This window comes from Mitsuokella sp. AF33-22 (genome assembly GCF_003475755.1).
GTDB lineage: Bacteria > Bacillota > Negativicutes > Selenomonadales > Selenomonadaceae > Mitsuokella.
In genome coordinates this window covers 115343-219871 of record NZ_QRQA01000002.1, presented here as the reverse complement: position 1 = coordinate 219871, position 104529 = coordinate 115343, and the positions used below count along the sequence as shown (strand labels likewise).

Genomic DNA, 104529 nt, shown 5'->3' with positions numbered 1-104529 from the left:
AAGATGACGTCCTTGCGGGCGGCGATGACGAGCACGACGGGGGCTTTGGCAGCTGCTCCCGCATAGGGACTCGTCTTGGCAAGCGCCTCAATTGTCTCACGCTTCGTTACGACATAGAATTCCCAAGGCTGCTGGTTGCCGGCTGATGGTGCGACGAAGGCTGCCTGCAGCAGCTTGTCGATTTTCTCTTTTTCGACGGGCTTATCCTCGAATTTGCGGATACTCGTGCGGGTGAAGATGGCGTTCATGCGGTTGCTTCTTTGGCGCGCTCGTTTTCAAGCAGGTCGCGCGTATGGCGGGCTACCTGCTTCGGCGTGACATCCGTGCGGCGGGCTACGCCGCTTTCGATGGCTGCCTTGGCGACAGCAGCTGCGACGGTCGGTGCGACGCGCGGGTCGAACGGGCTCGTGATGATGTGATCCTCGTCGAGCTCCTTGGCGTCGATGAGGCCGGCGATGGCCTTGGCCGCGGCCATCTTCATTTCTTCATTGATGGCTTTGGCGCGGACGTCGAGGGCGCCGCGGAAGATGCCCGGGAAGGCCAGCAGGTTGTTGACCTGATTCGGGTAATCGCTGCGGCCCGTGCAGACGATGCGGGCACCGGCGGCATGGGCGTCTTCCGGCATGATCTCAGGCGTCGGATTGGCCATGCCCATGATGATCGGGTCTTTCTTCATCGAGCGGACCATGTCCTTCGTGACACAGCCGGCTACGGAAACACCGATGAAGACATCGGCGTCTTTGATGACGTCCGCGAGCTTGCCGGCCTGATGCGCGGGGTTCGTAATCGTGGCGATGTCATCCTTGTATGGATTCATGCCTTCCGGACGGCCCGTGTAGATGGCACCTTTAGAGTCGCAGAGGATGATGTTGCGGCCGCCCATGTTGTAGATCAGGCGCGTGATGGCCTGGCCGGCTGCACCGGCGCCGTTGACGATGAATTTCGAATCCTGGAAGTTGCGCTTCGTGAGCTTGAAGGCATTGATGAGAGCCGAGACGACGACGATGGCCGTGCCGTGCTGATCATCGTGGAAGACCGGGATATCGAGTTTCTCGCGCAGGCGCTTCTCGATGTCGAAGCACTGCGGTGCCTTGATATCCTCGAGGTTGATGCCGCCAAACGTCGGAGCCATGAGCTCGACGGCGCGGACAATCTCATCGACATCCTGTGTGTCGAGGCAGATGGGGACGGAATCGACACCGGCAAAGCCCTTGAACAGGATGGCCTTGCCCTCCATGACCGGCAGGCCGGCACCGGCACCGATGTTGCCGAGGCCGAGTACGGCGCTGCCGTTCGTCACGACGGCGACGAGATTGCCCTTGGCCGTATAATCATAAATCGTTTCGGGATTCTTCTTGATCTCGAGGCACGGTGCGGCGACGCCCGGCGAATAAGCCAGCGTCAGGTCACGTGATTTTTCGAGAGGCACCTTGCTGCGCATCTCGATTTTGCCCTGGTTCTCTCTATGCAAAGCCAATGCCTTTTCATTGATGTTATTCATACTCATACACCCTTTCATATGCTCGACTTATCGAGCTCCTACCGATATTTTCAGTTTAACGATTATAATTATGGATTACTGTGACTGATGTTACACTTTAGAAATTATTTTTAGTTATGACTTAATAATCTGTAAAATCGTGTTGAATACTATTATATAGTTTTATACGGAAATTACAAATATCCATTATTAATTGCGCCCATAACCGGCAGTTATATGCTCAAAGAAAAAGAGAAGCAGACAGAAAAAATGTCTGCTTCTCTATACGTTTCTATGGATTTATCGCTAAAATCACTGTGTCTTGCTATTGTTGCCGCTATTTTTTGTTGGGGCGGCTGGAGATGCGCCCTGGCTGACGCTGCTGGACGGGGATCTGCTTTCCTGCGTCTGGGAGGAACTGCGGCTCTGGTTCTCCGTTGAAGAGGAGCTGTGCGACTTTGTAGAGCCGGAGGATTGAGATTTGCTCGAGCTCTGCGTGCTCTTCTGCGTGCTGCTCTTGCTGCTTGACGATTTCGTCGCCGGGGCAGCCGTGGCATTGGCTGGGATCGAGCTTTCGTACTCGTGCTCGGCACGGTCGAGCAGGGCGCGTTCGCTGGCGTTGAGCTGAATGCCGAGCGTGTCGGCAAGCGTCGTGCGCAGCTTGCGCAGGTCTGGGATCCAGTAGCTGACGCCGTCGATGTAGAGCGGCTTGCCCGGGACCATCTCCGTCTTGAGTCCGTTCTTCTGGGCTTCCTTGAGCGTGCCGGCAAATTCCAGCATCTGGCGGAAGGAGAGGTCGGTCTTGACGGAGGACATGACTTCCTTGATGACTGAAGGCAATTTCGGGATGATGGTCGGCGAAGTGACCTTGTCCATGCAGGCCTTCATGAATTTCTGCTGGCGCTTGATGCGGCCGATGTCGCCTTCCTCGTCGCGGTAACGCACGTAGGTGACGGCGGTCTTGCCATCCATATGCTGCATGCCCGGCTTGAGGTCGATGATGAGGCCGCCGTCATCGTCCCAGGGATCCTCGTAGTACATGCGCTTCTCGACATCGATGTCGATGCCGCCGATGGCGTCGATGATCTTCTGGAACGCCTGGATGTTGATGACGACGTAGTGGTCCATATTGACGCCGAGGAAATCCTCTACGGTGCGCTGAGCGAGCTTCTCGCCGCCTTCCGTGCCGCCCTTGGCACTGCCGTAGGCGTAGGCGGCATTGATCTTATCCCAGCCGTGTCCCTTGATCTTGACGCGGGTATCGCGCGGGATGGACATGAGAGCGGCCTGGTCCTTCTTCGGATCGATGGTGGCGACCATCAGCGTGTCGCTGCGGCCGACGTCGTCTGCTCGTTCATCGACGCCCATGATCATGATGGTCGATTTGTCCTTGGCAGTCAGCAGGCCGTCTTCGACAACGTCGTCGGCTGATTTGTCGAGCAGGCTGTTCGATGCGAACATGGCACCGGCAGCTGCTGCGCCGACAAAGGCCAGGACCAGCAGCACCCAGAGCCAGACGCGGCGTTTGCGGCGTGAACGGCGTGGCTGGCGCGGCGGGATCGGATTTGTTTGCAAATTGATACCTTCTTTTCTGATGATAGCAAAACTTCCCCATTATTGGGGTATATTCTTATTATAAAGAGCGGCGGGCTCCCATGCAATTACTTTCTTAATATCCACATCATATCGTAAGCAACAAGACTGAAAAAAAACTGTAGGCGTGTTAGAATAGCATGAGGATAAGAAAGGGGAGGATTTTCATGGCAGATGAGATTGAACGCAAATTCCTCGTGAAAGAGGGCTGGCAGCCACAACATGCGGGCGTGCGCATTGCGCAGGGATATCTGTCGTCTGCGCCGGAACGTACCGTGCGCGTGCGCATCAAGGGGGACGAGGGCTTCCTTACGGTCAAGGGACGCAATGAGGGCATTCGGCGGCTGGAGTTTGAGTACGAGATTCCCTGCGCGGATGCCGAGGCTCTGCTGAAGCTCTGCGAGCAGCCGCTCATTGAGAAGACGCGCTATCTCGAAGAGGTGGGCGGCTTTACTTGGGAGGTCGATGTCTTCGCGGGAGACAATGTGGGGCTGCGTGTGGCAGAGATTGAGTTGCCGGCGGAGGATACGCCGTTTGAAAAGCCAGAGTGGGCCGGGCAGGAGGTTTCCGGCGATGCGCGGTATTACAATTCGAGCCTGATTGCTCATCCGTATTGCCTGTGGAAAACAAGACCGTGAGGTATTTGAGATATCCACAGGATATGGTGGGGAAATTTGCGGCAAAAAGCGCAAGATATGGGCGTTGACAAGCTGATTTTCATATATATGGTGGTTATCCACGGATTTATCCACATTATCCACAGAAAAGGAGAAAAATTTTAGCCACAATATGCACAGAAGGCTGTATATATTATAGTAGGAAATGAAAAAAGAGGCTTGTGGAAAAGTAGATTATCCACAGGTGTGGATTCTTTTGTGGATAACAGAAAGGGATGCAGATGTATGGGGACTATGATGATATCGAATGGGGAGCTGCTGACGCGGCTGGTGCTGTCCTGTATCCTGGGCGGCATCATCGGCTATGAGCGGCAGTCGCGGCGCAAGTCCGCGGGCCTGCGGACGAATGTGCTCGTCTGTCTCGGCGCCTGCCTCATCATGGTGATGTCAGAAGGGATTTATCAGGGGGTTGAGGGGCATACGAATGCCGATCCGGCGCGTCTGGCGGCGCAGGTCGTCAGTGGTATCGGTTTCCTCGGCGCCGGTGCCATCATGAAGGAGGGGCTGACAGTAACAGGGCTGACGACGGCGGCCTGCCTCTGGGTTGTCGCAGGCGTGGGGCTGGCCGTGGGCGGCGGCTTCTATTCCGGTGCGCTCATCACGACGGCACTCGTCTTCGTGACGCTCGGCACGCTTTCAAAGCTTGACGAATGGGTGGATCATGAGAAGAATTTCTCGCTCTCCATCCACACAATAGACCGTCCGGGACAGATGCTACGGATCAACAATTGCCTGGAGGGGCTGCATTTGCGCATCCGCGGCGTCAAGATCAAGTCGGATGACTTTGATGATGGCCGCTGGGGCAAGAAGGGGTGCAAGTATCTTTCCATCGACCTGGAGGTCTACAATCCACAGGGCGTCAAGGGCGTCATCGTGGTTGATGCCGTGCGCAGCCTCGAGGGTGTGCAGGGGGTCGATCTGATTTGAATCATGGCAATAAAAAAACGTGTCCGTCCGGACACGTTTTTTGTTGCTTGTATTGATGGGGTGAATGCTCTTATTCCTCGCCCTTCTTGAGCGGCTTCTTGAGGATGGAGAGCACGACGCAGCCGATGACGGCGCCGACGAGGATCGATACGAGGTACATCAGCGGGTTGCCGATGGTCGGGACGACGAAGATGCCGCCGTGCGGAGCGCGCAGCGTGCAGTCGAAGGCCATCGTCAATGCACCCGTCACAGCCGAACCGATGACGCAGGACGGAATGACGCGCAGCGGGTCAGCTGCAGCGAACGGGATGGCACCTTCCGTGATGAAGGAGAGGCCCATGACGTAATTCGTGATACCGGCCTTGCGCTCGCTCTCCGTGAAGCGATTCTTGAAGAACGTCGTGCAGAGGGCAATCGCGAGCGGCGGGACCATGCCGCCTGCCATGACGGCAGCCATGACGTGGAACTCACCGGAAGCCAAGAGACCCGTGCCCGTGACGTAAGCAGCCTTGTTGATTGGGCCGCCCATGTCGACCGCCATCATGCCGGCGACGATCATGCCCATGAAGATACGGGCGGACGGATCCATGTTCTTCAGGGTGTCAACCATCCAGGTGTTGATGGCTGACACCGGCGGTGCGATGATGAAGAGGCTGATGAAGCCCATGATCAGGATGCCGAAGAACGGATAGATGAGCATCGGCTTGATGCCTTCGAGCGATTCCGGCAGGCACTTCGATGCTTTCTTGAGGAAGTTGACGATGTAGCCGCCGAGGAAACCGGCAATCAGGGCGCCGAGGAAGCCGGAGCCCGTCGTGCCGGCGAGAGCACCGCCGACGAAGCCGACAGCGAGGCCCGGGCGGTCAGCAATCGACATGGAGATGAAACCGGCGAGGACCGGCAGCATGAAGCCGAAGGAGGCACCGCCGATGTCTTTGAAGAATTTGGCGAGCGGCGTGTTGGAGCCGAAGTTCTTCGGGTCGATGGAGTAATCATCGAACAGGAAGGCCAGGGCGATGAGGATACCACCGCCGACGACAAACGGCAGCATGTGCGAGACGCCGTTCATGAGATGCTTGTAGATCTGGCGGCCGAGGCTCTCGCCCTGGACGTCAGCAGCGCTTTCTTCCGTGTCGCTGCCCGAAGCGTGATAGACGGGGGCATCGCCTGCAAGCGCGCGGTCGATGAGCTCATCGGCCTTGTTGATACCGTCGGCAACCTTCGTGATGACGACTTTCTTGCCGTTGAAGCGGGCCATGGCGACGTTCTTGTCGGCGGCGACGATGATGCCGTCAGCTGCGGCAATCTCAGCATCCGTCAGGATGTTCTTGGCACCGCCGGAGCCGTTCGTCTCGACCTTGATAGAGATGCCGCGCTTCTTGGCATGCTGCTCGAGGCTCTCGGCAGCCATGAAGGTGTGCGCGATGCCCGTCGGGCAGGCCGTGACAGCCAGGACCTGGATATGGTCGCTCTTGGGAGCTTCTTCGACCGTTTCCGCTTCTTCAGCTTTCGGTGCTTCGAACTTGCCATCTTCCTTGAGGTCGATGAGGTGCAGGAACTCTTCCTTCGTCTTGGCAGCAATCAGGGCTTCCTTGAAGTCCGGATCCATGATCATCATGGCCAGCTGCTGCAGGATCTGGATGTGAGCGTCATTGGCGGAATCCGGAGCCGCAATCATGAAGAACAGGCGGGCGGGGTTGCCGTCCATGGACTCGAAGTCCATGCCCTCAGGAACCGTCATGGCGGCGAGGCCGGCTTCTCTAACGCCTTTGCTCTTGGCGTGCGGCGTGGCAATGCCGTCGCCGAGGCCCGTCGTGCCAGAAGCTTCGCGGGCGAAGACATCGTTTAAGTACTGTTCCTTATCCGCGAGATTGCCGGACGCTGCCATGAGGTCGGCGAGCTGACGGATGGCTGACTTCTTGTCAGTCGGCTTTACGCCCAGAGCGATGCTCTCACTCTTGAGCAAGTCAGTGATACGCATTTATTTCTCTCCTTTTTGATAAATGGATGGAATTACGCAATGGTTTTCAGGAGTGCTTCGACTTCCGGGCGCGTGGCGAGATTCTCGCTGAAGGCGGAAGCGGAGCCCGTGGCGACGCCCATGTGGAAGGCTGTTTCGAAATCGCCGTTCGATTCCATGTAGCCCGTGATGAAGCCTGCGACCATGGAGTCGCCAGCGCCGACGGAGTTCACGAGCTTGCCCTTCGGTGCCGGGCATTTGAAGTGGCGGCCGTCTGCCGTCAGCATGATGGCGCCGTCGCCGGCCATGGAGATCAGCACGTTCTGTGCGCCTTTCTCCTGCAGTTTCTTGGCGTAGGTGATGATTTCCTCGTCCGTCGTGAGCTTGACGCCGAACATGTCGCCGAGCTCGTGGTTGTTCGGCTTGATGAGGAACGGATGATACTTGAGGACGTTGAGCAGGAGCTTCTTCTCGGCATCGACGACGATGCGGATGCCGCGGCCTTCGAGGCGTGCCATGATCTTTTCGTAGATGTCGTCCGGCAGCGTCTTCGGGATGGAGCCGGCGAGCACGAGCGTATCGCCTTCCTGGAGCTTGTCGAGCTTGTCGAAGAGCTCTTCGCGCTTGGCTTCGCTGATGTCCGGGCCCTGGCCGTTGATTTCCGTCTCATTCTCGGCCTTGACCTTGACGTTGATGCGCGTGAAGCCTGCCGGCAGCTGCACGAAGTCGTGCTTCACGCCGAAGGTATCGAGCTGGCGCTTGATCTCTTCGCCTGTGAAGCCTGCCGTGAAGCCGAGGGCCGTGCTCTCGTGGCCGAGGTTGCCGAGGACAATCGAGACGTTGATGCCCTTGCCACCGCCGAGTACCTGCTCGTAATTCACGCGGTTGATTTCGCCTGCCGTGAAGGAATCGAGCCGTACGATGTAGTCGAGGGATGGGTTGAATGTTACGGTGTAGATCATTTCTTACTCTCCTTCCAGTATCGTGGTGCAGTCCAGATACTTCCTATCGATGAGATGACCGGTGATGATGGTGGCACTTGAGATATTGGCAAATGTGATCGGTGAGATCTTGTTGAACTTTGACTGATCAGCCAGGACGTACGCGTGCTCGCAGCGGGAGAGTGCCTCGCTCTTGACGAGCCCCTCGCTCGAATCCGGCGTGGAGAAGCCGGATTTGACGCTGATGCCGTTGACGCCGAAGAATCCCTTCGTGAAGTTGTAGAGCTCCAGGTTGTGCAGGGCTTCGGTGCCGATGACGGCTTCCGTGACGGATTTGATCTGTCCGCCTAACATGAAGACTTTGAAGCCTTTGGCGGAAAGGCGGGAGGCATGAGGCAGGCCGTTCGTCACGTAGACAGCCTGACGTTCCTTGAGGAAATCCACCAGATGCAGCGTCGTCGAGCCGGCATCGATGTATACGAAGTCGCGCCTTGTCACGAGAGCGGCCGCGCGGCGTGCAATGGCGATTTTTTCTTCGGTGCAGCGGCTGTTCTTGGTCGGCATGTCTTCTTCCATGGCGCTGTAGTTGTTGTCGATGGAAGTGGCGCCGCCGTAGACCTTGTAGAGGAGTCCGCGTTTGTGGAGTACCGTCAGGTCGCGGCGGATGGTGGATTCCGACGTGCAGAGTGCACGGGTCAGTTCCGGAACGGTCACGGCCCGCTTCTCCTTGAGGATGCGCAGGATCGTGGCATATCGTTCTTCCGTAAGCATGGCGTTCACACCTTTCTATATGCCTATAATATCATCAAAGTCGGTCAAAGTCAATCATATCCGCTTATGAATACAAAAGAAGTGAGCATAAATAATTGGTAACAATTGTAAATCATATACATTCAAGTTTCTCGTGCACACTCATGGACAGGAGAAGGACGTCGTATGGAGATTTCACATTTTTTTCATGGAGAAAGGTGGTGTTTTCTTATATAATGTAAAGTACAGAAGCGTAATATTAATAGGAAAAGAGGCAGATAGATGACTGATATCAAGCAAGATGTACAGAAGATTGTGCCCACAGAGCGTGCCAAGGCGGTAATTCAGCAGCACCGCAAGGTGTCATTTTACGTCAAGAAATACCTGACGATTTTTCTGGGTGCCATCATCGCAGCGGTAGGACTCGAATTGTTCCTGATCCCGAACAACGTTATCGATGGCGGCGTCGTCGGTATTTCCATCATGATGAGCTCGATCACGGGGCTGTCGCTCGGCGTATTCCTCGTGCTGCTCAACATCCCGTTCTTGTATCTCGGCTACAAGCAGATCGGCAAGAACTTTGCCATTGCGACGACGATAGCCATTTGCCTGCTCTCGGCCTGGTCGGCTGTCTTCGCTCCCATCCCGCGCGTGACGGATGACCCGTTCCTCGCGGCTATTTTCGGTGGCATCATCGACGGCCTCGGCGTGGGCCTCATCATCCGCGCGGGCGGCTCACTCGATGGCACGGAAATCGTGGCCATCATCATGGACAAGAAGTCCGTGTTCTCAGTTGGCGAGGTCGTCATGTTCATCAACCTCTTCATCCTGTCGAGCGCCGGCCTGCTCTATGGCTGGGATAAGGCTATGTATTCCCTGGTGGCTTACTTCGTCATCTCAAAGATGATCGATGTGGTCATCAAGGGACTCGATGAGTCGTACGCCGTCATGATTGTCACGAACGAGCATGACGAGATTACTTCCGCCCTCAACGACCGCCTGGGCCGTGGCGTCACCCTGCTGCACGGCCAGGGCGGCTACACTGGTGAGCCAAAGGAAGTCCTCTACTGCGTCGTCACCCGCCTCGAGGTCGACAAGCTCAAGGAAATCGTGCTAGAGAAGGATGAGAATGCCTTCGTGACGATCAATGCCGTGCACGATATCGTGGGCGGTCGGTTCAAGAAAAAGGCCATTCATTGATTCTGGCAGTGCCGCGTGCGAAAATGGGCGCTGCCTGAGATGTTCTGGAGGTGTTTATCATGCGCAAGTTACTCTCTTTTCTCTGTATGCTCGTGATGCTGACGGCTTTCTGCAGCGTGGCGGGAGCGGCGGAACGCCAGCCCTTGAAGGTGGCGCAGTTTCCGCTCATCGTGCAGTCGTCCTGGCTCGAGCCGGGCCTGGAGGTGACGGATGACCTCGAGAGGCAGATCGACAGGGCTCTGCATGTGCCGCTCAACGGCACGCTGCACCGTGTGGAGTACCTGCCGGAGAAGGACTGCCTGGCTGCCTGGGATGAGGCCGTAGATGAAAGCAGCTCGCGGAAAGTCAAGGACAGGGCAAAGGTCATAGCCGATAAGCTCGGCGCGGATCTCGTCGTAATCCCCATTGTCAACGACTACGTCCAGTACACGACGATGAGCTGGCACTGGGACCGTGACATCATTCTGCACAGTTACGTTTCGCTTGAGCTCGTTGTGTACGACCGTGCAACGGACAAGGTCGTCGATAAGAAGGCCTCCCGTTTCTACGATGACGACTATTCCACGACGGGCACGGCTTCCTATCTGGCGCGCGAGGCCATGACGGATCTCATCCAGCAGGTGAACCTGCGCGGCTATATCTGGGATCGTCCGGATGCGGATAGCAAGGCAGATGAATCGGGGGATAAACAGGCTTCTGCTGGTGACGGACAGACAACTGTAAAAAAATGAGCCTGCCCCTTGACAAGTTACAGTGTTACAATTATAATGTAAACATATTAAATAGATATGTTTAAATACCATTCGGGTGAGCCGTCATAGAAAGGGGCCGTTATTCATGAGTGAAGAGAGAAAGTATCATTTTGAAACGCTGCAGCTGCATGTTGGTCAGGAGCAGGCTGATCCTGCCACGGATGCGCGTGCCGTACCGATTTATCAGACGACGTCCTTCGTATTCCACAATGCGCAGCATGCCGCTGACCGCTTTGCGCTCAAGGATGCCGGCAATGTCTACGGCCGTCTGACGAATCCAACGGAGGATGTCTTCTCCAAGCGCATCGCAGCACTCGAGGGCGGCGTGGCCGCTGTTGCCGTTGCTTCCGGCGCAGCTGCCGTCACGTATACGCTCGAGGCTCTCGTTCACCATGGCCAGCACATCGTCGCTGCCACGACGATCTACGGCGGCACGTACAACCTCTTTGAGCATACGTTCCCGAACTACGGCATCGAGACGACGTTCGTCGATCCGACGAAGGGCGTCGAGGTCTTTGAGGAGGCCATCAAGGAGAATACGCGCGCCGTTTACATCGAGTCCGTCGGCAACCCGAATGCCAATCTCATCGATATCCAGGCCGTGGCTGACATCGCGCATAAGCACAAGATTCCACTTGTCGTCGATAGCACGTTTGCGACGCCGTATCAGCTGCGTCCGTTCGAATACGGTGCTGATATCGTCGTGCATTCCGCAACGAAATTTATCGGCGGCCACGGCACGACGCTTGGCGGCGTGCTCGTCGACGGCGGCAAGTTTGACTGGATTGCTTCGGGCAAGTTCCCGCAGTTCGTTGAGCCGAACCCGAGCTATCATGGCATCAGCTTTGCCAAGGATGTCGGCGCCGCAGCCTTTGCGACGTACGTCCGCACGCTGATTCTGCGCGATGAGGGCGCAACGCTCTCGCCGTTCAATGCTTTCCTGCTGCTGCAGGGCACGGAGACGCTGTCGCTGCGTGTCGAGCGCCATGTTGAGAACGCCCTCAAGGTCGTCGATTATCTCGCCAAGAACCCGCATGTCGATAAGGTCAACCATCCGTCGCTGCCGAATCATCCGGATCATGAGCTCTACAAGAAGTACTTCCCGAACGGCGGCATTTCGATCTTCACGTTCGAGATCAAGGGCGGCGCTGAGGCTGCCAAGAAGTTCATCGACCACCTCAAGGTCTTCAGCCTGCTGGCAAATGTGGCCGATGTTAAATCCCTTGTCATCCATCCGGCTTCGACGACGCATTCCCAGATGAACGAGCAGGAGCTCGCCGCTTCCGGCATCACACCGTCGACGATCCGCCTGTCCATCGGTACGGAGCATATCGACGATATCATCTACGATCTCGACCAGGCGTTCAAGGCTCTGGACTAAGTGCATAGTATTTTCAGCAGGGCTGTCTGTCTTTCGTGCAGGCGGCCCTGCTTTTTTGCAAAAAAATCTATTTTTTCTTTTTGACTTATTGACTTTTTGACTAATTTGAGTATAATAAGAATTGTAAGGAGGTTGAGAGAGCAGAAAGGCCGGAAGGCCCGAGAGCGAACCGCAAACCTCCGGGCGTAATCTCAACAATTCGCAAAAGGGTCCGGGCAAAGAGCTGCAGGGCTTATGCCACGGGCTGAGACTTCAGAAAGGGGATCTTGATTATGTTTGGTTTGGTTCCATTTGCATCACGTCATGATTTAGCTAAGGAAGACAACGTATTCGATCGCCTGCTGGACGTCTTTGATGAACCGTTCATGACGAGCTTCAAGGCTCCGGAATTCAAGGTTGATGTCAAAGATAATGGCGACAGTTACGATCTTACGGCTGAGCTGCCTGGCCTCAAGAAGGAAGACATCTCCCTTACCTACGAGAACAATTACCTGACCATCGCCACGAAGAAGGATGAGAAGGCTGATGAAAAGGACGAGAAGGGCAACTATGTACGCCGCGAGCGTCATACGAGCTCGATGAGCCGTTCGTTCTACATCGACAACATCGATGATGCCAAATGCACCGCTGAGTACAAAGATGGCGTTCTCGCCGTCCATATGCCGAAGACGGCCAAGACCGAGGCAAAAGGTCATGAGATCAACATTACGGATGTTGCATGAAGCTGACTAAGCCAAACACCGGCTCGCCGCCTGCGAGCGGCAGCTGGTGTTTGCTTCCATATTACATTGTGAAACATTCTATAAACAAAGAGCAGGAGCTGTTTTTTTAACGGTTCCTGCTCTTTGTTCTGTTTGGCATTTCCTCCCAATCGTGTTATCATAAAAACGACGGTACGCATGGATTAAGGTGCGACTGTACAAGGAGGAAAAACATGAATAACTATGAGAAGTACCAGCAGGTCAAGAAAGAAGCTGGTGCGACGGGAGCGCTGCTGCTCGCGCTGATCCTGTTCTGGACGGCGGCGGGCTTTGGCCTCGCGGGCACACAGGTGGAGTTTTTGCATCTGCCGCTCTGGGTCTGGGCATCGAGCCTCGGCGTATGGGTGTTTGCCATCGTGGGCGTCAAGGCGCTGACGCATTTCGTCTTCCGCGATATGTCGCTTGAGGATGAGGAGGTGACTCGTCATGACAAATGAGGGGAATCTCTTGGCACTCTTGCCGCTGCTCGTCTTCATGGGCATCATGGTGGGCATCAGCTTCTGGGTCCGGCGCTCGAGTCATGGGCTTGGCCGCGATTTTGTCTCCCAGTATTTCATCGGCAACCGCGATCTCGGCGGTTTTGTGCTGGCCATGACGACGGTTGCCACGTACAGTTCTGTGAGCTCGTTTGTCGGCGGGCCGGGTATGGCATTTTCCATTGGTTTCGGCTGGATCTACATGGCCGTCGTCCAGGTCACATCCATCTTTCTCGTGCTCGGCATCTTTGGCAAGCGAGTGGCGTTGCTCTCGCGTCGTTTCGATGCCGTGACCGTTGTCGATATCATTCGTGAACGATTCCAGTCCGATGGCCTCGCGGCCATGGCGGCCTTCATCATCGTGCTGTTCTTCTGCGGCACGATGACGGCTCAGTTTGTCGGCGGCGCCAAGCTCTTCGCGACCGTCACGGGCTACAGCTACGAGACGGGGCTCCTGCTCTTCGGCCTCGTGGTCGTCGTCTACACGAGTATCGGCGGCTTCCGGGCCGTGGCCTTTACGGATACCTGCTGCGCCCTGATGATGATGGGCGGCATCGTGTTGCTTCTCTATTACGTATTATCGGCTGGCGGCGGCTACACGGCCATCATGGAAAACATCCACGTGCAGCATCCCGAGATGCTGGAACCGCTTTCGGCCGGACACATGCCCGTTGGCCTCTATCTCACGCAGTGGATTCTCGTGGGCATTTGCACGATTGCCCTGCCGCAGTCCGTCGTGCGCGGCATCAGCTACAAGGACACGAAGAGTCTGCACCGCGCGATGCTCATCGGCACGGTTGTCGTGGGCTTCATGAACATCGGCGTCAATTTTACGGGCATCCTGGCTCATGGCGTGCTCACGGGCTCGCCGGCCGATTACGGCGGCGTCGACTACATCATCCCGAAGACCATCGTCGCGGCCATGCCCTCGGCACTCGTGGGCTTTGCCATCATCGGGCCGCTGGCAGCGTCGATCTCGACGATCTCGGGCCTCCTGATCGTCGCGTCGTCGGCCATCGTCAAGGATGTCTATCTGCACTATAAGCAGAAGCATGAGGAAGAGGTTCCCGCGCGCCGCCTGCGCCTGCTCTCCGTTGTCGTGACGGCTGCCATCGGTGTGGCGGTCTTCTTCATCGCGCTGACGCCGCCGAGCCTCATCTGGATCATCAACATGTTCGCGTTTGGCGGCCTGGAGACAGCCTTCTTCTGGACGCTGCTCTTCGGGCTCTTCTGGAAGAGGGCTAATAAGCTCGGCGCCATCCTGTCGATGGGCGGCGGCACCCTTGCTTACTGCCTGACGCAGGGCCTTGGCTTCAAGGTCATGGGCCTCCACCAGATTACCATTGGCATCACCGTCTCGCTGCTGTTCTTCCTGATCGGCGCTTATGCGGGGAAACCGGCTGATGCGCGCGTCCTGCAGGTCTTCTTTCCCTCGCGTCCCGAAGGCAGCAAAGGGGAGCCGGAGCAGACGGAACTGCTGGCAGAACCTGTTTGTCCTTTCGGGGGGGGGCAAAAATACCTGAAATAAATACAGGAATATTCGTTCTTCTGGCGAATAAGATATAATGATTGGAAAGGAACCAATCTCAGACATTCAATTGCTTACGGATTGCAGTCAGACGGAAAGGATTTGTCATGAAGCTGTTTTACTCGTTAAAACGAAAGGTCTTGGCGGTGTGCCTGGCCGGCATGCTTCTGATGGCCCTTTGCATGGGTGGCATCAGTATCTGGACAATTTCACATCTGACGCATGATTATGAGCTGCAGAATATGAATCATATTGTCGACGGGAAGACGGCTGATATGAATGATGAACTGCTGCGTTCCGAAAATATCGTGGATTATGCGACGCATTCCGTTGAACGGGAAATCACGGATACCCGGCTGCTCCGGGATCCGGCGTTTCAGCGGAACGTGGCCAGACTCGTGGACAATGATTTCCAGGACGCCGTGCCGGGGCTCAGCCTGATCTGTTCGTACTATCTGTATTATCCGTCGGAGAATGTTTCCGCTCTCTGGAAGGCGGATATGGACAAGAACGGCACATTTACCGATGTACGGGCAAGAGCTCGTGCGGAGGGGCTTTCTTCTTCGCCACGCCATGTCAAGGCATTTGCCTACATGACCGAGCAGGGACAGGCCGCCTGGCTCGCGCCGTATTATTCAGAGGTCTTGCAGCGTTATATCATCTCCTACGTATGCCCTGTCTATAAGCAGGGGGTCATGGTGGCCATCCTGGGCATCGACCTCGATTTTGAGTCATTTATGCGCGACATTTATGGGGATGAACCGCCGGAAGGCGATCACGGCATGATGATCCTCAGCGATGCCAGCGGCAAGATAACGTATTCACCGGAAAATCCCCAGGGCGTGCGGCTCGAGGATCTCGATATCCATCTGGAAAGCTCCACGGATGAAGTGAAAGTTGCCGGCATGACCGATGCCAAGATGATTTCGTATCAATGGAAAGGCAAGGACAGCATCGCGGCGGTGACGTCGCTGCGCAACAACATGAATCTCATGGATCTGCGCAATGTCCGTCAGATTTATTCCCGGACGCATAAAGCCCTGATGCAGATGGGCATCGGCCTGATTCTCGTCTGCCTCATCGTCTCGCTGCTGCCCGTCTTCATGATCAACCGCCTGTCCATCTGCCTGCAGAAGGTCATCGGCGCGGCAAAATCGGTGGAGGCTGGCCGTTTCGATATCGATCTGCATGATACGCATCAGGATGATATTGGCGAGCTCAGCCGCAATTTCCAGTCGATGGTACAGAAGGTGGCTGCGTCGCAGCAAAATCTGCAATACGTTTCGCGCCATGATCCCCTGACGGGCATTCTCAATCGCATGGGCCTTGACCATGCCATCCAGACCTGGCTGCTGCGCCATCCCAATGAGCCGGGTGCGCTCATCAGCATCGACATCGATGCGTTCAAGTTCATCAATGATCTTCATGGCCATCTGGCCGGCGATGAAGCCCTGCGTACACTGGCACGCAAACTGCGTGCCGCCTTCGGCGAGAATCACATCATCGGGCGCAACGGCGGCGATGAGTTTGCCGTCTTCATGAAGAATGCCACGCCTGAAGAGGTCCTGGACAAGATCAAGGCTTTTTCCGCGCAGCCGAAGTACTTCTGCTTTGGCGGCGAGACGCATGATTTTTCCGTGTCCATCGGCTATGCCCTGTATACGGGCGCCGATATGACGCTCTCGAAGCTCTTCCATCAGGCTGATGCGGCGCTTTACGCTGTCAAGCTGCGCGGGCGCAATCACTATCGCTGCTATGAGGAGACGATGGAGAAGCTCAACCGCACGTCGCTCGGCTTCAACCTGGAGACGATTGCAAGCAATCTGCCAACGGCCTTGCTCGTCTGCGAGGCCACTCCACACGGCAGAATCCTTTTCGTCAACAAGACGATGCTCGAGCTCTTTGAGTGCCAGAATGTCAACGAGTTCATGAACTTCACGCATGGTATCCAGGAAAACATTATCTGCGAATGTGACAGGCCGCGTATCCAGGCGATGATTCTTCATCAGCTGGACGATGCGGCGTCACGCCAGGCAAGAAGCGTGGTTTACTGCATCCATACGTTCAAGGGCAATCGGAAGCAGGTGTACTCCATCTGGCGGCTGGCAGACAATCCCAACTACGGGAGGGTGTTCTATGCGTCTATTGTTGAGCATCGCCTGATTGAAAAGGATGTAGTACATGATATAGGTGAAAACTCTTGAGGTGCCATGGTGATTTACTGTTTTATACGGGAAGTCTGATAGCAAGAACACGCACGCATTTCTTGGAAATTGCTGCGTGTTCTTTTTTGGAAAAAGATGTAATAAAATTATTGACAACAATACTCGTGGATGGTATTATACGAAATATAAGATGTAATAAAGAAAGTTACATAATTAATTGCGAAAGAAACGGGGCAGAGCTCTGAGCGTGAAAAGGAGAATGTTATCATGAAAATCGCAGTTGTAGCAGCAAATGGACGTGTCGCTAAGAAAGTTATCGCCGAGGCCCTGAATCGCGGCCATGAGGTTGTCGCCTTTGGCCGCCATGCGGAAAATGACACGCAGGCAAAGGATTACCGCAAGAAAGACATCCTCGACCTCACGAAGGAAGACCTCGCTGGTTTCGATGCCGTTGTCGATGGATTCGGCGCTTGGAAGGAAGAGACACTGCCTCTTTATTCCACGACGACGCAGCACCTCGCCGACATCCTCTCGGGTACGGATACGCGCCTGCTGATCGTCGGTGGCGCCGGTTCACTCTACCTCAATCCAGAGCATACGATGCAGTTGTTCGATGCGCCGGATTTCCCGGCAGAGTATCTGCCGCTGTCCAAGGCAATGGCCAAATCCCTCGACGAGCTGCGCGAGCGCAAGGACGTCAAGTGGACGCACATCAGTCCGGCCGCTGATTTCCAGGCCGACGGCGAGCGCACGGGCAAGTACATTCTCGCCGGTGAAGAGTTCACGCTCAACAGCAGGAATGAATCCGTCATCTCGTATGCCGACTACGCCATTGCGATGGTCGATGAGATTGAGAAGGGCCATCACATCCAGCAGCGCATCTCGGTCGTCTGCGCATAAGAAAACAGGAGTCCTGAATGATGCAGGGCTCCTGTTTTTCTGTTAGTCAGAGCAGGATGAGCTCGCTGATGAAGACGACGAGGCAGCAGGCTGCTGCGACCTTGAAGAGGCTCGCGCCATACCAGGCGAGGGCGATGCCGCAAACCAGGGCCAGCGTGCCGCTTACGGGCGTCTGCGTGGCTTCGGTGATGGCCGGGAACGTCATGACGGCCAGTGTTACGTAAGGTACGTAAAACAGGAAGGAACGCCAGAAACGGCTGCGGATCTGGCCGCGGATCAGGGTCAGCGGCAGGATGCGGATGGCCAGCGTCACGGCTGACATCAGGATGAGGTAGATGTAGATATCATGCTGCATGGCCGTCTCCTCCTTCTTCCTCGTCTTCGATGGGGCCTGTCTGATCGTCAATTGGGAAGAGAATGGCGCCGAGCGCGGCGATGACGACAGTCAGGATGATCGTGCGCGTGCCGGATGAACAACTGGAGAGCACGGGAGCGAGTGAGGCGGCAAGGCTCAGCGCGAAGCTCAGGAGCACGAGTCCTGCGACGACGCGGTTCGTTCTTGCGGGCGGGATGATGACCCAGAGGAACATGCCGTAGAGTGCGACGGAGAGGGCGCTGACCACGCTGCCGGGCAGGATGTTGCCGGCGACGACGCCGAGTGCCGTGCCGAGCGACCAGCCGGGCAGTGCAAGTGCCATGGCTCCGTAATTGTAATAGGGGTTGAGCGAGCCGTGGCGTGCGATTGTGATGCCGAAAATCTCGTCGGTGATGTCAAAGCCGACGAAGATGCGGTGCCAGATGGAGGTGCCGGGACGGAATTTCTGGCTGACAACGCAGCTCATGAGCATGTAGCGGGCATTGGCCACGAGCGTGATCAGGACGATCTCGAGGTACGGGGCGTCAGCCGCGATGACCGTGAAGCCCGCGTATTCGCCGGCTGAGGCATTGTTGAAGAAGCTGGCCAGGAAGCCCTGCAGAGGGTCGAGCCCGGCGTTGCGGGCGGCGATGCCCAGCGTGAAGGAGACGACGAAGTACCCGAGGGCAATCGGCGTGCCGTCGTGAACTCCTTCGAGGAAGACCTGCCGGTTTGATTTTAGGAGCGTATGCATGTGCGTACCCGTAGGAAAAACCTTCTTTCTGAATGCGTATTACTTTTATTTTACTACGGGGCAGGAAAAAAGGCCATTGCCTTACGCGCGATTGACGCAAGACAATGGCCTTTGGGGCTGCAAGGGAAAAGGGGCTCCGGGGATATGCGGACAACGCTGCGCGAAGTCGGCCTGCTAAATCGATTCTTGACGCAGGGCGCCAACGCTTCGCTTATGTCCACATATCCCCTCCTCAAAAGTCCTTGCAGCGTGTGTTTTTGATCATCAGTGTTTTATGATGCGTTTTGCGCGCTGGCGGCGGTTGAGGTAGCGGTTCGTTTCCGCGACGATGACGCCGGAGAGTGCGATAAGTGCAATGAGGTTCGGGATGGCCATGAGGCCGTTGACGATATCGGCGAGCACCCAGATGGCTTCGAGCTTGAGGAAGGCACCCGATGCAATCAGCGCGATGAAGATCAGGCGGTAGGGCATGACGCCCTTCGTGCCGAAGAGGTAGATGCAGGCGCGTTCGCCGTAGTAGTTCCAGCCGAGGATCGTCGTGAAGGCGAAGAGCACGAGGGCAATCGTCAGGAGCTGGCTGCCGATGAAGCCGTAGGAGGTGGCAAACGCCGCGCTCGTCATGGCTGCACCGGCGAGATCGCCCTGCCAGACGCCCGTGAGGACGAGCGAGAGGCCCGTCATCGTGCAGATGATGATCGTATCGATGAAGGTACCGGTCATGGAAATTAGTCCCTGCTCGGCCGGCCATTTCGTCTTGGCTGCAGCAGCGGCAATCGGCGCGGAGCCGAGGCCGGATTCATTGGAGAAGACGCCGCGGGCAATGCCGTTCTGCATGGCCATCATGACTGTGGAACCGGCAAAGCCGCCGGCTGCAGCCGTGCCCGTGAAGGCATCCGAGATGATGAGTCCGAGTGCTGCCGGGACCTGGTCGATGTTGATGACGATGAGGCCGAGGCTGATGGCGATGTAGGAAAGTGCCATGAACGGGATGACGCCTGAGGCGACTTTCGCAATGCTCTGCAGGCCGCCAAGCGTGATGGCGGCGATGAAGACCGTCAGGATGACATCCGTGGCAATCTTCGGGAAGCCAAAGGAGATCTGCATGCTGTCGACGATGGCATTGACCTGCGGGAAGGTGCCGATGCCGAAGAAGGCCACGCCGATGCAGGCGAAGGCAAAGAAGGTCGCGAGCGGCTTCCATTTTTCGCCCATGCCGTTGCGGATGTAGAACATCGGGCCGCCGGCGATGTCGCCCTTCTCATCGACGGAGCGGAATTTTACAGCCAGCAGGCCTTCGGAGTATTTCGTGGCCATGCCGAAGAAGGCGGCGACCCACATCCAGAACAGGGCGCCGGGACCGCCGACCTTGACGGCCGTGGCGACACCGACGATGTTGCCTGTGCCGACCGTGGCGGCAAGCGCGACGCAGAGGGCCTTGAAGCTCGAGACATCGCCGCGGCCGTTGTTCTGTGCCTTGAAGATCAGGCGCAGTGCATGCGGCAGGCGGAAGACCTGCAGAAGCTTCAGACGGATGGTCAGGAAGATGCCCGTACCGACGAGCAGCGTGATGAGCGGGGGGCCCCACATAAAGGAGTCAATGGCATTGAGGATAGGGATGAATGATTCCATGAAACAGCCTCCTAAGAAATATTGGTACAGTGTCTTTTATATGTGTACAACTGTTTTTGATAGAGTATATGATAGCATAGAAAAGAACATTTGTCTCGACTTTCTTGGAAAAAATATATAATAAGTAAAAATGTTATCCAACCGAAGAGAAAAATGTAAAGAAATGCGCACAAATCGTACTACTACCGTATCCTTTCTTGTGCTCTGTAACAAATGATACAGCCTGCAGGGGAAAATCACGTTACGATAGAGGCGAAGGTTGAAACAAGGATTCCAGCATTTGAGAAAAGTTTTTATTGAAAATAGTTCTCAACTATGATATACTGAAGATATAAATGAAAATGAATATCAAGGAGGCGTTCCCCATGAAAGAATATTTACAGATCATGCAGGTCATTGGCCGGGAGATCATCGACTCCCGCGGCAATCCGACGGTAGAAGCCGAGGTGACGCTCGCGGACGGTTCGGTTGGCCGTGCGGCTGCTCCTTCCGGTGCTTCGACGGGCGAGTTTGAGGCACTGGAACTGCGCGATGGCGACAAGGCGAAGTACGGCGGCAAGGGTGTTTCGAAGGCGGTCGCGAACATCAACGAAAAAATCGCGCCGGCTCTCGTCGGTGCGGATGCGTCGGACATCTATGCCGTGGACGGCATCATGCTCGCACTCGACGGCACGGAAGACAAATCCAATCTCGGCGCCAATGCCATCCTGGCCGTGTCACTGGCTGCCGCCAAGGCTGCGGCTATCGCGCAGGATATCCCGCTGTACCGTTTCCTGGGCGGCCTCAACGGCAACCGCCTGCCGGTGCCGATGATGAACATCCTGAACGGCGGTGCGCATGCGACGAATTCCGTCGATACGCAGGAATTCATGATCATGCCAGCCGGAGCACCGTCCTTCCGCGAAGGGCTGCGCTGGGCTACGGAGGTATTCCACGCTCTGCAGGCACTGCTCAAGAAGGAAGGTCAGACGACGGCTGTCGGCGATGAGGGCGGTTTTGCGCCGAACCTCAAGAGCGATGAGGACACGATCGAACACATCCTTCAGGCTATCCGCAACGCCGGCTATGAGCCGGGCCGCGATTTCGTCCTGGCCATGGATGCCGCTTCCTCTGAATGGAAGAGCGAAAAGGGCAAGGGCTTCTACAAGCAGCCGAAGTCCGGCAAGGAATTCACGTCGGATGAGCTCATCGCACATTGGCAGTCCCTCGTCGAGAAGTATCCGATTTACTCCATCGAGGATGGTCTCGATGAGGAAGACTGGGAAGGCTGGCAGAAGATGACGAAGGTCCTCGGCGACAAGGTCCAGCTCGTCGGTGATGATCTCTTCGTCACGAATACGAAGCGCCTCAAGAAGGGCATTGAGCTCGGCTGCGGCAATTCCATCCTCATCAAGCTCAACCAGATTGGCACGCTCTCCGAGACGCTCGAGGCCATCAAGATGGCGCATGAGGCCGGTTACACGGCCATTGTCTCCCACCGTTCCGGTGAGACGGAAGATACGACGATTGCCGACCTCGCGGTCGCCCTCAACACGAGCCAGATCAAGACGGGCGCACCGTCGCGTTCGGAACGCGTCGCCAAGTACAATCAGCTGCTGCGCATTGAAGAAGCACTCGGCAAGAGTTCCGTATACCCGGGCAAGGCAGCATTCCATCAGGCTCACTGATCTTCCGCATACACCTCTACATATATCCACATACATCCACACATTCTACCTCTTCTGAAAAGGGCCGTGAACGCATGAGCCCTTGCCAAAAAGACGGTCCGCTGACTCAAAGGAGCCGGCGGACCGTCTTTTTTACTGGAATGATTGGGGCTGGTTCTGCATGTAAGCGAGGAAGTCCTGTTCGGGAAGTGGCCTTGAGAAATAATAGCCCTGCAGGATATCGCAGCCGAGGCCTGTCAGCGCCTCGACCATGTCCTTCGTTTCAATACCTTCAGCTGTGGTCTTTATGCCGCTGGCCTGGAAGCTTTTGACCATGGCCGGCAGCAGGGGATTGGCCTCGTTGAAGTACGTGCGCACGAAACTCATGTCGAGCTTGACGTCGCCGAAGGGGAATTTGTTGATGCGCATGAGGTTGGAATATCCGGTACCAAAATCGTCGAGTGAGAGGATGGCGCCTTCTGCCAGGAGTTTTTCCATGTTCTGGCGCAACCGCAGCTCGTAGACCAGTGTGGATTCTGTGATTTCGAATTTGAAGGCCTGGATGGGGACGCCGTAGCGGGCGGCGATGCGGCAGAGCCCTTCTGCCATCTGGTTGTCGCGGCACTGGATGGGCGAGAGGTTGACATTGAGCCATTTTATGCCGAGTGATTGCAGATCATTGCGGGCCGCGAAGCGGCAGGCTTTGGCGAAGATCTGCTCGCCGAGCTGCGTGATCGTGCCGCTGTGCTCGGCCGTGCGGATGAAGACATCCGGCGGGATGAAGCCAAGCTGTTCGTCGTGGAGTCTTGCGAGGACTTCAGCTCCTATGATGCGGTGTTCCTTTGTCCCGTAGAGGGGCTGCAGGTAAATCTGCACGGTGTCCTGCTCGATGGCGCGGTCTACGGCCTGCCGGATACCGGTGGCGCGTTCCGCGGCATCAAAGAGTTTCGCGTTCATGGCGATGACCTCATGATGATTTTCGGCCTGCTGGAGTGCGGCGGCAATGTAGTCGAGAAAGTGATGCGCACTGGTATTTGGGGGCAGTGTGCCGCGGAAGGTGGCATAGCTGCTCGTCAGGTAGAGATGAAGATGCGGTCCGTGCCACGGCGACAGCATGCGCTTTTCCAGCTCTTCCTGGATGCGCGGGAAGTTCATGGGTTCCTGCCTGAGCATCAGAAAGCGTCCGGCGCTGGCGTAGGCAATCTGGCAGTCCGGATGGAAGAGCTTGAGGTAGCCCGCAATGGCCTGGATGCCTGCCGTCATCTGGCTTTCGCCGTAGAGCGTGCGGCTTTCGGCGTAATCGTTGAGCACGAGGGCGAAGACGGAGAAATCGCCGTGGGTGTTGAGTTCCTTGATGTAAGAGGCTGCGGCGTCCTGATTGAGCGCGCCTGTCCGGCGGTCCAGCGAAAAATCCGGATTCTGGAAGGCGAAGTACTGGATGAGGATGACGAGCATATAGAAGGAATTCATGACCAGGTAATGCTGCACCTGCATGCGCACGAGATAGCCGACCAGCAGGATGAGGCAGGCGCCAATCAGGGAGATTTTTTCGATCTTTGTCCAGGAATCGCGTTGGAGCCCGATGGCGGACAGCAGGAACGTGAACAGCAGGTAGAGATAGGCATTCCAGTAAATCAGCCCGTAGACGGGGCCGCTGTGATAGCCTCCGGCATCGATGGAAAAGATGGCGCCCGTAAAGATGGAGCTCAGGATGGCGAAGGTCAGCACGAGCACGGGAAGCCTGGTCAGCCAGCGTGGCAGCCCGCGATACGAGCAGCGCTCGTAAACGAGTGCTTCGATGTACGAGAAGTCGAAGTAGGAACGCCAGACGAAGCCCAGGAAGAACAGCATGTTGTTGAGATAGAGGATTTCCGGTGTGAAGGCCGTATAGCAGGTGTCCATTTCTGAGGACAGGACATCGAAAATCAGGGTCACGAATTCTGAGGCCAGCAGGCAGCGGAAAAAGAAGTTGCGCCGGATGGGCAGATAGTTCCTGCCGAGGCAGAGCGCACACAGCAGGACTAAAACGATGAATGAAGCAAAGGTAAACTCATAATGGTACATCCCGCGTATCCTCCTGCTGTCCCTGATTGAGATGATGGTATTGTATTTATTGTAACAGGTCGATTTTGCACTGACAACAAGAATTCAAGAATGTCGTTTCACGTCTTCGGCGGGAAGGATACCGGCCATCTGGAGCAGGTAACGGGCGTTCGTCGTGCGGCAGCGTCCTTCACGCAGCTTGAAATCGAAGCAGATCTGCCCGTTTTCGTAATGTTCTTCGAAATGGTAATTGTGGATGGGCAGGTGATTGGGCGATTGCAGGTCGCAGAGCTCGAAATCATGCGTGGTCACGAGCGTGATGCACCAGGATTGCGTCAGGTGACGCAGTGTTTCTTCGGCCCCCGTGATGCGGTCGGCCGAATTCGTACCCTTGAAGATCTCATCGATGCAGAGGAAGAGCGGCTGCTCCCTGCGGCAGGCTTCGACCATCTGCTTGATGCGCAGCACTTCGGCATAGAAGGTCGAGATGCCTTTTGCGGGGTCGTCGCTGACATGGATGGAGGTGTAGACAGCCATCGGCGTCAGCGAGAAGGAGGCGGCGCAGACGGGCGCACCGGCGTAGGCGAGGATGGCGGCAGCGGCCAGCGTGCGCATGTACGTGGTCTTGCCGCTCATGTTGGACCCCGTGAGGATGGCGGTCCCGGCAGCGAACGCCGCGTCGTTGGGCACGGCTTTTTCCTCGCGAATGAGGAGAGGATAGGCTCCTGCGGCCATCAGACTTGGGGCGCCGCTGAGGAAGGCGGGCCAGCAGCAGTGTTTGCGCGTCCAGGCCGGCACGGCCAGCGACAGCAGTGCTTCAAGCTCCGACCATGACCTGAGCCAGCCGCGCAGCGAGGCGCCGTAACGGCGCTGCCACTTCAGGAAGGCTGTCGTGCAGTGGAAATCCCAGAGGAACAATGTGTTGGCGATGAGCAGCACGAAGGCATTGCGGCGCATGGCGGCCTTGTCGGCAACGGCTGCGAGTGCGGCGAGTCCTCCTGCGGCGCCGCCGCCTTTCTTCAGGATAGACTGGAGCTCACGCAGCTTGCCGCTCGTGACGTCGAGCTCCGAGAAGCGCGCGAAGATGGCCTGGTAAATGGCAAGGCCCTGCGGCAGGCGGCAGAGCGGCTCGAGCAGCGTGCTGTGGAGGCGGATGGTCAGGAGGGCCAGCAGGAATTGCACGAGGAAGAGCAGCCCCGGTATGGTATAGGTAATGTTCTCAAAGAGAGCGGCGAAAAGGGTGCCGAAGGAGAGAACGGGCAGCAGATACGAGAGGGCTTTGAGCGCGGGATGCGCCTGCGTCTTGCGGCGCTCCATGGCGGCGCAGAAGGCTGCGACATCGTAGGAGAAGGGCAGCAGCCCGTTGAGGGCCAGCAAATCGAGTGCTGCAGCGGGATGAGCGGCGATTTCGCGCACGGCCTGCTGACGTGCCGTCATCTCCTTGACGGTTCCCGGGGACGGGGAGAGCAGTGCGGCCAGTCTGGTACGGCCAGCTTTTGTTCGCGCGCAGCAGAGATACTGATAGAGCGAGGCGTGGCCGAAAATCGGCAGGTCTGCACCCTGTGGCAGGTCTTCGCGCAGGAATTCTCGTCCGTCGTCTTCAAAATCCATCCATTTGTTTGTGAGGCGGTCCAGATTGGCTTTGACGCGTGCCTGATGGCTCAGGCAGAGCAGCTGCTCGCGCTCCAGCTTCTGATGACAGCGTACGAGCAGCACGAAGGCCGCGAGCAGCAGGAGGCCGAGCAGGGTAAACAGCGATTGTCCGTCGTAGCCGGCGGCAAACGCGAAGATCATGGCGAGAAAGCTCACGGTACGCAGCAGCACGAGCTTGCGGCTCTGTTCTTTCATCGCCTGCAGGCGGTCCGTGTCGAGCTTCTGCTGATCCGCGAAGAAGGCGGCGGGGTCGAATGCCGCGTGCTTGTTCGCATTTTCCCTCGTTGTAGTCATGAAAATCACCTCATTGTGGTACATATCTCATTATCTATGGTACAATGATACCATGGAATGAATCGGAAAGGCGGGATTTTATGGCAGAAAATGAAGCGATTGTCCGGCTGCAGCGCAGCATCGATTTGCTGCGGGAACGCATGCGCGTGGATTCCAACGATTTGGAATATGAGACGCACCTGCGCCAGAAACGTCAGCTGCAGCGCATCCTTGACCGGCTGCAGGACAAGGAACGCCGCAAGGATTGACGGTTTTTTCAGAGAATCTTCAGTGTAATTGCTTAAAATAAGCCTATAAATCAAAAAGTCAAAGGAAGGATGAATATTATGTCCCAGCGTATGACCATGGATGAGGTATTGAAGGAATACGGTGTGCCGCAGATCAAGCTTGATATCCATGCGACCCGCAGCGAACTCCTGAAGCTCCGGGAGAAGCTCATGGCAATCCGCGACCTCTCCGGTGGCAAGGAGCAGGGCTACCTCGACATCGACTGCAAGCTCTACATCGATGTCGATGATATCGACCGCTATCTCTCCGGTGAACTTGACACCGTCGGCGAAATCTATGCCTTCCCCGAGGATATTAAATCGTATCACGAGGAATGATGCGTTTCGGAGATCCGGATAAAACGAACGATTTTTAGTGCTTTTGTCAGATAGAAGATAGAAATGAGGAAAATTTTATGAATCTCAAGCAGACCTTATCCGCAGTAATGGTGGGGGCCATGGTCCTGACGGCGGCTCCCTCCCTTTCGACGCTGCCGCAGGCCGTGCAGTCAACGGCTTATGCAGCCAAGGGCGGTGCCAAGATGAGCATCCCGAAGTCGGCCCCGGCAGCGCCGAAGGCTCCGGCGGCCGGCACGAACAACAATGCGAGCAAATCCGTCTCGGGCAACGGCTCGTCCTATGCCCCTTCCAAGGATGCCAAGAGCCTGAATAAGGAGGCTCCGGCTGCGAACAGCAAGTCGAATGCGGCGGCCGGCACGAAGAATCAGGCGCAGAGCTCCAGCCGTCTCGGCAGCATCATGCGCGGCATCGGCATCTTCGCCGGCGGCATGCTGCTGGGCTCAATGCTCTCGCACCTCTTCGGCATGGGCGGCGGCATGTTTGCGGACATTCTCGGCCTCATCATGAACGGCATTCTCATCGTCATGGCCATCATGGTCGTGCGCTGGCTCTGGAACAAGTTCCGCGGCACGAAGAATGACCGCGGCAATGCAGCCGGCAATGCCTATCGCCAGCCGCTTGAGATGCGGGCGGACAAGCCGGAGGAGACGCATAGCCGCGCACCCATCCAGGACATCAAGCCGCCGACGTCTGAAGCGAATGGCTATGATGCCAAGTTAACGGCTGACCGTTACCGCAATCGCTGATAACCGATTTGATTCACCACGTATCCATCCATCAAGAAAGAAGTGTTTTCGATGATAAAAGAAACGACCCTTGCTGCAGTTGACGAGCTCATCGCGCGTTATCCGGCCCTTTCCGTCTGCCGGGAGGACCTGCTTGCAGCTGTCCGGCTGATCTGTGACGGCTACCATGGAGGCCATAAGCTCATCGTCTGCGGCAACGGCGGCAGTGCCTCGGATTCGGAGCACATCGTCGGCGAGCTCATGAAGGGCTTCCTGCTGCCGCGCAAGCTCGGTCCGGAGATTGCGCAGAAGATGCAGCAGGTCTGCCCTGAGGAAGCCGATTACTTCCTCGAGAATCTGCAGGGTGCGCTGCCGGCTCTGTCGCTCGTCAACCAGGTCGCGCTCAATACGGCCTTTGCCAATGACCAGGCGCCGGACCTCTCCTTCGCGCAGCAGCTCCTGGGCATGGGGAACAAGGGCGATGTTCTGCTTGCCATCTCGACCTCGGGCAATTCGACGAATGTCATCTACGCGCTGCAGATGGCCAAGGTCAAGGGGGTCAAGACCATTGCACTGACGGGCAAGTCGGGTGGCAAGATCCAGTCGCGCGGCCTGGCCGATGTGACGATCCGCGTGCCGGACGATGAGACATTCCGCATCCAGGAATACCATCTGCCTGTTTACCACATGCTCTGCATTGCGGCTGAGAATGAGTTCTTTGGCGAATAAAGCCGCCTGATACGGAAACTTCGCAAATTACGCATCAAAACAGGGATGTTATGGGGATTTTACCATATATCCCTGTTTTTGCTGTCTTTTTCGCCTTGCCCGCTCATGGTACGATGAAAGTATCTGGCAGGCGGCGCGCATGGCGAAAGGAGATGACTGTATGCTGACTGCATATCTTTGGGGGCTGGAAGGTCATATTTACCCCGCACTGGCCATTTTCCTGTCGGCAATCCTGCAGTCCATCACGGGCTTCGGACTCGTCATCGTGGCGGCCCCGCTCCTGATGCTCTTTTACGATCCGAAACTGACGGTGCCGGTCATGCTCATGCTGGCCTGCTGCGCCAATCTGACGCAGGGCATCTTTGCGCTCAGGACGGCCAATCTGAAACTCGTCTTTTATTTGTATCTCGGCGTACTCTGCGGCCAGCCGATTGGCTTCTTCGTCTTCGACCATGCCTCAAGTGCCGCGCTCAAGGTCTTCATCAGCGTCATCGTGCTGCTTTCCCTCGGCACAATCCAGGCGCTGCATTATCGCATCCGGGAGTGTCCGCGCAATTCCTGGATAACCGGTATTTTTTCGGGATTCACGTCCATCACGGCCGGCATGGGCGGCCCGCCGTTTCTCATTTACCTGGCTTACAGCAGGATGTCCGTCGATGTCATGCGGGCGACCTGTTTCGTGTTCTTCTTCCTCTGCAATGCCACGTCACTGACGAGCTATGCGCTTGGCGGACTGCCGTTTGGCCCGGCCTGGGGCGAGTTCATCTATCTGCTGCCGGCCCTGGCCCTGGGTATCGTCATCGGGCATCTCGCCTATCCGTATGTTCCCAAGGCTCAGATCAAGCGCGTCATTTATGTGCTGCTTTACGTTACCTGTCTTTACACGATTGCTTCAACCCTGCTTTCCTGATGGAAGCAGGGCTTTTTTCTGTCCATTTGCTGATGCGAGGGATTCTCATAGAAATTTAAGAAAATAATTAAAGGTTTACAATGAAAACAAATATGGTATAATGTTACTTGTGTTTTGTGCGTCTGTGATGTACAAACATGGAATCTTCCAATAATAGTGAGGAGCAATCATCATGAAACATGAAGACAATGAGTTCATGCGGCACGAACTGCGCCTGCCTGAGCTCACCGTCCGTGGTATGCTGCTCGGTGCGGTATTGACTGTCATCTTTACAGCATCGAATGTTTACCTTGGACTCAAGGTGGGTCTGACGTTCTCGTCGGCCATCCCGGCTGCTGTCATCTCGATGGCTGCGCTCAAAATGGCCAAGGATTCCAACATCCTCGAGAACAATATGGTACAGACCCAGGCTTCGGCAGCTGGTACACTGTCGGCCATCATTTTCATCATCCCGGGTATGCTGATGATCGGCTACTGGCAGGGGTTTGAATTCTGGCAGACACTCCTGGTTTCCGCCTGCGGCGGCTGTCTCGGTGTCCTGTTTACCATCCCGCTGCGCCGCGCGATGGTCGTTCACAGTGACCTCGCGTATCCGGAAGGCGTCGCTGCCGCTGAGATTCTCAAGGTGGGAAGCGGAGCAAACGAACAGGAAGGTGCCAGCTCGGGCGTCAAGGAAATCACGTCGGGCGGCATTCTGGCCGGTATCATCGCGTTCTGCACGAATGCCCTGCAGGTCCTCGGCTCGGAACTTTCCCTCTGGATCCCGGTTGGCCGCGGCATGACGCAGCTGCCGCTCGGTTATTCGACGGCCCTCGTCGGTGCCGGTTATCTCATCGGCATTGCGGCCGGTCTTTCGATGCTCGTCGGCATCCTGATTGCCTGGGTCGGCTTTGTTCCGTACTACACGATCACTTCGGCACTGCCGGACGGCATGACCATGCAGAAGTTCGCCGGCAAGATCTATCAGGACCGCGTGCGCCTCATCGGCGCCGGTGCCATGGGCGTAGCGGCCATCTGGACGCTCATCACGCTGGCGCGTCCGGTCATCGATGGCGTCAAGGAATCCCTGGCCGCCATGCGTATGCCGGATGCGGACAAGGGTAAGCATCGCATGGATATCGATATGAGCGTCAAGAGCATTGCGCTCGTCTTTGTCGTGACGGTTATCGGGCTCCTGGGCATCTTCTATGCCTTTGTCAGCCCCGAGGGACTGCCTATGACGGAGAACCTGACGTTCGTCATCGTCGGCGTCGGCGTTGCCGTGCTCATGGGCTTCTTTGTAGCGGCTGCCTGTGCCTACATGGCTGGCCTCGTTGGCACGAGCTCGAGCCCGATCTCGGGCATCGGCATCCTGGCCATCATCGTGGCATCGCTCGTTATGTACGGACTCTGCTCGTCATTCGGCATCTTTGCACTGCCGGGCGGTGAGAAGTTCGCGACGGCCACGGCCATCTTTACGACATCCATCATCATGGCGATTGCCTGCATTTCCAACGATAACATGCAGGACCTCAAGACGGGTTATCTCGTCGGCGCTACGCCGTGGCGTCAGCAGGTCGCGCTGCTCCTGGGCTGCGTGGTCGGTGCCTTCGTCATCGCGCCGGTGCTGAACCTCCTGTATGAAGCATACGGCTTCCCCGGTGCGCTGCCGCGTCCGGACATGGATCCCTCGCAGGCACTCGCTGCGCCGCAGGCCGCTCTCATGACGACCATCGCGCAGGGCATATTCTCGAGCACCCTGGCTTGGGAGTATGTCTACATCGGCCTGGGCCTCGGCGTCGTGCTCGTCATCGTCGATCAGCTGCTCAAGCGCAATACGCGCAGCCTCTGCCTGCCGCCGCTTGCCGTCGGCATGGGCATTTACCTGCCGCCATCCGTGCAGACGCCGCTCGTCGTCGGTGCCGTGCTCGGCTACTTCCTGCGCAAGCACATGAAGGCGAAGTGTGGGGAAGAACAGGCCAAGGAAGGTGCGCGCCGCGGTACGCTTTTTGCGTCGGGCCTGATTGTCGGTGAGTCGATCATCGGCGTCCTGCTCGCCGGTGTCATTGTCGTTTCCGTCTCGAACGGCGGCTCAGAAGCGCCGCTGGCCATCGTCGGCAAGGGCTTTGCCAATACGGCGGAATGGCTTGGCTTCCTGGTCTTTATCGTGTTCCTGGGCATCTTCAGCAAGGTGGTGCTCGGCGCGGGCAAGAAGCAGGGTTAAGGCACCTCAAAAGCTGCTGCATGAGATTCATCTCTCCATGCGGCGGCTTTTTTACTGGCAGCCGTTCGTACCGTCTGTGGACAAAAGCAGGTCTTTTCTGTCAGCAGGCAGGAAAATGGCGTTCGGATATGGAATACAAGATGTAGAAATAACCTGCAAATTTTGTCTTTTAAGGGGGCATATCAATGGCTATATCCGAAAAAAATCTGTTGAAGCTGGCCAATGGCAGCGATGTGCGCGGTGTTTCCATCGAGGGCGTGGTCGATGAACCCGTGACGCTCAATGCGGAAGCGGCAAACCGTATCACGTCCGGTTTCCTGGATTTCCTCAGCACGAAGACGGGCAAGAAGATCAAGGACCTGCGTGTGGCCGTGGGTCATGATTCGCGCATTTCGGCGCCGATGCTGAAGAATGCCGTGCTGGAGGCGCTGACGGCAACTGGCGCCGTCACGGTGGACTGCGGTCTGGCCTCGACGCCTTCGATGTTCATGTCCATTGTTTTCCCGGAAACGAAGATGGATGGTTCCATCATGATCACGGCCAGCCATCTGCCGTTCAACCGCAACGGACTGAAGTTTTTCACGAAGGATGGCGGTGTCGAGCATGAGGATATCATCGCGATCCTCGAGGCGGCTGCCCGCTTCCCTGAGCAAAAGGGCGACCTGACGAAGGTGCAGAAATACAATCTCATTGACCGTTACTGCCATCATCTGCGCAAGAAGATCCGTGCAGCGCTCAACATGGGCGATACGCCGCTCAAGGGCATGCACATTGTCGTCGACGCCGGCAACGGTGCGGGCGGCTTCTTTGCGACGCAGGTCCTCGGCCGCCTTGGTGCCGATACGTCGGGCAGCGTCTTCCTTGAGCCGGATGGCCACTTCCCGAATCACATCCCGAATCCGGAGAACAAGCAGGCCATGGCCGCCATCCAGAAAGCGGTTCTCGATGCGCATGCAGATCTCGGCTTCATCTTCGATACCGATGTGGACCGCATGAGCGCTGTCCTCAAGAATGGCAAGGAAATCAGCCGCAATGCCCTGATTGCCATGATGGCCGCCATCCTCGCACCGGATTATCCGGGCAGCACGATCATCACGGACTCCGTGACGAGCGATGAGCTGACGGAATTCCTGCAGGATGAGCTCGGCCTCAAGCATCTGCGCTACAAACGAGGCTACAAGAACGTCATCGACGAGTGCATCCGCCAGAACAAGGCCGGTGTCGTTTCGCCGCTGGCCATCGAGACGAGCGGCCATGGTGCACTTTCCGAGAACTATTACCTCGACGACGGCGCTTACCTGGCTGTCAAGCTCCTGATCGCAGCGACGAAGGCCAAAGCACAGGGCCGTGACCTCGGTGCGCTCATCAAGAAGCTCGGCGAACCGGTCGAGAGCAAGGAGTATCGCATGAAGATCATGGGCGAGGAGGACTTCCGCGCCTATGGCCAGGGTGTGCTCGAGACCTTTGAGCAGCGCGCGGAAAAAGCGGGCATCCGCATCGCCAAGCCGTCGTATGAAGGCGTGCGCCTCGTGTTCCCGAACGGCTGGGCACTTTTGCGCATGTCGCTGCATGACCCGCAGATGCCGCTCAACGTCGAGAGCCGCAAACGCGGCGGCGTGGCCGAGATCGTCAAAGAAGTGGAAAAACTCCTCGCCGGCTTCACGAGCCTCGATACGAGCGTGCTCTGCAGCTGATAGTCTGTGGCATGGTATGGACTCGACAAAATAATCGATTTCACAAAGAAAGGATATCCTTCCCGGGATGTCCTTTCTTTTTATGTTTACACCATCTGTACGAGTTGTTTTTTGCAATAACGATAATAAACAACAAAATAAAATTATAAAGCGCAAATATAAGCAATAAAAACTAGACAACTATAATCTTATATGATAATATAAGATTGAAAACGATAACAAAGCATTGCGAAAGCGTGCGGAAAAGAATAAGATATGATAGTCGTTTCATGAAGGGGTGGGTTAAATGCAGTCAGATTTTAAACCGGTTATGGCAATTACAATGGGTGATCCAGCCGGTATCGGACCGGAAATTGTTGTTGGTACGATGCTGAGTCAGGAAATCGCAGATTGCTGCAAGCCTTTTGTTATTGGCAGTGCGTATATTCTTCAGCGTGCGGCGGATGTCCTGAAGAAGGATATTAAAATCAATAAGATATCTGATCCGGCAGAGGCCAAATATGAGCTCGGCACAATCGATATCCTGGAAACGGGACCGTATGATGATGCTTCTATCGAATGGGGCAAGGTACAGAAGCTGGCTGGTCAGATGGCTATCGATTGGATCATGAAATCGATTGAACTGGGTATGGCCGGCAAGGTAGATGCCGTTTCAACGTCGCCAATCAACAAGCAGGCGATTAAGCTGATCGGTGTGAAAGAGCCGGGACATACGGAAATTTATCAGCATGCCACGCATTCGCCGTATGCACTGACGATGTTCTCCTGCCATAAGCTCAGAGTATTCTTTGTCAGCCGCCACTTGTCACTGATTGATGCTGTACATTTTGCGACGAAGGATGTTGTGCTTGATTTCATCCGGAATATCAATAAAGAACTGAAAGGCGTTGGCATTGAGCGTCCGGTTATCGCGGTAGCTGGTATCAATCCGCATAATGGCGACAATGGCCTGTTCGGACGTGAGGAGATTGATGAGATTATTCCGGCCGTTAAAGCTGCACAGGCTGAGGGTATTGATGCGGTTGGTCCTATCCCTGCAGATTCCATCTTCAACATTGGCAAATCCGGCAAGTTCAATGCCATTCTCTCGATGTATCACGATCAGGGGCATATCGCCTGCAAGACGCTGGACTTTGAGAAGGCTGTAACGATTACCTGGGGCCTGCCCTTCATTCGTGGCTCGGTGGATCATGGTACGGCTTTCGATATTGCCGGCAAAGGCATTGCCAATTGCGTCAGCCTGATTGAATCGACAAAAGTTTGTGCGGAATACGCCGTTCTCAAACACGAACGGAGCAATAAGAAGTAATGGAATAAGTTGTTTGCTGTTTTATGCATGTGTATGGAAAAGGGGGACATGACATGCCACTTATTGGTGTAGTTGCAGATGATTTGACTGGTGCAACAACGACCGGCGTGCTGCTGGCACGTTCGGGAGCGAAGACGGTTGCGTATTTCTCTGCAGAAGCAGCTCTTCGTGAAGAACGGGACCTGAAGCTGGATGCTATCGTCATCAGTACGAACAGTCGTGCTCTGCCGAAAGGCAAAGCTCAGGGCTTTGTACATGATGCGACTGTTGCCATGAAGAAGATGGGGGTTCGCTACTTTACGAAGCGCATTGATACGACGCTGCGCGGCGGCATCGGCTTTGAGATTGACTCCATGCTGGATGAAATCGGTGAGGATTCCGTTGCGGTAGTCGTACCGGCCATGCCTCAGTCGCGGCGCATTGTCGTAGGCGGTTACTCCGTTATTGACGGTACGGCTCTGATTCGCACGCCGGTTGCTCAGGATGTACGGACGCCGGTTACAGAAAATTATGTACCGCGTCTTTTAGCAGCGCAAACTGCACATCGTGTCGGTCTGGTAGAATTGGAAGATGTGCTGAATGGCGAAAAAGCGATTCTCACGGCACTGGACAAGAAGAGAAAAGAAGGATGCCGCGTTATTGTCGTCGATGCAATCAGCATTGATGATGTAACAGAGATTGCTAAAGCTTGTGTTGCACTCGGTTGGAATGTCCTGGCTGTTGATCCGGGTCCCTTTACTTCGAAACTTGCTTATGTAAGAGGTCTCATTCAAGAAGAGAAGCCCAATATCCCAGCTGGTCCTCCCGTTGAAAATCGTACGGTGTTGATTGCTGCCGGCAGTGCCACGTCGGTGACGAAGAAACAGATGGAAGTTCTGACGAGTGATGAACGCAACGTGAGGATTCCTGTTGATCCGAAACTTCTCATCGAAGGCGGCCGCACAGCGGTGGATGAGGTCAATCGTGCGGTTGATGCAGCCTGCATCCTGCTGGAACAGTATGAACAGCCTCGTTCCATCTTGTTTGAAACGGCGTTGCATGGCATCCTGCTGAATCTCGATGAGGAAGACAGGAAACACGGTTATGAGCAGGGGACGGCAGCCAATCAGATTAATGCTGGTCTGGGCATGATTATTTCCCGTATCATGGCAAGAGTTTCACGGGATAAGATTGCTGGTATCTATGCAACCGGCGGCGATACGATGGTCAACGTTTGCGCCATGCTCGGCGTTGAATGTCTGGAAGTTTTGGATTATGTCATCCCACAGACGGATATTGGCCGTTTGATCGGCGAATATGGCGGCATGCCGATTGTAGGCAAAGGTGGCTTGACCGGTACGAATTCCTCGGCAATCGAAATCGTTGATCGTCTGATGCTCGAAGCATCTCGCAAAGAATAAGTGACTAATTGTCGGAATCTGATGAAAAACGTGAGAAGTTTTATTCATTACTAGGAGGCGTACAGTAATGGCAGAAGAAAAAAAGGATAAAGGCAGATTGAATATCCCTATTCTGCAAAAGATGTCAGATATGCCAGGCGGACTGGTTATCATCCCCTTGGTTATCGCCGTTGTGATTGCAACACTTTTCCCGCAGTTTTTCCAAATTGGTGGTTATGTAACAGCACTATTTTATAATGGTAATGCCTGCATGATGGGCTTCTTCCTCATCGTTTGCGGCTCTATGATTGATATCAAGCAGGTTGGTATGCCTCTTTACAAAGGCTGCATTATGACAGGTGTCAAATTCCTGCTCGGCGTGTTGATTGGCGTCTTGGTCGGCAAACTGTGCGGTCCAGAAGGCTTCCTGGGCATTGCGCCGTTCGTATTTATTGCGGCGATCACGAACTCCAATGGTTCGCTGTACATATCTCTTTCCTCTCAGTTTGGTAATGCGACCGATACGGGTGCTATTTCCATCCTGTCCTTGAATGATGGTCCGTTCTTCACGCTGGTGGCTCTCGGTGCAACCGGCTTGGCAAATATTCCGCTTGCTACCCTGGTAGCTGTATTGATTCCGCTCCTGATAGGCTTTGTCTGGGGCAACCTGGACCTCGATTTCCGTAAGACCTGCAAAGTTGCACAGCCGATTGTTACGTTCTTCATGACGATTTCCATCGGTGCCAAGACGGATCTTGCTACCATCCTTACGGCTGGTGCCAGCGGCCTTGTCCTCGGTCTCCTCAGCGCTGCTACGGCAGTTCTGTTCTTCTTCGTTATCAACCTTCTGCTGCCGCGCAAAGAGCGCAACGCCATGGGTGCTGCTATTGGTACGACGGCATTGAACTCCGCAATGACGCCGGCTGCTGTTGGTGAAGCTGATCCGACTTATCTGCCGGAAGTTGCTACGGCTACGGCACAGTGCGCAACGGCATCGATTATCACGCTGGCGCTCTGCCCGTTCATTACGGCAGCCTTTGATAAGTATATGATGAATCATCAGATGGGTATTTACGGTCCTGGCGGCTGGGCCCATGATAAAGCTGTACGTCTGGCAGCTGGAAAGTGAGAATTGATTATGCAGGAAGCAGCAGTTGAAAACAGGATTTCCTGCGCTGAGCGGGAAACGATAGATGTGACGCTCCGTGAGGAACTCGTATATGACTTCTTTCTTTATCATGCGTATTCGAAGCTGAGTGGTTTCCTGACGAATATTCTCGGCTTTGCCATCTTCATTCTGGGTGTTTACTCGTATTGGATGGGATATTCTGATGGGAAAGGACTTGCCTTCTTTTTTGTCAGCTCTGTTATTTTCCTGGCAGCAACGCCCTTGCAGCTGAAGTGGAAAGCTCGTCGGGCAATGAAAGAGGATATGTGGCGTCAGACCATGCATTGCACATTCGTGGATGGAGAAGGCGTACAGGTGGAACGCGGCGAGAACACACGGCTTTATGCCTGGGAAGAGGTGGAGAGAGCTGCTGTTGCTCCCAAGACCATCATTCTTTACGTTGATGGTGGCGAGGCCTTGATTTTCCCGAAGGAGAGCTTCGGCACGAAATTTGGCAGCATCTATCAGATGATTGCCGTCAATCTTGGCCGCAGCCGTAGCAAACGGGCTGAAAAGCAGAAGAAGCCGGATAAAAAAACTGCTGAACTTGCATAATCCAGTAATGAACGCAAACAAGAAAGGCTATGATATTATGAAGATTGCTATGGGATGCGATCCGAATGCAGAGGCATTCAAACAGGAAATGAAAGAGTTTGTAAAAGGACTCGGTCATGAAGTCGTTGATTTTGGCAGTGAAGATGTAATTTATGCCCATGTAGCAACTAAAGTTGGCGAGGAAGTGGCAGCCGGCCACTTTGACCGCGGCATTCTGTTCTGTGGCACGGGACTGGGGGTCATGCTGGCCGCCAATAAAGTAAAAGGCATTCGTGCTGCTAATATTACCAATATTTATTCCGCCAAGCGCGCCTGCCTGAGCAACGATTGCAATATCATCACGCTGGGCTGCCAGGTGACGGGCAATATGCTGGCTAAAGATCTGATTGAGGCCTATCTCTCCTGCGAGTATACGTATAACGAGCGTTCTGGCAAGAAAGTAGACGCGATTAACGAATACGATAATGCACGTTAAGGCAGGTGGCAGATATGGATAAAGTATATTTTGGGACCAATCTCAAGATGTATAAAAACATCCAGGATACTGTATCGTATCTGAATGAACTGACAGAACTGACCAAGGATTTGGACCGCAGCAAGATCGAGCTCTTTGTAATTCCTTCCTATACCTCCCTGCCGGATGCAGTAAAAATCGAAAACCGGTCGTTGGTGCGCCTGGGAGCCCAGAATATGGGATGGGAAGAGCAGGGTCAGTTTACGGGTGAAATCAGTCCGCTGATGTTGAATGAACTGGGGCTGGATATGGTCATGATCGGCCATTCGGAACGGCGTCATGTTTTCCGTGAAACGGACCAGGAAGAGAATAAAAAAGTGCTCTGCGCCATTCAGCATCATCTGGATGCCCTGCTGTGCATTGGCGAAACGGAAGAAGAAAAAGAATATGGCTTAAGTGATGAAGTGCTGCGTACACAGCTGATTGCCGGCTTCCACGGTATTACAAGCGCCATGGCGGAGCAACTGCTGGAGGGTGAGCCCAAAATTCGCGTGGCATATGAGCCGGTGTGGGCAATCGGTGTCAATGGCAAACCTGCCAGTGTCGAGTATGCAGAAGAAAAGCATCGTGTCATCAAAGCTTGCTTAGTAGATCTTTTTGGTGAACTTGGTAACCGTATCCCTGTCTTGTATGGTGGCAGCGTTAATCCTCAAAATGCGGAACCGCTCATTGCCCAGGACTCTATTGATGGACTTTTTGTCGGACGGAGTGCATGGAATGCAGGACCATTCAATACATTGATACGTTCCTGCCTAGAATGTTTATCGTCACAGGGATAAATCCGGTAAAGAGGAAGGAACTCGCTGAATATGGCGATAGTCCTTCCTTTTTATTGTTTATCGTTTTTTTATCTTCCTTTTTCAGATCAGCTATTGTAGAATAATCAAGAAAGGTAGATTTTTTATGTGAATCTATATAACTCCCCGCTAGGAAAGGATACGTTATGTTTGCGATAAACCGTAGAGAAAAGATACAGCAGATTGTGATGGAAAAAGGATCTGTCAAGACAACGGAACTTTGCGATTTGCTCGGGGCATCGCCCTCAACTGTGCGGAATGACCTGAATTATATGGCGCGACAGGGGCTTATCCAGAAGGTTCATGGCGGTGCGGCCAGAATAGTTGAGCAAAAGAGCTCAAAATCAGAGGCTGTGTTGATTCCTGATTATATCGAATCAAATCATTTTCGTTTTCAGCGCCGTGAAATGCAGCATAAAATGCAAAAAGAGGCAATTGCAAATGTTGCATTATCCTATATCCGTGATAATCAGTGCATACTGTTGGATGCCAGCTCCACAACTTTGACCTTAGCTAAAAAGTTATTGCCGTTCAATAAACTTTTGGTAGTAACAAATGGTATCTATACAATGTTTCATCTTAAGGATGCACCTAATGTGGATACCGTTATCATTGGCGGGTTTGTCAGCAAAACATCCGGCTTTGTGGAAGGGGTAATCGGTGCAGATATATTGAATCATCTCAATGTCGATATTGCATTTGTTTCAGCCAATGGCTTTACAGAGAAAGAAGGGCTGACAGACTTCGATATTTATGAAGTTGAATTGAAAAAATGCATGTTGGAACGATGCAAGCATATTGTAGCCATGCTGGATTCTTCCAAACTGGAGCGCGTATCGTCCTCTAGTTTTCTGCCAGCAGAAAAGATAGATGTTCTTCTGACAGATGATAAGATCGATGCTAGACTTTTGCGCAAATACCAGAAAAGTGGTATCAACGTCCGTATATGTCCCTGTAACGATGAAGAAAAAAGACATGAGTCCAATGAGTAATCGCAACAAATAAGAAAAGAGGCTTTTTTATGTGTATTTCGGAACGAGCTTTCTTGAAACTGGCCAATGGCAGCGATGTGCGCGGTGTTTCCATCGAGGGCGTGGTCGATGAACCCGTGACGCTCAATGCAGAAGCAGCAAACCGCATTACGTCCGGTTTCCTGGATTTCCTCAGCACGAAGACGGGCAAGAAGATCAAGGACCTGCGCGTGGCCGTGGGTCATGATTCGCGCATCTCGGCGCCAATGCTGAAGAATGCCGTGCTGGAGGCGCTGACGGCAGCCGGCGCCGTCACGGTGGACTGCGGTCTGGCTTCGACGCCTTCGATGTTCATGTCCATTGTTTTCCCGGAAACGAAGATGGATGGCTCCATCATGATCACGGCCAGCCATCTGCCGTTCAACCGCAACGGACTGAAGTTCTTCACGAAGGACGGCGGCGTCGAGCATGAGGATATCATCGCAATCCTCGAGGCGGCAGCCCGCTTCCCTGAGCAAAAGGGCGACCTGACGAAGGTGCAGAAATACAATCTCATTGACCGTTACTGCCATCATCTGCGCAAGAAGATCCGTGCAGCGCTCAACATGGGCGATACGCCGCTCAAGGGCATGCACATCGTCGTCGACGCCGGCAACGGCGCGGGCGGCTTCTTCGCGACGCAGGTTCTCGGCCGTCTCAGTGCCGACACGTCGGGCAGCGTCTTCCTCGAGCCGGATGGCCATTTCCCGAATCACATCCCGAATCCGGAGAACAAGCAGGCCATGGCCGCCATCCAGAAAGCGGTTCTCGATGCGCATGCAGATCTCGGCTTCATCTTCGATACGGATGTGGACCGCATGAGCGCCGTCCTCAAGAATGGCAAGGAAATCAGCCGCAATGCCCTGATCGCCATGATGGCCGCCATCCTCGCGCCGGATTATCCGGGCAGTACGATCATCACGGATTCCGTGACGAGCGATGAGCTGACGGAATTCCTGCAGGATGAGCTCGGCCTCAAGCATCTGCGCTACAAACGAGGCTACAAGAACGTCATCGACGAGTGCATCCGCCAGAACAAGGCTGGTGTCGTTTCGCCGCTGGCCATCGAGACGAGCGGCCACGGCGCACTTTCCGAGAATTATTACCTCGACGACGGCGCTTACCTGGCCGTCAAGCTCCTGATTGCGGCGACGAAGGCCAAGGCACAGGGCCGTGACCTCGGCGCACTCATCAAGAAGCTCGGCGAGCCGGTTGAGAGCAAGGAGTACCGCATGAAGATCATGGGCGAGGAGGACTTCCGCGCCTATGGCCAGGGTGTGCTCGAGACCTTTGAGCAGCGCGCGGAAAAAGCGGGCATCCGCATCGCCAAGCCGTCGTATGAAGGCGTGCGCCTCGTGTTCCCGAACGGCTGGGCACTTTTGCGCATGTCGCTGCATGACCCGCAGATGCCGCTCAACGTCGAGAGCCGCAAACGCGGCGGCGTGGCCGAGATCGTCAAAGAAGTGGAAAAACTCCTCGCCGGCTTCACGAGCCTTGACATGAGCGTATTCCGCAGCTGATACAGCCTGTACGGATACATAAATACAGATATGGAAAGAAGGACTGCCGCATCGTCACCGATGCAGCAGTCCTTCTTTTTTATGAGCACGTGTCTTTTATCAGGCGTTGAGCAGCAGATTCTTGTGGTCGAGGACGAATTTGCCGTTCGTGCAGGCCGGGCAGAAGCACGTATTACCGCCGGCAGCCTTGACTTCCTGACCTTTCTTGAGCATGGCGGCAGCCTGGTCGGCGCCGAACAGTTCCTTGGCCTTGTCTGAGGCGAAGAATGGCAGGACATCATCGATACTGCAAACGCATTCCTCAAGTGCTGCGATGAGCTTCTGGGCTTTTTCCTTTTCATCGGCTTTGCCAACGGCGGCAAGGTATTCTTTGGCGACATCCTTGAGGCCGGCATAAGCGCTCGGTGCATCAATGACACCCTGTACATGCTGCAGGACTTCTTCTTTCGTCATACTGATCATCCTCCTTCGAGATGTGGTCCTCATGATTGATCATCAGGATCTTCGACAAGTCAAGCATAGCACGCGTTGAATGTAATGTCAATAATTACATCTTTGGATAAGAAAAAAGCAGGCATATGGCCTGCTCGGTACTCTTTCTGGTGGAGACGAAGGGGATTGAACCCTCGACCTCTCGGATGCGAACCGAACGCTCTCCCAGCTGAGCTACGTCCCCAGAACAAGTTAGAGTATACCGCTTTTTCGCTGATTTTTCAAGGATTTTTCGTGATTTCGGTATGACAGATGAAATATTTTTCACAACCTGTGAAAAAATATCGATGAAATGGGCAGGAATCTCATCGATACTCCGTTGGAAATCGGAAAAAAGCAAGGGGATATGAGGGAGAAAACTTCTTTTTATAACTGGATTTGCCTGCTGAATCTTGAACAGATAAATTTCACTTATGTGATAAGATAATGCTGTTTATAATGATAATACGATTAACTAAATTTATCATAAATGTTGCTGGCATAGATGTAGATATTTTGGACATTTCAGCGTATAATGAGAATAAAGAAGCCACAACAATGCGAGGATTCCCGCTGGAATGGAGACGAGCCGCCATTCCTGCGGGGACACCGCGCAGTATCCGCAGGGATATCATGAGGAGGTAACAAAGTGGACAAACGGGAGAGTATGTGGGATGTATATCTCAAAAATGGCATGAGCCGCCGCAGCTTCATCAAAGGCTGCGTAGCGCTGACGTCTCTCATGGGACTGAGCTCAGACAAACTCACGAAAGTCGTCGAGGCGGCGGAGAAGAAACCGCTGCCGGTTGTCATCTGGATTCACGGCCATGAATGCACGGGTTGTGATGAATCGTTCATCCGTTCCGGCTCGCCGCTGGCATCGGATGTCGTCCTGAGTCAGGTTGCCCTGGAGTATGACCATCTCCTGAGTGCAGCCAGTGGTGAGCCGTTCGAGGCTCATCTCGAGGAAACGATTGAGAAGTACAAGGGTCAGTATATCCTGGCCGTAGAAGGTGCAGTCTGCACGAAGGACAACGGTGTTTACTGCATGTCGGGCGGTCACACGTTTACGCATACCCTGCGCCGTGCCGCCGAGAATGCAGCTGCGGTCATCGCATATGGCACCTGCGCCGTCTCGGGCGGTATCCAGGCTGCCAGCCCGAACCCGACGGGTTCCTCGGGCATCACGCAGTTCACGGGCAAGACGCCGGTCGTCTGTGTTCCGGGCTGCCCGCCGATTCCGGAAGTCATGACGGGTGTCGTCATGCACGTCGCTCTCTTTGGCACGGTGCCGCCGCTTGATGGCGAAGGCCGTCCGAAGCAGTTCTACGGCAACCGCATTCATGATACGTGCTACCGCCGTCCGTTCTTCGATGCCGGCATGTTTGCCGAGAGCTACGATGATGCAGGCTCGAAGGCCGGCTGGTGCCTTTACAAGCTTGGCTGCCGCGGCCCGGAGACGTACAATTCCTGCGGCAACCTGCGCTGGTTCCAGGGCATGAGCTATCCGATTCAGTCCGGTGCTCCGTGCATCGGCTGCTCGAATGCACATTTCTGGGATGAAGGTTCGATGAGCGAGCGCCTGCCGAAGTTTGGCCAGCCGATTGGCGATATCGATAAGATCGGTGCCGGCCTTGCTGCCGTAACGGCCGTCGGCGTAGCTGCACATGCGGCTGCCAGCGTCGTACAGAAGAAGAAACGGAAAGCCGCTGAGGAGAAAGAGAACGGGGAGCAGGTGAAGAAATAAATGAAACACGTAGTAGTTGATCCAATCACAAGAATTGAGGGCCATCTGCGCGTCGAGGTCCAGGTCGATGAAGCTTCGGGCAAAGTAACGGATGCGCTGTCCTCCGGTACGGCATGGCGCGGCCTCGAGCTCGTCATGAAAGACCGCGATCCGCGCGATGCATGGGCCTACATCCAGCGCATCTGCGGCGTCTGCACGTCGGCACATGCCTTGGGCAGCCTGCGCGCTGTCGAAGATGCACTCGGCATCAAGATCCCAAAGAATGCACATTACATCCGCAACATCATGGCCGCTACGCTGACGGTCCAGGATCATATCGTTCATTTCTATCATCTGCATGCCCTCGACTGGGTCAGCCCGGTTGAAGCACTGGCTGCTGATCCTGTTGCTACGGCTAACCTGCAGAATACGGTCCTCAACGCCTACAAGCTGCCGTTCCGCGCTCCAGGCACGAGCGTGACGGAAGCTTATGACCATGATTTCCCGGCTGCAACGCCGCAGTATTTCGCGGAAATCAAGGGCAAGATCCAGGCCATTGTCGAGAGCGGCCAGCTCGGCATCTTCGCTGCCAACTGGTGGGACCACCCCGATTACAAGCTGTTGCCGCCTGAGGTTCATCTCATGGCCATCGCGCATTACCTCGAGATGCTCGACAAGCACCGCGAGCTCGTCACGCCGCAGGTCATCTTCGGCGGCAAGAACCCGCATCCGCATTACGTGGTCGGCGGTATGCCGTGCTCCATCTCGATGGAAGATGGCAACGCACCGGTCAACACGGCTCGTCTCGGCATCGTCGACCGCGCCATCAACCTCGGCCGCACGCTCGTCAACAATTACTACATCCCGGATGCACTGGCAATCGGTACGGCTTACGTCAAAGCCGGCCGCGTCGATGGCGGCGGCCTTGCAAAAGAGCGCGTGCTCGGCTATGGTTCGTATCCGATCGAGCCGGTTTCCGGCACGGCGAATGGCGACTTCTTCAACAACCTGCTCGTCCGCTGCAACGGCGTAGTCGAGGACTTCGGCAAGGGCCTGGCAGCAGCCAAGGTTTATGAGATCAACGCCGAGGATGTCAACGATCCGGAAATCTTTACGGAAGGCGTTGAACACTCCTGGTACGAGTATCCGGAGAAGGGCGGCAAGGACCTCAATCCGTGGGATGGCGTCACGAAGGCCAAATACACGGGCCCGAAGGAAGGTACGCCGACGGAGTGGAAGGCACTCAACGAGAATGGCAAGTATTCCTGGCTCAAGACGCCGAAATGGCGCGGCAAGGTCTGCGAAGTCGGTCCTCTCGCACGTTATATCATCGTTTACACGAAGGCAAAGAAGGGCATGCTCGGCGAGCCGACCTGGGCTGAGAAGATGATGCTCGACCAGATCGACGCTGTCTCGAAGGTCCTCGGTGTTGCTCCTGAGGTCTGGCTCCCGACGATGGTCGGCCGCACGGCTGCCCGCGCTCTCGACTGCCAGCTCAACGCGGAAATCAACAAGTTCTTCTTCGATAAGCTCATCGCGAATATCAAGTCCGGCGATACGAAGACGGCGAACATGGAGAAGTGGGATCCTTCGACTTGGCCGAAACAGGCCAAGGGCGTCGGCCTTTACGAGGCTCCGCGCGGTGCTCTCTCGCATTACATCGTCATCAAGGACGGCAAGACGGACAACTATCAGGCAGTCGTACCGACGACCTGGAATGCCTGCCCGCGCGATGATGAAGCCGGCCACGGCGCTTACGAGAAAGCGATGATGGATACGCAGGTCAAGATCGCGGACAAGCCGCTTGAGATCGTCAAGGTCGTCCGTTCGTTCGACCCGTGCATGGCTTGTGCAACGCATATGTTCAACGCCAAGGGCGAGAAGATCAGCATCATCACCACGGATCCGTATTCCGGCACGCACGTTGAAAAGTGAAAAAGGAATACGGTGGAAAGGAAAGGAACAGTAGAATGAAAGAAGAAAAACGGAAAGTCTACTACCTGTTCAGTCCGTTTCTGAGGATGTTCCATTGGATCATGGTGCTCTGCATTATCACGCTGTTCATCACGGGCCTCTTGATCACCAAGCCGGTCACCGTCATGGGCATTGAACCGACGTATACATCCCTGTCGATGGACTGGGTCAGAAATATCCATTTTATCGCGGCCTTCACGTTCTGCGCAGCGTTTATCCTGCGTATCTACGGCTACATCCGCTATCCTGGCGACCGCCTTTTCCCGCGCGTTTGGAAGGGCTTCTTCTATCGTGATGTCATCGATGTTACGCTGCACTACATGCTGCTGAAGCCCGGTCATGACCCGTACCTGCGCAATCCGCTGGCACGTTCTTCGTACGCGGCACTTTACGCCATGGTACTCGTTGAAATTCTCACGGGGTTTGCGATGTACTACATGACGGAACCGAGCAACGTCGGCGGCGTCCTGTTCGGCTGGGTCAATGTGGTCCTCGGCGGCGAGATGGTCACGCATTGGGTTCACCATATCTTTGCCTGGCTCATCATCCTCTTTGCCATCGGCCATGTCTACATGGTACTGCGTGCCGATGTCATGGAGGCCGAAGGCGAGGCTTCGAGCATGTTCTCCGGCGTGAAGTTCCTGGAGCATGTGCCGCTGGATGCACCGGAAATCGGTGAGGAAGGTCATCAGAAAAAGAAGTAAGAAATTTCCCGTCACGGGAATGAAGGAGAAATGACATAATGTGTAAAGAATGTGGTTGTGGCGAGACGAACGGCAATACGCGTCTCCAGTTCACGGTCAAAGGTTATACGGATGAAAGCGCAAAAGAAGTCGAGAAGGCTCTGCTGGGCCTCCCGGGCGTACTCTTTGTTCACATCCATGCACACGATGGTGAGACGACGGTAGACTACAGTCCTGCCAAGACGAAGCTCATGGACATCCTGGGCGTCCTGCAGGCACGTGGCCTGGAAGCCGCTTTGTGATCGAGCCGTAACATGTCATACAGGAAACGCCTTCCCAGCTGTCGAGATCTCAAGATGGCCGGGGGGCGTTTCTTGTCATGTGGGGGCATCCCCCCAGGGAGGTTTTTATGCATGAAATGGCGATTGCCGAGGGTGTGCTCGATATCGCGCTCGACTATGCGCAGAAGAATAACGCGCAGCGCATTTCAGAAATCGGCCTGCTGATCGGTGAAATGTCCGGCGTTGTCGTCGAATCCCTGGAGTTTTCGTTCAACATGATTGCGAAGGGGACGATTGCCGAGAATGCCAAGATTGTCGTCAAGCGCACGCCGCTCATCGGCCGCTGCACGAAATGCGGCAAAGAGTTCCATGTGGAACATTACGATTTCTGGTGTCCGGAATGCAAGGATGGCGTCTTGTCCATCCTTTCAGGACGCGAAATGCAGGTAGAATATCTGGAGGTGGATTAAGTGGCTGAAATTCAGGTCATGAAGAATATACTGGGAGAGAACGACCGCATTGCGGCTGAGAACCAGGCTTTGTTTGAGGAAAAGGGCGTCTACGTCATCAATCTCATGGGTTCGCCGGGAGCCGGCAAGACTTCGGTACTTGAGAAGACGATGGAGAAGCTCAAGGACAAACTCAAGATGGCTGTCATCGAGGGCGATCTCTTCACGAGCAAGGATGCGGACCGCATCGAAAAGCACGGCGTACCCGTCATCCAGATCAACACGGCTGGCGGCTGCCATCTCGATGCGCCGATGGTGCAGCAGGTGGCGCAGAAGCTCGATTTCGATCATCTCGACCTGCTTGTCGTCGAGAATGTCGGCAACCTCGTATGCCCGGCTGAATTTGCCGTGGGCGAGGACGACAAGGGCGTCGTGCTTTCCATTACGGAGGGCGATGACAAACCCATGAAATACCCGCTGATCTTCAAAGAATCGGCGATTGCCCTGCTCAATAAGGCGGATCTTCTGCCGTACTGCAATTTCGATATGGCTGCGGCCAAAGACGACATCACGACGCTGCATCCAGGCATGACGGTCGTCGAGGTTTCCTGCACGCAGGAAACGGGCCTCGACACCTGGTGCGACTGGCTGCTCGCACGCGTCAAAGAGAAGAAGGAGAGGTGCGCGAAATGAAGGATGCGTTCGGCAATGGCAGCGAACCGGGCGTAACGCCTGATGATGTGCTTCACCCGGCGGAAATCACGGTTCTCGGCGTCGGCAATGTCATCCTGCGCGATGAGGGATTCGGCGTGCGCGTCGCGGAGTACCTGGACCGCCATTATGAATTTCCCGAAGAGGTGCAGGTCATTGATGGCGGCACGCTCGGCATTGAGCTCACGCAGTATGTGACGGGCACGAAGAAGCTGCTCGTCATCGATTCCATCAATGGCGGCGCCGAGCCTGGCACGCGTTTTCATCTGCACAATGATGAAGTCATGATGCATTTCCAGGACAAGCTCAGCGCGCATGAGGTCGGCATTCAGGATGTCCTTGCACTCCTGACGGTTACGGGCCGCAAGGTTCCGGAGGTCGTCGTGCTCGGTGCGCAGCCCTTTGACTTGGAAGCCGGCGTCGAGCTCAGCCCGGGCATGATGGATCTTTTGCCGGCTGTGGTGGAAGAGGCCATTGGCGTCTTGAAGGACTGGGGCATCACGCCGCGTCCGCGCCAGGAAGTCCGCGCGATGGATTACGACATCGTTGCGGAAGAAGATGTCAAGAATCAGATGGAATGATCCGCACATGGAGGTTGATGGAAAATGTGTTTAGCCGTTCCCGCTAAGGTAATTGCAGTGGAGGATTCCGTGGGCAAGGTGGATATTGCAGGCGTTACGCGCGATATCAGCCTGATGCTCCTGCCGGAAACGAAGGTGGGGGATTTCGTGCTCGTCCATGCCGGATTTGCCATCCAGACGGTCACGCAGGAAGAAGTCGAGGAAACGAATGCACTGCTCGCGGAGATGAATGGTGCACCGCGCACGGTCAACGACATCCCCGAGGGCGCTGCCGGAGGTCAGGTATGACGAAACAGGAAGAACGGGAACTGGCGGCCCGCCTTGTCAAAGAAATTGGCCGCATGGCAGAGCAGGCGGATCATACCCTGCGCTTCATGGAAGTCTGTGGCACGCATACCGTCGCCATCTTCCGCGCGGGACTGCGCCAGATGCTGCCTCCCAAGGTGGAACTCGTGTCGGGCCCAGGCTGTCCGGTTTGCGTGACGCCCGATGACTACATGGACAAGGCCATTACGTATGCCAAGCGCGACGATGTCATCCTGACGACCTTTGGCGATATGCTCAAGGTTCCGGGCTCGACGTCGAGTCTGATGGAAGCCAAAGCGGAAGGCGCGGACATCCGCATCGTTTACTCGCCGCTTGACAGTTTGCAGGTAGCGAAGGAAAATCCCGATAAGAAGGTCATTTTTCTGGCTGTCGGCTTTGAGACGACGGCTCCGACAGCGGCGGCCACGGTGCTGGCTGCCAGAGAACAGGGCCTCACGAACCTCTACATGCTGTCAGCGCAGAAGCTCGTGCCGCCGGCACTGCGGGCGCTGCTCAATGATCCGGAGGTCCGCGTCGACGGCTTCATCCTGCCGGGCCATGTCTCGGTCATCACCGGTACGGAAGTCTTTTCGTTCCTTGTGGATGAGTATCACATGCCTGGCGTTGTCACGGGCTTTGAGCCGCTGCAGATCCTGCGCTCGCTCTATCGCCTCATGAAGCAGGTGACAGAAGGCGCTGCACGCATCGAGAACGAGTATGGCAGCGTCGTCCATCCGGGTGGCAGCCCTGCGGCCCGCAAGGCCACGGAACTCGTTTATGAGCCCGCTGATGCGGCCTGGCGCGGCATTGGCGTGATTCCCGAATCGGGTCTGTGCATGCGGGACGCCTTTGGCGCGTACGATATCGAACGTCTGCTGCCGCTCGACGTGCCAATGGGGAAGAACAAGCCGGGCTGCCGCTGTGGCGAGGTCCTGCGCGGCATCGTGACGCCAAAGGAATGCCCGCTCTTTGGCAAGGTCTGCGTGCCGACGCATGCCGTAGGCCCCTGCATGGTGTCGGTGGAAGGCGTCTGTGCGGCCTGGTATAAATATGGACAAGGGAGATTTGAATATGGCAGATGAATACATTACCCTGGCGCATGGCGCCGGCGGCAAGATGAGCCAGGAACTCATGCAGGAGGTCATCCTGCCGGAGTTCTCGAATCCGCTGCTCGATGAACTTCACGATGGAGCCCAGGTCAAGATGAGCGGCAATGTGGCATTCACGACGGATTCCTACGTCGTGCGCCCGCTGTTCTTTGCCGGCGGCAACATCGGCAAGCTCGCCATCTGCGGCACGGTCAATGATTTGTCGATGACGGGTGCTGTACCGCGTTACATCTCAGTCGGCATGATTCTTGAAGAAGGTTTTCCGATTGCAGATCTTCGCAAGATTGCCCACACGATGCATGAGATGGCGGCAAAGGCCGGCGTCGCCATCGTCACGGGCGACACGAAGGTGGTAGAGCGCGGCAAGGCTGACGGTATTTTCATCAATACGGCCGGTATCGGCGACATCATTCCCGGCACGCATATCTCGCCGCGCCGCGTGCAGCCCGGCATGAAAATCCTCCTGTCCGGCTTCATCGGCGATCATGCGGCCACCATTCTGGCCGGCCGTCACGGACTTGAACTGCCGGATACAATCAAGACGGACTGTGCGCCTCTGAACTCCCTGACGAAGGCCATGCTGGACGCGGCACCCGATATCGCGGTGCTGCGCGATCCGACGCGTGGCGGCGTGGCAGCGGTGCTCAATGAGATTGCGGAAGCCTCGCACTGCGGTGTACTCATTGAAGAGGATGCCCTGCCGGTGCGTCCAGAGGTCCGCGGCGTCTGCGACATCCTGGGCTTCGATCCGCTTTACCTGGCCAACGAGGGCAAATGCATCGCCTTCGTGCCGGCTGAGAAAGCCGATGAAGTCCTCTCTGTGATGCGTGATAATCCGTACGGCAAAGATGCCTGCCTCATCGGCGAAGTTACGGCCGAGGCGCCGGGCCAGGTCGGCCTGCGCACGGGTATCGGCGGCATTCGCATCGTCGATATGCCGCTCGGCAATCTGGTGCCGCGCATCTGCTGATTGTGAAAGCCATTCTCCGCTTGAACAAGCCTTTTGTTTTTTTATCTGTTTCGTTGTATACTATAAGATGTATGTGCTGATCGTGTGGCCATACGCTGAAGATATGAAGATAGAGAGATGACGTCACGGACGTTCAAGAAAGAAGAAAGCGGGATTATAGGATGAACTTTCGCAGGATTGCTTGCCTGCTGGCCGTCTGCATGGTGCTTTTGAGCAGTATTTGCCTGGCCGAGGAACATATGGAATTTGTCGATGCGAACGGTTCGACGGGTTACTATGTCGATGTCGATACCATCGCACCGGAAACCGTCGTTGAGAACGATGCGCAGCGCACGCTCTGGAATGCCGATGTCGCTGTGGTGCGGGCGGATCTCAACCGCCGCTATCTCTACGCGATGCGTTTCGATCCGGATAAGAGGACCTATCAGATCTTCCATTCGGAGGTACAGCGTTACGATACGAAAGATGTCCTGCAATCAAGCGATACCGTGGAAGCGCCGCGTGCTTACGCGTCGTCTTCACCCATGAATGAAATCGTACAATTCATCATCAGCACGGCGTCATCGTCGTCAAATGAATAAGAGCCAGCCCGTAAGGGCCGGCTCTTTTTTCTAAGAGAATGAGCCTCATTTCTTTTCCGTATCCCGGAGGGAGGCAGGGAAATGGGCAAAAAAAGAAGGGCACCAAGAGGTGCCCTTAAAGCAAGAACATAGTATAAAATATAAGTGCTTTTGAGTAGGTCGATCACTCGACAAGTTCATTATAGCGGGGCGGAGTTTCTTTGTCCAGCTGTTTTTCGTTTTACGCTGCTATTATTTTTAGGGGGAAATCCATATGTCCAAAAGCGCTGCTTTAAAACAGCGGACCGCTTATTTATCCATATTTTCCAATACGACGCTGGTGCTCCTGAAGCTGGCGGTCGGCATCTATGTCGGAGCGGTCAGCCTCATTTCGGAAGCCCTGCATTCAGGCGTCGACCTCATTGCCGCACTCATTGCATTCTGGGCAGTGAGGAAGTCTGTGACGCCGCCGGACACCGAACACGATTACGGCCATGGCAAGTACGAGAACCTGTCGGCGGCCGTCGAAGCCCTGCTGATCGTGGCGGCGGCCATCGGCATCCTGTATGAATCCGTGATGAAGTTTGCGGAGAGCCGGGTTCCCGAGATGCTCGGCTACGGCATTGCCATCATGGCCATATCCATCGTTATCAATTTTTTTGTCTCACATCGCCTGATCCGGGTGGCCAGGGAAACGGGCTCGCAGGCACTTGAAGCCGACGGGCTGCACCTGCGCGCGGATATCTGGACTTCTGTCGGCGTGCTCATGGGCCTTGTGCTCATGCAGATCACGGGCTGGGCCTGGCTCGATCCGCTCATCGCCATCTTTGTCGCCGGCATCATCTTTCGCGCCGGCTGGCGCATGGTCGTCGATTCGACGATGCAGCTCACGGATGCGAGCCTGCCGGAAGAAGAGGAGGAGCGCATCCGCAAGATCATCGAGAGTGTGCCGGAGGTGCGCGGCTGCCATTGCCTGCGGACGCGCCGCTCCGGCTCCTATAAGCTGCTCGATGTCCATGTGCTCTTCGACGGCACGATGCATCTTTCCCGGGTTCATGCCGTCTGTGACGAGCTTGAACAGCTCATCCGCAAGGAATTCGGTACCTTTGACATCATGATTCACCCGGAGCCGGACAGCGGGCACAACAAGGAGACAAAAGTCACGCTCTACGAGGAATCGCAGGGCCTCTTCGACCCGAAAAATTGATGGGCTTCGTCTTGCCTTTTTATTCGAACTATGCCAGAATAAGAATCATGAATGAAACAATACCAGCACAATACGGCGTAATGCCAGATGAATGGGGGTTCAATCTATGAAATTTCACAAGCTTCTCAGCGTGCTGCTGAGTGCCGTCCTCCTGGTGTCTTCCATGGGAATCACGGCGGCAGCTACGCCCGAAACAGTACAGGATAAGCTCGGTGCAGTCGAGAAGGACACGTATGGCACGGAGCAGACCGGTGCGCTGATCGACCGGATCAACAAGCTCGAGAAAGACTACGATGGCACGCACCGTACGGGCAGCATGATGGCCCGTGTCAATGCCATCTATAATGAGGTATATACAAACAGCACGAAGCCGTCGCTGCTCGCGGACCTCAATGCCGTGGAGTGGAATATCGGCCATGAGGTCAGCATGGACCCTGTCGATACACGCGTGGCCAATCTCGAGATGGATCTGACGGGCAAGACGGGCACAGGGACTTACCGTGAACGTCTGGCAAAGCTTTCGCAGGCCTCGTTCGGCAGTGCAGAACTGCCGCTTTCGCAGGTGCGCGTGCCGTCTGACACGCTCGTGAAGATTGCGCTGGTGACGCCAGTCAACTCGAACAACCTGAAAGTCGGCGATACGATCCGTTATCAGGTGTCGCAGGATGTACTCGTCGATGGCAAGCTCGTTTTTGCCAAGGGCCTGCCGGGCGAGGGCACGGTCACGAAGGTAAAGCAGGCACGCAACTTCGGCCGCAATGCCGAGGTACAGATTGACTTCAATAAGACGAAGTCGATTGACGGGACGTATGTCGATACGTATATTGGCGAAGAGGCCAAGAAAGAGATGAAGAATCTCGCGATGGCAGCAGGTGCGAGCATCGCGGGCATTGCGATCCTCGGGCCAATCGGTGTGGTCGCTGGTGCATTCGTGCACGGCAAGGATGTGAACCTGCCGGCGGGTACGGAGCTCTTCATCCAGACGAAGGGCGATGCGGTGCTGTACGGCGTTGCGACGACACAGGTCAAATAAACAGATACAGGAAGCTGCCATATCAGATTGAAGTGCGTTTGATATGGCAGCTTTGTTTTGTTGGTGATGCATAGCCGGGAATGGCCGGGCAACGCTGCGCGAAGTCAATCTGCTAAATCGATTTTTTCCCTTTTAAATCAGCCTGACAAAAGAGCTAAACGCGCTGCCGCTTGAACGGACGCTCTTTTATCAGGAAGCTGGCAGGGAAAAAATCGATTCTTAACGCAGATTGCCAAACGCTTCGCTTATGCCCAGCCATCCCCTTTCTGCCAGTGTCCCTGAAGAGGCTGTGAATGCTGCCTGTCGGAGATGGACGGAGTTGAGCGGAGAGGTATATTTTGCCTGCAGGAGCGCAGTGCTTGCCCGCAGGGATGGGGCCCGATGAGAAGTGACGTATATGCTCGATGTCAGAACGCCGCGGCAGGCGGCGAAGCTGCTTTGGCGCTGGTTTTTGATTGGGTCACATTTAACGGAGCGACGAAGCCAAAATATACCTCGCAGCGCCTTTAGGGCAGACCCGCCTTTTTGTTAGTACCAGCTTGCAAGACAAGGTCTTTTTTATCTGGTATAATGGGGAATAGCCTAAAATAAGGAAAGGATGAAGAAATGACTTCCTATAGACTCAAGCCCTTGACGGAAAGCAGCCTGCTTTCTGCCTTGACTGTCATCCTGGCGCTGGCCGCTGTCTACCTGCCGGTCATCGGTATGGTGGCGGCACTCGTGTGGGCTCTTCCCATCATTGTCCTGGTCGTTCGCCATGGACTGCGCTGGGGCATCATGGCCGTTCTCGTATCCGGCATCATCATGGCTCTGCTCATCGAGCCTCTGCTGTCGCTGCGCATGGTCATTTCCTTTGCCCCGACGGGGCTCATGCTCGGCGTGGCCTTTCGCAGGCAGTGGTCGGGCTCGAAGACCTTTGGCTCGGCGCTGCTCGTTTCGGTTGTGGCCAAGCTGATGTCTTTGGGGATTTTGTTCCTCATAACGTCTGTCAATCCACTGACCTTGGAACTGAATGCCCTGCAAAGCAGCGTTAATCAGAGCCTCACGGTGTACGAACAGATGGGAATGGATCCGGCGGCCTTGGATAAGAGCCGTGCGGAGATAACGCACAGCCTGGAATTCTTGAGCTTGCTGATGCCACTTATTGTTGCTGCCATGGGGCTGATGGATACCGCAGTTGGTTATCTGATCGGTTGCCGTGTCCTGCATCGTCTTGGGTACCAGGTACCGCACCTGCCCCCCTTTTCTGAGTGGCACTTGCCACAGGTTTTTCTCTATATTTTTGGCTTTGCCCTGGTGGGCCTTTACTGGGGAGGCACGCGGGAGCTTCAGTGGCTTTATCAAACAGCGATGAATTTAAATATGGTGGCGATGTTTGCCGGCATTGTTCAGGGGCTTTCTCTCATGAGTTACGTTTTATTACGATATCATGTGCGGCGTCCTCTGCGTTTGATGTTGTACATACTGGTCCTTATGGGAGGACCGCTTTCGCAGGTCTTGGCCTTTACGGGCCTTTTCGACATGGTCTTTGATTATCGGCGCCGTTTTGGCGGCCGGTCATAAGGGATTGTCGGAATAGAAATGAGGTGAGAAAAATGCCGCGAAATCTCTCGGCATGGATCGATCTGACGATACACCTGCTCATCATGCTGGTGCTCATCGGCATATTATCGTATTACAACCAGTTCATTGCGGCCATTGCCTTTGTCGTCTGGCTCTGCCTGGCATCCTTTGCGCGGGAGCGCTGCTCCGACCGTTCACGCCGGTTTCAGCGTTACTGCCGCAACGTCGTGCGCAACCTCAATGAGATGATGAATTATGCCATCGAGGATCTTCCTCAGGCCATTCTGATTGTCAATGAGGAGGGGCGCATACAGTGGTGCAATGACCGCATCAAGGAGTATGCCGGCGAGAAACCCGAGCAGGATACGGATGCCAAGGACATATGGCCGGGCCTTATCATCGGGCCGGTCTGGGGAACGGTGGGCGAGTACGTCTTCGCACATGAAGACCATTACTATCAGGTGCGCTACCGGCCGGTACCAGTGCCGCCGCATCAGCAGCCGCTGATGGCGCTCTACGTTCAGGACATCACGAGTTTTGAGCAGCTGCGCAATACCTTCAAGGGCAGCCGCACGGTTCTCGTCTACATCCAGATCGACAATTACGATGAGGTCATCCAGGGTCAGGATGAGGCGGAACGCACGGCACTGCTGCTTTCGGTCAACCAGCAGCTCGATGCCTGGATGAAGAGTCTTGGCGGCTTTATGCGCCGCGTTTCCGATGACCTCTACATCGTCATATTGGAACGGCAGTCGCTCGACAAAGCCATTGCCGGCAAGTTCGACATCCTCGACAAGGTCCGCCAGCTTCAGAGTACGAACCGCCTGCCGGTCACGCTCTCTATGGGCGTGGCGGTTGCGGATACGCAGAGCATGGCGGAGCTCGGCGCACAGGCTCAGGCCGGCCTCGATCTGGCACTTGGCCGCGGCGGCGACCAGGTGGCTGTGCAGATTGGCGGCAAGACACAGTTCTTTGGCGGCCGTGCCAAGGCTGTGGAGAAGCATACGCGCGTCAAGGCCCGCGTGGTCGCACATGCCATCCGTGAAATCATGGACGGTGCCGACGAGATTTACGTCATGGGCCATCACAACGAGGACTTTGACTGCTTCGGCGCAGCCATGGGCGTGGCCAAGATGGCCCGCCAGCTCAACAAGCCGGTGCATCTCGTGCTTTCAGACATGAATGAAGGCATTGATAAATTCGCGGATATCATGAAGGATGATGAGAGTTACCGCCATATCATCGTGCGGGCCAATGAGCTTGTCAATATGACAGCGCTCAATCCGGTGCTCATCGTCGTCGATACGCATATCCCGCATCTCGTGGCGGATCCATCCCTCTTGGAACGCATTCACCGCGTCATCGTCATCGACCACCATCGCCGCAGCGAGCATTTCATCAAGAATCCGCTGCTCGTCTACATCGAGCCAGCTTCGAGCTCGACGAGTGAGCTCGTCACGGAGCTCCTGATGTATTTCAGCGAGAATCTCGTGCTTTCACGCGTCGAAGCGACAGCTCTTTACTCTGGTATTGTCGTCGATACGAAGAATTTTGCCGTGCAGACGGGTGTGCGCACCTTTGATGCGGCGGCCTATCTGCGGCGCAGCGGCGCCGATCCCGTCATGGTACGCCATCTGTTCCGCACGGATTACGAGACGACGGTGGCCCTGGCGCGCACGAAGGCGCGTTCGGAGTATTATCCGGGCGGGCTCATCGTCTCGACCTGTCCCGAGATCATGTCAAATGGCCAGGTCATTGCCGCACAGGCAGCCGATTCACTGCTGCGCATCGAGAATGTCTGCATGAGCATCGTGGTCTTCCAGCTTTCGGAGGATACGGTGGGCATCAGTGCGCGCTCGACGGGCGACATGAATGTACAGGTCATCATGGAGGCCTTTGGCGGCGGCGGTCATCAGAATGTGGCCGGCGCGCAGATCAAGGGTGCCAAATTGGAAGATATCAAACAGCAGGCGATCGAGATCGCCCGCAAATACATAGAGGAGTCTGATAAAGATGAAAGTAATACTTCAGCAGGACGTTAAGAAACTGGGCAAGAAAGGCGATATCGTCGAGGTATCGGAGGGCTACGGCCGCAACTTCCTGCTGCCGCGCAAGGCAGCAGTGCTCGCAACGGCACAGAATCTCAATGTGGCAACGGCGCAGGCTGGTTCCAAGGCCCGCAAGGAAGCCATGGCGACCGATGAGGCCCGCCTCATGGCCAAGCAGCTCGAGAAGGTTGAAGTGACGATCCCCGTCAAGATTGGCGAGGGCGGCAAGCTCTTCGGCAGTGTCACGGGCAAGGATGTCGCCGCTGCACTCAAGGCACAGCACATCGAGATCGATAAGCGCAAGATCACCCTGCAGGGTGAAGTGACGGGAACGGGCGTCTATGAGGCCGTTATCAAGGTTCATCCGTCCATCACGAGCAAGATCAAGGTCAATATTGTCGCAGAATGACCACAGGCCACTGCGGTATGATCTGAAACCTTTTCCTGCTGGCGGGCGCGATGGCCGAGGCCATCACGTCTCTGCGGGGAAAGGTTTTTTACTATAGAAATTTATAAGGATTTAAGCAAGGCATATGAGTATTTTTGATAAATTATTTTCCCATAAGCAGCACAAGCCGGAATCCCCACAGGAGCCGCCGGCACTGCAGCCTATCGATCGCGAGATCGATGCACTCTACCAGTCGCTGGCGACTCTGCTCGGCACGGAGAATCTCGTCATCCGGGCCGGCCGCATGAATGCCATGCAGCTCCTGCGCTCGGAAGACCGCTGCGAACGGGTGCTCGCACTGCAGCGCATCCTGGAGGAGGATCCGCTCATCCATCCGGTGCCGAAAGAATCGGAGCTGCCGGACATCCTTTTGCAGCTATCCGAACGCATTGCGGACATACGGGCGCGCCGTACGGTTGAGGACAGCATTGAGAAGAAGGTCAACGAGAAGCTCGAGAAGGAACATGAGGATTACGTCGAGGATATCCGCCGCCAGGTCATCAAGGAAGAGAAACAGAATGCCGAGACGCCGCAGGATGCCAAGAAGCGCGAGAAGCTCGAGCAGCTGGAATCCATCCATCTGACACAGTCCGTTATGGAACTCCTGCGTCCGCAGTCCTTCTCGGAAATCGTGGGGCAGGAGAGAGCCGTCAAGGCCCTGCTCTCGAAGCTCAGTTCTCCGTATCCGCAGCATCTCCTGCTCTACGGGCCTCCGGGCGTCGGCAAGACAACGGCGGCCCGCCTCGTGCTCGAGGCTGCCAAGAAAAAACCGGAATCGCCATTCCGTGAAGATGCTCCGTTCGTGGAGACGGATGGCACGGTCCTGCGCTGGGATCCGCGCGAGATCACGGATCCCCTGATGGGTTCCGTTCACGACCCCATCTATCAGGGAGCGCAGAAGAGCCTGGCGGACAGCGGTGTGCCGGAGCCGAAGCCCGGTCTTGTCACCGAGGCTCACGGCGGTATCCTGTTCATCGATGAGATCGGTGAGATGGACCCCATGCTCCAGAACAAGCTCCTGAAGGTTCTTGAGGACAAGCGGGCTTACTTTGAGTCATCGTATTATGACCCGACCGACCCCAAGGTTCCACCCTACATCAAGAAGTTGTTTGAGGAGGGGGCGCCGGCGGATTTCGTGCTCATCGGCGCGACGACACGCGATGCCAGCCATATTAATCCGGCCCTGCGCTCGCGCTGTGCCGAGATTTACTTCGAGCCGCTGACGCCGAAACACATCGAGGCAATCGTCGAGAATGCGGCCACAAAGCTCAAGGCCCATCTCGCTGACGGCGTGGCCTCGCTGATTGCCGAATACACGATTGAAGGCCGCAAGGCCATCAACATCCTGGCCGATGCTTACAGCCTGGCCCTGGAGCAGGCCGCGGACAAGACCGCTGCGGACGGCCTCATCATCAGCAAAGAGGCTGTCTACGAGGTGGCACAGGTTTCCCGCCTGTCTCAGTTCGTGACAAAGAAGGCACGCAATACGGCGGAGATCGGCCACATCTTCGGCCTGGGCGTCGCCGGCTTCTTGGGATCGGTCATCGAGTTTGAGGCCGTGGCGTTCCCCGCACGTGAGAAAGGCAAGGGCACGGTGCGCTTCAATGAGACGGCCGGCAGCATGGCCAAGGATTCGGTGTTCAATGCGGCTTCCGTCATGCGCCAGCTGACGGGCAAGGATATCCATGACTACGATGTCCACATCAACGTCATCGGCGGCGGCAATATCGATGGACCGAGTGCCGGCACAGCCATCCTGGCCTGTATCGTCAGTGCCGTCACGGGCCGCAGGATTCGTCAGGATGTCGCGGTCACGGGTGAGATTTCGCTGGCGGGACGCGTGCGCCCCGTGGGCGGCGTTTTCGAGAAGGCGTATGGTGCGCGGCAGGCCGGCATCAGGACGCTCGTGATCCCGAAGGAAAACGAGAAGGATATCCCGCCGGATCTTCTGGGCCTTGATATCCATGCCGTTGCCACGGCGGAAGAAGCATTCCGTTTGATTTTTGAGGGGGAAGCATAAATGGCATTACCAGATCGCGTGCCGCCGCAGAATATTGAGGCGGAGCAGGCCGTATTGGGCGCCATGATGATCAAGAAAGAGGCCATCGTCGAGGTGCAGGAGATCCTGCAGCCCGAGGACTTCTACCGCGAGGCGCACCGTCATGTGTACGAGGCCATGCTTGACCTTACCGAACATGACGAAGCCGTGGATCTCGTCACGCTTACCGAGCAGCTGCGCAAGACGGGCGAGCTCGAGAAGGTCGGCGGCCTGCCGTTCATCACGGCCATCGCAAATGCCGTGCCGACGGCTGCCAACGTGTCGTATCACGCCAAGATCGTCAAGGAGAAAGCCGAGCTGCGCCGTCTTATCGATGCGGCTACAGAAATCGCCGGCGCAGCCTATGAAGATGCGGATACGGTCGAGAACATCATGGATGCGGCCGAGCAGAAGATCCTCTCCGTGGCGGGTTCGCAGGGGGGCGGCGGTTTTGAGCCCATCAAGAAGATTCTCATGCGCACTTTTGAGCGCATCAATGTGCTGTACGAATCAAAAGGAGGTATCACGGGGCTGTCGACGGGCTTCAAGGACCTCGATAAGCTGACGAGCGGTCTGCAGCCCTCGGACCTCATCCTCGTCGCCGCCCGCCCGTCCATGGGTAAGACAGCCTTCACGCTGAACATCGCCTCATATGTGGGCCTGCACGGCGGCAAGGTCGCCTTTTTCTCACTCGAGATGAGCAAGGAACAGCTCATGCAGCGCATGCTCTGTTCCGAAGGCGGCATTGACTCCCAGCGCCTGCGCACGGGCCAGCTCGACGATGAGGAGTGGAACAAGCTTGTCACCGTGGCTGACCGCCTGAACAAGGCGCCCATCTTCATTGATGATACGGCCGGCATCACCGTCATGGACCTGCGTTCCAAGGCGCGCCGTCTCAAGGCCGAGCACGGCCTCGACCTCATCGTCATCGACTATCTGCAGCTCATGCAGGGACGTCCGAGCAAGAATGGCGACAACCGCCAGCAGGAGATTTCCGAGATCTCTCGTTCTCTCAAGGCGCTGGCGCGCGAGCTCAACGTGCCGGTCATTGCGCTTTCCCAGCTCTCGCGCTCTGTCGAATCGCGCCAGGTCAAGCGCCCGATGCTCTCTGACCTGCGTGAATCCGGTTCCCTTGAGCAGGATGCTGATATCGTCATGTTCCTCTATCGCGAGGATTATTATGATAAGGATACGGAGAACAAGAACCTCACGGAAGTCATCATCGCCAAGCACCGCAATGGTCCGGTCGATACGGTCAACCTGTTCTTCCAGAAGGAGTATACGAAGTTCCGGGACCTCCTCGTGGAGTGACGTTTTTTGCTTGACAAACGGGGTCCTGTGCTATACACTGGAATTATGAAAACGGTTTCACAATGAGCCGCAGGGATTTCCGGTCAGGCGTCAGGGGCGCCTGGAATTTTGGTGATTTGGAGCAGTAAAGAAGGAAACGGAATGAGAAAAGGAGGAACCATCTCATGAAAGAGATTCGCTTGGACAGTCCGCTCAATGGACAGCTCATCGAATTGAAGGATGTCAAGGATCCGGCTTTTGCCAGCGGTGCCATGGGAAAGGGCGCGGCTGTCAAGAATCCGGACGGCAAGGTTTACTCGCCGGTCGACGGCGAAGTCACCGTGCTGTTCGATACGAAGCATGCCATCGGCATCCATGCCGATAACGGCGCGGATATCCTGATTCACGTCGGCATCGATACGGTCCAGCTCGGCGGCAAGTTCTTCGACGCCAAGATCGCTCAGGGCGATCGCGTCAAGCGCGGCCAGCTGCTGCTGGAGTTCGATCCGGAAGGCATCAAGGGCGCCGGCTACGATACGACGACACCGGTCCTCGTGACGAATGCCTTTGAGTACGGCAAGGTGACGGTGGCTCTCGGCGACAAGGAAATCACGACGGTCAATGAAGAGGCAGCAGAGGAAGCGCCAGCTTCGTCCGAGCCGGCAGCAGAGACTCCGGCCGAACCGGAGGAAGACCTCAGCGGTCTGTCGAAGGAAGAGCGCGTCGCAAAGCTCATCTGGAAGTATGTCGGCGGCCGTGAGAATGTCCGCAGTGCTGAGCACTGCGCCACGCGCCTGCGCCTCATCATCGTCGACAAGACGAAGCTCAACGAAAAAGCCATTGAGAATATCGACGGCGTCAAGGGCCAGTTCTTCGCCGCTGCCCAATACCAGATCATCCTCGGCACGGGCTTTGTCGACAAGGTATACGATGTCTTCGTTGCCGGCACGGATCTCGCCGGTGCCAGCAACAACAAGGCGGAAGCCTACGCGCAGATGTCGGTCGCACAGAAGATTTCCCGCACGCTCGGCGATGTCTTCGTGCCGATTATTCCCGTCCTCGTCGCAACCGGTCTTTTCATGGGCCTGCGCGGCGCCTGCCTGAGCATGGGCGTCCAGTTCAGCGACAACGTCCTGCGCATGAGCCAGATCCTCACGGATACGGCCTTTGCCTTCCTGCCGGCACTCGTCTGCTGGTCCACGACGAAGCGCTTCGGCGGCACGCCGGTCATCGGCATCGTCCTCGGCCTCATGCTCGTTGCCCCGCAGCTGCCGAATGCCTACGCGATTGCCGCCGGTCAGGCTCAGCCCATCATGATGGACATCTTCGGACTCAGCGTGCCGGTCGTCGGCTATCAGGGATCCGTACTGCCGGCTCTCGTGCTCGGCATCTTTGCGGCCAAGCTGCAGAAATGGCTCAAGACCTTCATCCCGGATGTCATTGACCTCATCGTCACGCCGTTCCTGACGCTTTTCATCTCCATGATCCTCGGCCTCCTGATCGTCGGCCCGATCATGCACTGGATCGAGCTCGCTGTCTTCGGCGCCATCCAGACCTTCCTCGCTTTGCCGTACGGCGTCGGCGGCTTCATCGTCGGCGGATTGCATCAGGTCATCGTCGTCTTCGGCGTCCATCACGTCTTCAATGCCCTGGAAGTTCAGCTGCTCGCCTCGACGGGCGTCGATCCCTTCAACGCGATTATCACGGGCGCCATCATCGCTCAGGGCGGCGCTGCCGCAGCCGTGGCTGCCCGCACGAAGAACAAGAAGAAGCGTGCACTCTACATTTCTTCCATCGTGCCGGCCTTCCTCGGCATCACGGAACCGGTCATCTTCGGTATCAACCTGCGCCTCATGAAGCCGTTCCTCTACGCACTCGCAGGCGGCGCCTGCGCAGGCGGCATCGCGGGTTTCCTGCATCTTGCCGGTACGGGCATGGGCATCACGGTCCTGCCCGGTACGCTCCTTTACCTTGACCATCTGCCGCAGTACATCCTCGTCAATGTTGTTGGATTTGCCGTAGCGTTTGCACTGACGTTCACGCTGTTCAACCCGGAAAAAGAGGACGAACAGTAAGAAGTAATCAGGGCTGCCGCAACGGCAGCCCTTTTTCTGTATCGGGAGGAATTTTCATGGAACATTTTGACAAGAAAGCCATCGATGCGAAGGTCGCGGCCGGTTTCCCGCTGACGGACCGCTGGCACAACCGCTTCCATCTCGAGATGCCGTTCGGCCTCATCAATGACCCGAACGGACTGACGTATGCCGATGGCGAATACCATATCTTCTATCAGTGGAACCCCTTGGGCTGCGAGCACAAGAACAAGTGCTGGGCTCACGTCCGGACGCGCGATTTCGTGCATTATTCCCTGCCGGAACTCTCGCTCTGGCCGAGCGACGAACACGATAAGGACGGCTGCTATTCCGGCTGCGGCTTTACGGAAAAGGGCAGGGTTCACGTCTTCTACACCTGCAATGCCAAGAACGATGGCATCCGCACGCCGGCGCAGCGCTTCGGCACGCTGCAGGAAGACGGTGCGGTGGAGAAGGGCGTGATTGCCGTGCCGGACAGTCCCGCAGGCATCACGGGTCATTTCCGCGATCCGTATCTCTTCCACCGTCATGGCAAGCGCTACTTCGTCATCGGTGCGCAGGCCGACGAGCAGGAACCGCGCGGTACTGTACTCATCTACGAGGAGACGAAAGCGGGCTGGAAGAATCTCGGCGAGCTCAAGACGCGTCTCGGTCACTTCGGCTATATGTGGGAATGCCCGAATCTCCTGCATTTCGGCGCCTATGACGCGCTGATTTTCTGCCCGCAGGGCCTTGAAGCGCGCGAGTTTGACCGCCAGAACATCTATCAGGCCGGTTATATCGCGGGCCACCTCTCCCTCGACAGCCTTGACATGATGCAGCATTCGAAGTTCCAGGAACTTGATCACGGCTTTGATTTCTATGCGCCGCAGGTCTTCCAGCATGAGGGCCGTCATATCCTTCTGGGATGGATGGGCATGCCGGACAAGGACGATGAATACCCGACGCGTGAGAAGGGCTGGATGTTCAGCCTGACGCTGCCACGCGTGCTCTCCCTGCGCCAGGGGCACATCTATTCACGTCCGGCTCGTGAGTTCAAGGCCCTGCGCATCGAGGAGACGGCCATCGACATCGATATGGATATGGAGCAGAATCTCACCGAACAGCTCTTTGACGGCACGGAAGTCCTGCTCGACCTCACACTGGGCAAGGCGCAGCACATCAGCCTGACGCTCGCTTACGGCCTGGAGACGACCGTCTTTTCCTATGACCGCACGACGCAGGTCATGACGATCGACCGCACGGGCATGAAGCACGGCGGCCGTGGCGTGCGCCGCTTCAAGCTCTTTGTCGACCGTATGCTCTCCCTGCAGCTCTTCGTTGACCGCACGGCTGTCGAAGCGTTCTTCCAGCACGGTGAGGAAGTGGCGAGCATGCTGGTATTCCCCGAGAAGAATATCCGGCCGGAACTGCGCATCCATGCCGATGCTCCGCTTGAATCCGTCACGGGACGACTCTGGGAGCTCGATGCTTTCCACTTTACCCGCTGAACCTGATTTTTTTCATGACAAAAGCCCCGGAACCATTGGGTTCCGGGGCTTTTGCATGCCATAGGCTGCAATCAGTTGTTCACCGCGCGGCGCTCTGGCAAATCGGCTAAGGGGATCCGGCGAATACGCTCGAAAGGGATATCGGCAAACGAATAGCGGATATCCAGATACGTATCGGTGCGGGTAAACGTCACTTTCTTCAATGTAAACTTCGTTTTCGATTTGATACGTTCGATATAGTACTGCGCATCTTCCGCGGAGAAGGGACCCTTAGCGATGATAACACGAATGTCATCCATCATCATGGGAAAACACCTCCAACAAAACCATGGTACGGCGTGGCCATACCGTCGAGAATGTGTTACGGGTTGTTGTCAGCGCTGGGAAGGATAGGGGCGTATCCTCAACAACTATCGAGTATTATACTATATCTCAAGTAGCTTGTGAAATGGTATATTCCCGCAGACTCGCGGAAAACAGCGGATTTTGTGAAATTATTTCCAGTGAGAGAACGTTTTCTATAGGAATGATTCCATATCGCTCAGAATTTTAACGGTTTTCGCCGCTTCCTGCGCATAAAATGCGAGTATTTGCGACGGTGTTTGGCAGAGTTGATGGGTTTTGTTGATTGAATCTGGAGTTTATTAAGAGTACATTAATGTTTCTTTGGTGCTTCATTAAATGAAGTACATCAAACTGTCCGCGTCCTTCTCCTGGTCAATGGCCGTGAGGATATTGTCGAGCGAAACGGCGGACAACGTGTTCTTGATCGCTTCGTCGAGCGGGTCGAAGACGCGCGCGGCGAGTGCCCGGTCGAGCTCCGGCATCTTGTCGGGAGCGGCTGCTGCCGTCTTTTCCATCAGCGAGAGCTCGATGGAGGCGAGGATATCGTAAGCTGTGATTTCACGCGGTGACCGGGCCAGCTGATAGCCGCCCTGACTGCCCTTGATGGAATTGACGAGGCGGGCGCGCTTGAGCAGCGAGAAAACCTGCTCGAGATAGATCTTGGAGATGCCGAGCTTCTCCGAGATGCTGATGATGGTGATGGGCGTGCCGGCCTCGTAATTGCGGGCAAGGTACGTCATGGCGGCCAGCCCGTAGCGTCCTTTCGCAGAGATCTTCATGGATAAATACCTCATTTCATACTTTTATACTATGTCATTCTTGTTTACTATATGGTAGTAAATTTATGCGAAAAAGTCAATCCCTGTTGACAAGTGGCAGGGCCTGTGATAATATATAAACATATTAATCATATATGTTTTAACTAAGCGAGTGTTTCAGACGACAAAAGATAAATGGAGGTATTCACCATGAGCAAGGTATACAACAGTGTTACGGAACTGATTGGCGGTACGCCGCTGCTGAAGGCCAACAACTTCATCAAGGCCAATGACCTCAAGGCCAATGTCTTCGTGAAGCTCGAGTATTTCAATCCGGCCGGCTCCGTCAAGGACCGCATCGCCAAGGCCATGATCGAGCAGGCTGAGAAAGACGGCAAGCTCAAGCCGGGTGCCACAATCATCGAGCCGACCTCCGGCAATACGGGTATCGGCCTCGCGAGCGTTGCTGCTGCCCGTGGCTACAAGGCTATCCTGACGATGCCGGAGACGATGAGCGTCGAGCGCCGCAACCTGCTCAAGGCATACGGTGCCAAGATCGTGCTGACGGATGGTTCCAAGGGTATGAAGGGTGCGATTGCTAAGGCTGAGGAACTCGCTAAGGAGACGCCGAATTCCTTCATTCCGGAGCAGTTCGCCAATCCCGCGAACCCGGCTGCGCATGAAGCGACGACGGGCCCGGAGATTTACAATGACCTCGACGGCAAAGTTGATGCTTTCATCGCAGGTGTCGGCACGGGCGGTACGCTGTCCGGCGTCGGCCATTATCTCAAGAAGCAGAACAAGGATATCCGCGTCGTAGCTGTTGAGCCTGCGACGAGTCCCGTCCTCTCGAAGGGGCAGGCCGGCCCGCACAAGATTCAGGGCATTGGCGCCGGTTTCGTGCCGGAAACGCTCGATACAAAGGTCTATGATGAGGTCATCGCCGTTGCCAACGAAGATGCCTTTAAGTATGGCCGCCAGTTCTCCCATGTCGAGGGCGTACTGATTGGCATTTCCTCGGGTGCAGCTCTGGCTGCTGCCATTGAGCTCGCCAAGCGTCCGGAGTTTGAGGGCAAGAATATCGTGGCCCTGCTGCCGGATACGGGTGACCGCTATCTCTCCACGGAACTTTTCGCAGAATAACCCCTGCTGAACATGGAAGCTCCCGCTACGGAGCGCCCTCGCGGCGTTTCCGTACCGGGGGCTTTTTGTGTTATAATGAAGCATGCGATTTTTTTAGGAGGGATTGTCGTGCGTATTGTCGTAGTGGGGGCGGGCAAGCTGGGGTACAGCGTTGCGGAACTGCTGTCGAAGGAGCAGTTCGATGTTGTGGTGATCGATCACGATGAGAGCCAGCTGGAGGCCGTAAAAAACACGCTGGATGTATTGACCATCTATGCCAACGGTGCGAGCCCAATCACGATGGACGATCCCGACGTGCGCGGTGCCGACATCCTCATTGCCGTTACGGCCAGCGATGAAGTCAATATGATCTGTTGCATCCTCGCGAAGAAGCACGGCATCAGCCATACGATTGCGCGCATCCGTGACATGCAGTTCATGAGCGAGGCGCGCGAATACCTCAAGAAGAATTTCGACATCGACCTCATGCTGAATCCGGAGCTCATCACGGCCAACGAAATCAACCGCATCCTGATGACGCCGGCTGCGCTCGATGTCGAGGACTTTGCCCATGGCAAGATCCGCCTGTTCGAGACGAAGGTGCAGCGCCATTCACCGCTGGCGAACATTCCGCTCAAGGATATCCGGCTGCCGAAGGGCGTGCTGGCCGGCATGATCTTCCGCGATCACCGCATGATTATCCCACACGGTGACGACTGCCTGCTGCCGCATGACAACGCGTATTTCATCGGCATCCCTGAGGAAATCGAGAAGTTCAGCAAGAATTTCGTCCAGCGCGACGCGCGCAAGCTGCATCGCGTCATCATCATCGGCGCGGGCCGCGCGGGGCGGGCTCTCGCGCCGATGCTCGAGAAGCAGGGCGTTAAGGTCAAGGTCATCGACAAGAACCGCGAGCGCTGCCGCCTGATGGCCGACAAGCTCGTCGACGGCATCGCCATCTGCGGCGACGGCACGGATATCGATCTCTTGACCGAAGAAGGTGTGGCTGAGGCCGACGTCGTCGTCTGCCTGACCGAGGATGACAAACTCAATCTCATGCTGGCCCTGCTGGCCCGTCATATGTCCGAAAACCGCACGAAGACGATCGTGCGCGTTTCGCGCAATGAATACGTGGAACTCATGGAGAAGGTGGGTGTCGATATCGTTCTTTCGGCCCGCCTGCTCTCTGCAAGTGAGGTGCTGGCCTTTGCACGCCGCGGCGGTGTTGTCTCCGTCTCACTGCTCGAGGGCGCGAAGGCCGAGGCCGTCGAGGTCATCGTGCAGGAGGGAGCGCCGGTCGCCGGTAAGCCGCTGTCTGCGGCCAAGCTGCCGCGCGAATGCCTCGTCTGTGCGTATGTCCGCGCGGGCGAAGCGGCCATCCCGAACGGCACGACGGTGCTGCAGCCGGGTGACCGGACCATCCTGTTCATCCAGACGCAGTATTCCAAGAAAGTCATGAAGTATTTCAAGGGCAGGGAGTAAGTATGAAGAAATCCAGTCGCGGCGTCTGGGAGCTCGAGCTCTTCTGGCTGCTGATGGGCCGCGTGGCCGAGATCATGGGCGTCGCTCTGCTCATTCCCGTGGCGGACGGGCTGTTCTGGCACGAGACGGACATCTGGGTCTTTCTCGTGCCGTCCGTGCTGGCCTTTGCGCTCGGCGGAGCCTTCTGCTATCTGGGGCGGCATCACATGCGTCAGCTCAATGTCTGGGAGGGGGCGCTTTTCATGGTGCTCGTCTGGCCCATGATTTCCGTCTTCGGCATGATGCCCTACGTGCTCGCGGATGTCATACGCGATCCGCTGACAGCGCTCTTCGAGAGCGTGGCGGCCGTCACGACGACGGGGCTCTCATGCTATACGTATACGGATCTTGTCATGCCGCACAGCCTCGTGCTCTGGCACAGCCTGCTAAACTGGCTCGGCGGCCTCAACTTCATTCTTATCCTGACGACCGTCCTGCCGCAGGTCAGCGGCTGCTTCGGGCTCACGCTCACGGCACGCCAGAGCATCTTCTTCAGCCCGCTGTGGAACAAGATGGCTTCTTCGGCCTGGCAGGGCTTCCGCATCTACGCGGCCCTGACACTCCTTTCCTTCGCGCTCTTCCTGCTCGCGGGCCTCATGCCCTTCGACGCCGTCACGAGTGCACTCGTGACGCTTTCCTCCAGTGGTACGGCGGATTTGTCGCTGTTCATGCCGTATGACCTCTGGCCGCTGGAACTCGCGGCCGGCATCTCGATGGTGCTGGCCGCGCTCAACCCGCTGCTCTGCTGGAAATCCTGGCAGCGGCGCAGCATCCGCCTCTTCCTGCGCGATACGGAATGGCAGGTGTACCTCATGATCCTCGTGGCCGGCGGCGTGCTGATCGCGCTGAATCTTTCGCGCAATGGTCTCTACGATGGCGTGACGAGCCTGCGCCACGGCTTTTTCCAGGCAGCGTCCTTCCTGTCGACCTGCGGCTTCGTCTCAGCGCCCTGCTGGGATTGGCCGCCGTTTTCGCGCCTGCTGCTCTTCGTCTTCGTCTTCATCGGCGGCTGCATCGGCTCGGCGGGCGGCGGCATCAAGGTCATCCGCTTTCTCGTGCTGCTGCGCATGGCTCTGGCGGAAGTCCGTCACACACTGCATCCGCATATGGTCGTGAGCATCAAGGTGGACGGGCTGGCCGTGCCGGCCAAGGTCGTCGGACGCATCCTGTCCTTCTTTTTCCTGTTTATCGCCATCTTTGCTCTCTCGGCGCTCGTGATCTCGCTCTCGGGCGTCTCGATGATGCAGGCCATGGGCCTGGCGGCCGGCTGCCTGACGAGTGCGGGCAGCACGGCCGCGCTTTTCGGCAGCGGGGACTTTTCATGGACGCCGTACTGGCTCAAGATGTTCTGTGCCTTTCTCATGGTGCTCGGACGCATCGAGATCTTTTCGTTCTTCGTGCTCATTGACCGCGGCGTGCGCTCCTTCGGCAAGAACTGGTAAAGGGGTATCTTATGAACTACAATCTCATATGCTACATCCTCGGCCGTCTCGTCATGGCGGAAGCCTTGATTCTGATGGTGCCGCTGGCCATGGCCGTCTGGAATCAGGAACCGAGCATCCTGGCCTTCACCGTCTCGATGCTCGTCTGTTTCTTTGTCAGCGGCCTTCTGCAGCTGCGCGGACGGTCGGGCAAGGGACAGATGACGATGCGCGAGGGCGCGGCCATCACGGGCCTCGGCTGGCTGCTCGCGACATGCCTCGGCATGCTGCCCTATCTCCTGAGCGGTTCGCTCGGGCTGCTCGACGGCCTGTTTGAGAGCATCTCGGGGTTTACGGGCACGGGCGCAACCGTCATGACGAGCATCGAGGCGCAGCCGCTCAGTATCCTGTTCTGGCGCATGATGACGCACTGGTTTGGCGGACTCGGCATCATCGTCATCTTCATCGCCATCCTGCCGCAGGCCGGTCAAAGCACAGTCTACATGTACAATGCAGAAACCTCCGGCCCTACGCAGGATCGCGTGCTGCCGCGCCTGCGCGACATGACGAAGGTCCTGTTCTTCATGTATCTGATCTTCACGGTGACGGCCTGTTTCGTTTATCTTTGCTGCGGGCTTCCCCTCTTTGATGCCATGACGCATGCGATGAGCACGATCGGGGCCGGCGGTTTTTCCATCTACGATGACAATGCCATGCATTTCGACAGCCCCGTCGTCGAGGGCTGGATGACCTTCTTCATGATCCTGTCGGGCGGCAATTTCGCTCTCTACTACAGGGCCTGGCAGAAAGGACCGCGTGTCTTCCGCCGCAATACGGAATTCAAGGCATATCTCGGCATCCTGTTTGCCGCGATGCTGCTCATCACGGCCAATCTCGTGGCGGAGTTCGGCCTCGCTCCGTCCGAGGCGTTCCGCTACGCGAGCTTTCAGGTCGGCTCACTCTCGACGACAGGCTTCGTCTCGACGGATTTTGACCAGTGGCCGTCGTTTTCCAAGGGGCTCCTGATGCTTCTGATGATCAGCGGCGGCTGTGCGGGCTCCACAGCCGGCGGCATCAAGATCTCGCGCGTCGTGCTGCTCGTCAAGAATGCCTGGGCCGTCGTGCATCAGAAGCTCAGCCCGCGGCGCGTCATCCGCGCGAGCATGAACGGCGTGGAAGTCGAGGATGATGTACTCGTGCGCGTCGAGCAATTCTTCTTTCTCTACATGCTGTTCATCGTCCTCTGGGCGCTGCTTTTGACCTGGGATGGGTTTGGCGTTTTCGATGCCATCGGCATCAGCGTCACGACGATGGGCTGTGTCGGCCCGGCCTTCGGCGTGGCCGGCGCCACCTGCACGTATGCGGGGTTCTCGGATTTTTCGAAGAGCATCCTCTGCATCTCGATGCTGCTCGGCCGCCTCGAGATGTTTACGCTGCTCGTCATGCTGAGCCCCGAGTTCTGGAAGATCCGCCATCGCTGGTAATGACGGGCAGGATAAACTCCTCACTTTTGAGCCTGCGTCAATTGTGATATACTTTTTGTAGGATACGCATTGCGCATTCATGTTTGATTCACGCGACGTGGTTGGCTGTATGCTGAATATGCCGGCGTGAATCGGAATACACGGAATAAATTCAGAGCCGTTTTAGGAAGGGTGTATCGCGTATATGGTCAGCAATCTGCTTGTGGCGATTGGCGCTGTCGTGCCGATGTTCTGCCTGATGTTCATCGGTGCCATGGTCAAGCGCATGAAGCTCCTGACGGATGAGGAGCTCGTCCATGTCAATCGCATGGTCTTTCGTATTTTCTTCTTCTGCATGATGTTCTACAACATCTACACAACGGATATTGCCACGACGTTCCGTCCCAATCTCATCCTGTTCGGAGCGGGCGGTGTTCTGGCAACGGCGCTCATCGCTGGCATCATCGTCTGTGCAATCGAGCCGTCGAACAAGCGCCGCGGCGCCATGATCCAGGCTACGTTCCGCAGCAACTTCGTGCTCATGGGCATCCCGCTCATTGCCAATATCTTCGGTGATGACCAGCTGGCCATCCCGACGATGATGATCGCCATCATCGTGCCAATCTACAACATCGTCTCGGTATTCATCCTCGAGACGTTCCGCGGCGGGCATTTCTACCTGCCCGGCATTCTCCTCGGCGTGCTCAAGAATCCGATGATCCTCGGCGCAATCTTGGGCGCAGCCTTCCTGATCCTCGGTATCCCCATCCCGAAGCCCGTGCTCAAGCCGATCGGCCAAGTCGCGGCAGCCACGACGCCTGTCGCCCTCATCATCCTCGGTGCCTCGTTCAAGGGGGGCAGCTTCCACAATCACCTGCCGCAGCTCGTGGGCTGTGTGCTCGCCCGTCTCATCATCGTGCCGACCATCATGCTGGGGCTGGCAATCTTCTTGGGCTTCCGCGGCATCGAGCTCGTGACGCTCGTCGCCATCTTCGCCACGCCGTGTGCTGTCGCCGGCTTTGCCATGGCGCAGCAGATGAACAGCGACGCGGAGCTCGCGGGCAACTGCGTCGTTTACACGAGCGCGCTGTCGTGCTTCACGATCTTCGGCTGGATTTTTCTGCTGAAGACGCTCAGCCTGTTCTGATTTTCCCTGTTTACACGTTAGATGGAGGACTCCCTTATGCGTCTCGACGAACTCATCAATACCAACCGCCAGGCTCTGAACGACACGGATATGGTCATCTGGAAGTACATCCTGCAGCATCGTGCGGCCGCTCGCCATATTTCCATCCATGAACTCGCGCGCGCCTGCTGCGTCTCGAGCACGACCATCGTGCGCTTCTCGCAGAAGCTTGGGCTCGACGGCTTCGGTGAGCTCAAGGCCATTCTCAAGATGGAGGAGGTGGAGCAGCCGCATTACAACTCCAATGTGCTCGACGACCTCAGCGACTTCTACCTGAAGACGGGCGAGAAGATCTTCAAGCGCAACTTCGACAGTGCCAGCCGCCTCGTGCACGAGGCGAACCGCGTCTTCACGTTTGCCTCGGGCTACGTACAGGCCAATGTCTTGCAGGAGCTCAAGCGCCTTTTCTTCTACGACAACGTCTTTCTCTACGACATCCCGGCTCGCGAGGAATTCTATTCTGTGCTGCCGACGCTGACGAAGGACGACCTTTTCATCATCGTCTCGCTCTCGGGCGAGTCGCCTTCCGTTGTCGAAATCGCGCGGGAACTCCAGCTGCGCGATATCCCGCTGATCTCCATCACGAAACTCCATGACAACACGCTCGCGAGCCTCTCAACCGTCAACCTCTACATCTCGCCGGCCGAATTTCAGCTCTACGATGCCGATGACGGCAAACACATCTCCTTCAAGTCCATGATGCCCTATTTCATGCTCATCGAAGTCTGGTACGTCAAGTATCGCATCTACGTGCATCGCCTGAAACAGAAAAATATTCAGTCAACAATATAAACAATAAGAATAAGGAGAGCCCGCCAGGCCTTGCCGTTGCTCATATGTACCGAATTTCTCAGAATGTACCATGGTACACGAGAGGGGCGATGTGCCTGAAACCCGCGAAACTATTGCGTTTGCGGGCTTTTTTTATTATTCTTTAGGTACAGGATATCCAAGGGAACGGATCGGGGGATTGCGAATCTGCCCCTTGGATGACAAGCCGAACCGATAAAGAACGAATCGGCTTGTCAAGCAATCATAATGGGTAATTGAGAAATAGGGGGAATGAACATGTCGATCAGTAAAGATCGCGTCATGCAAGAATTGCAACGGTTCGGCGGCGCCATGTACACGCCGGTAATCCTGTTCGCATTCTTCGGTCTCACGGTTGCCATCTCGATCATCTGCAAGAATACGATGCTTCTCGGCAGTATCGCAGATAAAGGCACCGTCTGGTATGATTTCTGGTTTGTCGTAGAACAGGGCGCCTGGACGGTATTCAATCAGATGCCGATCCTCTTCGCCATTGCCGTGCCAATCGGCTTTGCGAAAAAAGAACCGGCTCGCTGCGCAATGGAGTCCTTCGTCATCTACATGGTGTTCAACTACTTCATCTCCGGTTTCCTGACGCTGCACGGCGATTTCTTCGGTGTCGATTACAGCCAGGCCGCTGGCGCAGGCACGGGTCTCGCGATGATCGCCAACATCAAGACCCTCGACATGGGCATGCTCGGCGCCATCTTCATCGCCTGCTGCTCCTCGTACCTCCACAACCACTTCTATGATACCGAGATTCCAGATTGGCTCGGCATCTTCAAAGGCCCTGCCTTTGTCGTCGCCGTCGGCTTCGTCGTCATGATCCCGATGGCCCTGCTCTTCTGCTTCGTATGGCCGGCTGTCCAGCACGCCATTGAGCAGTTCCAGTTCTTCCTGAAAACAAGCGGTATCATCGGCGTATGGTGCTACACATTCTCCGAACGCATCCTGCTGCCGGCTGGTCTGCATCACTTCATCTATCTGCCGTTCATCTTTGGCCCGGCCGTCTGCGATGGCGGTATCCAGGCTTACTGGCTCCAGCATCTCAATGATTTCGCTACGAGCGCACACTCCCTGAAAGAAATGTTCCCGGAAGGCGGCTTCGCCCTCCATGGTATGTCGAAAGTCTTCGGTCTGCCGGGCGCAGCCCTCGCCATGTACGCTTGTGCAAAGCCTGAGAAACGCAAGAAGGCAGCAACGCTCCTGATCCCGGCAACGGTCACGGCCGTCCTCTGCGGCATCACCGAGCCAATCGAGTTCACGTTCCTCTTCGTTGCACCGCTCCTCTACGCTGTGCATGCTGTTCTCGCCGCAACGCTTTCCGCAACGCTTTACTTCTTTGGCCTCTCCGGCAACTTCGGCGGCGGCCTCATCGACTGCTTCGTACAGAACTGGATTCCGCTCTTCAAGTATCATGCAGGTACCTACATCATGCAGATCATCGTAGGCCTCTGCTTCACGGCAATCTACTTCTTCGTATTCCGTTATCTCATCCTCAAGAACGACTATAAGACTCCTGGTCGTACCGACGACGATGAAGAGGACAAGCTCTTCACGAAGGCTGAGTACAAGGCCAAGAAAGAAATGGAAAAGAAAGGTCTTGCCAACAACCCGGATGCCCTGAAGGCTCAGGTATTCCTCGACAACCTCGGCGGCCCGTCCAACATCAAGGAAGTTACGAACTGCGCAACGCGTCTGCGCGTCACGGTCGCAGATCCGGACAAAGTCGCTTCGGCAGGCAAGTTCACGAAAGCCGGTGCCTTCGGCCTCGTCAAGAACGGCCATGCCATCCAGGTCATCGTCGGCCTCTCCGTCCCGAATGTCCGCAGCTACTTCGACGCCCTGCTCAAAGGCAATCTCGCCGATGTGCCGGTAGAAGCCAAGGCTGCAGCCAACCCGAGTGAACCTGTCAAGACGGATCTCTCCATGAAACTCAAGGCATTTGCTTCCGGCAAGCTCATCGACATGACGGAAGTTCCGGACGACGTATTCTCTCAGAAGATGATGGGCGACGGCGTTGCCATCGAGCCGACGACGGAAACGGTCGTAGCTCCGGCTGACGGCGAAGTCACCATGATCATGGAAGGTTCCTATCACGCCATCGGCATGCGCCTCGACAACGGTGCCGAAATCCTCATCCACATTGGCCTCGATACGGTCAAGATGGAAGGCAAGGGCTTCCGCTGCCTGACGAAACAGGGTGCGAAAGTCAAGGCAGGCGACGACCTCATCGGCTTCAGCCGCGATGCCATCAAGGCTGCCGGCTACAAGGATACGATCATCCTCGCTGTGACGAACAGCAATGAGTATCCGCAGATGAAGAAAGCTGCTGACGGCGACGTCAAAGTCAACGAAACCCCGATCATCTCCTTCTGATTCAGCTATATGTGAATGTGAGAGTGGAGCGTGGATCTCTCCACACTCCACTCTCGTATTTCACGGGAACCGGAAGAAAGGAGTATTCTCATGAGCAAGTTAAAATGGTGGCAGAAAAGCATCGTCTACCAAGTCTATCCGAAGAGCTTCCAGGATACGACGGGCACCGGTGTTGGTGACATTCCCGGCGTCACGCGTCATCTCGATTATCTCAAATCCCTCGGCACGGGAGCCATCTGGCTCACGCCGGTCTACCCTTCGCCGATGGTCGATAATGGTTACGATATCTCGGATTACTGCGGCATTGACCCGTCGTACGGCACGATGGAAGACATGGAAACGCTGATTGCCGAAGCGAAGAAGCGCGACATCCGCATCGTCATGGATCTCGTCTTCAATCACAGCTCCGACCAGCATCCCTGGTTCCTCGAGTCGAAGAAGGACCGCACGAATCCCAAGGCCGACTGGTACATCTGGCGCGACGCCAAACCGGACGGTTCGGCACCGACAAACTGGCGCGCCATCTTTGGCGGCTCGGCCTGGACGTGGTGTGAGGAACGCCAGCAGTATTACCTGCACACGTTCGCCGAAGCACAGCCGGACCTCAACTGGGAGAACCCCGAAGTCCGCAAGGCTCTGTTCGATGCTGCAAACTTCTGGCTCGACAAGGGCGTCGGCGGCTTCCGCATCGATGCGATTGTCTACATCAAGAAGCCAGAATTTGCGGATGGGACGCCGGATGGCCCGGACGGGCTGGTCGGCATCCATGAGATGACGGCCAATACGCCGGGCATCCTCGATTTCCTGCATGAGTTCCGCCGCGAGGTATTCGACGGCCACGACATCTTCACGGTCGGCGAAGCCAACGGTGTCAGCCCGGAGGAACTGCCGCAGTGGGTCGGCGAGGATGGCGTTTTCTCGATGCTCTTCGAGTTCAGTCATCTCGAGCTCGCCTATCCGGAAGGTGAGATCTGGTGCAAGCGTTTCCCGTGGAAGATCACACAGCTCAAGCAGGCGCTCACGGCCAGCCAGAAGGCCACGGCCAAGGAGGGCTGGTATCCGATCTTCTTCGAGAATCATGATCAGAACCGCTCGATGCACCGCTACTTCCCGGAAGGTACGGATCCAAAGACCGCAGCCAAGGCGCTCGCGACGATCCTCTACACGCTGCGCGGCACGCCTTTTGTCTATGAAGGCGAGGAAATCGGCATGACGAATGTAGCATTTCCGCACATTGAGGACTATAATGATATCTCGACGCATGGTCAGTACGAATACGCGCTCAAGAAAGGCTTTACGCCTGAGGAAGCACTCAAATGCGTGCAGTTCCAGAGCCGTGACAACGCGCGCACCCCGATGCAGTGGACGTGTGAGACGAATGCAGGCTTCACGACCGGCAAGCCATGGCTGCCCGTCCATGAGGACTTCATGGATTGCTGCGTCGAGGCCGAGGCTGAGGACGGCGATTCCGTCCTGAGCTATTACCGCCGTTTGAACCGCGAGCGCACGACTGGTGCAGCCGCCGAGATCCTGCAGCAGGGTACCTACGAGGAACTGCTGCCGGATGATGAACGCGTTTACGTATTCGAGCGTTCGCTCGACGATCATGCGACATATACCATCGTGAATTTCACGAATGAACCCGTTACATACGATGCAGGATTCCTCAAGGATGCCAAGCCGCTGCTCGGCAACTGCAAGAATCCTGAAAAAGGAAAGCTTAGACCGGCTGAAGCCGTTGTCTACATGGATTGAGGAGGAAGCAGCATGAAAGTAGCCGCTAGTGATTATGATGGAACGCTGTTCCGTCAAGATGTGATTGCCAAGAGTGATGCGGAGGCCATCCAGAGATGGCGCGAGGCGGGCCATAAGTTCGGCGTTGTCTCGGGGCGCGACCATGGCATGCTTGTCCCGCAGCTCAAGCATTACGGTGTCGGCTACGATTATCTTGCCTGCAATAACGGCGGCATTATCTGCAAGGCAGATGGTACCGTCCTCTGGGAAGCCAGGATCGAGCCGCACATGCTCAAGGCGCTGACGAAGCTGCCGCTCGTACGCAAGTCGTTCCACTTTGCACTCTCGGCAGCGGACCGTACGTACCTCTGTCATGCTTTTGAAGGCACCTGGGTGCTGCGCGAGGCGAAGCAGTGGGATTTCCCCATTGTTCGCATTGAGGAGGATGAGGTAGACAAGCTGCCGCAGACCATCCATCAGTTCGCGCTTGGCTTCACGAATCCAGAAGATGCTCTGGCGGCCAGTGCTGCTGTCAATGCCACGTTTGGCGATACTGTCCACGCATATCCCAACCGATGCGCGGTCGATATCACGCCGAACTGCATCAGCAAGCAGCAGGCCATCGAGCATACCTTGTCCCTGATGGGCTGGGAAGGTGCGGAGATCTTCGCCATCGGCGATGAGATCAACGACCTGCCGATGATTGAGGCATTCAACGGCTTCACTGTCGACACGGCCCGTGAGGAAATCAAGCATAAGGCCCGCTGTGCATATGCCAGCGTCGGCGCGATGCTCGACGATAATATCTGACGGTTGCTTCTGGGGAGCAGCAAGCGTCAAGCTTTGGGAAAGAGACAAGAGAATAGCGGCCGATGCCGCTGTTCTCTATCTCTATATATTAATATAGGATTATATGATGTTGTTTTCATATCGGAACATGGATAGATAGGGAGACTCATCATGTAAGAGATAAATTTTGAGAATCTTTAGAGGGAAAGGAAGTTTTTCAAATGAAGCTCAACAAGAAAGCCCTGGCTATCCTGGCCGGCCTGACGGTCGGTATGTCCACGACGGCATTTGCCGCAACGGCGGACAGCTTTACCGATGTCCCGAAAGATCACTGGTCGTATGAAGCACTCGACTACCTCGCCAAAGAGGGCGTCATTGAAGGTATGGGGGATAATACCTTCCAGGGCGGCCGTGCGATGACGCGTTACGAGATGGCTTCGATTGTCGCCAAGGCCATGCAGAAGAACGATCTGAACTTCGGCGACAAGACGGTCCTCGATAAACTCGCTGCCGAGTATTCGGGTGAGATTGACACGCTCAAGAAGCAGGTTGACCAGAACACGAAGGACATCAATGACCTTAAGAACGGTATTGCCGGCAAGATGGAACTCAATGGCTTTATCCGCGTTCAGTATGACCATGATAAGTATTCTCCGGAAAATGGTTCGAGCTATCTGAATAAGGACAATAACCGCTTCTACATGAGCCTTAATGGTGCTTATAAGGTCAACGACAACTGGAAGGCGAAGTTCCAGCTCGAGAAAAACTCCTTCTACAACGACGGCCATGACCATGAAAACGAATCCGGTTCATGGGAAGATAGTGCTACACATACGAGAGCAAAACGTTGGTCCGGTCACGATGGTGATATCCAGCGTATCTGGGTTGAAGGCGTTGACCCGAAATCCGGAGACTGGATCAGCATTGGCCGTGCTTGGCGTGGCCTTGGTCAGCAGAATGTCCTGTTCGGTACGGAGTCTGACGGCTTCCAGTTCGGCATTCCTTTGAAGGGAACGGGCCTGACAGCTAGCGGCTTCTGGTTCAGCTCCACAGGTGCGGGCAATCATGAGAGCTGGTACGGTGTCGGCACTTGGGGTAATGTCGGCCATAGCGCAGGAATCAACCTCGCTTATGCGCAGAATTCCAAGGATAAAGGCGATGTTTACGAGCAGAATACGAGTCATTTGGATTCGTGGGGCGACCATACTGTTTATTATGATAAAGCTTATGTGCTCAGTGGCTGGGCTGATCTTGCCAAGAATGTCCGTTTCATCACGGATTATGCTAAAACGAATGCAGATGACCAGAATAACAGCTTGTTCCTGCGCCTGAACTATCGCAATACAGATTTGCAGAACCCGGGGACATATCAGGCATATGCTCGCTGGTATCGTTATGGCAAAAACGGTACGATTTCCGGCGATGATGAGTGGGGCTCGCTGTTCTACAACGGCTCTGCTGGTAGCAAGGGCTGGATTATTGGTGCAAAATACGTTCCTTGGAAGAATGTGGAATGGGAGACGTTCTTCTCGAAACAGAAGCAGATTGAGAACACCAGCAACAAACGCACGCTCGTCCGCACGCAGATGGACTTCCACTTCTGATTTGAGCAATATACTGGTATAAAAACGAACGATAAACTGGAATACTGCTGTCCACTGGGCAGCCGGGCTTTTGCCCGCTCCCGGTTTATCGTTCTTTTTCGAGGGGGATTATGCATGGAACGTAGAACGTTTTTGCGGCGTGCCGTTGGCATGTCGCTGACACTGGGCCTGATGACGGCACCCTTTGCCGCATGGCAGACAGAGGTGCTGCCCATCTTCTCGCAGAGCGTGGCCGAAGCTGCTGCCCCGGCTGCCGGCGCCGTACAGAAGGATGATGTCGTACTTGTCGGCTCCCTGCAGGATGAGCTCGGCGCGGCCAAGGAATGGGACCCGGCCGATGCCAAAACCATCATGAAGTCCGATGGCAAAGGTCATCATGTGCTCATCGGCCATCTGCCCAAGGGCAATTACGACTTCAAGATCGCGGTGGGCGGCTCGTGGGATGTCAACTACGGCGCCAATGGCGAAGCAGGTGGCAAGAATATCCCGCTGCGCCTGCTCGCGGACCACGACGTTACGTTCACGTATGACGATGCGACGCATGCCGTGACGTACGATTACGCGGGCAAAGATGCCGAGGAGAAGGCTCTGGCTGCCGAGGGCCGCAGCATCGTGCTGACCGGTACAATGCAGACGAAGGCCGGTGCCAAGAAGGACTGGGACCCCTCCGACACGACGACGCGCATGAAGGCCATCGGCCACGATTTCTATTCGTACAAGATGAAACTGCCGGCCGGCACGTATTACTATAAGATTTCCGTCAATGGCAGCTGGGCCGAGAACTACGGCCTCGGCGGCAACTTCGACGGTGCGAACGTGCAGCTGACGCTGCCGAAGGCCCAGGAAGTCACGTTCTACTACAACGACAAGAGCCATCATATCACGGACAGCACGAGTTACACCTTCCTGTCGGACGATGCACTGCCGGTTATCTCGGGCAGCTTCGGCGACGTCAAGGACCCTCTGATGCAGGATCAGATGCTCGACCATCTCTTCCAGAAGACGGTCCCCCTGAAGAAGGGCGACTACACGGTCACGGTCACGATGCCGGGAGCGGACGCGTTGACGCAGACGGTCAATGTCGCCAAGGACGGCGATGTCACGTTCTACTACGACAGCAAGGCAAAGCACCTAATTGCCGACGATGGCCGCATCCGCGAGGACAAGGTCTATCACGACAGCTGGAGTACGGATTATCGTGCGCCGTTTGAAGCCGTCAGGGAGGGCACGCCCTTGAAGCTCTCGCTTGCCACGGGAGCAGGGGATGTCACCAATGCCAAGCTTGTCGTTTACAAAGCGAAGGTCACGGCCAACGGCGGCGATGAATACAATCCGGATTATGCCGACGGCACGGTCACGACGTATGCGATGACAAAGACGGGCACGAAGGATGGACAGGACATCTGGTCCGTCGCCTTTACGCCGCAGACGTATGGTCTTTACGGTTATAAATTCGTGCTCAATGACACGAAGGAGTACGGCGATGATGCCAAGCCGGGCAGTACCGGCGAGCTCAAGCTGCGCGGCGTCAAGCCGTATCAGGTTACGGTTTACCGCAGGGACTTCAAGACGCCGGACTGGGCCAAGGAAGCCGTCTGCTATCAGATTTTTCCGGACCGCTTCTTCAACGGCGACAAGAGCAATGACTATGCCCGTGCCAATGCGCGCGGCTATCAGCCCGTACAGCACCGCAAGTGGAGTGAACTGCCGGCCAACTACAGCAAGACGCCGGCAGCCGACGGCGACAAATGGGAATGCAACGATTTCTTTGGCGGCGATATCGCCGGCATCACGCAGAAGCTCGACTACCTGCAGGGCCTGGGCGTGACGGCCATCTACGTCAACCCGATTTACAATGCCTGCTCGAACCATCGCTACGATGCCGTCGATTACGGCACGATCGACCCGTTCCTCGGCAATTTCCAGGACCTTGAGACGCTTTCGGCAGAAATGAAGAAACGCGGCATGCATCTCATCATGGACGGCGTCTATAACCATGTCGGCGACGATTCCATTTACTTTGACCGCTATGGCAAGTACAAGACGGTTGGTGCCTATGAGTACTGGAGCCGCATCTACGACCTCATGAACGACAAGCATCTGACGGAAGCGGCGGCCAAGGCTGAAGCCCGGAAGGAGCTCGAGGCCGAGGGGCAGGTTTTCAGCCCGTGGCATTGGGAGAACTGGTTCGAGATCCGGAACGAGAAGACTCAGGACATGATGGGCAAGAAGTACGCGTATCACGACTGGCAGGGCTACGACAGCCTCGTGCCGTTCAAGGATGCCGATTATCCGGGCTCGGAACAGGGAACGGTACAGTCAGACCTCGGCGACTATCTGCTCTATGGCCGCAACGGCCAGAAGGGCGTCATCATGAAATGGTTCGATGAGGGCCTTTCGGGCTGGCGCCTCGATGTGGCGAAGGAGGTGCCGCCGGGATTCTGGGCCGATGTCCGCAAGGAGGTCAAGTCCATCAAGAATGCCAACGGCGACGATCCTCTGCTATTGGGTGAGATTTGGCAGGATGGTTCTCAGTTCTTCACGGGTGATACGTTCGATTCCGTCATGAACTACAAGCTCTCGTTTGCACTCGGCGATCTCTTCCTCAACAAGGGCGATGCCAAGGCTGCCGACGATGAGCTCAAGGTCCTGCGCCAGAACTATCCGAAGGAAGCACTCTACGACCTCATGAATATCGTGGACAGCCACGATACGGTCCGTGCGCTCTATAAATTCGGCAGCGGTTCCGACGGCGTGTCTCAGCCGACGAAGAAGGATTTTGACTACAAACTCGGCAAGGAACGCCTCAAGCTCGCGGCGACCTTCCTCATGGGCTACCCGGGCATGCCGACCATCTATTACGGCGATGAGGCCGGCCAGTACGGCAGCGGCGACCCCGACTGCCGCCGCACGTATCCATGGGGCAGGGAGGACAAAGACCTCATTGCCTATTACAAGAAGGTCATCGGCGTCCGCAACGCCCATAAGAACATCTTTTCGTACGGCGATGTGGATACGCTCAAAGCCGACGGTGATATCTATGTCTTCGCACGCACGGCCATAGACGGCAGCCACGATGCTGCCATCGTCGCCCTGAACCGCGGTACAGCAGCTCAGACCGTAAGCGTGCCGGCAGCAGGCTTCGCTGACGGCACTTCTTTCCAGGATCAGCTGACCGGCAGAGAAGCCGTTGTCAAAGATGGTCAGCTCACCCTGAACCTTGGTGCAAACCAGGGCATGATGCTCGTCAAAGCATAAGGCGGCATCGAAGCAAACCCCTATTTTATTCCCCTATTGACCGTGCCGGTTCCTCCGGCACGGTATTTTTTTGCTTTTGTACGACATTGACAGCACATCAATCATCATGGTAGGCTATAAAATATGATCGGAGGGAATATTATGAATTTTAACAGAAAATCGAGGATGATGCTGGTGCCGGCTATGCTGGCTTCGTTTGGCGCCTTGAATTTTATGCCGCCGCAGGCAGAGGCCTGGACGGATCAGACGCATATGGCCATTGAGCGGGCGGCGGGGCTCTCGAGCTATCAGAATGCCTGTGCACCGGATGTGTCGAAGACGGTATCAGCCATCAACCGGCTCAAGAAGAATGATGGCCAGGCGCATTTCTTCGATGCATCGAAGCCGCCGACGCGCGAGGATGTGACGGCACAGCTCGAGATGATCGGCATGAGCCGTGACGATTGCCCGGATGGCTATATCCTGGGCGCCATCGTCAATGCGACGCGCAAGGCCAAGGCCTGGACGGAAATGGGCAAATTCGATGATTACAACTATGCGATTCTCGGCCATTACTGCGGTGATCTCTCCATGCCGCTGCACATGTCCGTCTACGACGATTTCAATCGCAAGCATCATCTGAACATCGACCAGACGCTCACGCGCAAGGATGTCAAATGGGATGTCGATGCCGTGCCGCTCATCACGAAGGAAATGACGGTGGATGACAGCGTGCGTTTCCACAACGAAGATGAAATCATCGATTATATGCTGCAGATTGCCAACGAATCGTATGATCTGGCCCAGACCATCCGCAAGGAAAACCGTGAGATCACGCATGACGAAGCCATCCAGCGCGTCAACCGTTCGGCTACATTCTTCCGCGCGCTCATGCGTTATTGTGGCAAGAATATCACGTCGGATGAAGCCGTTCACTATGTCATGAACCACTGAAGCCATAAAATACCTGGTTGAAATCATTAATAAACAATAAAATGTTCATTAAATTTACAGAATGTAATCAAAAATAGTATTCATGTGTGTACTAATTAGGTCACGTGACCCTTTTGCTCCATTCTCGACTTCTTATAATAAAAGATGTGGGAAAACAAATATCAGAAAACTCGCAAGAAAAGTGTAATGGGACAATTGTCGCATGGGACCGTTTCCTGTGAGGCGATATTTGTCAGGAATATGTTGATTAGAAGTAAGAATGGAGAAGAAGACATGAAGAAAACCATCGCATCCGCACTTGTTACGGCCCTGGCTGTTGGTGCTGCATCCACGACGTTTGCAGCGGCCAACCCGTTCAGCGACGTGCCGTCTGACCATTGGGCCTATGATGCTGTGACGACGCTGGCACATGATGGCGTCATCGAAGGTTATGGGGATACGACCTTCAAGGGCGGTCAGAATATCACGCGTTACGAGATGGCGCAGATGGTAGCGAAGGCCATGGCGAAACAGGACGTATCGGCTGCCGACAAGGCACTCATCGACAAGCTTGCCGCGGAGTTCGCGACGGAACTCGACAGCCTCGGTGTGCGCGTGGCCAATCTCGAGCGCAATGCGGATAAGGTCAAATTCACGGGCAAGCTGCGCTGGCAGTATGACAGCGAGCGCTACAAGCACAACCATCCATGGAATAAGGCTGCCGACAAGACGACGTATCGCGATGACAGCAATGGCAACTATGTGATGTTCCGCCTGACGCCGACGGCACGGATCAACGATCATTGGCAGGTTCGCGCGCGCATCGATGCGAAGGATTTCACGAATTCGGATTCCACGGGTACTCCGACGCTCAAGCGTGCCTGGGGGGTCGGCAACTATGGCAATACGAGAATCCAGATCGGTAAATTCCATCCGTATGTCGATACCGAGCTCATCATGGATAACGTCATCTCGGGTGCGCAGGTTTCGTTCGGCAGAAGGTATTCAAGACGATTGCGACGGCTGGCCGCTTCGATCTCTACAATGCCTGGCCGTACATGTACGCTCTGGCCAAGGAGTCGCCGAACGACAACGTGTCGAACTATCAGTCCCTGTCCTTTGATTACAACAACCAGAAGAATCTCGAGCTCACGGCGACGTACCATCATTACAACTCCAGCCTGTTCAATTCGGATCGCTTCGGCTATAAGAATGCCGGTGATACATCGTTCGTTGATGATGCGAACATCTTCTGCTTCTGGGGCGATTACCGCTTTGCGAAGCAGTGGGGTGTGACGGCCGGTTATGCTGTGAACACGGAAGCGGCCAATTACAATAAGTCCTACACGATGCTGCTTGGCTACGGCGATTATCACGGCTGGGATCACACGCATGCTGGTACCTGGGGAGCATACGTCGCCTATCGCAACCTCGGCCAGAATGTCTCGCTGTCCTCGACGTACACGCTCGATGCCGGTGTCCGCGGCTGGGAGTACGGCATGTATGTCACGCCGCTGCGCAACATCCAGGCTCAGGTCATGTACGTCCGCGGCAAGGATCTCATGTATCACGAACGTGCCAGCGAGCTCTGGTCCCGCGTTGAGATGTTCTTCTGATGCTTCTGTGTTTTCACGGATTTGTGATAACATGTCAATCTTGTTATAATATTGACAATGATGTTTTACCAGTACCTTGGCGGATGGTGCAGCTGTCCGCCGGTAGGGAGGAGGAGTTTTCATGAAAAAGATCCTGGCGGTGCTGACGCTGGTCTTTGCCTGCCTCTGGGGCACGGCATTTGCCGCGGATTTCTCGCATCTCGTCATCATGCACACGAACGACACGCATGGTTACGACCGCCGCGCAGACGGTGTCAACGGCATGGCAACCGTCGCCGCACTCAAGAAGGACTACGAGGCCAAGGGCTACGATGTCCTGCTCGTCGATGCCGGTGATGCCATCCAGGATAATAATCTGGTCAATTTCAGCAAGGGCAAGACGGCCATCGACTTCATGAATGCCGTTGGCTACGATGCCATGACGCTCGGCAACCATGAATTCGATTACGGTTCCGATGTGACGCAGGCTCGCATCAAGCAGGCGAAGTTCCCGATTATGTCGGCCAACATCATCGTCGATGCAACGGGCAAGCCGTTAACGCCGAAAACGCACACGATTGTCAAAAAGGGCGGCCTCAAGATCGGCATCTTCGGCCTGACGACGCCGTCCACGGTGACGACGTCGAATCCGAAGAGCACGCGCGGCCTGACGTTCCTGTCGAAGGATGCGATGTACAAGGCAGCGCAGAAGGAAGTCGATGCTCTCAAGGCGCAGAACTGTGACCTCATCGTCGCCATCGGCCATCTCGGCAGTGAGCCGGATGCCGCAGGCGACCGCTCCAACGATGTTCTTGAGAACGTCAAGGGCATCGACGTCTTCATCGATGGCCATGACCATACGGTCAAGAATCTCTACATCAACGGTGCCCTGCTGACGGAAACGGGCGCACACCTCGCCAACATCGGTGCGGTTCTCTACGAAAATGGCAAATGGACGGAAGACCTCCATGCCTATGGCTGCTTCAACCAGGAGGATGCCAAGGTAAAGGTTATGGTCGACAAGGCACAGGCCGATATCGACAAGCAGCTCTCGACGGTAGTCGGCAAGACGACGGTGGAGCTTAACGGTTCCCGTGACCCCGGCGTGCGCACGGAGGAGACGAATCTCGGTGATTTCATCGCCGATGCCTATCTCTGGCAGGTCCGCAAGGCAAGCGTCCTCGACAAAGTCACGATTGACGGCGCCATCATGAACGGCGGCAGCATCCGTGCCGGCATCGCCGCCGGTGACATCACGCAGAATGATATGCTGCGCGTGCTGCCATATCACAATTACCTGCAGTACGTGACGATGAAAGGCTCGACGCTGCTCGAAGTGCTCGAGGCCGCTACGTGCACGACGCCGAAGGCCATTGGCGCCTTCCCGCAGGTCGCCGGCATCGCGTACACGGTGGATACGACGAAGCCGTTCGAGAAGGGCGAGCTCTATCCGCATTCCACGTATTACAGCCCGGCAAAACCCGGCATGCGCGTCACAATCACGAGTGTCGGCGGCAAGGCCTTTGACCCCGATGCCACGTACAACATCGCTGTGCCGGATTACCTGACGTCCGGCGGCGATACGTACTATCCGCTGACGGACCCCAGCAAGGTCACGGTACACGATGTCGATTATCTCGATGTTGATGCTGTCCGCAACTACCTCAACGAGGAACTCGGCGGCAGCGTCGGTGCAGCCTATGCTCAGCCGCAGGGCCGCATCATGGTTCTCCAGTAAGATCAGGCGGATTCTTGCGTCTTGCAACAGGCAGTCATACTGGCTTTATGCTAGGGTGGCTGCCTGTTTTTATTAATAAAAAATTATAAAATGGGTAAATGAAAACCGAAAACGCGTTTGAAAGCGATAAAAAAATAAAGAAAATAGGGCAAAATGGTAACAATACATGTACTAATGGAGACATGTGGCCTTTAATTCCCTTTTAATCCGGTGCTATCATAAAAAGCGAGGGAAACAGATGTCAGAAAACTCGTAAGAGATATAAAAAGACAATTGTCAACGGGTTCTGATGTTTGCGGAAGATATTGTTCAGTAGGAATGGAGAGAGAAACATGAAGAAATCCATCGTATCTGCATTGACCACGGCTCTGGTAGTCGGCGCCGCTTCGACGACGTTTGCTGCTGCCAACCCGTTCAGTGATGTACCGTCTGACCATTGGGCTTACGATGCCGTGACGACGCTCGCGAAAGACGGCGTCATCGAGGGTTACGGCGACACGACCTTCAAGGGCAATCAGAACATCACGCGTTACGAGATGGCCCAGATGGTTGCCAAGGCCATGGCCAAGCAGGATGTATCGGCTGGCGATAAGGCACTGATCGAGAAACTCGCAGCAGAGTTCGCTGATGAGCTCAACAATCTCGGCGTGCGCGTGGCGAAGCTCGAGAAAAATGCCGATAAGGTCAAATGGGGCGGCATGCTGCGTTACGATTACGGCAGCGTCCGCTACGACAAGGCTCCGGTGGATCTTTACATCAACGGTCAGAAAACGCATGATATAGGCGCCCTTAAGACACGTGATAACTCGAACGGCTACACCTTCCGCTTGACGCCGTCGGCTGAAATCAACAAGAACTGGAAGCTCAAGTCGCGCATCGATGCCTACGGTGACCTGACGAAGGATACGGCGGGCACACTTGGTCTCAAGCGCATCTGGGCAGAAGGCAAGTATGGCAATGCCACGTACCGCTTCGGCCGTATGCCGGTCGGTATTGATATGGACATCATGTTCGATACGCAGTTCTCTGGTGCACAAGCTGAGTTCGGCAACAAGGCCCTGACGACGACAATCAATGCTGGCCGCTTTAATCTTAAGAGCGGCAATCAGTACTATCTGTACGGCCTGGCCCAGAATGGCAAAGCAGATGATGCAGCGAATTATCAGGCCATTGGCTTCAAGGGCTGGCTTGGCAAGCTCAACTACGGCACAGCTTACCATCACCTTAATAGCAATGTCTTTACAAAGATGATTGGTTACGGCGCTGACAATGATGACATGAATACCTGGACGGCCAAGGGCACGTACCACTTCTCGAAGAACATCGCGCTGCAGGGCAACTACGGTCATAACTTTGGTGCAGACGATTATAACACGTCCTGGAGTGCCGTTATCGGTTATAAGGAGTTTGAGAACTTCGACGCGACGAATGCCGGCCAGTGGGGCTTCTCCGTCGCTTACCGCAACATCGGCCAGAACGTAGGCCCGACGCCGACGTATACGAGCGATGCTGGCACGAAGGGCTGGGCACTGAGTCTGCTCGGCAACATCATGCCGCATACGTACACCTGGCTCCAGTACGCGCAGGGCAAGACGCTCATCGGCAACGAGAACTACAAAGAGCTCTTCGGCCGTGTTGAGTGGCAGTTCTAAGCAATCTCGGGATACATAAGGAAAAGCGGCTGCTTCCGGCAGCCGCCTTTTCTGGAATAGGAGTACATCATGAAATTCAAACACAAGGGCAAACGGTATCTTTTGGGCTGCTTGGCAGCCGCCATGTCCCTCTCCTTTACATCAGCCGTGGCCTTTGCCTCGGCACCTTCGGCGGATACCGTAATGGTCACGGTCCTCGGCACATCGGATGTCCATGGCCGCTTCATGCCATGGGATTACGCAACGGATACGGAGGACCGCTCGGGCAGCCTGACGCAGATCAGTACGGCCGTTAAGGAAATCCGCCAGGAAAATCCGAATGTCATCCTCGTCGATGCGGGTGATGCCATCCAGGATAACAGTGTTGAGCAGTTCAACAAGGCGCCGCATCAGCCGATGGTCGTCGCGATGAATGCGATGGGCTACGATGTCTGGGAGATGGGCAACCATGAGTTCAACTTCGGCTTCGATGTGCTGCGCCATGTGACGAAACAGTTCAAGGGGCAGGCACTCTGCGGCAATGTCTACTGGGAGAATGGCCGCCGCTATCTGCCGGCCACGAAAGTCATCACGAAAGACGGCGTGCGCATCGGCATCGTCGGTATGGATACGCCGATGATCGCGGAATTTGAGAAGGATTCCGATCACCTCAAGGGTGTTGTTGTCAAGGACCCGGTGACGGAGACGAAGAAGGCCATCGAGGAGCTTCAGGGCAAGGCCGATGTCATCATCGGCGTCATCCACATGGGCGTGGCCAATGAGAACGAGCGCCCTGACACGGGCGTGACGGACCTCGCCAATGCCTGCCCGGAACTTGCGGCCATCGTCGCCGGCCACATGCACCAGAATGTCAATGCCAAGACGGTAAACGGCGTCCTGATCTCAGAGCCGTACAAATACGGCCGCGCACTTACGCGCATCGACCTGACCTTCAAGAAACAGGATGGCCGCTACGTGCTTACGGATAAGAAAGCACAGACCATCCCGATGGCAAAATATGCCGATGATCAGGAACTCGTCAAGAAGCTCGCGCCGTATCATGCCGAGGCCCGCAAGGCGGCCAATGAGGTCATCGGCGAGGCTGTCGGCATGAACATGGTACCGCCGGATTCGATGCCGGGCATCAGTGAGGTGCAGATTGGCGATACGCCGCTGACGCATTTCCTGCAGGAGGTACAGCTCCATTACAGCGGCGCCGATGTGACCTCGCTGATCATCAGCCGCGACGACGCTCAGCAGCTCGTCGGCCCCATCCGCCGCAAGAACATCGCCTTCAATTATCAGTACACGGGCGGTGAGACGACGGTTTACGAGGTGACGGGCAAGGATCTCAAGGATTACATGGAATGGGCAGCCGCTTATTTCAACCAGAAGCAGCCCGGCGATATTGCACCGAGCTACAATCCGGTGCGCCGCGCCTCGAAGTACAGTACGAATGATATGTTCGGCGGTGTCACGTACACCGTGGACCTGACGAAGCCGGCAGGCGAACGCATCACGGACCTGCGCCTCAAGAAGACGGGCAAGGTCATCGCCGATGGCGACAAGATCAAGCTTGGCATGAATGCCTATCGCATGAACCAGCTCATCGCGAAGGGCGGCGCGCTTGAAGGCCGCCAGTTCCCGCAGGTCTGGACGTCGCTTGAAGCCTTCGGCGAGACAGAAGGCACGATCCGCAACATGACGGCACGCTATATCCGCGAGGTCAAGCAGGGCAGGGTCGAGGTCCAGCCGGTCGACGACTGGCATGTGACGGGCTTTGACAAGGATTCGGCCGATTACAAGAAGGCAGCAGAACTCCTCAAGGCCGGCAAGATTTCCCTGCATAACTCCGCCGATGGCAAATATACGAATATCGCTTCCATCAACCAGAAGGATCTTGAGAACGCCGCTTCATCGACCAAGTGATGACGGCCTCTCCTGAAGTTCCACACATAAGGATATAAGGAAAGGAAACACGTTATGAAAACAAAACGCTCTTTGAAGGTCATGGTACTCGCAGCCCTGACAGCAGCTCTTTCAGCCGGTACGGCTTTTGCTGGCGACCTGACGGTTTTCTCGACCTCCGATGTACACGGCAGTGTCATCGGCTGGAACTACTTCAAGGCACAGCCTGCTGATGTGGGCCTGGCCAAGATCAGCACGATCATCAATGAGGCACGCGCGCAGAAGGGCAAGGACGACGCAATCCTCTGCATCGATGGCGGTGATATCCTGCAGGGCACGCCGCTTGATACGTACATGGTCCAGCACCCGGATGAGTGGAAGGCTGGCCAGCATCCGATGTTTGTCGCGTTCAACCAGATTGGCTACGATGCCATTGAGCTCGGCAACCATGAGTTCAATTTCGGCCTCGACTATCTCAAGAAGGCAATCGGCAAGAACAAGAACGTGCTCGGTGCCAACGTCATCGACGATAAGACGGGCAAGACCTGGAGCGGCGTTCGCCCGTATCTCATCAAGACGGTCAAGATTGATGGCGAGAACGTCAAGGTAGGCATCGTCGGCACGGATACGCCGGCCATCCCGAACTTTGAGGCTCCAGCGCATTTTGCTGGTGTCCACTTCGAGGATCAGGTGCCGGTTATGCAGAAGTACGTCAAGGAACTCAAGGACAAGGGTGCGGATATCATCATCGGTGTCACGCACTCCGGCGTCCCGCGCGGTGACCGCAACTCCGCGGAGAACCAGGTCGTCGCAATCGCCGAGGCCTGCCCGGATCTCGATCTCCTCATCTGTGCCCATAATCATGTTGTCATCGACAATAAATCCGGCGTAAAGGGACCGGATGGAACAGTGTATGCCGATGCGGTCATCAACGGTGTGCCGGTCGTCGAATCCGGCAAGGACGGCAAATTCGTCGGCAAGAGCAATCTGACGATCCACAAGGTCGATGGCAAGTGGAAGGTCGAGAAGGTTACGACGCAGGCCATTTCCGTCAAGGGCGTAAAGGATGACCCGGCCATCGTCAAGCAGGTAAAGCCATGGCATGAGAAGACCCTGCAGTCCCTGCAGCAGATCATCGGTGAGGCGACGGATACCTTTGCCGGCGCAGAGTCGAATCATCAGGATTCGGCCATCGTCGACTTTGTCAACGACGTGCAGCGCCATTATGCCGGCACGCAGCTCTCGGCCAGTGCTTCCTTGAATACGAGCCAGGATATCGATAAAGGGCCCATCACGCTGCAGGAGATTTCCGGCCTCTACATCTACGAGAACTACTTGTTCGGCATCGAGATCAACGGCGCCGAGCTGCGCAAGTACATGGAGCATGCCGCTTCGTTCTACGGCACGAGCCCCGATTACAACTACGATATGGTCCAGGGCATCGACTACACGATCGATTTGAATCAGCCGGTCGGCCACCGCATCACGAAGCTCCAGTATCAGGGCAGGGATGTCAAGGACAGCGATACGTTCACGATGGCCATCAACGATTACCGCATGAACGGCGGCAGCGGTTACATGGCAGCCATGGGCTACACGGATGGCCGCAAGCCGAAGGTGGTATTCGACTCCATGAAGCTCTACGGCGATGATGGCCAGGTTCGCAGCCTGATCACGCGCTACATCCAGGAAAAGGGTACGATCACGCCGGTTGTCGATCACAACTGGAATGTCATCCCGAAGAAATAATCAGCCCCCTCTAAAATCCTATATAAAGCCGTTCTTGGCAAGCAAAAGGCCCGTCCTCACCGGACGGGCCTTTGCTGTATGCTGATTTGCGGCTCAGAAAGCCGGAACGACAGCACCTTTGTATTTGTTGTTGATGAAATCCTTGATTTCCTGGCTGTGCAGGACCTTAATGAGAGCCTGGATTTCCGGACGGTTCTCGTCACCTTCGCGTACGGCGATGATGTTGACGTACGGGCTCGTGCTGTCCTCGATGAAGAGGGAATCCTTCGTCGGATCGAGCGGAATCTGCATTGCGAAGTTGGAGTTGATGACGGCAGCGTCGACATCTTCAAGCGTACGCGGCACCTGGGCAGCTTCGACTTCCTGGAACTTGAAGTTCTTCGGGTTCTCGGCAATATCCTGCAGCGTTGCCTTCTCGTTGACGCCGTCCTTGAGCTTCAGCAGGCCGGCCTTCTGGAGCAGCAGCAGTGCGCGGCCGCCGTTCGTCGGGTCGTTCGGAATGGAGATCGTAGCGCCATCCTTGAGATCCTTGAGGTCTTTGACCTTCTTGGAGTAGATGCCCATCGGCTCGATGTGGATGCCGCCGGCATTCACGAGCTTGACATCCTTATGCTCTTCCATGAAGTTCTTGAGATATGGCTCGTGCTGGAAGAAGTTGGCGTCGAGCTCCTTGTCGTTGAGGGCGAGGTTCGGCTGGACATAGTCGTTGAATTCGACGATATCGAGCGTGATGCCTTCCTTCTCAAGCAGCGGCTTGGCAGCTTCGAGAATTTCGGCATGCGGGACGGCCGTGGCGCCGACCTTCAGCGTCTTGGCACCGCTTGACTGAGCAGCACCCGACGAAGAGGACGACGAAGACTGGCTGCCGCCGCAGCCGGCGAATGCCAGCGTCGCAACGACGAGCGCAGCGATGAGTGCGAGTACTTTTTTCATATGGATTTCCTCCTTTTTTATCTCTTGTCCAGGCGTTTGGCAAGCGTGTTGCCGACGAACTGGACGAGCTGGACGAGTACGATGAGGATGATGACGGTGGCCAGCATGATTTCCGGGCGGAATCGCTGATAGCCGTAACGGATGGCGAGGTCGCCGAGGCCGCCGCCGCCGACAGCGCCAGCCATGGCCGATTCGCCGACGAGGCTGATGATGACGGTCGTGAGCTGTGCGACAATCGAGGACATCGATTCGGGTAGCAATACCTTCCAGATGATCTGAGCCGGCGTCGCACCCATGGACTGAGCAGCCTCAATCAGGCCGAACGGCACTTCCTTGAGACTCGTTTCCACCTGGCGCCCGATGAACGGGATGGCCGCGATGACAAGCGGTACCATGGCCGCCGTGGTGCCGATGGCCGTGCCGACGAGCAGTCGCGTGAACGGGATGATGGCGACGAGCAGGATGATGAACGGGATGGAGCGGACGGCATTGACGACGGCTCCGACCGTGCGGTTGAGCACCGGGGACTCGAGAATCTGTCCCTTGCTCGTCGTATGCAGCAGCACGCCGAGCGGCACGCCGATGACCGTGGCGACGATCATGGAGACGACGACCATGTAGACCGTCTCGCCGAGTGCCTTACTCAGCAGTGGAATCATGTCTGCGGACATAACCGATCACCTCCTCCTTGAGATCTTTGCTGCGCAGGTAGGCGATGGCTTCGCTGACCTTTGCCTCAGGCCCCGTGACACCGATGATCATGCGTCCGAACGGCGTATTCTTGATCTGGTCGAGATTGCCGAAGAGCATCGTGACCTCGATTTCCGGGAATTTGCGGATCATGCCCGCGAGTACCGGATCGTCGGCTGATTCACCGATGAAGGTCAGACGCAGCAGCAGGTAAGCGCCGGGGACTGGCACCTTTGAGATGGCACCGCCGCGGAAGGCCGTCGGCAGTTCGTTTGAGAGCAGCACGCTGATGAATTCCTTCGTGATGGGCTGCTGCGGGTTCGTGAAGACTTCAAGCACCGTGCCCTGCTCGGCGATGACACCGTTCTCGATGACGGCGACCTTATCGCAGATATCCTTGATGACCTGCATTTCATGCGTGATGACGACGACTGTCAGCGAGAGCTTGCGGTTGATGCTCTGGATGAGTTCGAGAATGGAACGCGTCGTCTGCGGGTCAAGGGCGCTCGTGGCCTCGTCGCAGAGCAGCACCTTCGGCTCGCTCGCAAGTGCTCTGGCGATGCCCACGCGCTGCTTCTGGCCGCCCGAGAGCTGAGACGGATACTGATGGGCTTTGTCGGCAAGTCCGACGAGCTCCAGCAGGGGCTCCACCTTCTTGCGGATTTCTGCTTCCGGCGTGTGCGACAAGCGCAGCGGGAACGCGATGTTGTCGTAAACCGTGGATGTGCTCAGCAGATTGAAATGCTGGAAGATCATGCCGATGTTCTTGCGAGCCTTGCGCAGCTCCTTATCGCTCATGGCAGTCATGTCCTGTCCATCCACGATGACCTTGCCGGCCGTCGGGCGTTCCAGCATGTTGATGCAGCGGATCAGGGTGGACTTGCCTGCACCGCTGAGGCCGATGATACCGTATATCTCACCGCGCTCGATTGTCAGGTCGATGCCCTTGAGGGCTTTTACCGGGCCTGAGGGGCTGTCGTACGTTTTTTCGATATGAGACAGCTGAATCATATAGCGCCTTACCTCCTAATCATAGTACTTTTATATGTTTTGATACTAGCATATGTAGAATGGCTTGTCAATAACAGGCTGGCACATTCCATACACCATATGAAACATTATATCATCAAATGTCTTCGACTCCTAGACACCTGTCACACATTCCTGAAAAATTTCTCGCGATATATTGCAAATGAGAATTAATTGCAATATAATACGAACAGGGAAAATCCTGGCTGATGATTGGCTTTTGTTGAGGAGGGATCATTTTGGGGCGGAAAGGATTCGAGCAGCTGCTCGGCTTTCATGCAGCACCGTTGTTTGTCGGCATCAAGGCAGCCTGTCTGCTGTCGTTTCGCCGCAGCGCTTTTGAGGACTTCGATGCTTTGCTGGCCGAGTATGAACCGTGCCTGAACTGCAAGGGCATTGAGGTCTTCCGCGTGGTGGAGGGGGAGGAATTCGTGCTCCTGCTGTTCTATCGCCCGGCTGTGCTATGGCGGCGGCTGCAGGATGAAGCGGCCTGGGCCGTGCTCGCGCAGTACGGCTATACCCGTGAGAGCAGCCTTCAAGGCTGTCTCGAACATCTGCAGGCCCGCATGCGCCTGCAAAAATCTTTTCCGCATGAAATCGGGCTCTTTCTCGACTACCCGGTCGAAGATGTTGTAGGATTTATCACATACAAGGGAAAAAATTTTTGTTATAGTGGCTATTGGAAGGTTTACGCGAATGAACAGGAAACGAGAGCGCTCTTTGCGCGTTACGCCCGCTGCAGCGAGGAATTCTGTTTCCGCCTTGAGCAGGGGTGTGCATTTCCGGATCTCGTGCAGGCCATTTCGTAGAAAATAGTCAAAACAGGAGGTTTTACCATGAGCAAAGTAGCAGTCATCTATTGGAGCGGTACGGGCAATACGGAGGAAATGGCGCAGTCTGTCAAGGCTGGTGCAGAGAAAGCCGGTGCTGCGGTGGATCTTTTTGAGGTCGAATCGTTCCCGGCAGAGAAGTTCGGCGAATACGACGGCTTCCTGTTCGGCTGTCCGGCGATGGGCGATGAGGTTCTTGAAGAAGGTTCCTATGAGCCGTTCTTTGCATCCGTCGAAGATAAGCTCTCTGGCATTCCCGTCGGCCTGTTCGGCTCCTACGGCTGGGGCGGTGGTGCCTGGATGGAGGAGTGGGCCGAGCGCACGCGCGGCGACGGTGCCAAACTCGTAGGCGACGGCCTGGCCGTTGAGAATTCTCCTTCCGACGAAGATCTCGCCAATTGCGAAGCCCTCGGCCAATCCCTCGTCGCAGCTCTTTAAACTGCATATGCTATTTCTAAAAAGTCCCTGCAAATGTTCGCAGGGACTTTTTTTAGAACATAAATAGGATGGATTTAGAATATACAGGAAAACATATTGACAAAGTATACTTTTGTAAGGTAGACTGATCGTAAGTGTTTACATAGTTACATGATTATTGACGATAGAAACGGGAAGGTGCGTGCGATATGAAACGATGGTTTGCTTTGCTGGGGTTGTTGCTCCTCGCGGGGGGCTTGGTGGCGGGGTGCGGCGGTAATGCGGGGTCGGATGCGTCTTCCGGCAAGCAGGTTCTGCGCGTGGGCATGGATGCGAGCTATCCGCCGTTTGGCTCACAGGATCAGGACACGCAGGATTACGTCGGCTACGATGTCGACATCATCCGCGCCATCGGTGAGGAGGAAGGCTTTGAGGTCCAGATCAGCAACCGTTCCTTCGATGGCCTGATCCCGGCTCTGCAGTCACATGATATCGATGTGGCCATCAATGATATCACGATCACGGACGAACGACGTCAGAATGTCGATTTTTCGAAGCGTTACTACATCGCCGGCCTCGGTGCTGTGGTCAAGGCGGACAACGATACGATCCATATGGCCAAGGACCTCGAGGGCAAGACGCTCGGCGTTTCCATTGGTTCGACCGGTGAGGAGGCTGCCCGCAAGATTCCGGGAGCGAATGTCCGCGTGTTCAATGCCATCAATGAGGCCTTTCTCGAGGTGCAGAACGGCGGCGTTGATGCCGTCATCAACGATATCCCGACGAATGAATACTATGTCAGCCATACGGGTGGGCAGGGAGTGCGCACGGCAGAACTCGCCCTGACGCGCGAGGATCTCGGCATTGCCGTACTCAAGGGCAATGCGGAATTGCTCAACAAGATTGATGATGGTCTGGCCAAGATCAAAAAGAACGGCAAATTCACGGAAATCTACAAGAAATGGTTCGGCAAGGAGCCGCCGGCCGAACTGCTTCAGGATGAATGACGATAGGTGGGGAAGGAGATGGGACGAATGAATGTGCTTGAATCGTATCTGCAGAAGTATCCTCTGATCGTGCTTGATGGTGCTTTTGGTACGGAGCTCGCGCGGCGCGGCTTCGACACGAATGATGCGCTCTGGTCGGCCAAGGCACTGTTTGAGCAGCCTGAGCTCGTCCGGGATGTCCATTACGATTACTATGCGGCCGGCGCCGACGTCTCGACGAGTGCGAGCTATCAGGCGACGGTCGAAGGCTTTGAGAAGAAGGGCTTCACGCGTGAGCAGGCAAAGGAGCTCATCGTGCGCTCCGTACAGCTCGTGCAGCAGGCGCGGGACATTTTCCTGCAGACGCAGCCTGTAGGCAAGGATCGCCCGCGGCCGCTCGCGGCTGCTTCCGTCGGCCCTTACGGGGCTTATCTGGCCGATGGCTCGGAGTATCGCGGCGATTACCGCGTGAGCCGTGCGGAACTCGCTGACTTTCATGCCGAGCGGCTGAGCTTGCTCGTCGGGGCCAAGCCCGATATCCTTGCCGTTGAGACAATGCCGCTGCTCGAAGAAGCCCTCGCCGTGCTCGATGACCTCAAGCATCATCCGGAAGCCGGTGCCTGGGTATCCTTCTCCTGTGCCGATGAAATGCATACGTGCGGCGGCGATGATGTGGCGGATTGTGCGCGGCTGCTCGACAAGAACCCGCAGGTGGCTGCCATCGGTGTCAACTGCACGGCGCCGCAGTATGTGGCATCGCTGGTCAAACGCATCCACGCGCATACGGCCAAGCCTGTTGTCGTCTATCCGAATACGGGTGAGACGTACGATGCCGTGACCAAGACCTGGCACGGCAGCGAGGTGCCGTATCACGGCTATGTGCGCCAGTGGTACGAGGCCGGCGCGCGCCTCATTGGCGGCTGCTGCCGCACGACGCCGGACGACATCCGCGGCATTGCGGCCCTGCGTCAGCATCTGTTAAAATGAGGTGGGAGGATTGATAGCATGATTTTTTCATCAATCGGTGTAAATAAGAGAAGCGTTGCCTTTCCAGCGGCCATCGAGAAGGCTCTTGACTATCTGAAAGCCCATGACTTCACGAAGATGGAGCCGGGCGTCTATGAGATTCAGGGCAAGGACATCTATGCACAGGTCTTCGATGCAGAGACGAAGCCCGTTGAGGAGCAGCGCCCCGAAGTTCATGAGAAGTTCGTTGATGTGCAGTTTCTGGCTTCCGGACAGGAGAAGCTGGGCTTCACGCCGGATACGGGCAATTACGAAGTGGCAGAGCGTTTTGATGAACGCGACCTGATCTTCTACAAGGAAGTGGAGAACGAGAGCTTCATCGAGGCTCGCCCCGGCTGCTTCAGCATTTTCTTCCCCGAGGATGTACATCGTCCGGCCTGCGCATCGGGCAAGCCGATGACAGTCCGCAAGGTCGTCGTTAAAGTCAATAAGAATCTGTTATAAGGATTCTAAAAAAAATAATACGATACCCCTCAGACAGGACAGTAATATAAACTGCCCTGTTTGAGGGGTATTATTATGCCGTGCCGTATAGAAAAAGCGGCTCACCTGTCAGGTGAACCGCAAGTTCATAAGGATTATGCCTCGGCTTCGAGTTTGGCGTTTTCAGCCTGTACCTTTTCGGCAGTGAAGACATCCTTGCGCTGGCCGTTGAGCTTGTACTGGATAGTCAGTACGAGCAGGCCGGAGATGAGCATTGCCGCACCCATGATGTAGTAGCCGGCAGCGAAGGAACCCGTGTTGACCTTGACCCAAGCCATCATGTTCGGTCCGACCCAGCCGCCGAGATTGCCGCAGGAATTGATGAGAGCGACGGAACCAGCAGCCGCAGGACCCGTGAGGAACGTCGTCGGGATCGTCCACCAGACGCCCATGGCGGCGTGGATGCCGATAGCGGAGAGGCAGACGAGTGCGAGTGCGACAGGCAGGCTCTGAGCGAACGGGGAGAGGCCAAGGCCGATAGCACCGACAAAGAGTGTGCCGGCTACATGCCAGACCTTATCGCCCGTCTTCGTAGCTGTCTTGCTGATGATGAGCTGCACGATGAGAGCCGCCGTCATCGGGATGGCGATTGCACCGCCGAGCAGGGACGTGGAGAGGCCGGAGAGTTCCTTGAGAACGGTCGGCATCCAGAAGTAGAAGCCCCAGAAACCAACGACCCAGAGGAAATAGATGAGGCAGAGCTTGAGGACTTTCGGATCATGGAAGGCCTGGAGAACCGTGTATTTCTTGCGGGCCTGCATGGCAGCCTGTTCTTTCTTGAAGTTGTCCGTCAGATATTCCTTTTCAGCATCCGTGAGCCAGCCAACCTGGTCCGGACGATCCTTGACGCAGAAGAAGAAGAAAATAGCGAAGGCGAGAGCCGGGATGGCTTCGAGGATGAAGAGTTCCTGCCAGCCGTGCATGCCGAAGAAGGAGCTTTCAAGCAGTACGCCGGCAAGCGGTGCACCGATGATGTTCGAGAGCAGCAGCGACGTCAGCATGAGACTCGTGGCGCGCGCTCTTTCACCTGCCGTGAACCAGCGCGGGAAGAGCACCGAGTAGATGACGGGGTAGAGGCTGGCTTCCGAGGCGCCAAGCAGGAAACGGCAGAGGAAGAATTGGAACTCCGTCGTCACGAAGGCCATGAAGATGCAGACAAGTCCCCAGGTGAACATGATGCGCGAGATCCACTTCGTAGCGGAGAAATGTGACGCCACAAGTGAGCCAGGAATCTCGAAAATCAGATAGCCGACGAAGAAGATGCCGGCACCCATGCCGAAGACTTCCGGCGTGATCCACGGCAGATCGGCCGTCATCGTGAGCTTGGCATACGCAAGATTGACGCGGTCGATGCAGGCGATGATCGAGACGAGGAAGACCGGCAGGACGATGCGCCAGTCACGTGCCCGTTTTAGTCGTGCGAAATCAACGTTTGCTGCGTGTTCCATAATGATACCTCCAGGGAAAATAGAAAGAATAAAAGCTTTTGCTGAAAATAAAAAATCCGTCCCTTTGAAAGGGACGGATTTGATTTCCGCGTTACCACCCAAGTTCCGTGCAAAAGCACGACGCTCTAACGTACTCAGGTATTCGATTCACGACGTACCATCATACGCGGCTCCTGTAACGGGGAGCAGTCGTGGCCGCTTACTTTTGGTTCAGCGCCATACCTCGAGGATGATTTTCGGCTTCCTGCTCATCTCCGGCTTTCACCATACCCGGCTCGCTATGCATCAGCGTGGGAAACTTACTCTTTCCTGTCATCGGCTGTTTTCGATGTAAGGACTGTTGTTCTTGATTACGTGTCCTATCATAACGCTGCCATGTAAACTTGTCAACACCTTTTTTGTTTTTCTCGAATATTTGTCTATGATGCGAATCTGACTGTATGCAAATGGGATTGCTGGCATGGTAATGTATTCGATTTTGATCGTTCGTATTGAATTTGCATCGGAAAATCGAAAGAGAAAATCTGATTTCTGCGCGATGGGAGAAGATTTTGGTATCGTTTTATAGTATAATAGAAACTATCAGAAAGGACGATTACCATGATATACGAAAAGGAAGCCGTCATCCATGATGAGGGCGGCATCCATGCCCGCGTGGCGGCCATGATCGTGCAGCGGGCGCAGGAACTGTCGAAGCGCTACGACTGCCATCTGTTCCTGCGCAGCGCGCGCAGTGAGCGTTGTGAGATGCACAGCCTCATGAAGCTCATCGCGCTCAAGGTCAACCGCGGCGACTCGGTCTTTGTCTCGGCCGAAGGCGACAACGGCCGGCAGGCCGTGCTCGAGATGGTGCGTTTCCTCGAAGGCAATTTCGAGATGCATGAGGCGGCGGAAATCCACGGTGTGGACAAGCTGCTGCATGAGAACGCACTGATCCAGGAACGCCTGCAGCTGATCCTGGAGGCCGTGCAGGATGGCATCTGCGTCGTGGATCGCACGGGAGAGATCACATACGTCAATCCCTCCTACCTGCGCATCGTGCACAAGACGCCGGAAATGGTCATCGGGCAGAACGTCTTTGAGACGGCTCCGAACGGCAACCGCTCGGGCGTGCTGCGCTCAGGCGTGGCGCGCATCGGCAGCATCAGCCACAAGAAAGATGGCACGACGGTCGTCGCGAACGTCAACCCGCTGTTTGTCGACGGGGAGATTGCCGGCGTCGTCTCAGTCATCAAGGATATCACGGAAATCCAGACTCTGATGGAACGCTTGAGCCAGGTATCGGCCAAGGCGGAATACCTCGAGCAGGAACTCCTGCGCACAAAGAAGACGGCGCAGGCCTTCTCCAATTACATCGGCAAGAGCGGCAAGGTCATCGACGTGCTGGCCCTGGCGTCCAAGGCCGCGGATTCCGGTGCCAATGTGCTCGTGCGCGGCGAGAGCGGCACGGGCAAGGAGGTCATCGCCGAGGGCATCCACTATGCGAGCTCGCGCCGCCGCGGCCCGTTCATCCGCGTCAACTGCGGGGCAATCCCGGGCGCCTTGCTCGAATCCGAGCTCTTCGGCCATGAAAAGGGCGCCTTCACGGGCGCCGTGCGCCGCAAGCTCGGCAAGTTTGAGCTCGCAAATCACGGGACAATTTTCCTCGACGAGATCGGCGACCTCGACAAGAACATGCAGGTCAAGCTGCTGCGCGTCATCCAGCAGAAGGAATTTGACCGCGTGGGCGGCGAGGAAACCATTCATGTCGATGTGCGCATCATCGCGGCCACGAACCGCAACCTCGAGGAGATGGTAAAGGCTGGGGAATTCCGCGATGACCTCTACTACCGGCTCAACGTCATCCCCATCCTGCTGCCGCCTCTGCGCGACCGCGTGGAGGACATCCCGCTGCTCGTCGAGCACTTTATCGAGAAGATCAGCTCGGAGGCGCAGAAGCGCGTGCGGGGCATCACGCCGGAGGCCATGCGCATGCTCATGCATTACCGCTGGCCCGGCAATGTGCGCGAGCTCGAGAACGTCATCGAGCGCGTGATCACGCTCATGGATACCGAGGAGATCAACGAAGCCGTGCTGCCTTCCTACATCAAGGGCGAGATTGCCGGGCGCGAGGTCCAGAACATCGCTGACGACACGATCCTGCCCTGGGAGGAATACGAGAAGCAGATCATCGCCAATGCTCTGCGCCAGTGCAACAGCTTCAATGCGGCGGGAAAACTCCTGCGCATCAGCCATAAAACCGTGGCCGCCAAGGCGCGGAAATACGGCTTGGTATAAATTACCAATTGTGGGAAATTTTTACCAACAAAAATCTTGATTTTGGTAAATTTTACCATAACCGCAAGCGAAACGTTTGGGATAAAATTGGAACAATACCAAAGACGAAAAAAGATTTTTCCCCTTGAGCCCTTATGCCACAAGGGTTTAGGGCAAAAATAAAATAATCTGTCCAGCAGTATAAAGAAGTTGGCACGAGTCTTGCAATAATTATAAGTGCTGATTATAGACCTGTTGGAACAGGTTGGGAAACATTCAGGTTTTAGGTGTTACATTTTAAGATTGGAGAGATTGTAATGACTCAGGAAACGATCACGATTGAAAACAAGACTGGTATCCATGCCCGCCCGGCTTCCATCTTCGTTCAGACGGCTACGAAGTTCAAGTCCAAGGTTCAGCTCCAGGCTAAAGGCAAGACGATCGATGCCAAGAGCATCCTCATGATCATGAGCATGGGCCTCGTAAAGGGCACGGAAGTCACGATCATCGCAGATGGCCCGGATGAGGCTGAGGCAGTCAAGGCTCTGAAGGATCTCATCGCTTCCAAGTTCGGCGAAGAATAATCCGTTCGGCAACAAAAAGTAGGTGGCCTTCCTCCGGACCCGGTGGAAGGCTATTTTTCAGGGGGAAAAGGAAAATGTCAGAAACTATTCGTGGCAAAGGTGTCATTTCCGGTATTGCGATGGGCAAAATCATGCTCGCAGGCCAGAATCTGGACGGTTATCTGGTAAACTATGAGCCGGAAGACAAAGAGACGGAAAAGAAAAAGGCCAAAGATGCTCTGACGGCTGTTGCGGAAGTGCTGCGCGAGAGCATCGAGAAGCTCAAGAAGCAGGACATGATGGAGCAGGCTGCCATCATGGAAGCACATCGCATGATGGTGCAGGATCCGATGATGAGCGAGAACATCCTCGCCAAGATCGATGAGCTCGGCAATGCTCCGCAGGGCGTGCTCAAGGCAGCTGAGGAACAGGCTCAGATGTTCGAGCAGATGGACGACGAGTATTTCGCTGCCCGCGCCGTTGACCTGCGCGATGTCGGCAAGCGCGTTGCCAAGTACATCCTCGGCGTCAAGGAACCGGAAATCGGCGACGAGAAGGTCATCCTCTGCGGCCGTGAGATTGAGCCGTCGGTCATCGCCGGCATGGAAACGGAAAAAATCGCCGGCGTACTCCTGGGCTCCGGCAGCACGACGGCACACGCCGTCATCATCGCCAAGGCCCGTGCCATCCCGACAATCGTCGGCCTCAACAAAGAGGACCGCATCGACAAGATTGCAGATGGCGATCATGTTATCATGGATGGTGAGCGCGGCGTCATCATCATCAATCCGACGGCTGAGGAAATCTCGAGCTACGATGAGAAGATCATCAAGCAGAAGGAGCTCGCTGCTCATTATGCAGCCCTCAAGGATCTGCCGGCAGTCACGACGGATGGCGTCAAGATTGACCTCATGGCCAACATCGGCACGCACATGGACGTCGACAATGCTCTGAACTACGGTGCAGAGGGCGTCGGCCTGTTCCGTTCGGAGTTCGTCTTCATGGGCCGTCAGGAAATCCCGACGGAGGAAGACCAGTTCAAGGCTTACAAGGAAGCTGTTGAGAAATGCCAGGGCAAGCTCTGCGTCATCCGCACGATGGATATCGGCGGTGACAAACCGCTGCCGTACCTCAACATCCCGACGGAGGAGAACCCGTTCCTCGGCTACCGTGCTGTCCGCATCAGCCTGCAGCGCCGCGACCTCTTCCTGCCGCAGCTCAAGGCCATCCTGCGCGCCGGTGTTTACGGCAAGGCTGCCATCATGGTTCCGATGATCATCAACGTGGCGGAGTTCAAAAAGGTCAAGGAATTCATCGAGGAAGCCAAACTCGAGCTGACGCACGAGGGCAAGGTATACTCCGATGATGTCCAGGTGGGCATCATGGTCGAGACGCCGGCTGCTGCCATCATGACGCCGGTCCTCGCCAAGTACGTCGACTTCTTCTCCATCGGCACGAACGACCTCGTCCAGTACACGCTGGCCGTTGACCGCGGCAACGCGAACATCTCCTATCTCTACAACCACTTCAACCCGGCTGTGCTGCGCCTCGTTCAGCGCACGATCACGAGCGCTCGCGAGAACGGCATCTGGGCTGGCATGTGCGGCGAGATGGCTTCGGACCCGAATGCAGCTGTCCTGCTCATGGCTATGGGCATCAGCGAGCTTTCGATGAGCGCACCGTCCATCCCGCGCGTCAAGGAGAAGATCCGCTCCATCAGCTCCGTCAAGGCCAAGGAAATCCTTGGCGAAGTCATGGCCATGGAGGATGGCGACGAGATCAAGGCTTACCTGCAGAAGGTACTTTGATCTGTGGCCTTGTCCATAATCTGACAGACCATAAGGGCTGCGGCACCAAGTCATACGGCTTGGCGCCCGCGGCCCTTTTCGTGTCTGAAGAGCATCCACGGG

Annotated in this window: 90 protein-coding genes, 1 tRNA gene and 1 other annotated feature; of the genes, 72 read left to right on the top strand and 19 right to left on the bottom strand. The window is 55.9% G+C overall.

Annotation, left to right across the window (positions count from 1 at the left end; all coding sequences use genetic code 11):
- The 3 genes from DWZ54_RS02305 to DWZ54_RS02295 all read right to left on the bottom strand — a co-directional run.
- Window positions 1–248 (bottom strand): nitroreductase family protein (locus DWZ54_RS02305; protein WP_199663167.1); only part of this gene is annotated, 248 nt, incomplete at its 3' end.
- Entirely contained in the window at window positions 245–1501 is a 1257-nt protein-coding gene (locus DWZ54_RS02300; protein ID WP_118474325.1) for an NADP-dependent malic enzyme, read from the bottom strand. The genes DWZ54_RS02300 and DWZ54_RS02305, both read right to left, overlap by 4 nt.
- A 291-nt stretch (window positions 1502–1792) precedes the next feature.
- A complete protein-coding gene (locus DWZ54_RS02295; RefSeq protein ID WP_199663165.1) occupies window positions 1793–3055 on the bottom strand; it encodes an LCP family protein in 1263 nt (420 codons plus the stop codon).
- A 185-nt stretch (window positions 3056–3240) separates the two neighbouring features.
- Here DWZ54_RS02295 and DWZ54_RS02290 point away from each other — a divergent pair, with 185 nt between their 5' ends.
- Together DWZ54_RS02290 and DWZ54_RS02285 are read left to right on the top strand one after the other, a co-directional pair.
- Window positions 3241–3711 (top strand): CYTH domain-containing protein, encoded by a 471-nt coding sequence (locus DWZ54_RS02290; protein WP_118474324.1) that lies wholly within the window; start codon window positions 3241–3243, stop codon window positions 3709–3711.
- A gap of 276 nt (window positions 3712–3987) precedes the next feature.
- On the top strand, window positions 3988–4677 hold the full coding sequence (locus DWZ54_RS02285) for an MgtC/SapB family protein (protein ID WP_199663175.1): 690 nt from the start codon (window positions 3988–3990) through the stop codon (window positions 4675–4677).
- A gap of 70 nt (window positions 4678–4747) precedes the next feature.
- Here the strand turns inward: DWZ54_RS02285 and DWZ54_RS02280 are convergent, their stop codons facing one another.
- From DWZ54_RS02280 to DWZ54_RS02270, 3 genes are read right to left on the bottom strand one after another with little or no spacing between them, the layout of a single operon-like run.
- Complete coding sequence (locus tag DWZ54_RS02280) at window positions 4748–6658, bottom strand: fructose-specific PTS transporter subunit EIIC (RefSeq protein ID WP_118474323.1); 1911 nt, start codon at window positions 6656–6658, stop codon at window positions 4748–4750.
- A gap of 32 nt (window positions 6659–6690) precedes the next feature.
- Window positions 6691–7599 carry a 1-phosphofructokinase gene (gene pfkB / locus DWZ54_RS02275; RefSeq protein WP_118015499.1) on the bottom strand — a complete coding sequence of 303 codons (909 nt, stop codon included), beginning with the start codon at window positions 7597–7599 and terminating at the stop codon, window positions 6691–6693.
- Window positions 7600–7602: 3 nt separating this feature from the next.
- Complete coding sequence (locus DWZ54_RS02270) at window positions 7603–8349, bottom strand: DeoR/GlpR family DNA-binding transcription regulator (RefSeq protein WP_118015500.1); 747 nt, start codon at window positions 8347–8349, stop codon at window positions 7603–7605.
- Window positions 8350–8610: 261 nt separating this feature from the next.
- Here DWZ54_RS02270 and DWZ54_RS02265 point away from each other — a divergent pair, with 261 nt between their 5' ends.
- The 8 genes from DWZ54_RS02265 to DWZ54_RS02230 all read left to right on the top strand — a co-directional run bounded on the left by DWZ54_RS02265 (window position 8611) and on the right by DWZ54_RS02230 (window position 17491).
- Window positions 8611–9528 (top strand): YitT family protein, encoded by a 918-nt coding sequence (locus tag DWZ54_RS02265; protein ID WP_233541592.1) that lies wholly within the window; start codon window positions 8611–8613, stop codon window positions 9526–9528.
- Between the two features lie 59 nt (window positions 9529–9587).
- Entirely contained in the window at window positions 9588–10259 is a 672-nt protein-coding gene (locus DWZ54_RS02260) for a hypothetical protein (protein WP_118474322.1), read from the top strand.
- 106 nt (window positions 10260–10365) lie between these two features.
- Entirely contained in the window at window positions 10366–11661 is a 1296-nt protein-coding gene (locus DWZ54_RS02255) for an O-acetylhomoserine aminocarboxypropyltransferase/cysteine synthase family protein (protein ID WP_118015502.1), read from the top strand.
- A gap of 272 nt (window positions 11662–11933) precedes the next feature.
- Entirely contained in the window at window positions 11934–12383 is a 450-nt protein-coding gene (locus DWZ54_RS02250; protein WP_118474321.1) for an Hsp20/alpha crystallin family protein, read from the top strand.
- Between the two features lie 212 nt (window positions 12384–12595).
- Window positions 12596–12859 (top strand): YhdT family protein, encoded by a 264-nt coding sequence (locus DWZ54_RS02245; RefSeq protein ID WP_118474320.1) that lies wholly within the window; start codon window positions 12596–12598, stop codon window positions 12857–12859.
- Window positions 12849–14426, top strand: coding sequence for a sodium/pantothenate symporter (gene panF / locus DWZ54_RS02240; protein ID WP_118015505.1), 1578 nt, complete (start codon window positions 12849–12851; stop codon window positions 14424–14426). Before DWZ54_RS02245 ends, panF begins: the two co-directional genes overlap by 11 nt.
- Before the next feature lie 182 nt (window positions 14427–14608).
- Window positions 14609–16630: a diguanylate cyclase gene (locus tag DWZ54_RS02235; protein WP_158573592.1), complete on the top strand. Its 2022-nt coding sequence runs from the start codon at window positions 14609–14611 to the stop codon at window positions 16628–16630.
- A gap of 228 nt (window positions 16631–16858) precedes the next feature.
- Window positions 16859–17491, top strand: coding sequence for an NAD(P)-dependent oxidoreductase (locus DWZ54_RS02230; RefSeq protein ID WP_118474318.1), 633 nt, complete (start codon window positions 16859–16861; stop codon window positions 17489–17491).
- Between the two features lie 46 nt (window positions 17492–17537).
- Here the strand turns inward: DWZ54_RS02230 and DWZ54_RS02225 are convergent, their stop codons facing one another.
- The 3 genes from DWZ54_RS02225 to DWZ54_RS02210 form a co-directional block, all read right to left on the bottom strand.
- Complete coding sequence (locus DWZ54_RS02225; protein ID WP_118474317.1) at window positions 17538–17846, bottom strand: AzlD domain-containing protein; 309 nt, start codon at window positions 17844–17846, stop codon at window positions 17538–17540.
- On the bottom strand, window positions 17836–18600 hold the full coding sequence (locus tag DWZ54_RS02220; RefSeq protein WP_118474316.1) for an AzlC family ABC transporter permease: 765 nt from the start codon (window positions 18598–18600) through the stop codon (window positions 17836–17838). Before DWZ54_RS02220 ends, DWZ54_RS02225 begins: the two co-directional genes overlap by 11 nt.
- A 264-nt stretch (window positions 18601–18864) precedes the next feature.
- Complete coding sequence (locus DWZ54_RS02210) at window positions 18865–20229, bottom strand: sodium:alanine symporter family protein (RefSeq protein WP_118474314.1); 1365 nt, start codon at window positions 20227–20229, stop codon at window positions 18865–18867.
- A gap of 365 nt (window positions 20230–20594) precedes the next feature.
- On the opposite strand from DWZ54_RS02210, the gene eno reads away from it, so the two are divergent.
- Entirely contained in the window at window positions 20595–21896 is a 1302-nt protein-coding gene (gene eno / locus DWZ54_RS02205; protein ID WP_118015513.1) for a phosphopyruvate hydratase, read from the top strand.
- Between the two features lie 132 nt (window positions 21897–22028).
- Here eno and DWZ54_RS02200 read toward each other — a convergent pair whose 3' ends face one another.
- Entirely contained in the window at window positions 22029–23939 is a 1911-nt protein-coding gene (locus tag DWZ54_RS02200; RefSeq protein WP_118474313.1) for an EAL domain-containing protein, read from the bottom strand.
- Window positions 23940–24023: 84 nt separating this feature from the next.
- Window positions 24024–25865 (bottom strand): DNA mismatch repair protein MutS, encoded by a 1842-nt coding sequence (locus DWZ54_RS02195; RefSeq protein WP_233541591.1) that lies wholly within the window; start codon window positions 25863–25865, stop codon window positions 24024–24026.
- 80 nt (window positions 25866–25945) lie between these two features.
- On the opposite strand from DWZ54_RS02195, the gene DWZ54_RS02190 reads away from it, so the two are divergent.
- The 15 genes from DWZ54_RS02190 to DWZ54_RS02120 all read left to right on the top strand — a co-directional run bounded on the left by DWZ54_RS02190 (window position 25946) and on the right by DWZ54_RS02120 (window position 41004).
- Entirely contained in the window at window positions 25946–26113 is a 168-nt protein-coding gene (locus DWZ54_RS02190) for an aminoglycoside phosphotransferase (protein ID WP_118015515.1), read from the top strand.
- 78 nt (window positions 26114–26191) lie between these two features.
- Window positions 26192–26470, top strand: a complete 279-nt coding sequence (locus DWZ54_RS02185) for a hypothetical protein (protein ID WP_118015516.1) — start codon at window positions 26192–26194, stop codon at window positions 26468–26470.
- Window positions 26471–26547: 77 nt separating this feature from the next.
- Entirely contained in the window at window positions 26548–27237 is a 690-nt protein-coding gene (locus DWZ54_RS02180) for a hypothetical protein (RefSeq protein ID WP_118474312.1), read from the top strand.
- Window positions 27238–27288: 51 nt separating this feature from the next.
- Window positions 27289–27945 carry an SIS domain-containing protein gene (locus DWZ54_RS02175; protein ID WP_118474311.1) on the top strand — a complete coding sequence of 219 codons (657 nt, stop codon included), beginning with the start codon at window positions 27289–27291 and terminating at the stop codon, window positions 27943–27945.
- Window positions 27946–28105: 160 nt separating this feature from the next.
- Window positions 28106–28855 (top strand): sulfite exporter TauE/SafE family protein, encoded by a 750-nt coding sequence (locus DWZ54_RS02170; RefSeq protein ID WP_118474310.1) that lies wholly within the window; start codon window positions 28106–28108, stop codon window positions 28853–28855.
- Between the two features lie 172 nt (window positions 28856–29027).
- Window positions 29028–31058 (top strand): OPT family oligopeptide transporter, encoded by a 2031-nt coding sequence (locus DWZ54_RS02165; RefSeq protein ID WP_118474309.1) that lies wholly within the window; start codon window positions 29028–29030, stop codon window positions 31056–31058.
- Window positions 31059–31243: 185 nt separating this feature from the next.
- Entirely contained in the window at window positions 31244–32752 is a 1509-nt protein-coding gene (locus DWZ54_RS02160) for a phosphomannomutase/phosphoglucomutase (protein ID WP_118474308.1), read from the top strand.
- Window positions 32753–33038: 286 nt separating this feature from the next.
- Entirely contained in the window at window positions 33039–34061 is a 1023-nt protein-coding gene (gene pdxA / locus DWZ54_RS02155; protein ID WP_118016489.1) for a 4-hydroxythreonine-4-phosphate dehydrogenase PdxA, read from the top strand.
- 53 nt (window positions 34062–34114) lie between these two features.
- Window positions 34115–35461: a four-carbon acid sugar kinase family protein gene (locus tag DWZ54_RS02150; RefSeq protein ID WP_118474307.1), complete on the top strand. Its 1347-nt coding sequence runs from the start codon at window positions 34115–34117 to the stop codon at window positions 35459–35461.
- Window positions 35462–35528: 67 nt separating this feature from the next.
- Window positions 35529–36569 carry a 2-keto-3-deoxygluconate permease gene (locus tag DWZ54_RS02145; protein ID WP_118016487.1) on the top strand — a complete coding sequence of 347 codons (1041 nt, stop codon included), beginning with the start codon at window positions 35529–35531 and terminating at the stop codon, window positions 36567–36569.
- A gap of 9 nt (window positions 36570–36578) precedes the next feature.
- Window positions 36579–37163, top strand: a complete 585-nt coding sequence (locus tag DWZ54_RS02140) for a YcxB family protein (protein WP_147369881.1) — start codon at window positions 36579–36581, stop codon at window positions 37161–37163.
- 37 nt (window positions 37164–37200) lie between these two features.
- Window positions 37201–37638 (top strand): RpiB/LacA/LacB family sugar-phosphate isomerase, encoded by a 438-nt coding sequence (locus DWZ54_RS02135; RefSeq protein WP_118474305.1) that lies wholly within the window; start codon window positions 37201–37203, stop codon window positions 37636–37638.
- Between the two features lie 14 nt (window positions 37639–37652).
- Entirely contained in the window at window positions 37653–38456 is an 804-nt protein-coding gene (locus DWZ54_RS02130; protein WP_118474304.1) for a triose-phosphate isomerase, read from the top strand.
- A gap of 164 nt (window positions 38457–38620) precedes the next feature.
- A complete protein-coding gene (locus DWZ54_RS02125) occupies window positions 38621–39466 on the top strand; it encodes a DeoR/GlpR family DNA-binding transcription regulator (protein ID WP_118016483.1) in 846 nt (281 codons plus the stop codon).
- 29 nt (window positions 39467–39495) lie between these two features.
- Window positions 39496–41004 carry a phosphomannomutase/phosphoglucomutase gene (locus DWZ54_RS02120; protein ID WP_118474303.1) on the top strand — a complete coding sequence of 503 codons (1509 nt, stop codon included), beginning with the start codon at window positions 39496–39498 and terminating at the stop codon, window positions 41002–41004.
- 99 nt (window positions 41005–41103) lie between these two features.
- On the opposite strand, the gene DWZ54_RS02115 is transcribed toward DWZ54_RS02120, so the two are convergent.
- Complete coding sequence (locus tag DWZ54_RS02115) at window positions 41104–41457, bottom strand: heat-shock protein Hsp90 (RefSeq protein WP_233541590.1); 354 nt, start codon at window positions 41455–41457, stop codon at window positions 41104–41106.
- Between the two features lie 147 nt (window positions 41458–41604).
- Window positions 41605–41680 (bottom strand) — tRNA-Ala (locus tag DWZ54_RS02110).
- Window positions 41681–42124: 444 nt separating this feature from the next.
- Between DWZ54_RS02110 and DWZ54_RS02105 the strand changes: the two genes are divergently transcribed.
- The 20 genes from DWZ54_RS02105 (at window position 42125) to DWZ54_RS02010 (ending at window position 64035) form a co-directional block, all read left to right on the top strand.
- A complete protein-coding gene (locus DWZ54_RS02105; protein ID WP_118474301.1) occupies window positions 42125–43222 on the top strand; it encodes a hydrogenase small subunit in 1098 nt (365 codons plus the stop codon).
- Complete coding sequence (locus DWZ54_RS02100; RefSeq protein ID WP_118474300.1) at window positions 43223–45136, top strand: nickel-dependent hydrogenase large subunit; 1914 nt, start codon at window positions 43223–43225, stop codon at window positions 45134–45136.
- Between the two features lie 35 nt (window positions 45137–45171).
- Window positions 45172–45879: a Ni/Fe-hydrogenase, b-type cytochrome subunit gene (cybH, locus tag DWZ54_RS02095; protein ID WP_118474299.1), complete on the top strand. Its 708-nt coding sequence runs from the start codon at window positions 45172–45174 to the stop codon at window positions 45877–45879.
- Window positions 45880–45917: 38 nt separating this feature from the next.
- A complete protein-coding gene (locus DWZ54_RS02090) occupies window positions 45918–46160 on the top strand; it encodes a heavy-metal-associated domain-containing protein (RefSeq protein ID WP_118014487.1) in 243 nt (80 codons plus the stop codon).
- Between the two features lie 107 nt (window positions 46161–46267).
- Entirely contained in the window at window positions 46268–46609 is a 342-nt protein-coding gene (gene hypA / locus DWZ54_RS02085; protein ID WP_118474298.1) for a hydrogenase maturation nickel metallochaperone HypA, read from the top strand.
- Window positions 46610–46627: 18 nt separating this feature from the next.
- Complete coding sequence (gene hypB / locus DWZ54_RS02080) at window positions 46628–47281, top strand: hydrogenase nickel incorporation protein HypB (RefSeq protein ID WP_118474331.1); 654 nt, start codon at window positions 46628–46630, stop codon at window positions 47279–47281.
- Window positions 47278–47880: a HyaD/HybD family hydrogenase maturation endopeptidase gene (locus DWZ54_RS02075; RefSeq protein WP_118474297.1), complete on the top strand. Its 603-nt coding sequence runs from the start codon at window positions 47278–47280 to the stop codon at window positions 47878–47880. The genes hypB and DWZ54_RS02075 overlap by 4 nt, the downstream gene beginning before the upstream one ends.
- A gap of 24 nt (window positions 47881–47904) precedes the next feature.
- The gene (locus DWZ54_RS02070) at window positions 47905–48168 is read left to right on the top strand and encodes a HypC/HybG/HupF family hydrogenase formation chaperone (protein WP_118014493.1); all 264 of its coding nucleotides are present in this window, start codon (window positions 47905–47907) and stop codon (window positions 48166–48168) included.
- Window positions 48165–49268, top strand: coding sequence for a hydrogenase formation protein HypD (gene hypD / locus DWZ54_RS02065; protein WP_118474296.1), 1104 nt, complete (start codon window positions 48165–48167; stop codon window positions 49266–49268). Before DWZ54_RS02070 ends, hypD begins: the two co-directional genes overlap by 4 nt.
- Complete coding sequence (gene hypE / locus DWZ54_RS02060; protein ID WP_118474295.1) at window positions 49258–50265, top strand: hydrogenase expression/formation protein HypE; 1008 nt, start codon at window positions 49258–49260, stop codon at window positions 50263–50265. The genes hypD and hypE overlap by 11 nt, the downstream gene beginning before the upstream one ends.
- Before the next feature lie 161 nt (window positions 50266–50426).
- Window positions 50427–50846 (top strand): hypothetical protein, encoded by a 420-nt coding sequence (locus DWZ54_RS02055; protein WP_118474294.1) that lies wholly within the window; start codon window positions 50427–50429, stop codon window positions 50844–50846.
- 253 nt (window positions 50847–51099) lie between these two features.
- Window positions 51100–52032, top strand: coding sequence for a cation diffusion facilitator family transporter (locus DWZ54_RS02050; RefSeq protein WP_118474293.1), 933 nt, complete (start codon window positions 51100–51102; stop codon window positions 52030–52032).
- Window positions 52033–52138: 106 nt separating this feature from the next.
- Window positions 52139–53065: a hypothetical protein gene (locus DWZ54_RS02045; RefSeq protein WP_118474292.1), complete on the top strand. Its 927-nt coding sequence runs from the start codon at window positions 52139–52141 to the stop codon at window positions 53063–53065.
- 606 nt (window positions 53066–53671) lie between these two features.
- Entirely contained in the window at window positions 53672–54628 is a 957-nt protein-coding gene (locus DWZ54_RS02040; protein WP_118474291.1) for a YybS family protein, read from the top strand.
- Window positions 54629–54660: 32 nt separating this feature from the next.
- Window positions 54661–56670: a DHH family phosphoesterase gene (locus tag DWZ54_RS02035; protein ID WP_118014510.1), complete on the top strand. Its 2010-nt coding sequence runs from the start codon at window positions 54661–54663 to the stop codon at window positions 56668–56670.
- Window positions 56642–57085 (top strand): 50S ribosomal protein L9, encoded by a 444-nt coding sequence (gene rplI, locus DWZ54_RS02030; protein ID WP_118014512.1) that lies wholly within the window; start codon window positions 56642–56644, stop codon window positions 57083–57085. The genes DWZ54_RS02035 and rplI overlap by 29 nt, the downstream gene beginning before the upstream one ends.
- Before the next feature lie 124 nt (window positions 57086–57209).
- Complete coding sequence (gene lonC, locus DWZ54_RS02025) at window positions 57210–59144, top strand: Lon family ATP-dependent protease (RefSeq protein ID WP_118474290.1); 1935 nt, start codon at window positions 57210–57212, stop codon at window positions 59142–59144.
- Window positions 59145–60473 (top strand): replicative DNA helicase, encoded by a 1329-nt coding sequence (dnaB, locus tag DWZ54_RS02020; protein ID WP_118014515.1) that lies wholly within the window; start codon window positions 59145–59147, stop codon window positions 60471–60473.
- A gap of 164 nt (window positions 60474–60637) precedes the next feature.
- A complete protein-coding gene (locus tag DWZ54_RS02015; protein ID WP_118014517.1) occupies window positions 60638–62527 on the top strand; it encodes a glucose PTS transporter subunit IIA in 1890 nt (629 codons plus the stop codon).
- A 56-nt stretch (window positions 62528–62583) separates the two neighbouring features.
- Window positions 62584–64035 carry a sucrose-6-phosphate hydrolase gene (locus DWZ54_RS02010; RefSeq protein ID WP_118474289.1) on the top strand — a complete coding sequence of 484 codons (1452 nt, stop codon included), beginning with the start codon at window positions 62584–62586 and terminating at the stop codon, window positions 64033–64035.
- A 71-nt stretch (window positions 64036–64106) separates the two neighbouring features.
- Here DWZ54_RS02010 and DWZ54_RS02005 read toward each other — a convergent pair whose 3' ends face one another.
- Together DWZ54_RS02005 and DWZ54_RS02000 are read right to left on the bottom strand one after the other, a co-directional pair.
- Entirely contained in the window at window positions 64107–64340 is a 234-nt protein-coding gene (locus tag DWZ54_RS02005; RefSeq protein WP_118014521.1) for a ferredoxin, read from the bottom strand.
- A 372-nt stretch (window positions 64341–64712) separates the two neighbouring features.
- On the bottom strand, window positions 64713–65159 hold the full coding sequence (locus DWZ54_RS02000; RefSeq protein ID WP_118474288.1) for an Rrf2 family transcriptional regulator: 447 nt from the start codon (window positions 65157–65159) through the stop codon (window positions 64713–64715).
- Between the two features lie 189 nt (window positions 65160–65348).
- Between DWZ54_RS02000 and cysK the strand changes: the two genes are divergently transcribed.
- From cysK to DWZ54_RS01915, 18 genes are all read left to right on the top strand, one after another.
- Window positions 65349–66281, top strand: a complete 933-nt coding sequence (gene cysK / locus DWZ54_RS01995) for a cysteine synthase A (protein WP_118474287.1) — start codon at window positions 65349–65351, stop codon at window positions 66279–66281.
- Between the two features lie 108 nt (window positions 66282–66389).
- A complete protein-coding gene (trkA, locus tag DWZ54_RS01990; RefSeq protein ID WP_118474286.1) occupies window positions 66390–67742 on the top strand; it encodes a Trk system potassium transporter TrkA in 1353 nt (450 codons plus the stop codon).
- 2 nt (window positions 67743–67744) lie between these two features.
- On the top strand, window positions 67745–69223 hold the full coding sequence (locus tag DWZ54_RS01985) for a TrkH family potassium uptake protein (protein ID WP_118474285.1): 1479 nt from the start codon (window positions 67745–67747) through the stop codon (window positions 69221–69223).
- Between the two features lie 11 nt (window positions 69224–69234).
- Entirely contained in the window at window positions 69235–70686 is a 1452-nt protein-coding gene (locus DWZ54_RS01980; RefSeq protein ID WP_118474284.1) for a TrkH family potassium uptake protein, read from the top strand.
- Between the two features lie 184 nt (window positions 70687–70870).
- Window positions 70871–71812, top strand: coding sequence for an AEC family transporter (locus DWZ54_RS01975; protein WP_118014532.1), 942 nt, complete (start codon window positions 70871–70873; stop codon window positions 71810–71812).
- Between the two features lie 36 nt (window positions 71813–71848).
- Window positions 71849–72643 carry a MurR/RpiR family transcriptional regulator gene (locus DWZ54_RS01970; RefSeq protein ID WP_118014534.1) on the top strand — a complete coding sequence of 265 codons (795 nt, stop codon included), beginning with the start codon at window positions 71849–71851 and terminating at the stop codon, window positions 72641–72643.
- A 276-nt stretch (window positions 72644–72919) separates the two neighbouring features.
- Entirely contained in the window at window positions 72920–75040 is a 2121-nt protein-coding gene (locus DWZ54_RS01965; RefSeq protein ID WP_118474283.1) for an alpha-glucoside-specific PTS transporter subunit IIBC, read from the top strand.
- 90 nt (window positions 75041–75130) lie between these two features.
- Window positions 75131–76795, top strand: coding sequence for an alpha-glucosidase (locus tag DWZ54_RS01960; RefSeq protein ID WP_118474282.1), 1665 nt, complete (start codon window positions 75131–75133; stop codon window positions 76793–76795).
- A gap of 12 nt (window positions 76796–76807) precedes the next feature.
- Complete coding sequence (locus tag DWZ54_RS01955; protein WP_118474281.1) at window positions 76808–77584, top strand: HAD-IIB family hydrolase; 777 nt, start codon at window positions 76808–76810, stop codon at window positions 77582–77584.
- Between the two features lie 200 nt (window positions 77585–77784).
- Complete coding sequence (locus tag DWZ54_RS01950; protein ID WP_118474280.1) at window positions 77785–79167, top strand: S-layer homology domain-containing protein; 1383 nt, start codon at window positions 77785–77787, stop codon at window positions 79165–79167.
- 114 nt (window positions 79168–79281) lie between these two features.
- The gene (locus DWZ54_RS01945) at window positions 79282–82425 is read left to right on the top strand and encodes an alpha-amylase family glycosyl hydrolase (protein WP_118474279.1); all 3144 of its coding nucleotides are present in this window, start codon (window positions 79282–79284) and stop codon (window positions 82423–82425) included.
- Between the two features lie 141 nt (window positions 82426–82566).
- On the top strand, window positions 82567–83358 hold the full coding sequence (locus DWZ54_RS01940; protein WP_147369880.1) for a hypothetical protein: 792 nt from the start codon (window positions 82567–82569) through the stop codon (window positions 83356–83358).
- Window positions 83359–83631: 273 nt separating this feature from the next.
- Complete coding sequence (locus DWZ54_RS01935) at window positions 83632–84633, top strand: S-layer homology domain-containing protein (RefSeq protein ID WP_233541589.1); 1002 nt, start codon at window positions 83632–83634, stop codon at window positions 84631–84633.
- A 14-nt stretch (window positions 84634–84647) separates the two neighbouring features.
- Window positions 84648–84953 carry a hypothetical protein gene (locus DWZ54_RS11965; RefSeq protein WP_233541588.1) on the top strand — a complete coding sequence of 102 codons (306 nt, stop codon included), beginning with the start codon at window positions 84648–84650 and terminating at the stop codon, window positions 84951–84953.
- Between the two features lie 121 nt (window positions 84954–85074).
- On the top strand, window positions 85075–86670 hold the full coding sequence (locus DWZ54_RS01930) for a bifunctional UDP-sugar hydrolase/5'-nucleotidase (protein WP_118474277.1): 1596 nt from the start codon (window positions 85075–85077) through the stop codon (window positions 86668–86670).
- A gap of 332 nt (window positions 86671–87002) precedes the next feature.
- Window positions 87003–88322 (top strand): S-layer homology domain-containing protein, encoded by a 1320-nt coding sequence (locus DWZ54_RS01925; RefSeq protein WP_118474276.1) that lies wholly within the window; start codon window positions 87003–87005, stop codon window positions 88320–88322.
- A gap of 69 nt (window positions 88323–88391) precedes the next feature.
- Window positions 88392–90230: a bifunctional UDP-sugar hydrolase/5'-nucleotidase gene (locus DWZ54_RS01920; RefSeq protein WP_118474275.1), complete on the top strand. Its 1839-nt coding sequence runs from the start codon at window positions 88392–88394 to the stop codon at window positions 90228–90230.
- Between the two features lie 54 nt (window positions 90231–90284).
- Window positions 90285–91958, top strand: coding sequence for a bifunctional UDP-sugar hydrolase/5'-nucleotidase (locus tag DWZ54_RS01915; RefSeq protein WP_118474274.1), 1674 nt, complete (start codon window positions 90285–90287; stop codon window positions 91956–91958).
- A 93-nt stretch (window positions 91959–92051) separates the two neighbouring features.
- Here the strand turns inward: DWZ54_RS01915 and DWZ54_RS01910 are convergent, their stop codons facing one another.
- The 3 genes from DWZ54_RS01910 to DWZ54_RS01900 are packed head-to-tail and all read right to left on the bottom strand — an operon-like array spanning window position 92052 to window position 94592.
- Complete coding sequence (locus tag DWZ54_RS01910) at window positions 92052–92891, bottom strand: MetQ/NlpA family ABC transporter substrate-binding protein (protein WP_118014559.1); 840 nt, start codon at window positions 92889–92891, stop codon at window positions 92052–92054.
- A 17-nt stretch (window positions 92892–92908) separates the two neighbouring features.
- Window positions 92909–93562, bottom strand: coding sequence for a methionine ABC transporter permease (locus DWZ54_RS01905; protein ID WP_118014561.1), 654 nt, complete (start codon window positions 93560–93562; stop codon window positions 92909–92911).
- Window positions 93531–94592, bottom strand: coding sequence for a methionine ABC transporter ATP-binding protein (locus DWZ54_RS01900; RefSeq protein WP_118474273.1), 1062 nt, complete (start codon window positions 94590–94592; stop codon window positions 93531–93533). Before DWZ54_RS01900 ends, DWZ54_RS01905 begins: the two co-directional genes overlap by 32 nt.
- A 257-nt stretch (window positions 94593–94849) precedes the next feature.
- Here DWZ54_RS01900 and DWZ54_RS01895 point away from each other — a divergent pair, with 257 nt between their 5' ends.
- The 5 genes from DWZ54_RS01895 (at window position 94850) to DWZ54_RS01875 (ending at window position 98313) form a co-directional block, all read left to right on the top strand.
- Window positions 94850–95419: a DUF3793 family protein gene (locus DWZ54_RS01895; protein WP_118474272.1), complete on the top strand. Its 570-nt coding sequence runs from the start codon at window positions 94850–94852 to the stop codon at window positions 95417–95419.
- A 27-nt stretch (window positions 95420–95446) separates the two neighbouring features.
- Complete coding sequence (locus tag DWZ54_RS01890; protein WP_118474271.1) at window positions 95447–95878, top strand: flavodoxin; 432 nt, start codon at window positions 95447–95449, stop codon at window positions 95876–95878.
- 188 nt (window positions 95879–96066) lie between these two features.
- Window positions 96067–96864: a basic amino acid ABC transporter substrate-binding protein gene (locus tag DWZ54_RS01885; RefSeq protein WP_118474270.1), complete on the top strand. Its 798-nt coding sequence runs from the start codon at window positions 96067–96069 to the stop codon at window positions 96862–96864.
- A 27-nt stretch (window positions 96865–96891) separates the two neighbouring features.
- Complete coding sequence (gene mmuM, locus DWZ54_RS01880; protein ID WP_118474269.1) at window positions 96892–97830, top strand: homocysteine S-methyltransferase; 939 nt, start codon at window positions 96892–96894, stop codon at window positions 97828–97830.
- Between the two features lie 18 nt (window positions 97831–97848).
- Window positions 97849–98313: a YhcH/YjgK/YiaL family protein gene (locus DWZ54_RS01875; protein ID WP_118474268.1), complete on the top strand. Its 465-nt coding sequence runs from the start codon at window positions 97849–97851 to the stop codon at window positions 98311–98313.
- Window positions 98314–98447: 134 nt separating this feature from the next.
- On the opposite strand, the gene DWZ54_RS01870 is transcribed toward DWZ54_RS01875, so the two are convergent.
- A complete protein-coding gene (locus DWZ54_RS01870) occupies window positions 98448–99800 on the bottom strand; it encodes an MFS transporter (RefSeq protein ID WP_118474267.1) in 1353 nt (450 codons plus the stop codon).
- 66 nt (window positions 99801–99866) lie between these two features.
- Window positions 99867–100125, bottom strand: a binding site (T-box leader).
- Between the two features lie 275 nt (window positions 100126–100400).
- On the opposite strand from DWZ54_RS01870, the gene DWZ54_RS01865 reads away from it, so the two are divergent.
- The 3 genes from DWZ54_RS01865 to ptsP all read left to right on the top strand — a co-directional run bounded on the left by DWZ54_RS01865 (window position 100401) and on the right by ptsP (window position 104427).
- Complete coding sequence (locus tag DWZ54_RS01865; protein WP_118474266.1) at window positions 100401–102077, top strand: sigma 54-interacting transcriptional regulator; 1677 nt, start codon at window positions 100401–100403, stop codon at window positions 102075–102077.
- Between the two features lie 296 nt (window positions 102078–102373).
- Complete coding sequence (locus DWZ54_RS01860; protein WP_118014579.1) at window positions 102374–102640, top strand: HPr family phosphocarrier protein; 267 nt, start codon at window positions 102374–102376, stop codon at window positions 102638–102640.
- 74 nt (window positions 102641–102714) lie between these two features.
- Window positions 102715–104427, top strand: a complete 1713-nt coding sequence (gene ptsP / locus DWZ54_RS01855) for a phosphoenolpyruvate--protein phosphotransferase (protein ID WP_118474265.1) — start codon at window positions 102715–102717, stop codon at window positions 104425–104427.
- Window positions 104428–104529 lie beyond the last annotated feature (102 nt).

Coding starts and splice junctions, on each gene's coding strand:
- DWZ54_RS02300 (WP_118474325.1), bottom strand. CDS start 1,501: ATGAATAACATCAATGAAAAGGCATTGGCTTTGCATAGAGAGAACCAG.
- DWZ54_RS02290 (WP_118474324.1), top strand. CDS start 3,241: ATGGCAGATGAGATTGAACGCAAATTCCTCGTGAAAGAGGGCTGGCAG.
- DWZ54_RS02285 (WP_199663175.1), top strand. CDS start 3,988: ATGATATCGAATGGGGAGCTGCTGACGCGGCTGGTGCTGTCCTGTATC.
- DWZ54_RS02280 (WP_118474323.1), bottom strand. CDS start 6,658: ATGCGTATCACTGACTTGCTCAAGAGTGAGAGCATCGCTCTGGGCGTA.
- pfkB (WP_118015499.1), bottom strand. CDS start 7,599: ATGATCTACACCGTAACATTCAACCCATCCCTCGACTACATCGTACGG.
- DWZ54_RS02270 (WP_118015500.1), bottom strand. CDS start 8,349: ATGCTTACGGAAGAACGATATGCCACGATCCTGCGCATCCTCAAGGAG.
- DWZ54_RS02265 (WP_233541592.1), top strand. CDS start 8,611: ATGACTGATATCAAGCAAGATGTACAGAAGATTGTGCCCACAGAGCGT.
- DWZ54_RS02260 (WP_118474322.1), top strand. CDS start 9,588: ATGCGCAAGTTACTCTCTTTTCTCTGTATGCTCGTGATGCTGACGGCT.
- DWZ54_RS02255 (WP_118015502.1), top strand. CDS start 10,366: ATGAGTGAAGAGAGAAAGTATCATTTTGAAACGCTGCAGCTGCATGTT.
- DWZ54_RS02250 (WP_118474321.1), top strand. CDS start 11,934: ATGTTTGGTTTGGTTCCATTTGCATCACGTCATGATTTAGCTAAGGAA.
- DWZ54_RS02245 (WP_118474320.1), top strand. CDS start 12,596: ATGAATAACTATGAGAAGTACCAGCAGGTCAAGAAAGAAGCTGGTGCG.
- panF (WP_118015505.1), top strand. CDS start 12,849: ATGACAAATGAGGGGAATCTCTTGGCACTCTTGCCGCTGCTCGTCTTC.
- DWZ54_RS02235 (WP_158573592.1), top strand. CDS start 14,609: ATGGGTGGCATCAGTATCTGGACAATTTCACATCTGACGCATGATTAT.
- DWZ54_RS02230 (WP_118474318.1), top strand. CDS start 16,859: ATGAAAATCGCAGTTGTAGCAGCAAATGGACGTGTCGCTAAGAAAGTT.
- DWZ54_RS02225 (WP_118474317.1), bottom strand. CDS start 17,846: ATGCAGCATGATATCTACATCTACCTCATCCTGATGTCAGCCGTGACG.
- DWZ54_RS02220 (WP_118474316.1), bottom strand. CDS start 18,600: ATGCATACGCTCCTAAAATCAAACCGGCAGGTCTTCCTCGAAGGAGTT.
- DWZ54_RS02210 (WP_118474314.1), bottom strand. CDS start 20,229: ATGGAATCATTCATCCCTATCCTCAATGCCATTGACTCCTTTATGTGG.
- eno (WP_118015513.1), top strand. CDS start 20,595: ATGAAAGAATATTTACAGATCATGCAGGTCATTGGCCGGGAGATCATC.
- DWZ54_RS02200 (WP_118474313.1), bottom strand. CDS start 23,939: ATGTACCATTATGAGTTTACCTTTGCTTCATTCATCGTTTTAGTCCTG.
- DWZ54_RS02195 (WP_233541591.1), bottom strand. CDS start 25,865: ATGACTACAACGAGGGAAAATGCGAACAAGCACGCGGCATTCGACCCC.
- DWZ54_RS02190 (WP_118015515.1), top strand. CDS start 25,946: ATGGCAGAAAATGAAGCGATTGTCCGGCTGCAGCGCAGCATCGATTTG.
- DWZ54_RS02185 (WP_118015516.1), top strand. CDS start 26,192: ATGTCCCAGCGTATGACCATGGATGAGGTATTGAAGGAATACGGTGTG.
- DWZ54_RS02180 (WP_118474312.1), top strand. CDS start 26,548: ATGAATCTCAAGCAGACCTTATCCGCAGTAATGGTGGGGGCCATGGTC.
- DWZ54_RS02175 (WP_118474311.1), top strand. CDS start 27,289: ATGATAAAAGAAACGACCCTTGCTGCAGTTGACGAGCTCATCGCGCGT.
- DWZ54_RS02170 (WP_118474310.1), top strand. CDS start 28,106: ATGCTGACTGCATATCTTTGGGGGCTGGAAGGTCATATTTACCCCGCA.
- DWZ54_RS02165 (WP_118474309.1), top strand. CDS start 29,028: ATGAAACATGAAGACAATGAGTTCATGCGGCACGAACTGCGCCTGCCT.
- DWZ54_RS02160 (WP_118474308.1), top strand. CDS start 31,244: ATGGCTATATCCGAAAAAAATCTGTTGAAGCTGGCCAATGGCAGCGAT.
- pdxA (WP_118016489.1), top strand. CDS start 33,039: ATGCAGTCAGATTTTAAACCGGTTATGGCAATTACAATGGGTGATCCA.
- DWZ54_RS02150 (WP_118474307.1), top strand. CDS start 34,115: ATGCCACTTATTGGTGTAGTTGCAGATGATTTGACTGGTGCAACAACG.
- DWZ54_RS02145 (WP_118016487.1), top strand. CDS start 35,529: ATGGCAGAAGAAAAAAAGGATAAAGGCAGATTGAATATCCCTATTCTG.
- DWZ54_RS02140 (WP_147369881.1), top strand. CDS start 36,579: ATGCAGGAAGCAGCAGTTGAAAACAGGATTTCCTGCGCTGAGCGGGAA.
- DWZ54_RS02135 (WP_118474305.1), top strand. CDS start 37,201: ATGAAGATTGCTATGGGATGCGATCCGAATGCAGAGGCATTCAAACAG.
- DWZ54_RS02130 (WP_118474304.1), top strand. CDS start 37,653: ATGGATAAAGTATATTTTGGGACCAATCTCAAGATGTATAAAAACATC.
- DWZ54_RS02125 (WP_118016483.1), top strand. CDS start 38,621: ATGTTTGCGATAAACCGTAGAGAAAAGATACAGCAGATTGTGATGGAA.
- DWZ54_RS02120 (WP_118474303.1), top strand. CDS start 39,496: ATGTGTATTTCGGAACGAGCTTTCTTGAAACTGGCCAATGGCAGCGAT.
- DWZ54_RS02115 (WP_233541590.1), bottom strand. CDS start 41,457: ATGACGAAAGAAGAAGTCCTGCAGCATGTACAGGGTGTCATTGATGCA.
- DWZ54_RS02100 (WP_118474300.1), top strand. CDS start 43,223: ATGAAACACGTAGTAGTTGATCCAATCACAAGAATTGAGGGCCATCTG.
- cybH (WP_118474299.1), top strand. CDS start 45,172: ATGAAAGAAGAAAAACGGAAAGTCTACTACCTGTTCAGTCCGTTTCTG.
- DWZ54_RS02090 (WP_118014487.1), top strand. CDS start 45,918: ATGTGTAAAGAATGTGGTTGTGGCGAGACGAACGGCAATACGCGTCTC.
- hypA (WP_118474298.1), top strand. CDS start 46,268: ATGCATGAAATGGCGATTGCCGAGGGTGTGCTCGATATCGCGCTCGAC.
- hypB (WP_118474331.1), top strand. CDS start 46,628: ATGAAGAATATACTGGGAGAGAACGACCGCATTGCGGCTGAGAACCAG.
- DWZ54_RS02075 (WP_118474297.1), top strand. CDS start 47,278: ATGAAGGATGCGTTCGGCAATGGCAGCGAACCGGGCGTAACGCCTGAT.
- DWZ54_RS02070 (WP_118014493.1), top strand. CDS start 47,905: ATGTGTTTAGCCGTTCCCGCTAAGGTAATTGCAGTGGAGGATTCCGTG.
- hypD (WP_118474296.1), top strand. CDS start 48,165: ATGACGAAACAGGAAGAACGGGAACTGGCGGCCCGCCTTGTCAAAGAA.
- hypE (WP_118474295.1), top strand. CDS start 49,258: ATGGCAGATGAATACATTACCCTGGCGCATGGCGCCGGCGGCAAGATG.
- DWZ54_RS02055 (WP_118474294.1), top strand. CDS start 50,427: ATGAACTTTCGCAGGATTGCTTGCCTGCTGGCCGTCTGCATGGTGCTT.
- DWZ54_RS02050 (WP_118474293.1), top strand. CDS start 51,100: ATGTCCAAAAGCGCTGCTTTAAAACAGCGGACCGCTTATTTATCCATA.
- DWZ54_RS02045 (WP_118474292.1), top strand. CDS start 52,139: ATGAAATTTCACAAGCTTCTCAGCGTGCTGCTGAGTGCCGTCCTCCTG.
- DWZ54_RS02040 (WP_118474291.1), top strand. CDS start 53,672: ATGACTTCCTATAGACTCAAGCCCTTGACGGAAAGCAGCCTGCTTTCT.
- DWZ54_RS02035 (WP_118014510.1), top strand. CDS start 54,661: ATGCCGCGAAATCTCTCGGCATGGATCGATCTGACGATACACCTGCTC.
- rplI (WP_118014512.1), top strand. CDS start 56,642: ATGAAAGTAATACTTCAGCAGGACGTTAAGAAACTGGGCAAGAAAGGC.
- lonC (WP_118474290.1), top strand. CDS start 57,210: ATGAGTATTTTTGATAAATTATTTTCCCATAAGCAGCACAAGCCGGAA.
- dnaB (WP_118014515.1), top strand. CDS start 59,145: ATGGCATTACCAGATCGCGTGCCGCCGCAGAATATTGAGGCGGAGCAG.
- DWZ54_RS02015 (WP_118014517.1), top strand. CDS start 60,638: ATGAAAGAGATTCGCTTGGACAGTCCGCTCAATGGACAGCTCATCGAA.
- DWZ54_RS02010 (WP_118474289.1), top strand. CDS start 62,584: ATGGAACATTTTGACAAGAAAGCCATCGATGCGAAGGTCGCGGCCGGT.
- DWZ54_RS02005 (WP_118014521.1), bottom strand. CDS start 64,340: ATGATGATGGATGACATTCGTGTTATCATCGCTAAGGGTCCCTTCTCC.
- DWZ54_RS02000 (WP_118474288.1), bottom strand. CDS start 65,159: ATGAAGATCTCTGCGAAAGGACGCTACGGGCTGGCCGCCATGACGTAC.
- cysK (WP_118474287.1), top strand. CDS start 65,349: ATGAGCAAGGTATACAACAGTGTTACGGAACTGATTGGCGGTACGCCG.
- DWZ54_RS01985 (WP_118474285.1), top strand. CDS start 67,745: ATGAAGAAATCCAGTCGCGGCGTCTGGGAGCTCGAGCTCTTCTGGCTG.
- DWZ54_RS01980 (WP_118474284.1), top strand. CDS start 69,235: ATGAACTACAATCTCATATGCTACATCCTCGGCCGTCTCGTCATGGCG.
- DWZ54_RS01975 (WP_118014532.1), top strand. CDS start 70,871: ATGGTCAGCAATCTGCTTGTGGCGATTGGCGCTGTCGTGCCGATGTTC.
- DWZ54_RS01970 (WP_118014534.1), top strand. CDS start 71,849: ATGCGTCTCGACGAACTCATCAATACCAACCGCCAGGCTCTGAACGAC.
- DWZ54_RS01965 (WP_118474283.1), top strand. CDS start 72,920: ATGTCGATCAGTAAAGATCGCGTCATGCAAGAATTGCAACGGTTCGGC.
- DWZ54_RS01960 (WP_118474282.1), top strand. CDS start 75,131: ATGAGCAAGTTAAAATGGTGGCAGAAAAGCATCGTCTACCAAGTCTAT.
- DWZ54_RS01955 (WP_118474281.1), top strand. CDS start 76,808: ATGAAAGTAGCCGCTAGTGATTATGATGGAACGCTGTTCCGTCAAGAT.
- DWZ54_RS01950 (WP_118474280.1), top strand. CDS start 77,785: ATGAAGCTCAACAAGAAAGCCCTGGCTATCCTGGCCGGCCTGACGGTC.
- DWZ54_RS01945 (WP_118474279.1), top strand. CDS start 79,282: ATGGAACGTAGAACGTTTTTGCGGCGTGCCGTTGGCATGTCGCTGACA.
- DWZ54_RS01940 (WP_147369880.1), top strand. CDS start 82,567: ATGAATTTTAACAGAAAATCGAGGATGATGCTGGTGCCGGCTATGCTG.
- DWZ54_RS01935 (WP_233541589.1), top strand. CDS start 83,632: ATGAAGAAAACCATCGCATCCGCACTTGTTACGGCCCTGGCTGTTGGT.
- DWZ54_RS01930 (WP_118474277.1), top strand. CDS start 85,075: ATGAAAAAGATCCTGGCGGTGCTGACGCTGGTCTTTGCCTGCCTCTGG.
- DWZ54_RS01925 (WP_118474276.1), top strand. CDS start 87,003: ATGAAGAAATCCATCGTATCTGCATTGACCACGGCTCTGGTAGTCGGC.
- DWZ54_RS01920 (WP_118474275.1), top strand. CDS start 88,392: ATGAAATTCAAACACAAGGGCAAACGGTATCTTTTGGGCTGCTTGGCA.
- DWZ54_RS01915 (WP_118474274.1), top strand. CDS start 90,285: ATGAAAACAAAACGCTCTTTGAAGGTCATGGTACTCGCAGCCCTGACA.
- DWZ54_RS01910 (WP_118014559.1), bottom strand. CDS start 92,891: ATGAAAAAAGTACTCGCACTCATCGCTGCGCTCGTCGTTGCGACGCTG.
- DWZ54_RS01905 (WP_118014561.1), bottom strand. CDS start 93,562: ATGTCCGCAGACATGATTCCACTGCTGAGTAAGGCACTCGGCGAGACG.
- DWZ54_RS01900 (WP_118474273.1), bottom strand. CDS start 94,592: ATGATTCAGCTGTCTCATATCGAAAAAACGTACGACAGCCCCTCAGGC.
- DWZ54_RS01890 (WP_118474271.1), top strand. CDS start 95,447: ATGAGCAAAGTAGCAGTCATCTATTGGAGCGGTACGGGCAATACGGAG.
- DWZ54_RS01885 (WP_118474270.1), top strand. CDS start 96,067: ATGAAACGATGGTTTGCTTTGCTGGGGTTGTTGCTCCTCGCGGGGGGC.
- mmuM (WP_118474269.1), top strand. CDS start 96,892: ATGAATGTGCTTGAATCGTATCTGCAGAAGTATCCTCTGATCGTGCTT.
- DWZ54_RS01875 (WP_118474268.1), top strand. CDS start 97,849: ATGATTTTTTCATCAATCGGTGTAAATAAGAGAAGCGTTGCCTTTCCA.
- DWZ54_RS01870 (WP_118474267.1), bottom strand. CDS start 99,800: ATGGAACACGCAGCAAACGTTGATTTCGCACGACTAAAACGGGCACGT.
- DWZ54_RS01865 (WP_118474266.1), top strand. CDS start 100,401: ATGATATACGAAAAGGAAGCCGTCATCCATGATGAGGGCGGCATCCAT.
- DWZ54_RS01860 (WP_118014579.1), top strand. CDS start 102,374: ATGACTCAGGAAACGATCACGATTGAAAACAAGACTGGTATCCATGCC.
- ptsP (WP_118474265.1), top strand. CDS start 102,715: ATGTCAGAAACTATTCGTGGCAAAGGTGTCATTTCCGGTATTGCGATG.